114 protein-coding genes, 2 tRNA genes and 2 riboswitches (2 of these 118 only partly in view) are annotated in these 111,626 nt (G+C 64.9%); of the genes, 63 read left to right on the forward strand and 53 right to left on the reverse strand.

Going from position 1 to position 111,626, the window contains the following annotated elements; all coding sequences use genetic code 11:
* Positions 1 to 898, reverse strand: partial view of a GNAT family N-acetyltransferase gene (locus tag GSQ92_RS23190; protein ID WP_158806030.1) — the 5' portion only. 563 nt of this gene lie to the left of the window's left edge; 898 of the gene's 1,461 nt are visible here — the first part of the coding sequence; its start codon is at positions 896 to 898; its stop codon lies off the left edge, out of view.
* Complete coding sequence (tsaB, locus tag GSQ92_RS23195; protein WP_159014103.1) at positions 895 to 1,578, reverse strand: tRNA (adenosine(37)-N6)-threonylcarbamoyltransferase complex dimerization subunit type 1 TsaB; 684 nt, start codon at positions 1,576 to 1,578, stop codon at positions 895 to 897. Before tsaB ends, GSQ92_RS23190 begins: the two co-directional genes overlap by 4 nt.
* A gap of 104 nt (positions 1,579 to 1,682) precedes the next feature.
* Here tsaB and lnt point away from each other — a divergent pair, with 104 nt between their 5' ends.
* Entirely contained in the window at positions 1,683 to 3,176 is a 1,494-nt protein-coding gene (gene lnt / locus GSQ92_RS23200) for an apolipoprotein N-acyltransferase (protein WP_158806032.1), read from the forward strand.
* Between the two features lie 212 nt (positions 3,177 to 3,388).
* Complete coding sequence (locus tag GSQ92_RS23205) at positions 3,389 to 3,859, forward strand: helix-turn-helix domain-containing protein (RefSeq protein ID WP_158806033.1); 471 nt, start codon at positions 3,389 to 3,391, stop codon at positions 3,857 to 3,859.
* A gap of 22 nt (positions 3,860 to 3,881) precedes the next feature.
* Here GSQ92_RS23205 and GSQ92_RS23210 read toward each other — a convergent pair whose 3' ends face one another.
* The gene (locus GSQ92_RS23210) at positions 3,882 to 4,793 is read right to left on the reverse strand and encodes a LysR substrate-binding domain-containing protein (RefSeq protein WP_158806034.1); all 912 of its coding nucleotides are present in this window, start codon (positions 4,791 to 4,793) and stop codon (positions 3,882 to 3,884) included.
* Positions 4,794 to 4,896: 103 nt separating this feature from the next.
* Between GSQ92_RS23210 and GSQ92_RS23215 the strand changes: the two genes are divergently transcribed.
* The 11 genes from GSQ92_RS23215 (at position 4,897) to GSQ92_RS23265 (ending at position 15,163) form a co-directional block, all read left to right on the forward strand.
* On the forward strand, positions 4,897 to 5,103 hold the full coding sequence (locus GSQ92_RS23215) for a DUF1127 domain-containing protein (protein ID WP_158806035.1): 207 nt from the start codon (positions 4,897 to 4,899) through the stop codon (positions 5,101 to 5,103).
* A 58-nt stretch (positions 5,104 to 5,161) separates the two neighbouring features.
* On the forward strand, positions 5,162 to 6,589 hold the full coding sequence (gene pabB, locus GSQ92_RS23220; RefSeq protein WP_254065942.1) for an aminodeoxychorismate synthase component I: 1,428 nt from the start codon (positions 5,162 to 5,164) through the stop codon (positions 6,587 to 6,589).
* Positions 6,586 to 7,380, forward strand: a complete 795-nt coding sequence (locus GSQ92_RS23225) for an aminotransferase class IV (RefSeq protein ID WP_158806036.1) — start codon at positions 6,586 to 6,588, stop codon at positions 7,378 to 7,380. The genes pabB and GSQ92_RS23225 overlap by 4 nt, the downstream gene beginning before the upstream one ends.
* Positions 7,381 to 7,519: 139 nt before the next feature.
* The gene (uvrB, locus tag GSQ92_RS23230; RefSeq protein WP_254065955.1) at positions 7,520 to 9,670 is read left to right on the forward strand and encodes an excinuclease ABC subunit UvrB; all 2,151 of its coding nucleotides are present in this window, start codon (positions 7,520 to 7,522) and stop codon (positions 9,668 to 9,670) included.
* The gene (locus tag GSQ92_RS23235; protein WP_158806037.1) at positions 9,667 to 10,434 is read left to right on the forward strand and encodes an SDR family oxidoreductase; all 768 of its coding nucleotides are present in this window, start codon (positions 9,667 to 9,669) and stop codon (positions 10,432 to 10,434) included. Before uvrB ends, GSQ92_RS23235 begins: the two co-directional genes overlap by 4 nt.
* Entirely contained in the window at positions 10,431 to 10,850 is a 420-nt protein-coding gene (locus GSQ92_RS23240) for a dihydroneopterin aldolase (RefSeq protein WP_158806038.1), read from the forward strand. The genes GSQ92_RS23235 and GSQ92_RS23240 overlap by 4 nt, the downstream gene beginning before the upstream one ends.
* Before the next feature lie 215 nt (positions 10,851 to 11,065).
* Positions 11,066 to 12,982 carry an excinuclease ABC subunit UvrC gene (uvrC, locus tag GSQ92_RS23245; protein ID WP_158806039.1) on the forward strand — a complete coding sequence of 639 codons (1,917 nt, stop codon included), beginning with the start codon at positions 11,066 to 11,068 and terminating at the stop codon, positions 12,980 to 12,982.
* 30 nt (positions 12,983 to 13,012) lie between these two features.
* Positions 13,013 to 13,642: a CDP-diacylglycerol--glycerol-3-phosphate 3-phosphatidyltransferase gene (gene pgsA, locus GSQ92_RS23250; protein WP_158806040.1), complete on the forward strand. Its 630-nt coding sequence runs from the start codon at positions 13,013 to 13,015 to the stop codon at positions 13,640 to 13,642.
* 94 nt (positions 13,643 to 13,736) lie between these two features.
* Positions 13,737 to 14,360: a hypothetical protein gene (locus tag GSQ92_RS23255; protein WP_158806041.1), complete on the forward strand. Its 624-nt coding sequence runs from the start codon at positions 13,737 to 13,739 to the stop codon at positions 14,358 to 14,360.
* A 73-nt stretch (positions 14,361 to 14,433) separates the two neighbouring features.
* Positions 14,434 to 14,685: a molybdopterin converting factor subunit 1 gene (gene moaD / locus GSQ92_RS23260; RefSeq protein WP_158806042.1), complete on the forward strand. Its 252-nt coding sequence runs from the start codon at positions 14,434 to 14,436 to the stop codon at positions 14,683 to 14,685.
* Positions 14,686 to 14,689: 4 nt separating this feature from the next.
* The gene (locus GSQ92_RS23265; RefSeq protein ID WP_254065943.1) at positions 14,690 to 15,163 is read left to right on the forward strand and encodes a molybdenum cofactor biosynthesis protein MoaE; all 474 of its coding nucleotides are present in this window, start codon (positions 14,690 to 14,692) and stop codon (positions 15,161 to 15,163) included.
* A 28-nt stretch (positions 15,164 to 15,191) separates the two neighbouring features.
* Here GSQ92_RS23265 and GSQ92_RS23270 read toward each other — a convergent pair whose 3' ends face one another.
* Positions 15,192 to 16,466, reverse strand: a complete 1,275-nt coding sequence (locus GSQ92_RS23270) for a rhamnan synthesis F family protein (RefSeq protein ID WP_158806043.1) — start codon at positions 16,464 to 16,466, stop codon at positions 15,192 to 15,194.
* Positions 16,467 to 16,591: 125 nt separating this feature from the next.
* Positions 16,592 to 17,071 (reverse strand): GcrA family cell cycle regulator, encoded by a 480-nt coding sequence (locus GSQ92_RS23275; protein WP_158806044.1) that lies wholly within the window; start codon positions 17,069 to 17,071, stop codon positions 16,592 to 16,594.
* Between the two features lie 224 nt (positions 17,072 to 17,295).
* Between GSQ92_RS23275 and GSQ92_RS23280 the strand changes: the two genes are divergently transcribed.
* From GSQ92_RS23280 to GSQ92_RS23305, 6 genes are read left to right on the forward strand one after another with little or no spacing between them, the layout of a single operon-like run.
* On the forward strand, positions 17,296 to 17,547 hold the full coding sequence (locus GSQ92_RS23280; protein WP_158806045.1) for a twin-arginine translocase TatA/TatE family subunit: 252 nt from the start codon (positions 17,296 to 17,298) through the stop codon (positions 17,545 to 17,547).
* A 30-nt stretch (positions 17,548 to 17,577) separates the two neighbouring features.
* Entirely contained in the window at positions 17,578 to 18,198 is a 621-nt protein-coding gene (locus GSQ92_RS23285; RefSeq protein ID WP_256367125.1) for a methylthioribulose 1-phosphate dehydratase, read from the forward strand.
* Positions 18,195 to 18,734, forward strand: coding sequence for an acireductone dioxygenase (locus GSQ92_RS23290; RefSeq protein ID WP_158806046.1), 540 nt, complete (start codon positions 18,195 to 18,197; stop codon positions 18,732 to 18,734). The genes GSQ92_RS23285 and GSQ92_RS23290 overlap by 4 nt, the downstream gene beginning before the upstream one ends.
* A 5-nt stretch (positions 18,735 to 18,739) precedes the next feature.
* On the forward strand, positions 18,740 to 19,435 hold the full coding sequence (gene mtnC / locus GSQ92_RS23295; protein WP_158806047.1) for an acireductone synthase: 696 nt from the start codon (positions 18,740 to 18,742) through the stop codon (positions 19,433 to 19,435).
* Positions 19,432 to 20,076 (forward strand): alpha-ketoglutarate-dependent dioxygenase AlkB, encoded by a 645-nt coding sequence (locus tag GSQ92_RS23300; protein WP_254066674.1) that lies wholly within the window; start codon positions 19,432 to 19,434, stop codon positions 20,074 to 20,076. Before mtnC ends, GSQ92_RS23300 begins: the two co-directional genes overlap by 4 nt.
* Positions 20,077 to 20,112: 36 nt before the next feature.
* The gene (locus GSQ92_RS23305; protein ID WP_254066675.1) at positions 20,113 to 20,655 is read left to right on the forward strand and encodes an NUDIX hydrolase; all 543 of its coding nucleotides are present in this window, start codon (positions 20,113 to 20,115) and stop codon (positions 20,653 to 20,655) included.
* A gap of 99 nt (positions 20,656 to 20,754) precedes the next feature.
* Here GSQ92_RS23305 and GSQ92_RS23310 read toward each other — a convergent pair whose 3' ends face one another.
* The gene (locus GSQ92_RS23310) at positions 20,755 to 21,528 is read right to left on the reverse strand and encodes a HugZ family protein (protein ID WP_159014105.1); all 774 of its coding nucleotides are present in this window, start codon (positions 21,526 to 21,528) and stop codon (positions 20,755 to 20,757) included.
* Between the two features lie 56 nt (positions 21,529 to 21,584).
* Here GSQ92_RS23310 and GSQ92_RS23315 point away from each other — a divergent pair, with 56 nt between their 5' ends.
* Both GSQ92_RS23315 and GSQ92_RS23320 read left to right on the forward strand, forming a co-directional pair.
* Positions 21,585 to 22,286, forward strand: a complete 702-nt coding sequence (locus GSQ92_RS23315) for a response regulator transcription factor (protein ID WP_158806049.1) — start codon at positions 21,585 to 21,587, stop codon at positions 22,284 to 22,286.
* 6 nt (positions 22,287 to 22,292) lie between these two features.
* Positions 22,293 to 23,981 carry a stimulus-sensing domain-containing protein gene (locus tag GSQ92_RS23320; RefSeq protein ID WP_159014107.1) on the forward strand — a complete coding sequence of 563 codons (1,689 nt, stop codon included), beginning with the start codon at positions 22,293 to 22,295 and terminating at the stop codon, positions 23,979 to 23,981.
* 13 nt (positions 23,982 to 23,994) lie between these two features.
* On the opposite strand, the gene GSQ92_RS23325 is transcribed toward GSQ92_RS23320, so the two are convergent.
* The gene (locus tag GSQ92_RS23325; protein WP_159014109.1) at positions 23,995 to 24,195 is read right to left on the reverse strand and encodes a DUF2283 domain-containing protein; all 201 of its coding nucleotides are present in this window, start codon (positions 24,193 to 24,195) and stop codon (positions 23,995 to 23,997) included.
* A 281-nt stretch (positions 24,196 to 24,476) separates the two neighbouring features.
* Between GSQ92_RS23325 and GSQ92_RS23330 the strand changes: the two genes are divergently transcribed.
* A complete protein-coding gene (locus tag GSQ92_RS23330; RefSeq protein ID WP_159014110.1) occupies positions 24,477 to 26,225 on the forward strand; it encodes a cytochrome c in 1,749 nt (582 codons plus the stop codon).
* 33 nt (positions 26,226 to 26,258) lie between these two features.
* Here GSQ92_RS23330 and GSQ92_RS23335 read toward each other — a convergent pair whose 3' ends face one another.
* From GSQ92_RS23335 to pheA, 3 genes are read right to left on the reverse strand one after another with little or no spacing between them, the layout of a single operon-like run.
* Entirely contained in the window at positions 26,259 to 27,143 is an 885-nt protein-coding gene (locus tag GSQ92_RS23335; protein WP_158806053.1) for a prephenate/arogenate dehydrogenase family protein, read from the reverse strand.
* Positions 27,136 to 28,239 carry a histidinol-phosphate transaminase gene (hisC, locus tag GSQ92_RS23340; RefSeq protein WP_158806054.1) on the reverse strand — a complete coding sequence of 368 codons (1,104 nt, stop codon included), beginning with the start codon at positions 28,237 to 28,239 and terminating at the stop codon, positions 27,136 to 27,138. The genes GSQ92_RS23335 and hisC overlap by 8 nt, the downstream gene beginning before the upstream one ends.
* Positions 28,236 to 29,126, reverse strand: coding sequence for a chorismate mutase (pheA, locus tag GSQ92_RS23345; RefSeq protein ID WP_158806055.1), 891 nt, complete (start codon positions 29,124 to 29,126; stop codon positions 28,236 to 28,238). The genes hisC and pheA overlap by 4 nt, the downstream gene beginning before the upstream one ends.
* A gap of 112 nt (positions 29,127 to 29,238) precedes the next feature.
* Here pheA and GSQ92_RS23350 point away from each other — a divergent pair, with 112 nt between their 5' ends.
* From GSQ92_RS23350 to thiC, 3 genes are all read left to right on the forward strand, one after another.
* A complete protein-coding gene (locus GSQ92_RS23350) occupies positions 29,239 to 30,381 on the forward strand; it encodes a homoserine O-acetyltransferase (RefSeq protein WP_158806056.1) in 1,143 nt (380 codons plus the stop codon).
* A 50-nt stretch (positions 30,382 to 30,431) separates the two neighbouring features.
* Complete coding sequence (metW, locus tag GSQ92_RS23355) at positions 30,432 to 31,049, forward strand: methionine biosynthesis protein MetW (protein ID WP_158806114.1); 618 nt, start codon at positions 30,432 to 30,434, stop codon at positions 31,047 to 31,049.
* Between the two features lie 639 nt (positions 31,050 to 31,688).
* A riboswitch (TPP riboswitch) is annotated at positions 31,689 to 31,853 on the forward strand.
* 49 nt (positions 31,854 to 31,902) lie between these two features.
* Entirely contained in the window at positions 31,903 to 33,723 is a 1,821-nt protein-coding gene (gene thiC, locus GSQ92_RS23360) for a phosphomethylpyrimidine synthase ThiC (RefSeq protein ID WP_158806057.1), read from the forward strand.
* A gap of 12 nt (positions 33,724 to 33,735) precedes the next feature.
* Here thiC and queC read toward each other — a convergent pair whose 3' ends face one another.
* From queC to GSQ92_RS23395, 7 genes are all read right to left on the reverse strand, one after another.
* Positions 33,736 to 34,491 carry a 7-cyano-7-deazaguanine synthase QueC gene (gene queC / locus GSQ92_RS23365; protein WP_158806058.1) on the reverse strand — a complete coding sequence of 252 codons (756 nt, stop codon included), beginning with the start codon at positions 34,489 to 34,491 and terminating at the stop codon, positions 33,736 to 33,738.
* A gap of 42 nt (positions 34,492 to 34,533) precedes the next feature.
* A complete protein-coding gene (locus tag GSQ92_RS23370; protein WP_159014111.1) occupies positions 34,534 to 35,625 on the reverse strand; it encodes a BMP family ABC transporter substrate-binding protein in 1,092 nt (363 codons plus the stop codon).
* Positions 35,626 to 35,671: 46 nt separating this feature from the next.
* Positions 35,672 to 36,601 (reverse strand): ABC transporter permease, encoded by a 930-nt coding sequence (locus GSQ92_RS23375; RefSeq protein ID WP_158806060.1) that lies wholly within the window; start codon positions 36,599 to 36,601, stop codon positions 35,672 to 35,674.
* Positions 36,594 to 37,685, reverse strand: coding sequence for an ABC transporter permease (locus GSQ92_RS23380; RefSeq protein WP_254065946.1), 1,092 nt, complete (start codon positions 37,683 to 37,685; stop codon positions 36,594 to 36,596). The genes GSQ92_RS23375 and GSQ92_RS23380 overlap by 8 nt, the downstream gene beginning before the upstream one ends.
* Positions 37,672 to 39,219, reverse strand: coding sequence for an ABC transporter ATP-binding protein (locus GSQ92_RS23385; RefSeq protein ID WP_158806062.1), 1,548 nt, complete (start codon positions 39,217 to 39,219; stop codon positions 37,672 to 37,674). The genes GSQ92_RS23380 and GSQ92_RS23385 overlap by 14 nt, the downstream gene beginning before the upstream one ends.
* A 1,666-nt stretch (positions 39,220 to 40,885) precedes the next feature.
* Positions 40,886 to 40,956: transfer RNA gene (locus GSQ92_RS23390), tRNA-Gly, on the reverse strand.
* Between the two features lie 77 nt (positions 40,957 to 41,033).
* Positions 41,034 to 41,228 carry a hypothetical protein gene (locus GSQ92_RS23395; RefSeq protein WP_158806063.1) on the reverse strand — a complete coding sequence of 65 codons (195 nt, stop codon included), beginning with the start codon at positions 41,226 to 41,228 and terminating at the stop codon, positions 41,034 to 41,036.
* Positions 41,229 to 41,464: 236 nt separating this feature from the next.
* Here GSQ92_RS23395 and GSQ92_RS23400 point away from each other — a divergent pair, with 236 nt between their 5' ends.
* A complete protein-coding gene (locus tag GSQ92_RS23400) occupies positions 41,465 to 42,232 on the forward strand; it encodes a hypothetical protein (RefSeq protein ID WP_159014112.1) in 768 nt (255 codons plus the stop codon).
* Between the two features lie 858 nt (positions 42,233 to 43,090).
* On the opposite strand, the gene GSQ92_RS23405 is transcribed toward GSQ92_RS23400, so the two are convergent.
* The 9 genes from GSQ92_RS23405 to GSQ92_RS23445 form a co-directional block, all read right to left on the reverse strand.
* A tRNA-Ser gene (locus tag GSQ92_RS23405) sits at positions 43,091 to 43,180 on the reverse strand.
* Positions 43,181 to 43,259: 79 nt separating this feature from the next.
* A complete protein-coding gene (locus tag GSQ92_RS23410) occupies positions 43,260 to 44,153 on the reverse strand; it encodes an IclR family transcriptional regulator (RefSeq protein ID WP_158806065.1) in 894 nt (297 codons plus the stop codon).
* Positions 44,154 to 44,298: 145 nt separating this feature from the next.
* A complete protein-coding gene (locus tag GSQ92_RS23415) occupies positions 44,299 to 47,412 on the reverse strand; it encodes an efflux RND transporter permease subunit (protein WP_158806066.1) in 3,114 nt (1,037 codons plus the stop codon).
* Positions 47,413 to 47,418: 6 nt separating this feature from the next.
* Positions 47,419 to 50,631: an efflux RND transporter permease subunit gene (locus GSQ92_RS23420; RefSeq protein ID WP_159014114.1), complete on the reverse strand. Its 3,213-nt coding sequence runs from the start codon at positions 50,629 to 50,631 to the stop codon at positions 47,419 to 47,421.
* On the reverse strand, positions 50,628 to 51,944 hold the full coding sequence (locus GSQ92_RS23425) for an efflux RND transporter periplasmic adaptor subunit (RefSeq protein ID WP_159014115.1): 1,317 nt from the start codon (positions 51,942 to 51,944) through the stop codon (positions 50,628 to 50,630). The genes GSQ92_RS23420 and GSQ92_RS23425 overlap by 4 nt, the downstream gene beginning before the upstream one ends.
* Positions 51,945 to 51,951: 7 nt before the next feature.
* A complete protein-coding gene (locus GSQ92_RS23430; RefSeq protein WP_159014117.1) occupies positions 51,952 to 53,460 on the reverse strand; it encodes an efflux transporter outer membrane subunit in 1,509 nt (502 codons plus the stop codon).
* Positions 53,461 to 53,497: 37 nt separating this feature from the next.
* On the reverse strand, positions 53,498 to 54,523 hold the full coding sequence (locus GSQ92_RS23435; protein ID WP_158805013.1) for a glycosyltransferase family 2 protein: 1,026 nt from the start codon (positions 54,521 to 54,523) through the stop codon (positions 53,498 to 53,500).
* 16 nt (positions 54,524 to 54,539) lie between these two features.
* Positions 54,540 to 55,058: a GtrA family protein gene (locus GSQ92_RS23440; protein WP_254065837.1), complete on the reverse strand. Its 519-nt coding sequence runs from the start codon at positions 55,056 to 55,058 to the stop codon at positions 54,540 to 54,542.
* A gap of 156 nt (positions 55,059 to 55,214) precedes the next feature.
* On the reverse strand, positions 55,215 to 55,559 hold the full coding sequence (locus tag GSQ92_RS23445; RefSeq protein WP_158805014.1) for a cupin domain-containing protein: 345 nt from the start codon (positions 55,557 to 55,559) through the stop codon (positions 55,215 to 55,217).
* Positions 55,560 to 55,684: 125 nt separating this feature from the next.
* Here GSQ92_RS23445 and GSQ92_RS23450 point away from each other — a divergent pair, with 125 nt between their 5' ends.
* From GSQ92_RS23450 to GSQ92_RS23470, 5 genes are all read left to right on the forward strand, one after another.
* On the forward strand, positions 55,685 to 56,182 hold the full coding sequence (locus GSQ92_RS23450) for a L,D-transpeptidase (protein WP_158805015.1): 498 nt from the start codon (positions 55,685 to 55,687) through the stop codon (positions 56,180 to 56,182).
* 180 nt (positions 56,183 to 56,362) lie between these two features.
* Entirely contained in the window at positions 56,363 to 57,091 is a 729-nt protein-coding gene (locus tag GSQ92_RS23455; RefSeq protein ID WP_158805016.1) for a response regulator transcription factor, read from the forward strand.
* A 139-nt stretch (positions 57,092 to 57,230) separates the two neighbouring features.
* Positions 57,231 to 57,656 carry a fluoride efflux transporter CrcB gene (crcB, locus tag GSQ92_RS23460; RefSeq protein ID WP_158805017.1) on the forward strand — a complete coding sequence of 142 codons (426 nt, stop codon included), beginning with the start codon at positions 57,231 to 57,233 and terminating at the stop codon, positions 57,654 to 57,656.
* Complete coding sequence (locus tag GSQ92_RS23465; protein WP_158805018.1) at positions 57,653 to 58,144, forward strand: copper chaperone PCu(A)C; 492 nt, start codon at positions 57,653 to 57,655, stop codon at positions 58,142 to 58,144. Before crcB ends, GSQ92_RS23465 begins: the two co-directional genes overlap by 4 nt.
* A gap of 13 nt (positions 58,145 to 58,157) precedes the next feature.
* Positions 58,158 to 58,706 (forward strand): DNA-3-methyladenine glycosylase I, encoded by a 549-nt coding sequence (locus GSQ92_RS23470; protein WP_158805019.1) that lies wholly within the window; start codon positions 58,158 to 58,160, stop codon positions 58,704 to 58,706.
* Between the two features lie 4 nt (positions 58,707 to 58,710).
* On the opposite strand, the gene GSQ92_RS23475 is transcribed toward GSQ92_RS23470, so the two are convergent.
* The 3 genes from GSQ92_RS23475 to GSQ92_RS23485 form a co-directional block, all read right to left on the reverse strand.
* Positions 58,711 to 59,232 carry a M15 family metallopeptidase gene (locus GSQ92_RS23475; protein WP_158805020.1) on the reverse strand — a complete coding sequence of 174 codons (522 nt, stop codon included), beginning with the start codon at positions 59,230 to 59,232 and terminating at the stop codon, positions 58,711 to 58,713.
* Between the two features lie 172 nt (positions 59,233 to 59,404).
* Positions 59,405 to 60,607 carry a 23S rRNA (adenine(2503)-C(2))-methyltransferase RlmN gene (gene rlmN / locus GSQ92_RS23480; RefSeq protein ID WP_254065838.1) on the reverse strand — a complete coding sequence of 401 codons (1,203 nt, stop codon included), beginning with the start codon at positions 60,605 to 60,607 and terminating at the stop codon, positions 59,405 to 59,407.
* A complete protein-coding gene (locus GSQ92_RS23485; RefSeq protein ID WP_159014119.1) occupies positions 60,604 to 61,098 on the reverse strand; it encodes an invasion associated locus B family protein in 495 nt (164 codons plus the stop codon). Before GSQ92_RS23485 ends, rlmN begins: the two co-directional genes overlap by 4 nt.
* 101 nt (positions 61,099 to 61,199) lie before the next feature.
* Between GSQ92_RS23485 and GSQ92_RS23490 the strand changes: the two genes are divergently transcribed.
* Together GSQ92_RS23490 and GSQ92_RS23495 are read left to right on the forward strand one after the other, a co-directional pair.
* Positions 61,200 to 62,444: a bifunctional 2-polyprenyl-6-hydroxyphenol methylase/3-demethylubiquinol 3-O-methyltransferase UbiG gene (locus GSQ92_RS23490; RefSeq protein ID WP_159014121.1), complete on the forward strand. Its 1,245-nt coding sequence runs from the start codon at positions 61,200 to 61,202 to the stop codon at positions 62,442 to 62,444.
* A gap of 99 nt (positions 62,445 to 62,543) precedes the next feature.
* Entirely contained in the window at positions 62,544 to 63,398 is an 855-nt protein-coding gene (locus GSQ92_RS23495; RefSeq protein ID WP_158805023.1) for a sugar phosphate isomerase/epimerase, read from the forward strand.
* Positions 63,399 to 63,437: 39 nt separating this feature from the next.
* Here GSQ92_RS23495 and GSQ92_RS23500 read toward each other — a convergent pair whose 3' ends face one another.
* The 8 genes from GSQ92_RS23500 to GSQ92_RS23535 form a co-directional block, all read right to left on the reverse strand.
* Positions 63,438 to 64,820: an MFS transporter gene (locus GSQ92_RS23500; RefSeq protein ID WP_159014122.1), complete on the reverse strand. Its 1,383-nt coding sequence runs from the start codon at positions 64,818 to 64,820 to the stop codon at positions 63,438 to 63,440.
* A complete protein-coding gene (locus GSQ92_RS23505; protein ID WP_158805025.1) occupies positions 64,820 to 66,301 on the reverse strand; it encodes an efflux transporter outer membrane subunit in 1,482 nt (493 codons plus the stop codon). Before GSQ92_RS23505 ends, GSQ92_RS23500 begins: the two co-directional genes overlap by 1 nt.
* A 1-nt stretch (position 66,302) precedes the next feature.
* Complete coding sequence (locus GSQ92_RS23510; protein ID WP_158805026.1) at positions 66,303 to 67,223, reverse strand: HlyD family secretion protein; 921 nt, start codon at positions 67,221 to 67,223, stop codon at positions 66,303 to 66,305.
* Positions 67,224 to 67,242: 19 nt separating this feature from the next.
* Positions 67,243 to 67,440 (reverse strand): DUF1656 domain-containing protein, encoded by a 198-nt coding sequence (locus tag GSQ92_RS23515; protein WP_158805027.1) that lies wholly within the window; start codon positions 67,438 to 67,440, stop codon positions 67,243 to 67,245.
* A 3-nt stretch (positions 67,441 to 67,443) separates the two neighbouring features.
* Positions 67,444 to 69,528, reverse strand: coding sequence for an FUSC family protein (locus GSQ92_RS23520; protein WP_159014124.1), 2,085 nt, complete (start codon positions 69,526 to 69,528; stop codon positions 67,444 to 67,446).
* Entirely contained in the window at positions 69,525 to 69,983 is a 459-nt protein-coding gene (locus tag GSQ92_RS23525) for a MarR family transcriptional regulator (RefSeq protein WP_158805029.1), read from the reverse strand. The genes GSQ92_RS23520 and GSQ92_RS23525 overlap by 4 nt, the downstream gene beginning before the upstream one ends.
* Before the next feature lie 197 nt (positions 69,984 to 70,180).
* Positions 70,181 to 70,945: an ABC transporter ATP-binding protein gene (locus GSQ92_RS23530; RefSeq protein ID WP_158805030.1), complete on the reverse strand. Its 765-nt coding sequence runs from the start codon at positions 70,943 to 70,945 to the stop codon at positions 70,181 to 70,183.
* Positions 70,942 to 71,790: an ABC transporter permease subunit gene (locus GSQ92_RS23535; protein WP_159014125.1), complete on the reverse strand. Its 849-nt coding sequence runs from the start codon at positions 71,788 to 71,790 to the stop codon at positions 70,942 to 70,944. The genes GSQ92_RS23530 and GSQ92_RS23535 overlap by 4 nt, the downstream gene beginning before the upstream one ends.
* Positions 71,791 to 71,935: 145 nt before the next feature.
* Between GSQ92_RS23535 and GSQ92_RS23540 the strand changes: the two genes are divergently transcribed.
* From GSQ92_RS23540 to thiL, 6 genes are all read left to right on the forward strand, one after another.
* Positions 71,936 to 72,880: an aliphatic sulfonate ABC transporter substrate-binding protein gene (locus GSQ92_RS23540; RefSeq protein WP_174246716.1), complete on the forward strand. Its 945-nt coding sequence runs from the start codon at positions 71,936 to 71,938 to the stop codon at positions 72,878 to 72,880.
* Between the two features lie 105 nt (positions 72,881 to 72,985).
* A complete protein-coding gene (locus tag GSQ92_RS23545) occupies positions 72,986 to 73,603 on the forward strand; it encodes a riboflavin synthase (protein ID WP_158805032.1) in 618 nt (205 codons plus the stop codon).
* Positions 73,600 to 74,748 carry a 3,4-dihydroxy-2-butanone-4-phosphate synthase gene (gene ribB / locus GSQ92_RS23550; protein WP_158805033.1) on the forward strand — a complete coding sequence of 383 codons (1,149 nt, stop codon included), beginning with the start codon at positions 73,600 to 73,602 and terminating at the stop codon, positions 74,746 to 74,748. The genes GSQ92_RS23545 and ribB overlap by 4 nt, the downstream gene beginning before the upstream one ends.
* A complete protein-coding gene (gene ribH / locus GSQ92_RS23555) occupies positions 74,745 to 75,224 on the forward strand; it encodes a 6,7-dimethyl-8-ribityllumazine synthase (RefSeq protein ID WP_158805034.1) in 480 nt (159 codons plus the stop codon). The genes ribB and ribH overlap by 4 nt, the downstream gene beginning before the upstream one ends.
* Positions 75,224 to 75,721: a transcription antitermination factor NusB gene (gene nusB, locus GSQ92_RS23560; RefSeq protein ID WP_158805035.1), complete on the forward strand. Its 498-nt coding sequence runs from the start codon at positions 75,224 to 75,226 to the stop codon at positions 75,719 to 75,721. Before ribH ends, nusB begins: the two co-directional genes overlap by 1 nt.
* Positions 75,722 to 75,742: 21 nt before the next feature.
* Positions 75,743 to 76,735, forward strand: coding sequence for a thiamine-phosphate kinase (gene thiL / locus GSQ92_RS23565; protein ID WP_158805036.1), 993 nt, complete (start codon positions 75,743 to 75,745; stop codon positions 76,733 to 76,735).
* Positions 76,736 to 76,777: 42 nt separating this feature from the next.
* Here thiL and GSQ92_RS23570 read toward each other — a convergent pair whose 3' ends face one another.
* A complete protein-coding gene (locus GSQ92_RS23570; protein WP_159014127.1) occupies positions 76,778 to 77,227 on the reverse strand; it encodes an outer membrane protein assembly factor BamE in 450 nt (149 codons plus the stop codon).
* A 108-nt stretch (positions 77,228 to 77,335) separates the two neighbouring features.
* Between GSQ92_RS23570 and GSQ92_RS23575 the strand changes: the two genes are divergently transcribed.
* The 7 genes from GSQ92_RS23575 to GSQ92_RS23605 all read left to right on the forward strand — a co-directional run bounded on the left by GSQ92_RS23575 (position 77,336) and on the right by GSQ92_RS23605 (position 83,276).
* Positions 77,336 to 77,965: a DUF177 domain-containing protein gene (locus tag GSQ92_RS23575; RefSeq protein WP_216856924.1), complete on the forward strand. Its 630-nt coding sequence runs from the start codon at positions 77,336 to 77,338 to the stop codon at positions 77,963 to 77,965.
* Positions 77,966 to 78,103: 138 nt separating this feature from the next.
* Positions 78,104 to 78,307: a 50S ribosomal protein L32 gene (gene rpmF / locus GSQ92_RS23580; protein ID WP_158805039.1), complete on the forward strand. Its 204-nt coding sequence runs from the start codon at positions 78,104 to 78,106 to the stop codon at positions 78,305 to 78,307.
* Between the two features lie 12 nt (positions 78,308 to 78,319).
* The gene (plsX, locus tag GSQ92_RS23585) at positions 78,320 to 79,444 is read left to right on the forward strand and encodes a phosphate acyltransferase PlsX (protein ID WP_158805040.1); all 1,125 of its coding nucleotides are present in this window, start codon (positions 78,320 to 78,322) and stop codon (positions 79,442 to 79,444) included.
* Between the two features lie 9 nt (positions 79,445 to 79,453).
* Positions 79,454 to 80,449, forward strand: a complete 996-nt coding sequence (locus GSQ92_RS23590) for a beta-ketoacyl-ACP synthase III (RefSeq protein ID WP_256367126.1) — start codon at positions 79,454 to 79,456, stop codon at positions 80,447 to 80,449.
* 115 nt (positions 80,450 to 80,564) lie between these two features.
* Positions 80,565 to 80,879, forward strand: coding sequence for an integration host factor subunit alpha (locus GSQ92_RS23595; RefSeq protein ID WP_158805041.1), 315 nt, complete (start codon positions 80,565 to 80,567; stop codon positions 80,877 to 80,879).
* Positions 80,876 to 81,469: a MerR family transcriptional regulator gene (locus GSQ92_RS23600; RefSeq protein WP_158805042.1), complete on the forward strand. Its 594-nt coding sequence runs from the start codon at positions 80,876 to 80,878 to the stop codon at positions 81,467 to 81,469. Before GSQ92_RS23595 ends, GSQ92_RS23600 begins: the two co-directional genes overlap by 4 nt.
* A 193-nt stretch (positions 81,470 to 81,662) precedes the next feature.
* Complete coding sequence (locus GSQ92_RS23605) at positions 81,663 to 83,276, forward strand: inorganic phosphate transporter (RefSeq protein WP_158805043.1); 1,614 nt, start codon at positions 81,663 to 81,665, stop codon at positions 83,274 to 83,276.
* A 68-nt stretch (positions 83,277 to 83,344) separates the two neighbouring features.
* On the opposite strand, the gene GSQ92_RS23610 is transcribed toward GSQ92_RS23605, so the two are convergent.
* Positions 83,345 to 83,608, reverse strand: coding sequence for a hypothetical protein (locus tag GSQ92_RS23610; protein ID WP_158805044.1), 264 nt, complete (start codon positions 83,606 to 83,608; stop codon positions 83,345 to 83,347).
* 165 nt (positions 83,609 to 83,773) lie between these two features.
* Complete coding sequence (locus tag GSQ92_RS23615; RefSeq protein WP_158805045.1) at positions 83,774 to 83,983, reverse strand: hypothetical protein; 210 nt, start codon at positions 83,981 to 83,983, stop codon at positions 83,774 to 83,776.
* An 85-nt stretch (positions 83,984 to 84,068) separates the two neighbouring features.
* Here GSQ92_RS23615 and GSQ92_RS23620 point away from each other — a divergent pair, with 85 nt between their 5' ends.
* The 6 genes from GSQ92_RS23620 (at position 84,069) to GSQ92_RS23645 (ending at position 89,856) form a co-directional block, all read left to right on the forward strand.
* On the forward strand, positions 84,069 to 84,950 hold the full coding sequence (locus tag GSQ92_RS23620; protein WP_158805046.1) for a TIGR01459 family HAD-type hydrolase: 882 nt from the start codon (positions 84,069 to 84,071) through the stop codon (positions 84,948 to 84,950).
* A gap of 2 nt (positions 84,951 to 84,952) precedes the next feature.
* Complete coding sequence (locus GSQ92_RS23625) at positions 84,953 to 85,180, forward strand: hypothetical protein (protein WP_158805047.1); 228 nt, start codon at positions 84,953 to 84,955, stop codon at positions 85,178 to 85,180.
* Positions 85,181 to 85,589: 409 nt separating this feature from the next.
* Complete coding sequence (locus GSQ92_RS23630) at positions 85,590 to 87,176, forward strand: glycosyltransferase (protein WP_158805048.1); 1,587 nt, start codon at positions 85,590 to 85,592, stop codon at positions 87,174 to 87,176.
* On the forward strand, positions 87,169 to 87,870 hold the full coding sequence (locus GSQ92_RS23635; RefSeq protein ID WP_254065839.1) for a hypothetical protein: 702 nt from the start codon (positions 87,169 to 87,171) through the stop codon (positions 87,868 to 87,870). Before GSQ92_RS23630 ends, GSQ92_RS23635 begins: the two co-directional genes overlap by 8 nt.
* Positions 87,863 to 88,915 carry a glycosyltransferase family 2 protein gene (locus tag GSQ92_RS23640; protein ID WP_158805050.1) on the forward strand — a complete coding sequence of 351 codons (1,053 nt, stop codon included), beginning with the start codon at positions 87,863 to 87,865 and terminating at the stop codon, positions 88,913 to 88,915. Before GSQ92_RS23635 ends, GSQ92_RS23640 begins: the two co-directional genes overlap by 8 nt.
* Entirely contained in the window at positions 88,912 to 89,856 is a 945-nt protein-coding gene (locus tag GSQ92_RS23645) for a glycosyltransferase (RefSeq protein ID WP_158805051.1), read from the forward strand. Before GSQ92_RS23640 ends, GSQ92_RS23645 begins: the two co-directional genes overlap by 4 nt.
* On the opposite strand, the gene GSQ92_RS23650 is transcribed toward GSQ92_RS23645, so the two are convergent.
* Positions 89,853 to 91,289 (reverse strand): hypothetical protein, encoded by a 1,437-nt coding sequence (locus GSQ92_RS23650; protein ID WP_158805052.1) that lies wholly within the window; start codon positions 91,287 to 91,289, stop codon positions 89,853 to 89,855. The genes GSQ92_RS23645 and GSQ92_RS23650 overlap by 4 nt on opposite strands.
* A gap of 207 nt (positions 91,290 to 91,496) precedes the next feature.
* On the opposite strand from GSQ92_RS23650, the gene GSQ92_RS23655 reads away from it, so the two are divergent.
* Positions 91,497 to 92,867 carry a hypothetical protein gene (locus GSQ92_RS23655; protein WP_159014129.1) on the forward strand — a complete coding sequence of 457 codons (1,371 nt, stop codon included), beginning with the start codon at positions 91,497 to 91,499 and terminating at the stop codon, positions 92,865 to 92,867.
* Between the two features lie 73 nt (positions 92,868 to 92,940).
* Positions 92,941 to 93,695 (forward strand): IS5 family transposase gene (locus GSQ92_RS23660; protein WP_254065840.1). Its coding sequence is split into 2 segments (ribosomal slippage): positions 92,941 to 93,271 and positions 93,271 to 93,695, totalling 756 coding nucleotides; the frame shifts between segments, so codons are not numbered across the junction.
* A 9-nt stretch (positions 93,696 to 93,704) separates the two neighbouring features.
* On the opposite strand, the gene GSQ92_RS23665 is transcribed toward GSQ92_RS23660, so the two are convergent.
* The 5 genes from GSQ92_RS23665 to miaA all read right to left on the reverse strand — a co-directional run bounded on the left by GSQ92_RS23665 (position 93,705) and on the right by miaA (position 99,802).
* Positions 93,705 to 95,102 carry a hypothetical protein gene (locus tag GSQ92_RS23665; protein WP_158805054.1) on the reverse strand — a complete coding sequence of 466 codons (1,398 nt, stop codon included), beginning with the start codon at positions 95,100 to 95,102 and terminating at the stop codon, positions 93,705 to 93,707.
* A 106-nt stretch (positions 95,103 to 95,208) separates the two neighbouring features.
* On the reverse strand, positions 95,209 to 96,228 hold the full coding sequence (ilvC, locus tag GSQ92_RS23670; RefSeq protein ID WP_158805055.1) for a ketol-acid reductoisomerase: 1,020 nt from the start codon (positions 96,226 to 96,228) through the stop codon (positions 95,209 to 95,211).
* A gap of 190 nt (positions 96,229 to 96,418) precedes the next feature.
* Positions 96,419 to 96,934 (reverse strand): acetolactate synthase small subunit, encoded by a 516-nt coding sequence (gene ilvN, locus GSQ92_RS23675; protein WP_158805056.1) that lies wholly within the window; start codon positions 96,932 to 96,934, stop codon positions 96,419 to 96,421.
* Complete coding sequence (locus tag GSQ92_RS23680) at positions 96,934 to 98,748, reverse strand: acetolactate synthase 3 large subunit (RefSeq protein ID WP_158805057.1); 1,815 nt, start codon at positions 98,746 to 98,748, stop codon at positions 96,934 to 96,936. The genes ilvN and GSQ92_RS23680 overlap by 1 nt, the downstream gene beginning before the upstream one ends.
* A gap of 64 nt (positions 98,749 to 98,812) precedes the next feature.
* Complete coding sequence (gene miaA, locus GSQ92_RS23685) at positions 98,813 to 99,802, reverse strand: tRNA (adenosine(37)-N6)-dimethylallyltransferase MiaA (protein ID WP_371418053.1); 990 nt, start codon at positions 99,800 to 99,802, stop codon at positions 98,813 to 98,815.
* Between the two features lie 29 nt (positions 99,803 to 99,831).
* Between miaA and serB the strand changes: the two genes are divergently transcribed.
* From serB to GSQ92_RS23705, 4 genes are all read left to right on the forward strand, one after another.
* Positions 99,832 to 100,707 carry a phosphoserine phosphatase SerB gene (serB, locus tag GSQ92_RS23690; RefSeq protein WP_158805059.1) on the forward strand — a complete coding sequence of 292 codons (876 nt, stop codon included), beginning with the start codon at positions 99,832 to 99,834 and terminating at the stop codon, positions 100,705 to 100,707.
* Positions 100,708 to 100,722: 15 nt separating this feature from the next.
* Positions 100,723 to 100,887: a hypothetical protein gene (locus GSQ92_RS23695; RefSeq protein WP_158805060.1), complete on the forward strand. Its 165-nt coding sequence runs from the start codon at positions 100,723 to 100,725 to the stop codon at positions 100,885 to 100,887.
* Between the two features lie 24 nt (positions 100,888 to 100,911).
* Entirely contained in the window at positions 100,912 to 101,634 is a 723-nt protein-coding gene (locus GSQ92_RS23700) for a haloacid dehalogenase type II (protein ID WP_159014131.1), read from the forward strand.
* Between the two features lie 191 nt (positions 101,635 to 101,825).
* Complete coding sequence (locus tag GSQ92_RS23705; RefSeq protein ID WP_158805062.1) at positions 101,826 to 102,338, forward strand: DUF1697 domain-containing protein; 513 nt, start codon at positions 101,826 to 101,828, stop codon at positions 102,336 to 102,338.
* A gap of 585 nt (positions 102,339 to 102,923) precedes the next feature.
* On the opposite strand, the gene truA is transcribed toward GSQ92_RS23705, so the two are convergent.
* From truA to def, 3 genes are read right to left on the reverse strand one after another with little or no spacing between them, the layout of a single operon-like run.
* On the reverse strand, positions 102,924 to 103,697 hold the full coding sequence (gene truA, locus GSQ92_RS23710; protein WP_158805063.1) for a tRNA pseudouridine(38-40) synthase TruA: 774 nt from the start codon (positions 103,695 to 103,697) through the stop codon (positions 102,924 to 102,926).
* The gene (gene fmt, locus GSQ92_RS23715) at positions 103,694 to 104,608 is read right to left on the reverse strand and encodes a methionyl-tRNA formyltransferase (RefSeq protein WP_159014133.1); all 915 of its coding nucleotides are present in this window, start codon (positions 104,606 to 104,608) and stop codon (positions 103,694 to 103,696) included. Before fmt ends, truA begins: the two co-directional genes overlap by 4 nt.
* Before the next feature lie 43 nt (positions 104,609 to 104,651).
* Positions 104,652 to 105,185 carry a peptide deformylase gene (def, locus tag GSQ92_RS23720; RefSeq protein ID WP_158805065.1) on the reverse strand — a complete coding sequence of 178 codons (534 nt, stop codon included), beginning with the start codon at positions 105,183 to 105,185 and terminating at the stop codon, positions 104,652 to 104,654.
* A gap of 173 nt (positions 105,186 to 105,358) precedes the next feature.
* Here def and GSQ92_RS23725 point away from each other — a divergent pair, with 173 nt between their 5' ends.
* On the forward strand, positions 105,359 to 105,868 hold the full coding sequence (locus GSQ92_RS23725; RefSeq protein WP_158805066.1) for an Hsp20 family protein: 510 nt from the start codon (positions 105,359 to 105,361) through the stop codon (positions 105,866 to 105,868).
* Between the two features lie 46 nt (positions 105,869 to 105,914).
* Positions 105,915 to 106,166, forward strand: a complete 252-nt coding sequence (locus GSQ92_RS23730) for a DUF1150 family protein (protein WP_158805067.1) — start codon at positions 105,915 to 105,917, stop codon at positions 106,164 to 106,166.
* Here GSQ92_RS23730 and GSQ92_RS23735 read toward each other — a convergent pair.
* From GSQ92_RS23735 to GSQ92_RS23750, 4 genes are read right to left on the reverse strand one after another with little or no spacing between them, the layout of a single operon-like run.
* A complete protein-coding gene (locus GSQ92_RS23735; RefSeq protein WP_216850485.1) occupies positions 106,159 to 106,773 on the reverse strand; it encodes a thiamine phosphate synthase in 615 nt (204 codons plus the stop codon). The two genes, GSQ92_RS23730 and GSQ92_RS23735, sit on opposite strands and share 8 nt — an antisense overlap.
* Positions 106,770 to 107,540: a thiazole synthase gene (locus GSQ92_RS23740; RefSeq protein WP_158805068.1), complete on the reverse strand. Its 771-nt coding sequence runs from the start codon at positions 107,538 to 107,540 to the stop codon at positions 106,770 to 106,772. The genes GSQ92_RS23735 and GSQ92_RS23740 overlap by 4 nt, the downstream gene beginning before the upstream one ends.
* Positions 107,541 to 107,544: 4 nt before the next feature.
* Positions 107,545 to 107,742: a sulfur carrier protein ThiS gene (thiS, locus tag GSQ92_RS23745; protein WP_158805069.1), complete on the reverse strand. Its 198-nt coding sequence runs from the start codon at positions 107,740 to 107,742 to the stop codon at positions 107,545 to 107,547.
* Entirely contained in the window at positions 107,711 to 108,736 is a 1,026-nt protein-coding gene (locus GSQ92_RS23750; protein ID WP_216856933.1) for an FAD-dependent oxidoreductase, read from the reverse strand. Before GSQ92_RS23750 ends, thiS begins: the two co-directional genes overlap by 32 nt.
* Before the next feature lie 34 nt (positions 108,737 to 108,770).
* Positions 108,771 to 108,885, reverse strand: a riboswitch (TPP riboswitch).
* 129 nt (positions 108,886 to 109,014) lie between these two features.
* On the opposite strand from GSQ92_RS23750, the gene GSQ92_RS23755 reads away from it, so the two are divergent.
* The 3 genes from GSQ92_RS23755 to GSQ92_RS23765 all read left to right on the forward strand — a co-directional run.
* A complete protein-coding gene (locus tag GSQ92_RS23755) occupies positions 109,015 to 109,845 on the forward strand; it encodes an FkbM family methyltransferase (protein ID WP_158805070.1) in 831 nt (276 codons plus the stop codon).
* Between the two features lie 95 nt (positions 109,846 to 109,940).
* The gene (locus GSQ92_RS23760) at positions 109,941 to 111,455 is read left to right on the forward strand and encodes a replicative DNA helicase (RefSeq protein WP_158805071.1); all 1,515 of its coding nucleotides are present in this window, start codon (positions 109,941 to 109,943) and stop codon (positions 111,453 to 111,455) included.
* Between the two features lie 125 nt (positions 111,456 to 111,580).
* Positions 111,581 to 111,626 carry the beginning of an NAD(P)/FAD-dependent oxidoreductase gene (locus GSQ92_RS23765; RefSeq protein WP_158805072.1) on the forward strand. Its footprint extends 1,247 nt past the window's final position, so the window shows 46 of its 1,293 coding nt (coding positions 1-46); the start codon lies at positions 111,581 to 111,583; the stop codon falls past the right edge of the window.

Below are 111,626 nucleotides of genomic sequence, written 5' to 3' on the forward strand. Positions count from 1 at the left end.
GCTGCTCCCACCGTTTTTCCTGTTGATCCTTGATGAACCCCGGCATGCCGCTCGTCAGCATGAGCAGCGCCATGGTGACGAACTCCGCTGCTTTCTCAGTATGCGCGCCGCGATTGTTGATGAAGGGCACCGGCGGCATCTGGTCGCGCGGGAGGCTGTCGATACCCGCCGCGACAGTGAAGATGAGACGCAGCTTCGGTGCATGCTCGGGGTGAAGCAGCGGCAGGACCTCAGCGAGTGGTCCCGTTCCGGAGACGAGGACTTCGACCTCGGGCAGCACCGCCTTCAGCGCCTCCGCCGAGTTGCCGAAACTCACCGCGTGCGCGGCGCCCGCGCGTGCCGCGGCCTCGGCGAATTGCGTTTCTTTGACCGTGAAAATGGACGGCGCGGAGCCGTTGTGAACATGGATGCGCATAGGCCGAGACTGCCGCCGCCAGGTCGCGGTGGCAACCGGTAGAGCGACGCGCATCACCCGCGCATCCTGACCATTGGCGTAGTAGGCGCGCCGCCGCCCGACATCCTCGAAGCCGAGGCTCCGATAGAGCGCAAGCCCGTTGCGGTTGCCGACCGCGACCTCCAGGAACATCTGCCGCGCGCCGAGTTCGCTCGCGTTTGCCATCTGCGCCAGCAGCAGCCCGCGTGCGACGCCGCGACGGCGTGCCGATGGGATGACGGCGATCGTCAGCAACTCGGCCTCGTCCGCCGTTATCCGGACCAACGCCATGCCGCCGCGCCGGTCGAGCAGCGCGACCACGCCATGCATGCTGAGCTGGGCCTCGAAGGCACTGGCGCCCCAGACCTCGCCACCGCTGCCGTAAGGTGTGACCGCCGCAAGGCTCGCCGTATGAATCGCCGCGAGAACGGCGGCATGGCCCGCGCCGACTCGCTCGATCGTCATGAGGCGGAGCCTGGCGGCGGGCGCAACCCCCCGCGCGGCGGCAAAGCCCGTGGCGGGTCGATATAGAGCGGCAGCGGCGCCAGGGCGGGTCTTTCGCCGCGCAACCGCCTCACCGCGGCGGCTGCGACCTCTGCGAGTTCCGGGCGGCGTGCCGCGACAGGGCTGACCGCGGCACCGCGCGCGGCAAGGGCGTCGCAAAGCGGCATCGCGGCATCGCCGGCTATCAGCACAGTGCCATCCGGCATCGGCGCCGCATCGACACTCGTCGCCAGCCAATCCGCCGGATCGTCGGACCGCGACAGGAAGACGCGGCCTTTGCGGGCATCCAGCGCGCACCACAAACCCGCGCCCAGCCGTGGCCCAACGCCTTCCGCCAGCGCCTCCGCTACTGTGACAGCGATGATCGGGCAACCAGCGGCGAGGCTGAGACCATGGGCAAAAGCGAGGCTCGCGCGGATGCCGGTGAAACTGCCGGGCCCCACGACCACCGCGACCCCCGCCAGGTTCCGGGGTGCTACGCTCTGGGCGTCGAGGAGATCGGCGACCAGGCGAGGCAGTAGCGCCGCCTCGCCTGTCGGTCCCTCGCGGCTGATCTCGCCACGCATCGCGCCATCCGCCCATAGCCCGGCCACGCATCGTGTCGAGCTTGCGTCGAGCGCGAGGAGGGGAAGGGTCAGCATAGTGTTCCGAGCTTGAAAACTCGCCTTACGCAAGAATCACACTCTGTGCCAGCGCTCGCAGAACTCGCCTTGCCGACAGGGCCGCACCCCTGTAGCCGGCGCGCATGCGCCACTCCCCGCTTTACGCTTTCGCCCTCGGCCTGATTTCCGCCCTGGCCCTGCCGCCGCTCTATTTCGTGCCGGCCCTGTGGCTCGCGGTGCCGGGGATGCTCTGGCTGGTCGGCCGCGCCGCGAGCTGGCGGCAGGCCGCCTGGATCGGCTTCGCCTTTGGCTTCGGTCACCACCTTATCGGGCTCTACTGGATCACCGAGCCGATCCTTCTCGAAGCGGCGCAGTTCTGGTGGCTCGTGCCTTTCGCGGCGCCGGGCCTGGCGGTCATCCTGGCCCTGTTCATCCTGGTGCCGTGCCTTGCGGCCTGGAAGGCAGCGCCGGGCTTGCCGAGACTCCTGGTCTTCGCAGGCACCTGGGGCCTCGCCGACTTTGTGCGCCAATTCGTCGTGACCGGCTTCCCCTGGAACCCCTGGGGCGCCGACTGGGCAATTCCCGGCCCGATCGGGACAATCTTCCTCCAGCCCGCGGCTTGGATTGGCGTTCTGGGCCTTACCATCCTGACGTTGATCGCAAGCGGATTGCCGGTTCTCGGCCGGCGCGGTGCGGCGGCCTCGCTGGCGCTCCTTTTACTTTGGGCTGGCGCAGGAGCACTGCGCCTCTCCATCCTGCAGCCGCTCCCCCAGCCTCAGCAGCCGCTGGTCGCCATCATACAGGGCAATGCCGCGACGGGGCAGGTTCTGGATCAGGCCGGCGCCGTGACGCTCTTCCGCCGCTACCTTAGGCTAACCGAGCAAGCTTTAGCGCAGACGGACGGCAAGCGACCAGTCGTGGTTCTTTGGCCGGAGAGCGCCTCGCCCTTCTTCCTCGGGTCGGATGCGGGGGCGCGTGCGGCGATCGCGGAGACCGTTGGCCCAGGGGTAACCGTTTTGGCGGGTACTATCCGTTTGGGTGATGGCCAACGCTACTACAATAGTCTCGCAGCCGTTGATGGGGCGGGTCCGCTCGCAGCGATCTACGACAAGTGGCATCTCGTGCCGTTCGGGGAGTATCAGCCGGCCTGGATGCCGATCCAGATTTTGCCCGGGCAAGGTTTCAGCCATGGGATAGGACCGCGCACACTTCATCTGCTGGGGTTACCCCCGGTCGGACCGTTGATTTGCTACGAGTCGATCTTCTCCGGGCAGATCATCGTGGCGAGGGATCGCCCAGCCTGGATGGCCCTGGTCACCAATGACGGCTGGTTCGGCAACAGCAGTGGACCGCGCCAGCATCTCGCGGAAGCACGATTACGCACGGTCGAGGAGGGATTGCCACTGGCGCGCGCCGCCAACACAGGCATCTCGGCCGTCTTCGATGCCTACGGCCGGGAACTCGGTCGATTGGGGATAGGGCGGACGGGTGTTTTGGTTCGCGCATTGCCGCCGCCACTCCCTCCGACACTCTTCGGTCGAGGCGGCTTGACCATCCCGCTCATCTTTGCGGTAGTGACTCTTTTCTTGGGCGTAATCTCATCTTTAAGGATTTTGAGTAAAAATGTGACGGTGTAACGGAGCTACGTCGAATGGTTGTGTCGAGGCGCCAAGAGCTACGTTGACAGTTTTGAGCGCTAAGTTAACAATTCCTTGACGAACACCTTTTCCCCCATGGGTTGTCGAGTTACGATGAAAAATCCGGATCGAGACCGGGCGACCCCACACGCTCCACTTCCGCGAGCATCCAAATTTTGGGTACAGCGGTTTTGGCGCCACGGGCGTCCTGAATGAGCGACCTTGTAGGTCAGGAGCGGCCAGAGCGAGATGGCCGGCCGAGCCCGATCGACGTCCATGTCGGGTCGCGGATCCGCTTGCGACGAACGCTTCTCGGGATGTCCCAGGAGAAGCTCGGCGATGCCCTGAGCCTGACCTTCCAGCAAATCCAGAAATACGAGCGCGGCATGAACCGCGTTGGCGCGTCGCGGCTCTTCGACCTCTCGCGCGCCCTGGACGTGCCGATCAGCTTCTTCTTCGACGATATGCCCAGAGCCTTGGGCGGTGCCGGCGGCCAGGAAAGCGGCGGAGGACGATCCTCTGTGCTCGCCTTTGCTGAGCAGCAGGAAGGCTTCTCGGACGAGCCGCTGAACAAACGGGAAACGCTTGAGGTCGTCCGGGCTTACTACCGGATCACTGATCCAGGGGTGCGCAAGCGCGTCTTCGATCTCATGAAATCACTCAGCACGCCGGAGCCCAATTGAGTTTGGGCTGGCCAGCCTTGCCTCAGGCGGCGAGGCCGGGACTCGCGCGTAGCGGCTTCTCGGAATCCTGCAGAAAGGTCTCTTCGATATAATCCGCCAGCAGGTCGGTGACCGGCTGCCGCGCCTCACGTCCCTTCGTCATCATAATTTGGTAGTCGGGGAGGGAAGGGACATTATCCTCATGGCCCATCACCCTTAGCTCGTCAGGCAGGATGGTCGCGGGCGCCACCGTCACGGCAAGACCCGCCATGACCGGCACCAGCGAGCCGATCTGGCTGGCCGAGGTATAGGCGATGCGAAACCTCCGACCCGCCGCAGTCAGGCGGTCGATCGCCGCCGACCTCCAGCAGCAATCGCCGGCCGCCAGAGCGAGGGGCAGCGGATCCAGCCGATGGGCGGAATGCCGCTTCGAGGTCACCCAGACCAAGGGGCCGTGCCAGAGCGGCGTGCTGGTGCCACCCTCCACCTTCTGGCCTTCCGAGATGAGCGCGAGATCGAGCATGCCGGCCTTCAGCCGCGCGGCGAGTTCGACCGATGGCGCGCAGACGACCTCGACCTCGACGCTCGGATGGCTCTCGGCGAAACGCTTCAGGCTCGCGGGCAGAAAGCGCAGCGCATAGTCGTCGGGCGTGCCGAGGCAGACCGCGCCGCTGATGCTGGGTTCGTGGAAGGTCGACCAGATGCCGTCATTGAGCGCCAGCATCTGATGCGCGCGTTCAAGCAGGAACTGGCCGTGTCGGGTAAGTTCGACACTGCCGCCGCGCCCGCGATGGAGAAGCGGCGCGCCGAGCAGCGCTTCGAGCCGCTGCATCTGCATGGAAACCGCCGATTGCGTGCGCCCGACGAGCTGCGCGGCGCGGGTAAAACTGCGCTCCTCCGCGATAAAGGCGAAGACGCGAAGCAGGTCGGGATCGATGGCGGGAGGACGGCTCATGAGCATCAAAATGCCTGATCCTCAGGATAAATACAATTCGTTTTTCTAATGCGGATGGCTGCATCATTCTCTCCTCAACGACAAAGCGGAAAAGGAGATCGTCATGTCGCTCTCTATCCAGACCATCCGGCTTGGCCGGCATATCGAAGTTTCGCCGGTGTCGATCTGGCACGCGACGGCCAGCTACATCAACCGTATCCGGCGGCAGGCATCGCTGCGCCGCGAGGTTGAGCGGATGGACGACCATATGCTGGCCGATATCGGGCTCTCGCGCGCCCAGGCCTTGTTCGAGGTCGATGAGAGACTCTGAACGATGACGCACCTCCTCGTTTCCCAGCCATCCGCCAGCGTGCTTGATTGCGCCGGGTTTGGGAAGCGGGGAGGGCGGCGCGTTGCTGGTCGTGGAGCGGGACTGGATGGAGCCCGCTGCCGCCGCGGCCTGCTGGGCCGGCGCGCCGCACCTGACCTGGCTCGACAGCGCGGACGCCGGTTCATTGCGTGCGGAGAGCAGGCGGAGCCGATACAGCTATCTGGCGCCTGATCCGTTCCGACACATCGTAGCGCGAGGCACCCGGGTCTTTATCGATGGTGTCCTGAAGCCTGGTGATCCGTTCACGGTTCTCGAAGCTGAACTTGCGAGCTTTCGGACATCTCCGACTAAGGGGCCCGTGCCGTTTCTGGGCGGCGCTGTCGGGTTTCTCGGCTACGGCCTCGCCCATCATCTCGAACGGCTACCGCGCCGCCACGCTCCTGCCGCGCTGCCCGATATGGCTGTGGCCTTCCATGACATCGTGATCGCCTTCGATCATCGCGAGCGGCGTGTCTGGCTATGCGCTTCCGGGCTGCCCGCGCCGCCCGGCGTCCTGCGACGGGGTCGCGCCAAGGCCCGCGTCGCGGAGGCCGAGGCGAGGCTCGCTCGGCCTGCGCGGGACCGCGCCACCTGGATGGGCTGCGACTCGGCGTGGCAGCCCGACCTCGACCGGAGTCGCTATGAGGACGCGGTGGCGACGGTGCTCGGCTACATTCGCGCCGGCGATATCTTCCAGGCCAATGTCACGACCAGCTTCCGTGCCGCCAAGCCAGAGGGCATGGCGGCCTTCGACCTCTATCTGGCACTCCGTCGCCGTTCGCCCGCGCCTTTCGGGGCCTATCTCTCCTGGGGCACAGGGGAGGCTCTGCTGAGCGCTTCTCCTGAACGGTTCCTCAGCCTCGACAGCGCTGGACGCGTCGAGACGCGGCCCATCAAGGGCACCCGGCCGCGCGGTGCTTCGCCGCAGGCGGATCTGGCCGAAGCCGAGGCCTTGCGCATGAGCATGAAAGACCGCGCCGAGAACCTCATGATCGTCGATCTCATGCGCAACGACCTCGGCCGGGTGGCGGCCACCGGAAGCGTTGCCGTCCCAAGCCTCTGCGCCGTCGAGAGTTTCGCGTCCGTGCATCATCTGGTGTCGGAAGTGACGGCGCGGCTCCGGCCGGGTTTGGGGCCGGTCGATCTGCTGAGAGCGAGCTTCCCCGGCGGTTCGGTCACCGGCGCGCCCAAGATCAGGGCCATGGAGATCATCGAGGACGTCGAGATGGCGGCCAGGGGCGCCTATTGCGGCGCGGTCGCCTGGATCGGATTCGATGGCGCGATGGACAGCAACATCATCATTCGGACGCTGAGCGTCTCGGCGGACGAGGTGATCGCGCAGGCCGGCGGAGGGATTGTCGCCGACTCGGAGCCGGCGGCGGAATACGACGAGATGCGCGTCAAGATCGCGCCCTTGCTCGCCGCCTTCTCGGAGCCAGCGCCATGATGCTCTGGCTCGATGGTAGGCTGCGCGCTGCGGACGAGGCGGCGATCCTGCCGTCCGATCGCGGCTTCCTTCTTGCCGACGGCCTTTTCGAGACGATTCGCGTAACTGCTGGCGTGATCGCCCATTTCCCCCGTCACCTGGCGCGGCTGCGGGGCGGGGCTGGGGTGCTGGCTCTGCCCTTGCCCTGGTCCGATGACGCGCTCGCTGGCGCGGCGGCGGCCGTGGTCGCCGCGAACCAGAACGTCGGGTCATTGCGGCTGACGGTGACGCGTGGCGCCGGACCGCGCGGTGTTCTGCCGCCCGCTGCGGCTACTCCCACTTTGCTTATCACCGCGGCGCCGATTGTGTCGCCGCCCGCACCAGCGCTACTCGTGATCGCGCGGGGCACCTGCCGCAATGAGATGTCCCCGCTCGCCCGCGTTAAGGCGCTTGGCTATGGCGATGGCATCCTTGCCCGACAGGAGGCGGCGCGGGCCGGTATGGATGACGCCCTGCTCCTCAACACGCGCGGCACCATCGCCGAGGCGACCGCCGCGACGCTGTTCCTCCGCCGCGATGGCCGCTGGCTGACCCCGCCAGTGGCCGATGGTGCCCTTCCGGGCATCGCGCGAGGGCTGCTGTTGGAGGCGGGGTTCGCGGAGGAAGGTAGCGTGACGGAGTCCGATCTAGGGGGCGCCGAGTCGGCCTTTCTCACAAACAGCCTTGGCCTAAGGGTTGTCGCGAAAATCGAGGATCGGGCGCTTGCCTTGAGGGAGGCCGACCTGGCTCAGGCTCGATCGATCATTTCGTGAGGGTCGCGGCTGCCGCCCTGAGCTAGGTCCGGCCGGGTATCAACAGGTCTCCCATGCGGCTCTCGCCCCGGACCCATTGGGCGACTATCTTTACGGCATGTCGCAAGCCCTCGCCCCATCCGCCCCGTTGCTGACGTTCATGCCGCAGAAGCAATCGGTGCGGCCCACCATCAAACCGTTTCGTGTCGTGTCGGAGTTCGAGCCGGCAGGTGATCAGCCCACCGCGATCCGCGAGCTGATCCAGGGCATGGACGCCGGCGAGCGTGACCAGGTGCTGCTCGGCGTCACCGGCTCGGGCAAGACCTTCACCATGGCGAAGGTCATCGAGGCCGTGCAGCGGCCGACGCTGATCCTGGCGCCGAACAAGACCCTGGCGGCTCAGCTCTATTCCGAGATGAAGAGCTTCTTCCCCGACAATGCGGTGGAGTATTTCGTCAGCTACTACGACTACTACCAGCCCGAAGCCTATGTCGCGCGCACCGACACGTACATCGAGAAAGACGCGCAGATCAACGAGCAGATCGACCGCATGCGCCACTCCGCGACGCGGGCGATTCTGGAGCGCAACGACGTCATCGTCGTCGCCTCGGTCTCCTGCATCTATGGCATCGGCTCGGTCGAGACCTACGCCAAGATGATCGTGAAGCTGGAGGTTGGCGGCAAGATCGACCGCGACATTCTGGCGAAAGCGCTGGTCGAGCTGCAATATCGCCGCAACGACGCCGCCTTTCAGCGCGGCACCTTTCGCCTGCGCGGTGAGACCGTCGATATCTATCCGAGCCATTACGAGGATCGCGCCTGGCGCGTCAGCCTGTTCGGCGACGAGATCGAGACCATCACCGAATTCGACCCGCTGACCGGCAATGTGAGCGGCCAGCTGGAGACGATCACCGTCTACGCCAATAGCCACTACGTAACGCCGCGTCCGACGCTCCACCAGGCGATCGGGCGCATCAAAAAGGAACTGAAGGACCGGCTGGACGAGCTACAAGGCGAGGGCAAGCTCCTGGAAGTCGAGCGTCTCAACCAGCGCACGACCTTCGACATCGAGATGATGGAGACGACCGGCGCCTGCAAAGGCATCGAGAACTACTCCCGCTACCTGACCGGCCGGGCGCCAGGCGAACCGCCGCCGACCTTCTTCGAATACCTGCCGGAGAATGCCCTCCTCATCGTCGATGAGAGCCACGTGACAGTGCCGCAGATCGGCGGCATGTCGCGCGGCGATGCGGCCCGCAAGTCGATCCTCTCGGAATTCGGCTTCCGCCTGCCGAGCTGCGCCGATAACCGTCCGCTGCGCTTCGAGGAATGGGAGCAGTTCCGCCCGCAGACCATGTTCGTCTCGGCGACGCCTGGCCCATGGGAAATGGAACGTACCGGCGGCGCTTTTGCCGAGCAGGTGATCCGCCCGACCGGACTCATCGATCCGGTCGTCGAAGTCCGGCCTGTGGAGAAGCAGGTAGACGATCTACTGGCGGAAGTTCGCCTTGTGCGAGATCGCGGCGGCCGGGCCTTGGTCACGACGCTGACCAAGCGCATGGCCGAGGATCTGACCGAGTATCTGACGGAGCAGGGCGTCAAGGTTCGCTACCTGCATTCGGATGTGGATACGCTCGAGCGGATCGAAATCATCCGCAACCTGCGGCTGGGTGTCTTCGACGTGCTCGTGGGCATCAACCTGCTGCGCGAGGGGCTCGACATCCCCGAATGCATGCTTGTCGCAATCCTGGACGCCGACAAGGAAGGCTTCCTGCGCTCCCAGACCAGCCTCATCCAGACCATCGGCCGGGCCGCCCGCAACGTGGATGGCCGGGTGATCTGCTACGCCGATGTCATGACCCGCAGCCTCAAGGCGGCGCTGGAGGAGACCGACCGGCGGCGCCTGAAGCAGGAGCAGTGGAACACCGATCACGGCATCACGCCGATCTCCGTGCGCAAGCATATCAGCGAGGTGCTGGATAGCGTGTTCGAGCAGGATTACGTGACGGTGGCGCCGGTCAAGGATTCCAGCCTGGCCGATTTCGTGGGCAAGGATCTGCGCTCCGCGATCGCCGAGATCGAGAAGCGGATGCGCGCCGCGGCAGCGGATTTGGAGTTCGAGGAGGCCGCCCGCCTGCGTGACGAACTTAAGCGGCTGGAGGCGCTGGATCTTGGCTTGGCGCCGCCGCCGAGTTCGGGCGTGCGCGGGAAAAGGGATTGGGCGCCGGAGCCGCTAGGGCCGGGCGGTGGCGGCTACGATCCGGAAAAACGTCGCGGCCGTGGCGGTCCGGGGCGCCGGGCGCGCCGATGATCGTGGAGACGGCGATACCGCGTGCCGCCCTAGTCACGGGTGGTGCGCGGAGATTGGGCCGCGCGATGGTCGAGCGGCTGAGCGAGGCCGGGTTCGCGGTCGCGGTGCAATACAATGCCAGCACGGCCGAGGCCGCGAGCCTCGTTGAGGCCATCACGGAACGCGGCGGCCGGGCGCTCGCGCTGCGGGCAAATCTCGCTGTTGAAGCTGAGGTAACGGGTCTTGTCGCAGCGGCAGAAGCCGCGCTCGGGCCGCTGGGCGTGCTGGTCAACAATGCCAGCACCTTCGAGCGGGACGAGTGGAACAACGCGACCCGGGCGAGCTGGGACGAGCATATGGAGCCCAATCTCCGCGCGCCTTTCGTGCTGACCCAGGATTTCGCGCGCCGCCTGCCGGAGGCGGCGAAGGGCGTCGTCGTCAATATGATCGACCAGCGCGTATGGTCGCTGACGCCGCATTTCGTTTCGTATACGGTGAGCAAGTCGGCGCTCTGGACCCTGACGCGCAGCCTCGCTCTGGCCCTCGCACCTCGCATCCGCGTCGCGGCGATTGGTCCCGGTCCCGCGTTGCCGAGCCCGCGCCAGACGCAGGAGCAGTTCGACAAGCAGTGCAGCAGCCTCCCGCTACGCCATGGCACCAACGAGGTCGAGATCGCGGATGCCATGATGGCGATCTTGGGCATGCCGTCCTTCACCGGCCAGATGCTGGCGCTGGATGGCGGGCAGCATCTGCAGTGGGGTACGGGCGTGGAGTTGCCCGAATGACATCCCCGCCACCTCCCTTACGCCGCGTGTTCGTGCGCGACCTGGTGCTGCAGGCGCTCCTCGGGATCTATCCGCACGAACTCCTCAGGCGGCAGCCGATCCGGATCAACATTGACCTGGGCGTGACCGATAACGGGTTGGATCACACCGACGGGGTAGGGCCGGACGAGATCGATCGGGTGGTTGATTACGATGCCCTGACTCGTCGCATCAGGCGACTGATACAGGCGGAACACGTAGCGCTTGTGGAAACTTTGGCGGAGCGCCTGGCGGTCCTCTGTCTTGTTGACAAGCGTGTGCAAGAGGTGCGTTTGCGCGTCGAGAAGCTCACAGTTTTCGCCGACGCAGCCTCAGCGGGCGTCGAGATCCAGCGCTACCAGCAGAGCTTGTCCACTCCCGCCCCGAAGGCTCAATAGTTACAGCACTGTGTCAGTCACTCTTGATTTCGTTAAGCGTCCGTAAGATCGGAAAGCCACAAAATCAATAGTTTGAAACATAATGCGATTTGTGATGTTCACCCTCCGCGAGGGTCGGCGATGCCTAGGTCGGGCCTAGCCCACGGGGGATTGCCCACAGAGTTACCCACAGGCCTAAACATGACTTTGATCGCATCGGGGCTCAAGCCGACGGCATGACTAACGACACCACTAACATCTTGATGACAGGCGAATTCGAAACGCGGGAGGCGCCGAGTGGTGTCTCAGTAATTGAGACCGCGCTCGAAACCATGCCTTTGACGCCGGGCGTGTACCGGATGTTAGACGCGAAAGGCGACGCGCTCTACGTTGGCAAGGCGCGCAGTCTGAAGAAGCGCGTCACCTCGTACACGCAGCTCGGTAGATTGCCGGAACGGCTGCGGCGGATGGTCATGGATACCGTGACGATGGAGATCGTCACGACCCATACCGAGGCCGAGGCGCTGCTCCTCGAAGCCAACCTCATCAAGCGCCTGCGCCCGCGATTTAACATCGTGCTGCGGGACGACAAGAGCTACCCCTGGCTCATGTTGGCGGAAGACCACCCGTATCCGCAGATCGTGAAGCACCGCGGCGCGCAGACCCGGAAACAGGCAAGCTATTGGGGACCTTTCGCCTCAGCCTGGGCGGTCAACCAGAGCCTCACGGCAATCGAGCGGCTGTTTCTGCTGCGGTCCTGTGCCGATACGGTCTTTGCCAACCGCACCCGTCCCTGCCTTTTGTTTCAGATCAAACGCTGCTCGGCCCCTTGCGTCGGGCGCATCGCTTCGGAGGATTACGCGCTGCTCGTGGCGCAGGCGAAAGCATTCCTCTCGGGCAAGGCGGCCACGGTTCAGCAGGAACTGGCGGCCGAGATGGACCAGGCCTCCCAGGCTATGGAGTTCGAGCGGGCGGCCACCTTGCGTGACCGCATCCGGGGGCTGACCCATGTCCAGGGCACCGGCGTCATCAACCCGGCGAGCTTGCAGGACGCCGATGTCGTCGCCGCCTGGCAGATCGCCGGCCAAACCTGCGTGCAGGTCTTCTTCGTCCGTGGCGGCCGGAACAACGGCAACCGCGCCTTCTTCCCCACCCATGCCAAGGCCGATGAGGTGAGCGAGGTGCTCGCCGCCTTCATCGCCCAGTTCTACGAGGACAAGCCGCCGCCGCCTTTGCTGCTGCTCAACCAGCCAGTGTTGGAGGAGGCGCTAATCGCCGAGGCGCTGTCTATCAAGGCCGGGCGCTCCGTGACCCTGGCGGTGCCGCAGCGTGGCGAGAAGCGGGCGGTCGTCGCGCATGCCGAACTCAATGCGCGGGAAAGCCTGGAGCGGCGCCTCGCCGAGACCGCCGGACAGGCCAAGCTGCTGGGCGCCACGGCGGAGCTGTTTGGCCTGGCTTCGCCGCCCGAGCGGATCGAAATTTACGACAACAGCCACATCATGGGCACCAATCCCTATGGCGTGATGGTGGTGGCCGGGCCCGAGGGGCTGATGAAACAGGCGTACCGCAAATTCTCCATCCGCGGCCCGATCGCGCCGGGCGACGACTTCGCGATGATGAAGGAAGTACTGCAACGCCGCTTTGGCCGGGCGCTCAAGGAACATGCCGATCGCGACGATCCGCATTGGCCCGATCTCGTGCTGATCGATGGCGGCGCCGGCCAACTCAGTGCCGCGCGGATGGTGATGGAGGAGTTGGGTGTCGCCGATATCCCGCTCGTCGCGATCGCGAAGGGTCCGGATCGCGACGCCGGGCGCGAATGGTTCCACAGTGCCGGCCGGACCGCCTTCCAGCTGCCGCCGCGCGACCCGGTGCTGTATTTCCTCCAAAGATTGCGGGACGAGGCGCATCGCTTCGCCATCACCAGCCACCGCGTCGGCCGCTCGCGTGGCTTGTCGCAGAGCGAACTCGATGAGATCGCGGGCGTAGGGGCCGCGCGCAAACGGGCGCTGCTGCATCATTTCGGCTCGGCGCGGGGTGTGAAACAGGCGGGGTTGACCGACCTCGCGGCCGTTCCCGGCATCAACCGCGCCACCGCCCAGCGCGTCTATGCCCATTTTCATCCGGGGGCACGGATGGAATCCGTTTCCTGAGCGGCCCGCCGCGCCTATTCTCCCGATCGCATGATCACCGACCTGCCCAATGTCCTCACGCTCTCGCGTATCGCGGCGATCCCATTGCTGATCGCCCTGGCGGCGCTGCGATTGCCGAGCTGCGACTTCGCGGCCTGTCTCGTCTTCGCGGCGGCGGGGATAACCGACTGGCTCGATGGCCGTGTCGCGCGCAGCCGCCGCCAGTTCTCGGACTTCGGCCGGATGCTGGATCCGATCGCCGACAAGCTGCTGGTGGGCGCGACACTCCTCATGCTGGCGGGCTCCGGCAGGCTGGGAGCCTGGGGTCTCTATCCCGCCATCGTCATCATGCTGCGCGAGATTCTGGTGAGCGGATTGCGCGAATTTCTCGCGGGCATCCGCGTCGGCCTGCCGGTGACGCGACTCGCCAAGTGGAAGACGGGCGTGCAGATGCTGGCGCTCGGAATGCTGCTGGCGGGGGATCAGACGGCGCGGTTGATCGGCCTGCCTGGCCTGCCAGTGTGGCTGATCGGCATTATCCTGCTCTGGATCTCGGCGGCGCTCACCTTGGCGACCGGCTGGGACTACCTGGTAGCGGGTCTTCGGCACGCGGCGACGCCGGGTGCACGAGGGGCCGCTTCGGAAAGTGCAACAAATCAGTCTAAGATTCACCTTTCTTGATGGTTTAACCCGTCACATGGCATGCAGTGATGGCAGAGCGGGATCCGGCAGCCGGTTCCATGTTGCTCTGTGGCCAGAATAAGGATTTGACCCTATGCGTCGGACAGTTTTGTGCAGCCTAGTCTTCCTGTCAGGCTGCACCGGCATGGGCCACTTCCTGGGTGATACCCACGGCCTGAACGGCAACCCGAATCGACCGGTCGGCGACAGCGCCAATATCCAGCGCGCCGATGGCGGCCCGGGGCAGCAGCCTGTCATCAACCCCGATACCGGCGACGTCTGGCCGACCTCGATTCCCGCGATGCCAACCCTCGCCGAGATTCAGAAGCAGATGGACCTGAGCGGGCCGAGTTCTCCTCTTGGGGGTGTGCCCACGCCGGGCACCGGAACCGGCACGATCCGGGGCCCCGCCGGGACTGGGCCAGGCGCGCTGCCAAATGCCGGCACCGGAGCAGGCGCCGGCCTAGGCATGCCGGTAGTCCCGCCCGGAGCCGGGAGAGCCGATTACGCGACGCCGCCCCCCGACAGCATGCCCAAGCTCGGCACCACCATTCAGACCCCAGCGGGTCCGACGACGGTCACCGGCGGCACGCCGAACTACCAAACTGTCGCGCCGATCAACGGCCAGGGCGGCGGCATCCTGATCCCCAATGGCAACGGCACCAGCACGCTGGTCATGCCGAACGGCACCATCAGCACGATCAATACGCCGAAGTAAATCTGGACGAGCGGCGGAGCGGTCTCCGCCCCGCTTAGTCTCGCGCGGCTCCCGCTCCAGGCTAGGATCGCCGATGAAGCTTCTCTATTTCGCCTGGTTGAGGGAACGCATCGGCCTCGGCGAGGAGGAGGTGACGCCGCCATCCTCCGTGGTAACTGTTGCCGACCTGATTGCCTGGCTGCGCTTGCGAGGTCCCGGCTATGTCGAGGCGCTGGCTGAAACCGCGCGTGTCCGCTGCGCTGTGAATCAGGATTTCGCCAAGCTCGATACAATTGTGCGGCCGGGTGACGAGATCGCTTTCTTCCCGCCCATCACTGGCGGCTAAGCAAGTGGCCTTCATTCGCGTCGGGCCGGACGACATCGACATGGCGACCGAGATCGCCTGCTTGCAGTCGGAGCCGGGCGAGATCGGCGGCATCGCCTCCTTCCTCGGCGTGGTCCGTGGCGGCGAGGGTCATTCGGCAATCACGGCGATGACGCTCGAGCATTATCCCGCGATGACCGAGGCCGCGATCCGCCGAGTGGCGGAGGAGGCGGAGGCGCGATGGAACCTCATCGGCTGCCGCGTCATTCACCGCGTCGGCCGGATCCCCGTGGGCGGCCGTATCGTTCTTGTACTGACGGCGGCGCGACATCGCCAAGCGGCGCTCGAGTCGACGAGCTTTTTGATCGACTGGCTAAAGGTCGGCGCGCCTTTCTGGAAGCAGGAGCATCTTATCTCGGGGAAAGACCACTGGGTTGAGGCAAAATCGGCTGACGACCTAGCGGCACAGCGCTGGCTGGTTGTGGCGCCTCCAGACTGAGATGACGGCACGAGGCAAGCCGTCCGCCTCACGAATGGTTCGACGTCTCGATCAAGTCCAAATCTTCTTTCTCGTCTCCGTCCGGCACATTCCAAACCGATTGCAGCTTGGGGCCGAGCGCCACGCGCAACTCATCGGCCAGCGCCTGCGGGTCGCTCATCTTCGTTTCGGTCACCACCTGCTCCCAGTCGAAAACGTCAGAGATGCGGCTCGGATTTTTCCGCAGCAATTCGCGTTTGACGAAGGGATAGCCGGCCCAAAGCAGTTGTCGCCATAGGTCTATCGAGGGATTCAGGTCTTGGCGGCCTCGCCGGATCGACCGAAGCAGGCGTCTCGCATGGAGCGCGCGGGCGCCGGCCTTGCTGTTGCGGGGTGGATTGGTCGCGACCAGCGCCTCAAGCCGCGCGATCTCTGGCGCGTCGAGCAAGGCTGATTGGGGGAAGAGCGCGGCACAGATCACGCCGCCCTTTTGCAGGCTGCGGGTGAATCCGATTTCGCAATGGCGGATGATCCACTCTTTCGACGGCACCGGCCGGACCGAGCGCCAGAACCTTTGCCAGGCGTCGCTGCGGATGGCGTCCTCGCCGCAGGCCAGGAAGAAGGATTGCAAATGGTAGCGATGCTGCCAGCTTTCGGTGAGGCCCCAGATCTCCGCCCGCTCGAAGTCGAGGCCGCTAAGCACGCTGGCGAAATCGCCGAACGGGCCATAGACGCTGTCATTGACGAGAAAGATCGCCTCCGTCTCGGCGCGCGGCAAAGCCAGCGTATCCAGCGCGTCGCGCCAGGCGCCGAAATCATAGCCGATGTTGCGGCGGATCAGGATTTCCCCGCACACGCCCTTGAGAAACTCCTTCGCCTCCGGCTCGATCCGCTCGGAATTGGTGACGAAGGCGACCGAGAGGCCGGTCTCCGCGAGACGCGTGATGAAGCTGCGCGTGGTGGGGATCACTCGTCCCGCCGCGTCGAAATGCACGAACAGCACCACGCGAGGGCCAAGCGGGTGGTCCGGCGAAGTCCAATGCTCGATCACCTGATGCGGATCACGCAGCCGGCCGATCACCACCGCGCCGGCCATGGTGATCTGCAGCCGCACTTCCCGCAATTGTCGCAGCAGGATGCCGACTACCCAGCGGGCGCGGTTATATAAAACCCGAAGCACATGGAAGAAGACGTTCCGCAGAACGAGGCCGCGGTTTTCGGAGTGCTGAAACCGGCGCCAGGCCTCGGCGGGCGTAATGCTCCGCCAGGACGTCTCGATCGGTCGATCGTCGCGCTCCGCCACCGCTTTTCGTCCCTCGTCCATCCGATCCAAGCTCGCAGCGACCGGCTGGCCGCGCGACCGGGGCGCGAACTTACCGGCTCCGCGAGCCGGGTGACAGAGGGCGCGATGGCACGCCTAAGGCGCGGCGTGCCATGCTGGACGAGTGGTCAGGCAGCGTCTTCGCGACGGTCGCGGACTTTCACATAGGCGAGCTGGGCGTGCTGCTGGCAGTAAGGCTTGCCGTGGATCGCGCTGTCGCTGCAAAAATGAAAGCTGCTGGTGCCGGGTTCGCCGATCGGCCAGCAGCATGCCACGGTGCGCGTGAACGTCGGGTTGGACGCCACCGCAAGGCGCGGTGAGGGCGCAGGCACGGGACGTGGCGCCGGCGAGACAGCGACCGGGCGCGCGGGCCGGAGTTGCCGTGTCGGCAAAACCGGCAGCGTCGATCCTACCGCGCGGGGCGGCGGGGCAACGGTCGGCGTCGCGCTGCGGCGAATTGGTGAGGGTCGCGGGTCCAGCGCTAAGCGATGCGCCTTGCCCACGACCGCATTTTTTGAGATTCCCAGGCGGCGGCCGATCTCCGCGGTTGAGAGTCCCTCCAACCACAGATTTCGCAGCTCTGCGATGATAGCCTCGCTCCACTCCATCTCGTGGTCTCCTGCCGGTTTCGACACAAGATACGGTATAGGTCCTTTGGGTGATCGCCAATGGCGGAGTCGAGGTGTAGAGAAAAAAGCTGTGGACAACCTTGCCGTGTGTTGGCCGGTGTGGCTTCTCGGCCTCACTACTGGTTAAGAGATCGCGCGGCGTCTATGATCGGTCGTCCTGGTGGTCGGATGGGCCGCCGCGCATTTAGCCCGGGGAGGGCATCATGGGATCGCTAAGCATCTGGCACTGGCTGATCGTCATCCTGGTCCTGTTGCTGCTCTTCGGCAGCGGCAAGGTAAGCCATCTGATGGGCGACTTCGCCAAGGGTATTAAGTCCTTCAAGAAGAACATGGCCGACGAGAACGAGACGGACGCGTCGATGGCCAATGACAAGCCCGCGACGCTGAGCCCGCCGGGCCAGGAGACGCCGGCGCAGACGGTCCGCCCCACCGCGCCGATCCGCAACCAAGGCTAACCGCGACCGGCGCAAGCTGTGGACATCGCCGTGAAGGATGCAGTGCCGGAAACGGTGGCGGCATCCCTGGTCGCCGCTGGGCGCCGCATGGACCAGCGTGGCTGGGTTCCTGCCACCAGCGGCAATCTGAGCGCGAGGCTAGATGGCGGCCGCATGGCGATCACCCGCAGCGGGGTCCACAAGGGTTTCCTCGCCGCGCGAGACATCATGCTGGCCGATTTCGCCGGCAGCGCGATTTCGGAAGGCATGAAGCCAAGTGCGGAGACCCTGCTACACGGGCAGATTTACGCGCTCTGGCCTGAGGTCGGCGCCATCCTGCATGGGCATTCCATTCCCGCGACCGCGCTGACTTTAGCGTTGCGCGGCCAGCAGGAAATTCGGTTGCAGGGCTACGAGATCATCAAGGCATGGAGCGACTTTCCCACTCACGACGTGGACGTCGCTCTGCCGATTGTCGAGAATGACCAGGATATGCAGCGTCTCGCTGGCAGGTTGGCGCCAATCCTGGAGACGGGCGGTGCGCCAATCGGCTATGTCCTGCGCGGCCATGGCATCTATGTCTGGGGCCGAAACGTCGAGAGCGCGCTCAACCGGCTAGAGGCGCTCGAATTTCTGCTCGCCACCGAGATCGAACGGAGGAAGCTCGTATGAGCCGCCTGACCATCTATAGCGATGATGCCCCGGACACCCCGATCCTCCGCACTGAGGACGGCGACGTGATGGCGCGTGAACTCGGCGCCATCGATGTGCGGTTCGAGCGCTGGGAAAGCCCTGTCGCGCTGTCGCCGCAGGACGAGCCGGAGGTGATCCTGGCCGCTTATCGCCCCTATCTCGACAAGCTGATGGGCGCCTCGGGCGCTGGCTCCGCCGATGTCCTGAAGCTCACGCCTGACAATCCTCAGAAGGATGCGCTAAGGGCGAAGTTCATTAACGAGCACAGCCATACCGAGGACGAAGTGCGTTTCTTCGTTCATGGCTCCGGCCATTTCATCCTCCACGTCAATGGCCGCATCTACGATGCGCATTGCACCGCAGGTGACCTGATCAGCGTGCCCGCCAATGTCCATCACTGGTTCGATGCCGGCGAGCAGCCTTCCTTCACAGCCCTTCGCATCTTCACTGATACGTCCGGCTGGGTGCCGCATTTCACGGGCACGGATATCAGCACCCGCTTCCCGGCGAGCTGAGGCGCGTGCATCCGATCGAAGCTGTACTGATCGACATTGAGGGCACCGTTACGCCGATCAGCGCGGTGCGGGACGTTCTGTTTCCTTATGCGCGCTCACGGTTGGAGGCTTTCGTGGCCGCCAATCATACGGATCCCGCCGTCGTGCAAGCTCTGGCCGAGACCCGCGCGCTGGCACCGGAGGCCGATCCGGTCGCGAGCCTGCTGCGGTGGAGCGATCTCGACGAGAAGGTGACGCCGCTCAAAGCGATCCAGGGTCTGATCTGGCGGACTGGCTACGCTTCCGGCGAGCTGGTCGCGACCTTCTATCCCGACGCGCCGGAGGTCTTGAGTTTCTGGAAGCGAGAGGGACTGCCGCTCTACGTCTATTCCTCCGGCTCGGAGGACGCGCAGCGGGCGATTTTCGGCCATACGAAGCAGGGCGATCTGACGCCGCTGTTCTCCGGCTTCTTCGACACGCGTCTCGGGGCGAAGCGCGAGGTGGCGAGTTACGAAGCCATTCGCCAGCGCATCGGCATGCCGGCTGGCCTCATCCTGTTCCTCTCCGATATCGAGGCGGAACTCGATGCCGCGCTCGCGGCCGGAATGCAGACCTGCCAGCTCGTGCGCGAGGAGGATGGCACGGTCCCATCAACACGCCACCCGACGGCTGTGGATCTCTACGAGGTCTCCCGCCTCTTCACTCTGCCGCAGCCGGCTTGAGCGGCGGCGCGTCCGACCTCTTCGGCGCGCTGCCAGAGCCGCCGCTTCCTGACGGCATGCGATTGTTGCGTGGATATGCGGATTCCGCCGATTTGGCACCGCTGTTGGCGGCCATCGCCGAGGCCGCGCCCTTCCGCTTCATGACGACGCGCGGCGGCGCCCGTCTTGCCGCTGCGATGACGAGCTGCGGCGATCGCGGCTGGGTCACGGACCGGCGCGGGTATCGCTACGAGAGCCGCGATCCTGAGACGGCTCAGCCATGGCCGCCGATGCCGGTTCCGATGCGAAGCCTCGCGGTAGCCGCCGCTGGGGAGGCGGGGTACCCCGGCTACGACCCCGACACCTGCCTGATCAATCGCTACGCAATCGGCGCCGGGATGGGGCTGCATCAGGATTCGGATGAGGCGGAGTTCACCTCGCCCGTGGTTTCGGTGTCGCTAGGCTTGCCTGCTACGTTCCTGGTGGGTGGCGAGACGCGCTCAACGAAGCCCAAGCCGCTTGCTGTCGTCAACGGCGATGTGGTGGTATTCGGCGGCCTGGCGCGGCTGCTATTTCATGGCATTCGTCCCGTCAAAGTGGGACACGACGCGCGCTTCGGCCCGTTCCGCTACAACCTTACCTTCCGCCGCGCCCGCGCATGAGGCGCTTGCGGCAGGCGGCTCGCAGGAAACCCGTTCGTGACTGACGCCATCACGCAGCTCGCGACCCGGCTAGTCTACGAAAACCGCTGGCTGAGGCTGCGGGAAGACCGCGTGCGGCGAATGGACGGCTCCGAGGGCATCTATTCCGTTCTCGAACGAGCGGAATTCGCGGTAGTCGGACCGATCGACAACGGCGTCGTTCATCTGGTGGAACAGTTCCGCTATCCGGTCGGGCGGCGCTGCTGGGAATTCCCCATGGGAACTTGGGAAACCCGGTCCAATGTCGATCCAGCGGCACTCGCCGCCGGGGAATTGCGTGAGGAAACCGGGCTCCAGGCCGGCAAGCTTACCGAAATCGGCCAGCTATTCCAGGCTGCCGGCTATTCCAGCCAGTCCGGCCGCGTCTTCCTCGCGACCGATCTAAGCGTCGTGGGTGCGGAGTTGGAGCATGAGGAGCAGGACATGATCACCGGTCATTTTGCGCTCGCCGAGTTCGAGCGGATGATCCGCGACGGCGTGATCCGGGACGCCATCACGATTGCGGCGTTTGGGATGATCCGGCTGCACGGGCTGGCGTGATGCTGCACGAATGGCGTGATGAATCGCCAACTAACTCGCGACCCAATGCTACGTCATGGCATGCCTTCGCATGCCATGACGTAGTGGAATGAGCGCGGTTCAAACCAAAGACGTCCCGGTCCTCGCCGCATCGACGAGCCGCACAAGCTCCTGCCTCACCTCGCTCGCCGAGGCGACGGTTCGGCTGAATGCCGTGCGAAGAACGCGGTCATCCGCCGCGAGGTCGAAGCCATCGACATCCACCGCCGTCATCCGCCAATCGCCATGACCGCTGCCGGACGCCACCGCGATGGCAAGAAGCGCTTCGGCGTGGTCCGCATTGCAATGAGCAAGGATACGCGCCTCCGCCGAGGCCACCGCCGCGACCCCATCCGCTGAGGGCAACAGCTCATCCAGCGTTAGGTGATAGGCGCGGGCGAAGCCGCCGATGTATTGCGCCTCCTCAGCCACGAACCGGAACAATGCGAAATCTGCGAAATCGGCGTACAGTGCGGCATAGGGATGGGCCGCGATCCAGCGTGCCTTGAGTCCCGCCGTTTCGTCGCCAGTCACCTCGTCAGCCCGCCCACTCAGTGAAAGCCGTGCCGCCGTCTGCGGGTTGCGCGTCTCGGCGGCGCCCGTGACCATCAGGGCGCAGCGGCCATCGGCCTCCAGGTTGCGGCGATGCTCCGACAGCGATGAGAGCAGCATCAGCACGGAGAGATCAGGCGCCGTCGCCGGCGTCACCAGCGACAGAAACGGTGCCCCGTCCCGCAAGGTCGCAAGCGACGCTACTCGGGCCTCCCGCAACAACAGCCGTGCGGCCCGGGCCGGGCCGTCAGATGCCACCGACGAGGGCGTGACTGGCGCCGCGTCCTCGCCGCGACTAATCATGCAGAATAGTCCGCTGAGGGCGCGCCCTCACGGCCATGAACAGGCGAAAGTTCCTCATGAAGCACACCATCGCGCTGGTCGACGATGACCGCAACATCCTCACCAGCGTCTCGATGACGCTGGAACAGGAAGGTTTCCAGGTCCGCACCTATACGGATGGGGAGAGCGCCCTGCAGGGCATCATCGCCCGGCCGGTCGATCTCGCTGTGCTCGACATCAAGATGCCGCGCATGGATGGGATGGAGCTTTTGCAGCGCCTGCGACAGCGCAGCGCCCTGCCGGTCATCTTCCTCACCAGCAAGGATGAGGAGGTCGACGAGCTCATGGGCCTTCGCCTTGGGGCCGACGACTACATCACGAAACCCTTCAGCCAGCGCCTGTTGCTCGAACGCATTCGCACCCTGCTGCGCCGCAACGAGGTCAGCCGGGCGGAGGGCTCCGGCGCCGCCCCCACCGGCGTCATGGTCCGCAGCGAGCTCACGCTCGACGAGACGAAGCATCAGTGCCTGTGGAAGGGAAAGGACATCCAGCTCACGGTGACCGAGTTCCTGCTGGTCAAGGCGCTCGCCGCGCGGCCGGGCATGGTGAAGTCCCGCGATCAGCTCATCGACGCCGCTTACGGCGAGAACATCTATGTCGATGACCGCACTATCGACAGCCACATCAAGCGGGTGCGCAAGAAATTCCGCATGGTCGATGATGTCTTCGACCAGATCGAGACGCTTTACGGCATCGGCTACCGCTACAAGGAAGGCTGATCCGCCATGCCGGACGGCGCCGTCGTAGCTCAGGCGCAGACCGCCGGCGCTCCGCCGGAGGCCAAGCCGGCCTTCACGCCGCCGCGCCGGCTCGTCTCGCCCTTCCTGCGCCGCATCCTGCTGGTCAATGCGCTGCCGCTGGCACTGCTCGTCATCGCCTTGCTCTATCTCGACCAATACCAGAAGGGATTGCGGGACGCCGATGTCGCCGCGCTCCGCGAGCAGGCCCGGATCTACGCCGGCGCGCTCGGTGAAAGCGCCGTGCAGGACACGACGACCGATCACCCGACGCTGGTGCCCGATCTGGCGCGGCCACTGCTGTATCGCCTGACCGATCCCACCCCCTTCGCCCAGGCGCGGCTCTTTGGCCCGGACGGCAATCTGGTCGCCGATAGCCAGGTACGCACCGGCTCCGGCGGCGCGATCGTCACCGAGCCACTGCCGCCCGCCGTCAATCGCGGCACTCTCAGCCATATCGTGAGCTGGGTCTATGACAGGCTGCTCACCTTCGCTCCGGCTCCCGGCGGCTTTCCTGTCCAGCGGCTCGACAAGGCGGATGGTTCGGAGTGGCAACCAGACCTCAAGGCGGTGCTCAGCCTGAGGGGCAATGACGCGGGGCAGGAAGTGCCGCCCTATTTCCGGCGCACGCCGGACGGGCGGCTGCTGGTAACGGTGGCCGAGCCGGTGATGCGGGACAATCAGGCGGTGGGCATGGTGCTGCTGACCCATGACGCGCGGCGGGTGGACGAGGCGGTGTTCTCGGTTCGCTTTTCCATCCTCGGCCTGTTCCTCGTCGCACTCGTGCTGACGGTACTGCTCTCCTGGTATCTCGCGCGGACCATCGCCCAGCCGATCCTCGGCCTCGCCATCGCGGCGCAGGATATGCGGGAGGGGCATGGCCGTACCGGCGCCGTGCCGGCCGCGCTGCTCAACCGTGGCGACGAGATCAGCATCCTCGCGCGAGCGCTCTCAGATTCCGCGACCGCGCTGTGGGGCCGGATGGATGCGATCGAGCGGTTCGCCGCCGATGTCTCGCATGAGATCAAGAATCCGCTGACCTCGATTCGCAGCGCCATCGAGACTTTGCGCCGGGTGGAGGATGCGACCCAGCGAAAACGCCTGCTCGCCATCATGGGCGAGGATGTCATCCGGCTTGATCGCCTCATCACGGATATTTCCGATGCGTCGCGGGTGGATGCTGAGATTTCCCGCTCGGCGCCGGTGCCGCTGGAGATCGGTGCGATGCTTGGCGCGCTGGCCGATATCGACGATGCAACGCGAACCGAGGCCGCGCCGATCCTGAAGGTGGGCGAACTCCAGCCGGGACTGGTGGTCGCCGGGGTCGAAGGGCGGATCGTGCAGGTGCTGGGCAATCTGATCGGCAACGCCCGGTCCTTCAGCCCGCCGCGCGGCCAGATCTGGCTCGGTGCGCAGGAGGCGCTCGGCGGCATGGTCGAGATCAGCGTCGCGGATGAGGGGCCCGGCATCCCCGAGGGCAAGCTCGAAAGCGTCTTCGACCGGTTCTATTCGGAGCGGCCGGAGGGCGAGGGTTTCGGCAAGCATTCCGGCTTGGGGTTGTCGATCAGCAAGCAAATCGTCGAGGCCTTGGGCGGCACCATCCGCGCGGAAAACCGCCACGATGCGGAAGGCCGCGTCACCGGTGCGCGCTTCGTGGTTACACTGCCGAAGGCTTGAGGCGGGCCGGTGGCTACTCGGCCATGATAAGCGGCAGTGCCTCCACGGAGCGGCTGCGCATGTCCAGCACTTCGATGCCGATCACTTTTGCGCAGTCGTCATAGTCGAGCATGATGCCCGGAGCGACCTCGGCCGTATCGGCGATTTTGGCGCCTTCCGACGCTAGCCAGACGAACATAGCGTCGGCCACGGGGTCGTAACTGGTCTTGATCATAGGCGCCTCACTCTCAGCGCGTTCCGGTCGAAGAAGGTGGTTAGCATTACCCGATCAGACCTTTCAGCCCGCTAAACTACGCGGCAGATAGCGGATCATTGAGTGCCTCATGCCCGCGTCTTCAGTTGCAACGAAACCGAGCCATCCGGGATGACGGCAGCCGGTGCGTTCTTTAGCCTCGGCCAGCGCCTTCAAATCGTGCCGGGGATCGGTATAAAGACGAACGAAGTCATGGCGGCGCGGCCGGGTCGGCGGCGCCGTGGTTGGAAAGGCGGGTCTCGATGCGCGGATGGTGGGGCAGGCGAGTAGTCTCGGGGGCCGTCCTGGCATTGCTGTGCGGGTTCGGGATGAGCATTGGGGCGACGCGCGCGCTAAGCGCGACCGATACCGTGGTGCCGCATGATCCAGGCCCCTCGGACCCAGTCGGCCATGGCGCCTATATCATGCGCGCCTCGGACTGCATGCCTTGCCATACCGGGCCGGGCGACGTGCCCTTCTCCGGTGGCCTCTATCTGCGGACGCCCTTCGGGCCGATGGTCTCGCCCAATATCACGCCGGACAAAGCGACCGGCATCGGCACCTGGACCGACGATCAGTTCTACCGGATCATCCATGACGGCATCGGCCAGCATGGCGAATACATTTATCCGGTCATGTCCTTCACCTCGTACACCAAGATGACGCGGGCGGATGTGATGGCCGTGAAGGCCTATCTCTTCTCGCTCAAGCCGGTCAGCGTGAAGCGGGACGTCAACCAGCTCTCCTTCCCCTTCAACATCCGCCTGTCGTTGCTCGGCTGGCGGATCATGTTCTTCCGTGCGGGTGAGTATAAGAACGACCCAGGTCAGTCGGCCGCGTGGAACCGGGGTGCCTATCTGGTGCAGGGGCCCGGCCATTGCGGCGAGTGCCACACGCCTCGCAACCTCCTTGGCGCGATGCAGCTTGGCCGCTCGCTCTCGGGCGGCATCGTCGATAATTACTACGCGCCGAATATCTCGGCCGACCCCGAGGCGGGGATTGGTGCGCGAACGGTTCCGGAAATCGTGCAGTTCCTTCGGACGGGTGAGGAACCGAACCTCGGTGTCGCCTATGGGCCGATGGCCGAGGTGGTGCATGAGAGCATGCGCTACCTGACGGAAGATGACCTGACCGCGATCGCGACATACCTCAAGGGTGCCGAGAAGCGCCCCGTGATGACCGCGATCGTCGCGATCAAGCCGAAGCAGGCGGCCGCAGGTGAGGCGCTCTACAACGGCAATTGCGCGCAGTGCCACAAGCCGGATGGCAGCGGCGTCAAGGGCGCGATCCCCAATCTCGCGGGCAACGCGGCTGTCTTGGCCGAACTACCCGATAGCGTGGTCGCACCGGTCCTGAACGGTTTGCCCGGCGGTGGCGGTTACGGCGCGATGCCGAGCTTCGCCGGCGCGCTGAACAATCAGGAAATCGCCGATATCGTGAACTACGCGCGGACCGCCTGGGGCAACAAAGGCTCGGCCAACGCGACCCCCGGCATTGTCGCGGGCCTGCGTAGCATCGCTATGGCCGACGAGGTGGCGGGCGCCGCCGGCAGCAACGCGGCGCGCCGGATGAACTGCCCCAAGGTCGGTGCCTCAATGATCGCCGGCACCATGGCGACGGACGGGCAGGCCAACCTGCTGGCGAGCGGCACCGATGCCGATATGCTGAGCCGCATGACCTCGGTGATCCAGCAGATCCGCACGGACAACCCTGGCACGTCGGTTTCCGACGTCATGAATACGATGAACGCGGCTTATTGCCCGACGGTCGCCAATGACCCGAGCCTGAGCCGCTCCGACATGACCGAGCGTATGCTGCAATTCAACAGCCAGGTCGCGAGTATCCTGGCGACCACCACGGCGCCGCCGGGCCCCTCCAAGGCGATGGTGACAGCCGTGGTTACCAGCGCTCAGGCGCAGGCGATTGCTCAGGCCGCGCAGACTGCAGGTGTCAGCCCATCACAGTGGATGTCGCAGCAGGCGGCGAAGGCGAGCGCGGGGGCCGGGCAGTAGTCCGGCTCCGGCGCGCCACGATAGGCGCGCCGCTCAGGCCTGTTTGAGGTCGATGAGGCTGCGCCGGATCTTACGGCCGCGCAGCACCCTGTCCTCGATGTAAGCCGAGTCGCCCCAGCGGATCGCGCGTGCCATCGCCTGCGCGTCTTCGGTGAAGCGCGCCAGCATCTCGAGCAGCGCCTCGCGGTTGTTGAGGAAGACATCCCGCCACATCGTCGGATCGGAGGCCGCGATGCGGGTGAAGTCGCGGAAACCCGAGGCCGCGAAACGCAAGACTTCCTGACGGCTTTCATCCGCCAGATCATCCGCCGTGCCGCAGATGGTGAAGGCGAGCAGATGCGGCAGGTGGCTCACGATCGCCAGAACCCGGTCGTGATGCGCCGGTTCCATGATCTCCGTCATCGAGCCGAAACGACGCCATAGCGCCGTCATGCGATCGACCGCCGCCGCCTCGGTGCCGGGCGGTGGAACCAGTAGCGTCCACCGCCCCTCGAACAGCGTCGCGAAACCCGCATCGGGGCCGGAGAATTCCGTGCCGGCGAGCGGATGACCCGGCACGAAATGCACGCCCGCCGGCACCAGCGGTCCCACATCCCGTATCACCGAGACCTTGGTCGAGCCGACATCGGTGAGAACCGCGTCCTGCGCCAGATGCGGCGCGATCGCGGCGGCGACCTCGGCGAGCGCGCCCACCGGCACGCAAAGCATCACGCAATCCGCCCCGGTCACCGCTGTCGCCGGGTCACTCTCTACCCGATCGGCGATGCCCAGCTCGGCGACGCGCGCGAGCACGGCGGCATCGGCGTCGCAGGCGACAACCTCACCGACAGCGCCGGTCGCTTTCGCCGCACGTGCGACAGAACTACCGATGAGGCCGAGGCCGATCAGGGTCAGCCGCTGGAAAACGACCTCAGCCACGGGGTGCGCTCTCCGACATGAAGTTCGTCAGGGCCTCAGCGACGGCCGCACACTCGGCGTCCGTGCCGATGGTGATGCGCAGGCAATGCGGCAGCTCGTAGGAGGCAACGCGGCGGGCGATGATGCCGGTGGCGCGCAGATGCGCGTCGGCCGCCAGCGCCTCGGCCTCCGTGCCGAAATCGGCGAGCACGAAATTCGCCTCACTCGGCCAGACATGGATCCCGGCTTCCGTCAGAGCGGCGGTCAGGCGGCCACGCGCTTCGGAATTATGGGCGCGCGAGCGCTCCAGCCAGCCAGGCTCCGACAGCGCCGCGATACCGGCCGCCATCGCGGCGCTATTGACGTTGAAGGGCGCGCGGAGCCGGTTGAGAACATCGGCGATGGCGGTCGGCGCATAGGCCCAGCCCAGCCGCACGCCGCCGAGACCCCAGAGCTTGCTGAAGGTCCGGGTCATAACAGTACCCTCGCCAGCGTCGACAAGCGCGGCGCCGCCATCATAGCCAGGCACCTCGACATATTCCGCATAGGCGGCGTCGAGCACCAGCAGTGTCTCGGGCGGCAGGCCCGCGCGGAGCCGGGCGATTTCGGAGGACGGTACCAGGCTGCCCGTCGGGTTGTTCGGATTGGCGATAAAGACCAATCGCGTGCGCTCGGTAACTCGCGCCAGGAAGGCGTCGACATCGGCGACCAGGTCGCGCTCCGGCACCTTGGTCACCGTGCCGCCGGCGAGAACCCCGGCGATCTGGTAGATCGCGAAACCATGCGCGCTCATCAGCAATTCGGTGCCGGGGCCGCCATAGCCCTGGATGAGGAGCGCGATGAGCTCATCCGACCCATTGCCGCAAACGATCCGCGCGGGGTCCAGGCCGAAGCGGGCACCGATCGCTTCCCGCAACGCGGCCGAACCGCCATCCGGGTAGCGATGCAACGCGGCTCCGCCATCGGCGAGCGCCCGCAATGCCCCCGGTGGCGGCCCGAAGGCGCCCTCGTTGGAGGAAAGTTTGATAATACGGCTGGCTCCAGCCAGCTTCGACTCGCCGCCGACATAGGGCGCGATCGACAGGATTTCGGGTCGTGGGCGAGGTGCTGCATTCATGGGGTTTTGCTGCCTACCGGCACCGCATAGGCGCCGACCAGCAGCGCCGGCCGCTCAAGGCCGCGAATGGCGCCGAGCCGGACATCATCCACGGTCACATAACCCGCGACCTCGACAAGAATCTGCGTGGAACTCGAATGGCCCGGCCGGTTCAGCACGACCACGTTCGGCCGGAAACCGGCGGCGGTAAGCGCATTCGCTAGACCGCCGCGGCTGATCTCGGCGGCCGTTTCGAGCGCGACGAGAGACACGTCGTCTCCGGAAGCGTCGGCGGGGGTGGTCGCAACGACAAGTGCCTGCGCCTGAGGCGTGCCTTCGGGGCGGCTGTGCCAGAAGGGCAGGCGAGCGATCACATGGACGGCGCCCGCCTTCCGCTGCTGCAAGAGGCTCGGCCACCATGGGACACCGGCGTCATCATCCCCGGGCAGCGGCAGCACCGCGACGCTCGCGCGCCCCTCTGACACTTCGCCGATCGCCTGGGATGCACTGCGGCAAAGGCGGATTGGCGTCAGGGCGCCAAATTGTGCGCGGGCCACAGCGGCAAAGCGCCCGTCTGTTGCGGGCTCGTAGACGGCGGCGGAAAAGCGTTGCTGCTGGCCGGTGCTAGCCGCGAGGATTTCGCGCCAAATCCGCACGATCGCGCTGGCAGGCATGCGGCCGCCATGGCGCGCGAGCAAGCGCCGGATGATGGCGGCCTCGCGGCCCGGCCTGAGCGCGGCGCCTGTTTTCACCGAGGCGATATGGCTGACCACTTCCGCCCGGCGCATCAGCAGATCGTGGATGGCATCATCGATGGAATCGAGGTTGGCCCGCAGCTCGGACAAGTCGCCGGCCGCCAACACGGGCTCTGCCTTGTCATTCGACAGGGCCTGAAGATCGCTCTGCATCGCCGAAGCCAACACTGTATTGTTCCGGGGAGACTGATAGCGGAACCGCCCTGCACTGCAAACAGACGCGCCGCGATTGCCGCCCGCTCGCCGTCGCCCTAATCAGACCGGCATGGATCGGATGGAGCCCTTTGCCGAGATCGCGCATGAACACGCCGCATTCCCCGGCGGCATCGAGCTCGACTGCGGCCGCTCCCTCCGTCATCTCGACGTCGCCTATCGGACCTATGGCCGGCTAAGTCCGCGAGGCGACAACGCCATCCTCGTTTGCCATGCGCTGACCGGCGATCAGTACGTCGCCGAAACGCATCCTTTGACGGGCCGGCCTGGCTGGTGGTCGGAGCTGGTGGGGCCGGGGAGGGCGGTCGATACCGACCGCTTCTTCGTCATCTGCGCCAATGTGCTGGGTGGCTGCATGGGGTCCACGGGGCCGCGCAGCCCGCACGACGACAAGCCCGGCGAGCCCTGGGGCAGCGACTTTCCGCCCATCACCATCCGCGACATGGTGCGCGCGCAGAAACGCCTGATCGATCATCTCGGTATTCGCCGGCTGTTCGCCGTCATCGGCGGCTCGATGGGCGGGATGCAGGTGCTGGAATGGGTGGCGACCTATCCGGAAGCCGTCTTCGCGGCCCTTCCGGTGGCGACCGCCGCGCATCACTCGGCGCAGAACATCGCCTTCAACGAGGTCGGACGGCAGGCGATCTTCGCCGATCCCGACTGGCACGAAGGGCGCTACTGGGAGAAGGGCGCGACACCGGCGCGCGGCCTCGCGGTCGCCCGGATGGTCGCGCATATCACCTACCTCAGCGAACAGGCGCTCACCCGTAAGTTCGGTCGCAGGCTGCGGGATGCGAGCAGCCTGACCCTGCTCGACGACCGCTTCGAGGTCGAAAGCTACCTGCAATACCAAGGCAGCGCCTTCGTCCGCCGCTTCGACGCGAATTCCTATCTGCTCATCACGCGCGCGATGGATTTCTTTGATCTCGCGGCGGAGAATGGCGGCGATCTCGGCCGCGCCTTCGCCGGGGCGCGCACGCGGTTCTGCGTCGTTTCGTTCAGTTCGGACTGGCTGTTTCCGACCGCCGAAAGCCGTACCGTGGTCAATGCACTTCTCCGAAGCGCCGCGAATGTCAGCTTCGTCGAGATCGCGAGCGACAAGGGCCATGACGCCTTCCTGCTCGACGAACCCGACTTCCATCGCACGCTGGCCGGTTTCCTCGCCGGCTGTGCCGAGCATCTGGGTGTCGCGTGATGCCCGACGGCTCGTCCCGGCAGGAGCGTATCGCCGATGCGGCGCGCTCGATGCGGGTCGATCTGCGGCTCATCGCCGATCTGGTAGAGCCGGGCGCGCGCGTGCTCGACATCGGCTGCGGCGACGGCGCGCTGATCGGCGATCTGTTCCGCAGCCGCGGCTGCGATGCGCGCGGCATCGAGCTCGACATGGCGCTGGTGACGCGCGCGGTGGCGCATGGCCTTCCGGTGATGCAGGGCGATGCGGATACCGACCTCGTGCATTATCCCGACCAGGCCTTCGATTATGTCGTGCTGTCCCGCACGCTGCAGGCGGTCGAGCGGCCGTTGGAGGTGCTGCGCCAGATGCTGCGCATCAGCGCGCGCGCCATCGTGAGTTTCCCGAATTTCGGTCATTGGTCGCTCCGCGCACAGCTTCTGCTGCGAGGCCGGATGCCGATGACGAAGAACTGGGGCCGGATGTGGTACGAGACACCCAACATCCACCCCTGCACGATCCGCGACTTCTTCGCGCTCTGTGAAGCCGAGGGCTATGTCGTCGAGCAATGGCTCGCGCTGGACGACGAGGGCCACCGCGCGCCCTGGCGGCGATATCCTCATTTGGCCAATTTATTCGGTGAGCAGGGTTTGTTTGTGCTGCGGCGGAGCACGAACAGGGTTTCGGGGTGAGCCAGAGGCCGTCCTTGTCAGAAAATCTTTAGCGAGGCGGTAACCTTCTTCGGAGTATGTTAGCTCAATCCACCGGATCAACCCGAATGCTTAGGCCTGTCAGCGATGCGATTAGGCAACCGTCCGCGAGTGGCGTTGACCCTGCGGATGATTTCAACAAACGTCTTGACCGCAGCAAGCTCAACCGGTCGGCTCCCTCGCCAACCGGCCATTCCTTGCTCACTCGGAAGAAGGTCGCCTAGGGTGTCGCCGCAACTTTCGTTGCTTTGTTGGCGAAAAATGCATTACCCGACGTTGACGCACCCAATCGTTCGACTTGGGCCACGAGGCATCGGCAGCATCAAGAGCAAAGGATAGCCAACGCCAAAGCCAAAACGAAAATGGCTATCGATAATATGAAAGTAGGCTAGCCGCTATCGTGACGCGAGGAGCGGTGAATTCAGTTTCGATCCTAGCTCTCGTCACGCAATCCAACCCGCGCTCATACTGCTGCTCCGCTAACCAGGCCGTCGCCCAAACTGAGAAGTTGAACGACGCCAACCTCGTCCGGCGATGGCTTTCGATCCGCAATGTCGCGCCGCCGCGCGAAAGTTTTACCAAAACCTCAGATTGACATCCCACCCCAGCCTCGGGCAGGTTCCCGCCACCAAGGGGTGCCCCGACAAGGGGCTGAGACACCGATAGCGTGGCGCCGAAAGGCTCCCGCAGCGCGGAGACCCTGCCGGCAACAGACCTCTTCGCAGGTGCTGTCCGGGGAACCTGATCCGGGTCATGCCGGCGGAGGGACTGGTGGGATAGACAGCCGCCAATCCGTCTCTCCCATCCATCTCCTCCCGCGTTGAGGAGATGTCTATTGGACCATCCGCTATCTTCCCCCCAGACTGTCACAACCGGCCCGATCTTCGGCTCGCGCAAAACCTATTCTGCGCCTGAGGATTTCCCGACCCTCCGCGTCCCGTTCCGGGAAATCCCGCTCGATCCTTCCGCACGAGAAGAGCCTGTCCGCGTCTACGACACCTCGGGACCCTACACCGATCCATCCGCCCCCATCGACCTCGCGCGGGGATTGCCGCCCCTGCGCGCGGGCTGGATCGCCGCGCGGAGCTTCGCGCAAGCCACCCCGCGCGCGGTTCGTCCGGACGACAACGGCTTCGTCTCCGCGGATCGCCTCGTGCCACCCTGTCCCGCGACCCAGACTCTCCGCGAAGGCCGCGACGGCCAGCGCGTCACGCAGTACGAATTCGCCAGGGACGGCATCATCACGGAAGAAATGCGCTACGTCGCGCATCGCGAAAATCTCGGCCGCGCGCGCATCGCGGACGGCGCCGAGGACCGTCGCGCGGATGGCGAGGATTTCGGCGCCAGCATCCCCGCCTTCATCACGCCAGATTTCGTGCGCGCGGAAATCGCTGCCGGCCGCGCGATCATCCCCGCCAATATCAACCATCCGGAACTCGAGCCGATGGTGATCGGCCGCAACTTCCTCGTGAAGGTCAATGCCAATATCGGCAATTCCGCCGTCACCTCCGCGGTGGCGGAGGAGGTGGAGAAGCTGGTCTGGGCGATCCGCTGGGGCGCCGACACGGTCATGGATCTCTCGACCGGGCGCAACATCCACAACATCCGCAGTTGGATCCTGCGCAACGCTCCTGTGCCGATCGGCACCGTGCCGATCTACCAGGCTTTGGAAAAGGTCGGCGGCGAGCCCGAGAAGCTGAATTGGGACATCTTCCGCGACACGCTCATCGAACAGGCGGAACAGGGTGTTGACTATTTCACCATCCATGCCGGCGTGCGCCTGCATCACGTACCGCTGACGGCGAAGCGCGTGACCGGAATCGTCTCGCGCGGCGGGTCGATCATGGCGCGCTGGTGCCTCTCCCATCATCGCGAGAGTTTCCTCTACGAGCATTTCGCCGAGATCTGCGACATCATGCGGCGCTACGACGTTTCCTTTTCCTTGGGAGACGGTTTGCGGCCGGGCTCGATCGCGGATGCCAATGACGCGGCGCAATTCGCAGAGTTGGAGACTTTGGGAGAACTCACCAAGATCGCCTGGGCGCGCGGCTGTCAGGTGATGATCGAAGGCCCCGGCCATGTGCCGCTGCACAAGATCAAGGTGAATGTCGAGAAACAGCTCCGCGAATGTGGCGAAGCACCGTTCTACACGCTCGGCCCACTGACCACCGATATCGCTCCGGGCTACGATCACATCACGTCGGCGATCGGTGCCGCGATGATCGGTTGGTTCGGCACCGCGATGCTCTGCTATGTGACGCCGAAGGAGCATCTCGGTCTGCCGGATCGCGATGACGTCAAGACCGGCGTCATCACCTATCGTATCGCCGCGCATGCGGCGGATCTCGCGAAAGGCCATCCGGCGGCGCGGCTGCGTGATGACGCGGTCAGTCGCGCCCGCTTCTCCTTCCGCTGGGCCGATCAGTTCAACCTCTCGCTCGATCCCGATACGGCGCGCGCTTTCCACGACGAGACGCTACCGAAGGAGGCGCACAAGACCGCGCATTTCTGTTCGATGTGCGGGCCGAAATTCTGCTCCATGCGCATCTCGCAGGATCTGCGCGCGGATGCCGAGCGGCTCGCGGGGCTGGAAGAGAAGAGCGAGCAGTTCCGCCAGGGCGGTCATTCGCTTCATGTCGCGGAACCGGCGGAGTAACGACGAGCGAGGTCACCCGCGAGTCGCGGATTCCGCATGATGTGCTGGGGAGGTCTGGCTTCTCCAGCGCATCCAGCCGGAGGCGCGAAGATCGCAGGCCGGGCAGTTGCCGCAACCATAGCCCCAGTCGTGGCGATGACGCCGGTCTCCCAGGTAGCAGCTATGGGTAAGTTCCGAGACGACCTCGATCAGGGCTTGCCCGCCCAGGCTTTGCGCCATCGCCCAAGTCGCCGCCTTGTCGATCCACATGAGAGGCATCTCGACGACGAAGCGCGTCTGCATGCCGAGATTCAGCGCGACCTGCATGGCCTTGATCGTATCGTCCCGGCAGTCGGGATAGCCCGAGTAATCCGTCTCGCACATCCCGCCGATGATGCGCTTGATACCTCGCCTCCAGGCGATGCCCGCCGCGGCCGTCAAGAACATCAAGTTCCTGCCAGGGACGAAGGTATTCGGCAGGTTCTGCGCCGTCGCCTCGATCGCGACGGCGGCCGTCATGGCGGTTGCGCCCACACCCGCCAGCGCGCCCCTCAGATCGACGAGATGGTCCGAGCCGAGGCGACTGCCCCAGTCACCGATTGTTCCGATCGCCTCGCGAACCGGCGCTCGGCATTCGAGCTCGACCGCATGCCGCTGGCCGTAGTTGAAACCCACGGTCTCGACCTGCCGATAGCGATCGAGCGCCCAGGCGAGGCAGGTCGTCGAATCCTGCCCCCCGGAGAACATGACGAGGGCCGCGTCCTCGCTGGGCGTCTCGGCGATCGTCATCCCGCCGCCCGCCGTTCCGGATGTCCAGACTGTGGCCGTGCGTCAGCCAAGCTTGCCTTCCACACCCTCCGCGAGCCAGTTCATGCTGAGGATCTGGTCGTCGGTCAGCTTGGCGCCGCTCGCCACCTTCTGGGCGCCGAACTGGTCGTTGATCGGACCCTGGAAGGGCGAGAAACTGCCCTGCGCGATCGCCGCGATCTTCGCCTCTGCATCGTTCACCGCATGCTCCGGCACCGCCTTGTTATAGGGCGTCATCTTGATCATGCCGCTCTTGAAGCCGCCCCAGACATTGTCCGGTGTCCAGCTGCCATCCATCGCGGCCTGCACCCGCTTGACGTAGTAGTCGCTCCAATCCTCAGTAACCGAGGTCAGGCACATCTTCGGCGCGAATTGCGACATGTCCGAATCATAGCCGGTGCACCACACGCCCTTTTCCTCCGCCGCCTGCACGACCGCCGTGGAATCGGTGTGGTTGGAGAGCACATCGCAGCCCTGGCCGATCAGCGCATCCGCCGCCTCTTTCTCTTTGCCCGGATCGAACCAGGAAGAGGTCCAGACCAGCTTGATCTTGATCTTCGGGTTGACCGACCGAGCGCCAAGTATCAGCGCGTTGATGCCCTGTGCCACTTCGGGAATGGGGAAGGGCGCGACATGTCCTAGCACGCCGGTCTTGCTCATGGCGCCCGAGACGACGCCGGCGATGTAGCGGCCCTCATAGAAGCGCGCATTATAGATGCCGACATTCTTCGCCATCTTATAGCCGGTGCAGTGCTCGTAGCGGATGTTCGGAAACTGCCGCGCGACCTTCAGCGTCGGCTCCATATAGCCGAAGGACGTCGTGAAGATCAGGCCATTGGTCGCGCTGAGCTGGCGGATGACACGCTCGGCGTCAGCACCTTCCGGCACGCTCTCGACATAGTTGGTTTTCACACGGCTGCCGAAAGCCTTCTCCACCGCGAGGCGACCCAGGTTGTGCTGGTAGGTCCAGCCGGCATTGCTGATCGGGCCGACATAGACGAAGCCGACGCCGAAGGGATCGGCCGCGCGGGCGGAGCGCAGGCCGAGCGCGCCAGTGGCGGCGCCGGCAATACCGCCGAGGCCGGTCAGCAGTACTTCGCGGCGGGATGGGGTCATGGGCATTTCCTCACTGGCGGTTTCGTTCCCGACGCCCTTGCAAACCTCATGCCGTCGCGTGGAAGCTCCGGCCAAGCGCGCCGGGCGCGTTGAGCTTGAGCCGCGTAGCATCGCGGGAGATCAGCACCAAGACCAGGATTGTCGAGAGATAGGGCAGCATCGCCAGAATATCGCTCGGCACGTCGATGCCGAAGGCTTCAGCCTGGAACTGCGCGATGGTGACGAAGCCGAACAGCAGCGCGCCCGCGACCAGCCAACCCGGCTTCCAGGTCGAGAATGTCACCAATGCCAGTGCGATCCAGCCCCGCCCCGCCGTCATTCCCTCGTTCCACAGCGGCGTATAGACCAAGCTGAGATAAGCCCCGGCCAGCCCGCTCATCCCGCCACCGAAAGCGAGCGCCGCGTAGCGCAGCCGGATCACCGGATGGCCGAGCGCATGCGCGACCTCCGGATTCTCGCCGACCGCCCGCAGGATGAGACCCTTGCGGCTGCGCGACAGGAACAGATGCACGCCGAAGGCCAGCAGCAGCGCCAGGATCACCAGCGGGTCGATCTGCAACACCTGCTGCCATAGCGGCGAAAAGGTCGAGAGGCCGGGGATCAAGGCGTTCTGGAAACCGCCAAGCGTGCGGCTCTCGAACGGATTGCCGATCAGCGTGCTGAGCCCGGCGCCGAAGATGGTCAGCGCCAGGCCGCTCGCGGTCTGGTTGGCGAGAAATGTCTGCGTCAGCACGGCGAAGATCATCGACATCAGAACACCGACGATGATGGCGAGGATGAAGCCCGCGATCAGGCTATGCGTGGTGACCGTGCCGATGAAGCCTGCCGCCGCCCCCATCAGCATCGTGCCCTCGACGCCGAGGTTGAGCACGCCGCTTTTCTCGGTCACCAATTCGCCGAGCCCCGCCAGGATCAGCGGCGTCGCCGCCCGCAGCGTCGCGACGAGGATCGCGACAATCAGCACCAGATCATGCATCGGCGAGTTGCCCCACAGGCTTGGGGCTGCGGCGCCCAAAACGGAACTGGAAGCCGATGAACAGATCCATGCCCAGTAGGAAAAACAGAACAAGACCCTGTATCACGCCGCTCATCGCTGTCGGCATCTGCAGCGACACCTGCAGCGCATCGCCGCCGATATAAATCAGTGCCATGAGCAGGCTCGCCGCCAGGATGCCCCAGGGGTCCAGCCGCCCGAGATAAGCGACGATGATCGCCGCGAAGCCGTAGCCCGGCGAAATTGTTGGCTGCAATTGGCCGAGCGGCCCCGCCACCTCACAGATCCCGGCGAAACCGGCGAGGCCGCCGCTGAGCAGCAGGCAAAGCCACACCACGCGCTTCTGGCTGAAACCGGCGTAACGCGCGGCGCCCGGCGCCAGCCCGACCACCCGGATGCGATAGCCCGCGAAGGTTCGTCGCATCAGGAAGGCGGCGGCGGGCACCACCAGCAGCGCCACCAGCGCGCCGAGATGCAGCCGCGTCGTGGGCAGGATGATCGGCATCGAGACATCATCGGCGAAGGTCTTGCTCTGCGGGAAGTTGAAGCCCGCCGGATCGCGCCATGGTCCGCGCACCAGATAGCCGAGCAGATGCAGCGCGACATAGGTCAGCATGAGCGTCGTCAGGATCTCGTGCGCGTTGAACCGGGTGCGCAGGAACGCCGGAATAGCCGCCCACAAAACACCGCCCGCGATCCCAGCCAGCAGCATGAGCGGCAAAGCCCAGACATGCCCCGCGCCGCCGAAATTCAGCGCCACCCAGCTCCCGCAAATACCGCCAAGGGTGAGTTGCCCCTCGGCCCCGATGTTCCAGACATTCGCGCGGCAGCCGATGGCGATGCCGATTGCGCAAAGCAAAAGCGGCGTCGCCTTCAGCGCGAGTTCCGCGAGGTTGTTCAGCCCGACCAGCGGATCCACCACCATGATCCGCAAGGCGGCGACCGGCGGCTTACCGAGCAGCGCGAAGATGATGGCGCTCGCCACCAACGACAGCACGACCGCGACGAGCGGCGAAAGCCAGAACATCGCGCGAGACGGGCTTTGCCGCGCCTCAAGCCGGAACAAGATCGGCCTCCAGCTTTTCCGCGCCGTGCAGTCCGCCCATTTGCTGGCCCACCGTCTCGATACTGGCATTGGCCGTCGCCATCGGGGGAAACAGCCGCCCTTCCGAGAGCACCGCAATGCGATGCGTGATCTCGAACAGTTCCGAGAGATCCTCGGACACGATCAATACGCCGGTACCCTTGGCGGCGAGCGCCAGTATTGCTTTGCGGATCGCGAGAGCCGCTCCGATATCGACGCCCCAGGTGGGATGCGCCGCCAGCAGCACGCGCGGCCGGTCGGCGATTTCCCGGCCGACGATGTATTTCTGGAGATTGCCGCCCGACAGCGATGATGCGGCCGCGGCGGCACCAGAAGCGCGCACGCCGAAGCGCTTAATCACGGCCAGCGCACGCTTCAGCAGCCGGCCGCGATGGATCACGAGCGGAGACTCGCCGGAGAGCAGCAGGTTCTCGGCGAGTGTCATGGGCCCGACAGCGCCCCGCCCGATCCGTTCCTCCGGGATGAAGGCGAGACCAAGCCGCCGCCGCGCCGTGGGGCCGAGATTGCCTGCTGCTTTGCCCGCGATATGCACAATTTCCGGCTGAGCCACGAGGCGCTCGCCGGATAGCGCCGCCAGCAACTCCGTCTGGCCGTTTCCCGCAACCCCGGCGATGCCGAGGATCTCACCTTCTCGCAGCCGGAAGGAGATGTCGCGCAGCGCCGTGCCGAAAGGCGAGTCCGGTTCGAGCGAGAGGCCCGCGAGTTCGAGGCAAACCGGCCCCAGCTCCGCCGCCGTCGGCCGCGCCACCTCGGGCAGCGCGCTGCCCACCATCATCTCGGCGAGTGCTTGGCCGGAGACCTGGCGCGGGTCGGCGGTTCCCACGCCGCGGCCGGCGCGCAGCACGGTCGCCGCTTCGCAGAGCGCCGTCACCTCCTCAAGCTTGTGAGAGATATAAAGAATCGAGCATCCCTCGGCCGCGAGGAGCCGCAGCATGGCGGCCAGGTTATCCGCCTCCTGCGGCGTCAGCACGGCGGTAGGCTCGTCGAGGATGAGCAGCCTCGGCGATTGCAGCAGGCAGCGCAGGATCTCGACCCGCTGGCGCTCGCCGACTGAAAGGTGATGCACGTGGCGGCCTGCTGTGACGGCAAGGCCGTAGCGCGCGGACATTTCGCCGATGCGGGCGGCGAGTTCCGCCATCGGCGGCGGATGATCCAGTCCGAGCGCAATATTCTCGGCGACCGTCAGCGACTCGAACAGCGAGAAATGCTGGAACACCATGCCGATGCCAAGCGCGCGGGCGGCATGGGGCGTGTTGATCTGCACCGGCTGGCCATCCCAGGTGATCGCGCCCGCATCCGGCTGGGTCACGCCATAGATGATCTTGACCAGCGTGCTTTTGCCGGCGCCGTTTTCGCCGAGGAGTGCGTGGATTTCACCGGCTCCCACCGTGAGATCGATGCCGTCATTGGCGCGGTTGCTGCCATAGGTCTTGGAAATGCCCCGCAGCGTCAGCCGGGCGGGTAGAGTGTCACTGAGGGGCGGAATGGCAGCCATGCGGGAAGTGTAGAGGCCGATTCACCCCCGCGTCCACCGTCTAGATGCTGCGCTGCACCACTGGGGCAGTCAGCGGCTCGCAAGGAGTTTTTAACGGGCGAGCCGTTAGATAAGCTAACGCATCGGGACCGCGGTCAACGCCTCTACCGCAAGCTCACCCGATCAGCATAGGAACAGGCTTATGACCCTGAGAATCGACAGTCGTCCAGCCGCCTCGCTCGCCCCACTGCCGAACGCGCGCGAGCCAAATTTCGAGCGAGACATAAAATCGACAATACAACGAAATTAGTCGCCATATCGAGCGCCGGGTTGGCGAAACATGCCTCGAAAGTCACCACCACACGCCGGGTCTCATCCCGGCCCAATCGACTATGGGCTACCGAAACCGCCGCCCGCGGCGCGAAGTGCGGTCGATCCCGATCCGGTGACGACCGGGGTCGAGCCAAGCAAGGGTGAGATGACCAAGGGCGGAGACCTCTTCACGCTGCGGCATTTTGCGAAATTTGCAGCGGTTGTAACGGCTCCGATATGGTATGCGTTGTACATCATTGCGGGGTTCGTGTTCCAATAAGTTGCCCGCCGTCCGGAGCGGACGGTAGCCATCGAATACTGTTCCGGTGGGACCTTCCTGGGTTGGCGGCCCGCTAGCCTCGACTGAACTTGCGGCCCACGCTCCAAGTGTTCTCGCTCCGTGCCCCTCTACGCAAGACATAAGTCAAGCTTTATGTCCCGGGAATGGTCCTTTTGTACCTGTCATGGCTGATCCAGGCAGCCGGCGACCCGCGCCTCGATTGTGTCACGATCGGCGGCAAGAAGCCTCCGGGCATCCCATTCCTCCGATTTTCGGACAATCGTTTCTGAGTAACTATGAAATCCCAGCAGAGTTATGCCGCGACGCCAAGATATTGCACATCGATAACGTTTTGTAAGTAAGACGTTTTTTAACATTTTGCCTTATCGCTGGTTGCGCAGCGGGCCGTTTCTGGTGCGGCTGGCTGCGGGTTCAATCGAGCGAAGGTTTAAAAATGCGTATTCCACCGACAAGCACAACGGCGACGCACGACGCGCAAGCGGCGCGTGGCGGCGAAGCTCAAGTTTTCAAACCGCGTCAGCCACCGGCCGCCAATATATCGGCCTTTGGCCCCCGGCATAGCCAGCCGCCACAACGCTTGCCTCCGCCCTCCCCAGCCCTCAGGGCGCTCGCGCGAAAGGTTAACAGCGAGGTAACGCCGGGGGATGTACAGACGGTTACTGCCCTCCACAACGGCCTTACCGGACGTAACCTCGGTGTTCTTGGCCGACACATTTTCGGACCCCCTGTGACGCAGAACCGGATTGGGCACGAGCTTAGGACCATCGGAATGAACATGTACAACAGAGGCGACGTGACGGGATCTATAGTCTTTGGCACTCTGGATGCCGCGTTGAATGGGATCCCCAACTAGCTCAACCGATTTCCGGATTTGTTAAACGACTAACAATCTCCGGCCGTCGTGTCTCTGCGGCATCAGCGTTTGCGTAAGTAAACGGGTGAGCGGGCTGGCTAACAATTAGAGCGGGGAACCCCTGGTAGACGCTGCAGCGCGAACTCGCCTATCCGGAAAGCTTCTTGGCAGGGGTTCCGATCGCCGTCCAAACCGCCGCTATGTGACGGTGCGGCGGGTTTAGCGGGCTACCGGAATCGAACCGATACCTTTGGTTGGGAAAACCACTGCAAGACCACTCTGCTAAGCCCACTCGGCCGCGATCACCGTGGCCGGCTACGGCAATACAACACCTCCGCCGGGAATAAATTCGTTCGGAGATGCCATCTGTCAGGGCGCGTCCGTTGGTCTGGCCCAGATGGTCAGCCACCCGATCCGCCACTGCTCGTGCAAATCGCTGTCGGCCCGGTAGGGGTTTTTGTCGAGATCATCGCCCTCGGCACAGGCCAGTTCCCCCTCAACCCGCACGATGGAGGCGAGCAGGAGCGGCGGTTGAGGCGCGTGAGCTGTCCGTTTTTGGCTCATGGGCGGAGCTTGGCATAGCGGTCGCCAGAGGCGCGATTCGTTCGAATTGCCAACAGCCTTTTGGGATTGGGCTTCAGCCTCATCTACGCCTTCGGTGCCGCCCTCAGTGGCGCAAGTCGCCGGGTCCGGTTTGATGCTGGAGCTCGCCGTGCGACGCTCATCCGCGCCAGCGATTTTCGGGACCGCCCGCGTGATCAGCCGAGTCGGCAGCGCGGCGGTCGTTTTGCGAAGGGGAGATGATGGAAGATTCGCTCGCGACGACTCTCATAATATTCGTGTGCGTTTTTGGCGCCTTGCTCGTCGGCTTATTCGCGAGCCGCTATTGGCCATCAACGCATCTCGACGAGAGGTCGAAGGACGTCGTGAAGCTCGGGATCGGCATCGTCGTCACCATGACGGTGCTCATCCTCAGTCTGATGGTGAGCTCGGTCAAAGGGTCCTTCGACACGACGGATCGCGACCTCAGGCAATTCGCCACAAGCATCATCGTTCTCGATCGTTCGATCAGTCACTACGGCTCGGACGCCCAGCCGGCGCGCTTGGCACTGCGGCAATATACCGTCAGCGCAATTCACGACTTGTGGCCGACAGGGGCCGATCCCAATATTCGGATCGAGGGTGCGCGATCGGGAAAGTTGCTCGATCAGGTCGAGACCGATCTTCGTGCCCTGAAGCCCACGGATGACGCGCACCGCTCCTACCTCTCAGAGGTATTGGCGCAATACGACGCGGTGATCCAGGCGCGGTGGATCTTCATCGACGATAGTTCCGGGAGCGTGCTTCGGCCCTTCTTTTTTGTCGTGGTTGCCTGGCTAATGGTCATCTTCGCGACAATCGGCCTTTACTCGCCGCGCAACGCAACCGTGGTCTTGGTGATGGCCCTCTCGATACTCTCGTTGTCAGGCGCGACTTATCTCATGTCCGAAATGGAGACGCCCTTCAGCGGCGTCATCGTCATTTCCTCCTACCCGCTCCGCAACGCCTTGGCGCAGCAGATGCGGTGAGACTGTCGGTAGAAAAAGCCAGCTCGTGATGCCTGAACATGCTCGCGCAGTTGTTAGCGCCAAGGGCCTTCCACTGTGACGGCACCGCCTGCTATTCCCCGCACCCCATGAAAAAACCCGTCGCACCTCTACAGCCCGTTTGGTGGCGCTTCGCCGTGTCGGTCACCTGCGCCGTGACTTTGTTGTTGGTGGTAGTCGGCGTCGCCGACGTTTGGGTGACACTCCAAGGATAGTGCGGAGGAGCCATTTCGCGCCGAAGACCAGTAGCGCGTGTTGTTACCTCAAAATCCACAGCAATAGGCTGTCAGCATCGCCGCGATCGCGAGCAGCGCGGCTGCAGCGGCGGTCCACCCCGCCGCTTTCGCGTTTAAGCGACCGCTTTTCGCCAATGTCTTTCGCCGTTACGATTACGCACGTGGCGCTTGCTCAGCCAGCCGTCTGCGGATCGCCACACGCCACATGGTCACATCTTCGCGTGGTGACCGGTGGTTCCGCATCCGATTAGACAGGACGCGCGCAGTAGCTACAGGCCCGTCGTCTCTAGTTTGCGGTCAGCGGGCGACCGTCGGGAGGCTTGCGCCAGTGAAAGAAGCCACACACTACTCATTCGTGTCGGGACAGCAAAACCTCGTCCTGACGCTCTGGCCCATAGATGCGAGTGCTTCGCCCCTCTACCTGACACTGGGTACGCATCGAGCCTACGAACTGGCCTCTCACTTGAGGCGGCTTGCCGAGCTTCTTGAGAAACCACCTCGTTAGCAGCATCGTTCGAGTACGGCCGGAGCATTTGTGTCAAGGCTTGTCCTCGACTGAGGATGCCCACGGTTGCGCTAAATCAGCTACTTATCGTCATCGTCTTGGCGGAGAGGGTGGGATTCGAACCCACGGTACGCTTGCACGCACAACGGTTTTCGAGACCGCCCCGATCGACCACTCTGGCACCTCTCCCGCGCGGCGACGGCGCGCGTTATAGGGGCGATAGCCCGCCGCCGCAACCGGGCGCTGAGGCCGCCCGCTCGCTTTGGTCCTAAGCCACTGCCTCGTACAGAGCGGGCCGCTCGGCCGCGGTCAGGGCGGAGACCGCCGCCAGGCCGCGGTCGGCCTCGCTCATAGGGGAAAAAGGGCGCCAGCCCACGCGAGTCTCGACCCGGGCGGCCGCTTCGCGCACCGCGTCGGCATAGGTGGCGAGCGCCTCGCCGATCCGCGTCTCCGGCATCACGATGCTGATCGTCATCTCGCATTGGCCGGCGGCATTGTTCACCGGCGCCGCAATGCAGGCGATGCCGGCATCTGTGCCGCTGTGCTGGCTCGCATAGCCGGCGCGGCGCGCCTCCTCGACCAGAACCGCAAATTCCTCCGGATCGAGCGGCGCCTCGCCAGTCGCCGAGGGCGCGGCGCTTTCGCGGAAGACCTGAAGCCGCGCGGCATGCGCAAGATGGGTGAGGAAGAATCGGCCCGAGACGCTCCAATTTATCGGCACGCGCGCGCCGATTCGGTTGGAAACGCGCAGGTTGCGCGACGCTTCCGCCATATCGAGGATCACCACGAAGCCTTCGTGCCGACCACAGATCTGCACCGTCTCGCCGAGTTCCTCGGCAAGCCGCCGCATCTCGATGCGGGCCTCACGCAATAGGTCAACGTTGCGGCCATAGGCCAAGCCGTAATGGAACATCCGGCTGCCGAACCACACCGCGCCCGAGGCGTCACGCTCCAGCAATCCGGCCTGCACGAGGGCGTCGACGACACCGTAGATTGTGGAGACCGGCGCGCGGATAGCCTTAGCAAGATCATAGGCCGAAACCGGCCGCCCCTCGACCACAAGATGGTCGAGAACCTGCGTTGCTCGAAGGAGGCCGCTCATGCGGGAGCGAGTTTGAGCCGTCGGCTCCTCGATCGGATAGTCCGCAATCTTCACATCCATCGCCCGCCCCCTCGCCCCGGAGCAGAACAGCCCCGACAGCCGCCCCGGAGGTAATCGCTCCGGCCCGAGAAACCGTTACATCGCGTGAACTAAACCCGAAGCAATATCGCTCCAGTGAAGTTTACATCCGCGATGTAGGGCATGGCTAGGGGTAGTAAGGCGTAGGCTTATAGATGCGCGATGCACCGCGTTTACGCTGCAGTGCAACATAAATAACGGGCGTCGTGTAAAGTGTTAGTAGCTGCGACATTGCCAGTCCGCCGATGATCGCTATGCCGAGGGGTCGCCGATACTCCCAGCCGATGCCAAAGGCGAAGACGAGTGGCACTGCGCCAAGTAAAGCCGCGAGTGTCGTCATGAGAATCGGGCGGAAGCGCGCGAGGCTTGCCGCCTTGATCGCCTGGATCGGCGTCATCCCACGATTGCGTTCCGCTTCGAGCGCGAAATCCACCAGCATGATCGCGTTCTTCTTCACAATGCCCATAAGCAGGAAGATGCCGATGATTGCGATGATGGAGAGCGGCGTGTTAGTCGCGATCAACGCCAGCAATGCACCGACGCCGGCGGAAGGCAGCGTGGACAAAATCGTCAATGGCTGTGTCAGGCTTTCATAGAGCACGCCGAGCACGATGTAGATCGCGACAAGTGCGGCCAGTAGCAGCATCGGCTCGGCATTGGTCGATTGCTGGAACAGCTTGGCATTGCCCGCGAAGCTCGTATGGATGTCGTCGGGCAGAAAGATCTCCTGCGTCGCCTGTTGCACGAGCGTGGTTCCCTGGCTGAGCGGGATGCCCGGTTTCAGGCTGAAACTGACCGTCGCTTCCGGAAACTGGCCCTGGTGGCGCACCGTCAGCGGCGCGCTGCCGCGCACGAAATGCGCGATCGCCGAAAGTGGCACCTGCATGCCGCTCGTGCTGCCGACATAGACGCGGTCGAGCTGCGCCGGATCAAGCTGCAAACCGGGCTGCGTCTCCAACACCACCTTATACTGGTTGCGTTGCTGGTAGATGGTCGAGATCTGTCGCTGCGCGAAACCGTTATTGAGCGCCTCGTCGATCGCGCTCATGGGGACTTGCAGACGAGACGCGGCGCCGCGATCGACGACCACATCGGCCTCCGGCCCCGCGCGATCCTGGTCGCTGGTGATATCGGTGAGTTGCGGCATGGTATGCAGCTTTGCTTCGAGCGTTGCCGACCATTGCTGCAGCTCGGCCAAATTGTCGCCGCTCAGCACGAAATCATAATCGCTGGCGCTTTGGCGGCCGCCGGTGCGCAAATCCTGCTCCGGGGTCAGAGTCGCCTTGATCCCGGCGATCTCGGAAAGTGGGCGGCGCAGGCGCGCGATGACAACGTCTGACGTGACATGCCGCTCGCTTATCGGTTTGAGCGAGATATAGAGGTTGCCGCGGTTGAGTGAGGAGAAGCCGGATGCGACGCCGATGCGCGAACCCACTTCGGCGATGGCGGGATCCTTCAGCAGCACGTCTACCACGCGCTCCTGCAGCTTCTCCATCGCACGGAAGGAGATATCCGGCGCGGCAAGCGTCTGGCCCTGCATCAGGCCGGTATCCTCGGTCGGCAGGAAGCCCTTCGGCACGATGACATAGAGCCAGACGGTGAAGATGACGGTGCCGAGCGTCGCGAGATTCATGAGCACGCGGTGGCGCAATACCCAGTCGAGGCTGCGGCCATAGGCGCGAATCAAGCGGTTGAAGGCGCGGTCGAAGCTCACGCTCAACACACGCAAGACCCGGTTTGCCGAGCGGCGCTCCCGCGCGGTGATCGGACGCATGAACCAGGCGCAGATCATCGGCGTGACGGTCAGCGACACGATGGCGGAAATGCCTACCGCCATGACCAGCGTGACCGAGAATTCATGGAACAGCCGGCCCATGATGCCGGGCATCAGCATCAGCGGCGCAAAGACGGCGATGAGCGACAGGGTGATCGAGATCACGGTGAAACCGATCTCCCGCGCGCCGCGCAGAGCCGCCCGCATCGGCGGCATGCCATGTTCGAGATGGGAGTGGATGTTCTCGATCATGACGATCGCGTCATCCACCACGAAGCCCACCGAAATTGTCAGCGCGAGCAGCGAGAAGTTGTCGATCGTATAGCCCATGAACCACATGCCGGCGAGCGTGCCGGCGATGGAGAGCGGGATGGTCACGCCAGCAGCGATGATCGGTACTGCCCGGCGCAGGAAAGCGAAGACCACCACCAGCACGAGCGCGATGCTGATGAGCAGGGTGTATTGCACGTCGGTGACGCTCGCGCGGATCGTCGTGGTGCGGTCGGTCAGGATCGTCACCTTGATGCCGGCCGGCATCAGCCGCATGAGGCCGGGCAGCATCTGCTTCACGCCATCCACCGTGGCGATCACATTGGCGCCCGGCTGCTTGGTAATATTGAGCAGGATCGCGGACTTCTTGCCGCTCCAGGCGGCGAGCCGCAGGCTGGCGACGCTATCGACCACGGTGCCGACATCAGCCAGACGCAGCACGCCGTCCGTCCCTGCTTTCATGACGAGGTCGCGATACTGCACCGCCGTGCCGATCTGGCCATTGAGGAGCAGCGTCTGCGCGCGCTGCGGCCCCTGAATGCTGCCGATCGGCTGCGTGACATTGGCATCCGAAACGACCTGATCCACCGACTGCCCGGACAGCCCGGCGAGCGCCATCGAGGTCGGGTTTAGCTGGATCCGCACGGCGGGTTTGTCGGCGCCGTTCTCGTCCACCTGGGCGACGCCGGCAGCCTGGGCCAGACGCTGCGCCAGGATGGTGTCCACGGCATCGTAAATCTGGCCCGTCGTCAGGGTGTCGGAGGTCAGCGCGATGGTCAGGATCGGCGCGTCGGCCGGATTGAACTTTCGGTAGAACGGCGCGCTCGGCAGATCCGCCGGAAGATCCGCCTCGGAGGCATTGATCGCGGCCTGCACATCCCCGGCAGCCGCATCGACGCTGCGCTCGATGTCGAAGATGCAGATGATCGAGGTGGCACCGGTCGAATTGATCGAAGTCAGCTCGTTCATTCCGGCGATCTGCCCGAGATGCCGTTCGAGCGGGGCGGCGACGGAACTCGCCATGGTTTCGGGGCTCGCACCGGGGCGATTCACCAGGACGACGATGGCCGGCATATCGACGCTTGGCAGCGAGGCGACGGGGAGAAACTTATAGGCGACGGCGCCGGCGATCAGCAGACCGATGGCGAGCAGCACGGTGCCGATCGGCCGCCGGATGAAGGGTGTGGAAACCGACACGGCGGGTTAGCGCGCCGGCTGTGCGGCCGCTCCGCGACGCGGGCGGCGCTGCGGCCGCAGCCGCTCCATGGCGAGGTAGATGACGGGCGTCGTGTAGAGGGTCAGCAACTGGCTCAGCAGCAATCCGCCGACGATGGTGATGCCGAGCGGCCGGCGGATCTCGGCGCCCGCGCCACCCTGCAGGATCAGCGGTAGGGCGCCGAGAAGGGCGGCCATCGTCGTCATCATGATGGGGCGGAACCGCAGCAGGCAGGCCTGCTCGATGGCGACCTGGGGCGAGTGGCGGCCGGTGCGCTGCATTTCGATAGCGAAGTCGATCATCATGATCGCGTTCTTCTTAACGATGCCCATCAGCAGCACGACGCCGACCAGCGCCACGATCGAGAGATCGTTCCCGGTCAGCATCAGGGCCAGCAAAGCGCCGATGCCGGCGGAGGGCAGTGTCGATAGAATAGTGATCGGGTGAATCGTGCTCTCGTACAGCACACCAAGCACGATGTAGATCACCACGATCGCGGCGAGGATCAGCCAGGGTTCCGAGGCGAGCGAGCGCTGGAACTCTGCCGCATCGCCCTCGTAGCTGCCGGCGATAGTGGCGGGCACGCCGATCTCCGTTTCCGCCTGGCCGATCGCCGAAACCGCCTCTCCGAGCGAGACGCCCGGTGCGACGTCGAAACCGATCGTGGCCGCGGGAAACTGCTCGTCATGCATGATGGCGAGCGGCGTCGTTTGCTGGCGGATGGTCGCGAAGGCGCTCAGCGGCACTTGCGGCGTGGCGCTGGTGCTCGCGGTCGCGACCGCCGTGGTCTGTCCGTTGGAGCTGCCGGAGGCGACGGTGGTGGCGCTGCCAGAACTTGCGGTGGCTCCCGCCGTATTGGTCGTGCTGCTCGTTCCGCCGCCGGGGAAGCGCAGGGTGTAGAGCAGGTCGGCGCTGCTGGCGAAGGCGGGATCGACTTCCAGGATCACGCGATACTGGTTGGTCTGGCCGAAGATCGTCGAGATCTGCCGCTGGCCGAAAGCATCGTCGAGAATGTTTTCGACCGTCTGCATCGAGACGCCCATGCGCATCGCCTGCGCCCGGTCGACATTGATAGCTACGGCGCCGCCATTGTTCTGCTGGTCGCTGCTGACATGCTGAAGCTGCGGCAGGGTTTGCAGCTTGGCCACCAGCTTCGGCACGAACTCCGTCAGTGCCGCGGCGGAGGTATCAGTCAGGCGATACTGGTACGCGGTGCGGGTGATGCCGGTGCCGAGCTGAATGTCCTGCACCGGGCGATAGTAGATCGCGAGGCCCGGAATATTCACCGTCGCCTGCCGCAGCTCCGCGATGATGCGGTTAACGCCCGGCCGCTGCCCGATCGGCTTCAGCGTGACAGTGATCTGGCCTTGGTTGGGCGTCGGATTGACCAGGCCGGGACCGACCACCGAAACCACATTCGTGACGCCCGCGACATGGCGGAAGGCTTCGGCCGCTTGATTCTGCATCGCGATCATGCCGGGAATCGAGATCGCCTGCGACGCTTCCGTCACGGCCACGATCGATCCGGTATCCTGCTGCGGCAGGAAGCCCTTGGGCACCATGACATAGAGCGCCACCGTGCCGAGCAGCGTTGCCGCCGAGATCAGCAAGGTCAACGTCTGCCGCCCCAGCACCCAGAGCAGCGTCACGCGATAGAGCGCCGCAACGCGTCCAAAGGCGGCCTCCGTCATGCGCGCCGGCCACGCCTGTTGTTCATGTACGATCGGCCGCAGCAGCCGCCCGCACATCATCGGCGTCAGAGTAAGCGAGACAACCGCCGAGACCACGACCGCGACCGACAGGGTGATCGCGAATTCATGGAATAGCTTGCCCACGACGCCGGACATGAAGAGCAGCGGAATGAAGACCGCGATAAGCGAGACGGTCAGCGAGATGATGGTGAAGCCGATCTGCCGCGCCCCGCGATACGCGGCTTCCAGCGGCGGCACGCCATCCTCGATGAAGCGCACGACGTTCTCGATCATCACGATCGCATCATCCACCACGAAGCCGGCGGCAACGGTCAGCGCCATCAGCGACAGGTTGTCGAGCCCATAACCGAGGAAATACATCACCCCGAAGGTGCCGATGAGCGACAGCGGGAGCGCGACGCCGGGAATGATGGTGGCGCGCAGGGAGCCGAGGAACAGGTAGATCACCAGCACTACCAGCAGGATGCTGAGGATGAGGGTGAATTGCACGTCATCCACGCTCGCGCGGATGGTCGTTGTGCGGTCGCTGACCAGCGTCAGTTTCACCCCGCCAGGGAGCGACTGCTCCAGCGCCGGCAGGATCTTTTTCACCGTATCGGCGGTCGAGACGATATTGGCGCCGGGCTGACGCTGGATCGACAGCACCACCGCCTCACGCTGATTGTAGCGCACATCGGCATGAGTGTTTTCGAGCCCGGTCACGACATTGCCGATATCGCGCAGCCGCACCGGCGCCCCGTTGCGATAGGCGATGACGAGCGCGCGATAAGATGCGGCGGTCTCCAGCTGGTCGTTGGCGCCAAGTGTGAAAGCCTGGTTCGGCCCGTCGAAACCGCCCTTCGAGCCGTTCTGGTTGCCGTTGGAGATCGCCGTCCGGACGTCCTCGAGCGACAGGCCGTAGGCGGCGAGGCGTGTGGGGTTAGCCTGAATGCGGAAGGCCTGGCGCAGCCCGCCGAGTACTGTCACCTGACCGATCCCGCTGATCTGGCTGAGCTTCGGCTGCAGCAGCGTGACGGCCGCATCGGCCATCCGCTCGATCGGCACGGTGTCGGAGGTCAGTGCGAGGGTGAGGATCGGCGCATCGGCCGGGTTTACCTTCACGTAGATCGGCGGATAGGGCAGGGAGGTTGGCAAGGTGCCGGCCGAGGCGTTGATCGCCGCCTGCACATCCTGGGCCGCGTCGTCGATATCCCGATCCAGGGTGAATTGCAGGATGATCTGGCTCACCCCCTCCGAACTGGTGGAGGTCATGCCGTTCAGGCCCTGGATCTCGCCGAGCTGCCGTTCTAGCGGCGCGGTAATGAGGTTCGCGATCGTATCGGGCCCCGCGCCGGGCAGCTGCGTGGTGATCTGGATGGTCGGGAACTCGACCTCCGGCAGCGACGACACCGGCAGGTTCATGTAACCGAGGATGCCGGCGAGCAGGATCGCGATGGCGAGCAACCCCGTCGCGATGGGTCGCGCGATGAAGGGGGCGGCGACGTTCACGGCTGGGCGGCCTTGGCCGCGTGGCCTCCCCGCACCGTTGCGGGAGCGGTCCCATTGGCCGCCGCGGGTTTCACAACCCGAACCTTCGTGCCGTCATCAAGCTGCGAGGCGCCTTGCAGCACCACGCGGTCCCCAGCGGCGACACCGCTGCCGATCACCGCCGTCGTTTGGTCCTCCTGGGTCAGCGTCACGGTCTTCCGCGTCACTTTATTGTCGTCGCCGAGAACGTAGACGAAGTTATTGGAGGGACCTTGCTGTACCGCCATTGCCGGCACGGTGACGACGCCCTTCAGCGTCTTGACCGTCAGCCGAGCGGTCACGAAACCGCCGGGCCAGAGATGCAGGTCCTCGTTCGGGAAATACGCCTTGAGCTTGACGGTGCCGGTACTGCTGTCGACCAGGTTGTCCACCACGTCGAGCGTGCCGGTTTCCATCCTCTCGGATGAATCCGGGGTGCCCTCGGGATCCGTCGTGGCCGTTGGCGTGGCATCGGCGGCCTTCACCTCGCCTTCCGCATTGACCCGCACAACGGGTTTTCCGGCCGCCATCGCATCCTGGATCGCCGCCAAATTCTGCTGCGGCAGGGTGAAGACGACGGCGATCGGCTTCAGCGTGGTCAGCGTTACGATGCCGTTCGTCGTGCCGGCCTGCACGATATTGCCGAGATCGACATTACGGATGCCAACGCGGCCGGCGACCGGGGCGGTGAGCGTCGTGTAGTCGAGCTCGGTCTGCGCGGATTCGATTTGGGCGCGGTCCTGTTCGACCAGCGCCTTGGTCTCCTCGACGGTCGCGAGTTCGTCCTCGGCCGTCTGCTTCGGCGTATAGGCGGTGGAGGCGAGCTTGTTGAAGCGCGCGAGATCGCGCTGCGCCCCGGCCAGCGTCGCCTGATCCTGGTCGAGCTTCGCCTTGTTCTGGTCGAGCGTCGCCTGGAAGGTACGAGGATCGATGCGCGCCAGCACATCTCCCACCGCGACGTCCTGGCCTTCCTTGAAATTGATGGCGACGATGGGACCGGTCACCATCGGGCTGATGGTGACGGTATTGGATGCCTGAACCGTGCCGATGGCGGTCAGTATCACCGGCACATCGGCCGACTTCGCGACGGCGATCGTGACCGGAATCGGCTGGCCATTCTTGCCCTTCCCGCCCCTGCCCTTGGATTGGGTCGCCGGGGCGGTGCCCGGCGCGGAGAAATACTGCCGGGCCAGCAGAGCGCCGCCCACCACGATCAGCAGCAGGCAGATCAGCAGCGTGGCGTTGCGCCCGCGGTGGCGACGGATCCGGGGCCGGTCTGCGACATATTCGTTCATGCGCGGCTCATGGGATGGGGGACGGGTTGAGGATGGGCACGGGCTGCGCGGTCTCCGGATATGTTTGTTGCCAGCCTCCACCCAGGGCTTTGAACAGCGCCACCAGAGCCTGGAAGCGGGCGAGGCGTACGGTCACCAGCGTGTTCTCGTCCTGCAACTGGGTCTGCTGGGCGGTGATCAGCGTCGTGATATCGACGGTTCCGGCGGCCAACTGCGCGCGCGCCACGGTCGTTGCAAGCTCCGCCTCCTGCACCGCGAGGCGCTGGATCGCTTCCTGTTCGGTGGCGTAGCGGAGTTGGGTCAAGGCTGTCTCCACATCGCTGAGTGCCTGCACAACGGTCTTCTCGTAGGTCGCGAGATCCTCTTGCGTGATCGCGCGGTTCTCGGCGACCACGCCGGACAGCGCGCCATTGTCAAATAGGGTCTGGGCGATGCTTGCCGCGCCGTTGATGACAAGGGATTGCGGCGCGAATAGGCCGTTGAGCGCCGTACTCTCCCAACCGGTCGATCCGGTCAGCACGAGCGACGGAAACAGCGCCGCGCGCGCCGCTCTCGTGCTCGCAGTGGCCGAGACCAGCGTCGCCTCGGCTTCCGCCACATCCGGCCGCCGTTCCAGCAACTCAGATGGCAGGCCGGGAACAACGGCGGGCGACGGGATGCGGGTCAGCGTGCCGCGCCGGATCACGATATCCTCCGGCGGCCGCCCGACCAGAATGCCCAGCGCGATGACCTGCTGCTTCTCCAGCGAAATTAGGTTCGGGATGTTTGCTGCCTGCCCCGCCACAAGCGCCGCCTGCTGCGCGACATCCAGGATCGAGGCGGTGCCGGCGGCGAGCCGGCCCTTCTCGACGGCGAGAAGCTGCTGGGCCTGCGCGAGATTGCGGCGCGCGACGTCCAGCTGGTCCTGAAAGGCGAGGGCGGCGAACCAGGTATTGGCGACCTGGCTCACCACGGTCAGCGCGGTGACGGCAGCCGCGTAACGAGCGGCCACCGCGCTCGCCTGGGCGGCGCGGAAGGTCGCATAGTTCTTGCCCCAGAAATCCACTTCGTAGGAGGCCGACAGGGTCGCGCTATAGGTGCGGGTATCGACGATGCCGCGGCCGATCGTCGTCGAGGTCGTGCCGGTGCCATTGGTGGTCGTCGATGTTCCGAAGCCGCCGGTGCCTTTGTTGCCGCTCAGATTGACCTGGGAGAAGGAGGCGCCAGCGCCGCCCTGGACCGTCGGCAGCAGGCTGCCGCCGGCGACGCGTACCGCCGCATCCGCTTCCGAGACCGCGGCCAGCGCCACCCGCAGGTCAAAGTTATGCGCCTGCGCCTCGGCGATGAGGCGGTTGAGCTCAGGCGATTGGAACCCCGCCCACCACGCCGCGTCCGGCCAGATCGGCCGGGTCGCGAGGGCGTTTCCGGAGGTAAAGCCGGGCGGGAGTTCGACTTGTGGCCTGTGATAGTCGGGTCCGACATCGCATCCCGCCAGCAGGGCGAGAAGCGGCAGAGCGCTCAGCAGTCGCCGATGCACTGTATCTCCATGACAAAATATCAGTCTGTTATGACCGTTACCTGCGTTTTGTAACACCTCGATTGCGTCGCGCTGGTTGTGACTTGCCGGGAAAGCCGGTCAAAACTTCCCGCCAAAGCCTCCTCAACAACCCGCCGCGCCGATCGCCATCGACCTCCTGGAGATAGGCAAGAGCGGCCGGGCTCAGTGCCTCGTGCCGCCGCCCGCGCGCCAGTAAAAAGCTTGCGATGATCGCCGCCACGCTCTGGCGGCCGAGCCCATGCCGGACGCCTCTGGCCCAATAGCCCAGCACGCGAAGGCCAAAGCTCGGCCAGGGCGTGCGCCACTTTAGGGCGATATAGAGCCGGTTGCGCGTGAACAGGAACCATCGCCGGCCAGACCAGCCTACTCTCCGTTCTGCCGCCAATGCATGATGCACCGCGATGTCGCCGGTATACAGCAGCCGCCAGCCTGCCTGGATGGCCCGCAGCGAGAAGTCGAACTCCTCCCAGGTGAAGAAGAGCCGTGCGTCATAGCCACCGACCTCTTCCCAGGCGGAGCGGCGAATGGCGTGGCCGGCACCGACGAAGGTCGCGCAGTCGAAGCGTCCGGCCGCCTGGGGCCGCAGCCCCTCGGGATAGCCCCAGGACGCCTCGTCCTCCCCGCTGCCGTCTCCATTCATGATGCGAAAGCCGATCGCGGCCAGATCCGGCCGGAGGTCGAGCACAGCGACGGCGCGCGCGGCGGTGGTGGCATCCGCGAAGACGGCGTCATTGTCGAGCGCAATGATGACGCGGCCAAGACCCAGTGCCGCCGCCCGGTTACGCCCCTCAGCGACCCCCAGATTGCCGCCCGCTGAGACCAGCAGTGCATCTTCCCGCTCCGCGACAAGGGCGGCGAGGCGCTGCCAGGTCTCGGGTGCCGATCCTTGGTCGAGCAGGATGACGCGCCGAGTGAGACCCACCTGCGCCACAGCCGAGCGCAACGCCGCCTCGGTCTCAGTTAGCCTGTCTAACGTAAGAATAAGAATGTCGGCATCGTAGGCTTCGGCCGGCGGGTGACGCCCAAGGTCAGGCGCCGTCACATGCGGCCGATCGCCATCATCGGTAGACGACGCGGCGCGACAGGGTGAAGTTGACGCTGAGCCCGGCGATGGACCCGGCCGCGACGGCGAGCACCGGGTAATGGACGCAGATCGGGAAGAGACTGATCAGGATCGCGAAGGTGCCGCGGTTGAGCACAAAGCCGATCAAATTGCAGCCGATGAAGCGGATCCACTGGTGATGCATCCGCCCCGCATGTTGGCCTCTGAAGGTCCAGACGCGGTTGAGGAACCAGTTGGCGCTGGCGGCTACGAAGAAGGAGAGCACTCCCGCGCCGAGCAATCCAAGCCAGTGGCGCGCCGCATAGACCACGGCCGTATCGACCACGAAGCCGAACACGCCGACGGCGCCGAACCGCAGGAACTGCGCCGCGACGGTGCGTTGAGCGGGAGACAGACGCCCTGCGACCCACATTGAAGGCGTGGAGCCTGCACCGGTGAGGCCGCCTTCGGCTGTGCCGGCGCCAGCCGATGCCGGGCGAGCGAGGGCGGAGGCCTCGGAAAGCGTTTCGGACACAGGCTGCGAATCCTTGTCAGGGGCGCGTGAACTGGGGGCGGTTGGATTTGGGAACACAGCGTCATAACATTCTGTCTCTGTGGCGTCATTCAGGCTTTTAGGTGGTGCGCGAAAGGAACGGCCTTTGAGGCGGCTGCGAGTTTGGCTCGCGCCGCTTCAGCCGGTGGCTTCGCCGCCCGTCGGACCCCAGAAGACGACCCAGGTGACGAAATCTTCGCTCATTCGATGGAAGCAATGCGTTTCGCCCGCAGCCACGAACAGCACATCGCCCTGCGCCGTTGGCGTGATCCCACCGCCATGTTCGAACTCGGCCGAACCGCTGACGACGAAGTAAAGCTCGTCCTGCTCATGCGGTCCCTGGAAATCCGTGCCGCGTGGGGCGAAGACCTCCACCGACATGCTCCCGTGGCGCATTCCAACGGTGAAGGGCTCACCGCCCGGCCAGGTCGGCGTCACGGGGCCGGGGAGGCGGCCGACAAGATCGGCGAGCGAAGTTTTCATGCCAAGCTCCGATGGTGGAATTGTGCCCGCTCGTGATGCGTCATGTTAATCGAGCCAACCTCCCGCCGGTTCATTCTCGCGTCGGGCGTTGTCGGAGAATCCTAGAAGCTTCTATGAGGGGCGTCATGAGCGAAGCGATTCTGCGCCCCGATGGTCTCCTCATTCTGGCCGACCGCCGCTACCGAGCCACGCTTGGCCGCGCAGGCATCACCCGCTTCAAGGTGGAGGGTGACGGCGCGACCCCCGCCGGTCTGTTGCCACTCCGCCGCGTGCTCTATCGCGCCGACCGTGTGTCGCCGCCAGCCGCGGGCTGCCCGATGGAACCCCTAAGCCCCGAGGATGGCTGGTGCGACGATCCCGCGAGCGACGCCTATAACCGCCAGATACGGCTCCCCTTCGATCACCGGCACGAAGCGCTTTGGCGAGCGGATGCCATCTACGACGTCATCGGCGTGCTTGGCTGGAACGACGATCCGCCGCTGGAGGAGCGCGGCTCCGCCATCTTCCTGCACCTCCAGACCCCCGACAGGGCGCCGACCGCAGGCTGCATCGCACTCGCCCTTGGTGACCTGCGCAACGTGCTCGGGGCGGGGCTGGCAGCCATTCGCGTGCTGCCTGAGTGATGGCGCTGACGACGCGCTACAATACCTGCATGGCAAAGCTGAGGAACGCCCCTATATACGCGGAACTACAAGGATTATTCACGCGCCTGTTGCCCGGGTCTTGCCACAATCTGGTTTGATGCCCGAGTTCTGGCGGCGATTGCGAATGAAGCTGATCGAGCGACAAGGGAGAAGCCGAGTATGGCGGAAAAGCCGGCAGGGGATGAGCGGCCCATCCTGATTGTGGATGACGACCAGGCCTTGCGCGCCACGCTCGCCGAGCAACTCACCATGGATGGCGAGTTTTCGGCCACGGAAGCTTCTAGTGTCGCGGAAGCCGAAGCGGCTGTGTCTGCTCAGGACTCCCGTTTCGACGCCATCATTCTCGATGTCAGTCTACCGGACGGTGACGGCCGTGACCTTTGCACGAAGCTGCGGGCGCGCGGCTACAAGATGCCGATCATCATGCTGACCGGCTCGGCCGAGGAGACAGATGTCGTGCGCGGCCTCGATTCGGGCGCCAACGACTATGTGTCGAAGCCCTTTCGGCTCTCGGAATTGCTGGCACGGCTGCGGGCCCAGCTGCGCATTTTCGAGAATAGCGAGGACGCTGTTTTTACCATTGGCCCGTATGTCTTTCGGCCGGCCACGAAGTTGTTGCAGGAGCCGATTAAGAACCGCCGTATTCGCCTGACTGAGAAAGAGGCCGCGATCCTCAAATTCCTATATCGCGCCGGCGCTAAGCCGGTGCCGCGGCAGGTCCTGCTCAATGAGGTCTGGGGCTACAACTCCGCAGTGACGACGCATACGCTGGAAACCCATATCTACCGGCTCCGGCAGAAGATCGAGCCCGATCCGACCCATTCGCAGCTCCTCATCACCGAGGCCGGCGGCTATCGCCTGGACCCGAAGGCGTTGCAGACGGGCTAAGCCCGGTCGATACTTCGGCTATGCCGTCTCCACCGTCAGAGCACGCTAGGGCGTGCCACGCACGCCTCGCCTTAGCCCCACCGGTGAGAGTTTGCTGGGGCGTATTTGTCTGCCACACTGACGCGCCTCCGGTGGGGCCATGATCCCAACGCTCGCCATTGCTGTAGGCGGAGCGCTGGGCAGCGTCGGCCGATATTGGCTGGCGGTCTGGGCCCTCCCGATCAGCGGCACGCTGCCCTGGGGCACGATCCTCATCAACGTCATCGGCTCCTTCGCCATCGGCCTCTTTGGCGCCCTGACGCTCGATACCGGCCGCTACCCGTTGCCGGAAATCGCGCGGCTTTTCTTCATGGTCGGCATCTGTGGCGGGTTCACGACGTTTTCGTCCTTCAGCCTGCAGACTTTGGACCTGCTACGCGGCGGGCACGTCACGCGCGCTTTCGCGAATATCGCGGTTTCCGTGATCCTCTGTCTGGTTGCGGTGGCAATCGGCTATGCCGCCGGCGGCCACTTCGGCCACACGGCGCAGGTGGCCGAAATCTCGATCGAAGAGGAGGCGTCATGAGGCGCGGCTCAGTTTTCTTTCTCCTCGCGGTCTGCGCCGTACCGTCGGGCGTCTATGCCGCTGCCATGCCCGCGACAATGGTGGTCACCAATCCATGGTCCAGGGTTACGGCTTCGGCCGGCAGCGCGGCGGTCGTCTATCTGACTTTGCGCGACAATGGTTTGCCGGACCGACTGACCGCCGTCAGCACGCCTGTCGCCGCCCATGCGGATCTGCATGTGTCTCGCATGGTCAACGGCGTCATGGACATGGACCCGGCGGGCCCCTTGCCGCTGAAGCCCGGCGTGCCGCTGAGCTTCTCGCCCGACGGCTACCACATCATGCTGACTGGCCTGACCCATGCGCTGGCGGCCGGCGAGCAATTTCCGCTGACGCTCCAATTCGTTCGTTCGGCGCCCCTCACAGTGACTGTCACCGTGCAGCCGATGAGCTACATGCCGCCGGATGCCAGTGGCATGGGCGCGATGGCCGGAATGAAGATGAACTAGGGGGAGAGCCCGCATGGTCCACCGCTGCGCCTGGGCTGACAACGATCCGCTGATGCGCGCCTATCACGACGAGGAATGGGGCGTGCCGGAGCATGACAGCCGGGCGCTCTGGGAGAAGCTGATGCTGGATGGTTTCCAGGCCGGCCTCTCCTGGATCACCATCCTCCGCAAGCGGGATGCCTTTCGCGCCGCCTTCAAGGGTTTCGACCCGAAGCGCGTCGCGCGCTTCACCGAGAAGGATGTCGAGCGATTGTTGCAGGACGCAGGCATCGTGCGGTCGCGCGCAAAGATCCTGGCGACGATCGGCGGCGCCCGCGCCTATCTCGACATGCAAGCCGCAGGCGAGGATTTCTCGGAATTCGTGTGGTCGATGGCGGGCGGCAAACCGATCCGCGCCACCGGCCCGGTGCCGACGAAAACCGCGCTTTCCGAGCAGCTATCGGTGGAGCTCAAAAAGCGCGGCTTCAAATTCGTCGGACCAGTGATCGTCTATGCCTGGCTGCAAGCCACGGGAGTCGTCAACGATCATGCCCCTGACTGCTTCCGTCGCGATGCGGCATGAGCCGCTAAGCAAGCAGACGCGGCCAGTCTATGGCGAGCTGATCGTTGATTTCCTTTAGCGAGCCGAAGGCTGCGGGTGGCTCGGTCTTGCGGTTCTGCCAATGGTCATCATCGCCGAAATGGCCGCCCCACCACATGCCAGTCGCGTCGCCGATCTGTCCGAAGCGGGCGTATTTGGGGCTCTCCCAGTCGGGCTGACCTGTGGCATCGACGAGGAAGCAATCGACCGCCTCGCCATATTGATGCCAGGACAGGCCGGGCAGAGCATTGGTCGCCCATTTGCCTTCCGTGGCACCCGCCTTGGCGAAGCACTCAACCATAAAGTCGCAGTGTAGCCGCTGAAGCTCGCTGATCTGGTCTTGTACAACCGCGACGGATCTCGATTGGCGCCAGAGCCCGGCCTGGATGACCGGATTCCGCAGCGTGAAATAGGGTTTGAACTGCAATCCCTCTCTCGCCAGTGCCGCGAGCCCGGCGGTCACCTTGGCACGGAATTCGGGCTTGAGGTCGTTCAGGTCGGCGCTCATCAGCGGTTTCCCCCCGGAAATAGATCGAAACGATCCGCTGATTATTGGCTTATTTTGCGCGATTTAATGTGACTTCATTCACATTCTATAAAGATTTTCAGACTGTTTAAATGGATACAGCCACGGCGCGCGAGAATCTAATTGCCGTGTCAGACGCGATCGAAAATAGAAGCTACGCCTCTGCGGCGGCAGTCGCTGCGCTTCGTCCGCGTGCCAGTACCGTCTCAGTCTTTAGCTGCCCGCAGGCTGCCAGAATATCCTGCCCCCGAGGTGTCCGCACCGGCGCCGCGAAACCCGCATTCATGACGATCTGTGAAAACCGCCGGATCGCCTCCGGTGTGCTCGTCTCATAAGCGCTCCCCGGCCAGGGATTGAACGGAATGAGATTTACCTTCGCCGGCAATCCCGCGATCAGCTCGACCAGCAGCCGCGCATCCGCCTCGCTGTCGTTGATGCCCTTGAGCATGACATATTCGAAAGTGATCCGCCGGGCGTTCGACGCGCCGGGATACCGTCGGCACGCCGCGATGAGTTCGGAAATCGGATATTTGCGGTTGAGCGGCACCAATTCGTCGCGCAGCTCGTCCCGCACCGCATGCAGCGACACGGCGAGGTTGACGCCAAGCTCCGCTCCCGCGCGATCCATCATCGGTACGACGCCGCTGGTGGAAAGCGTGATGCGCCGGCGCGACAGTGCGATGCCCTCGCCATCCATCACGATCCGCATCGCCTTGGCGACATTGTCGTAGTTGTACAGCGGCTCGCCCATGCCCATCAGCACGATGGTTGAGAGCAGCCGAGGCGTCTCCCCCTTGGGGCTCGGCCATTCGCCATAGCTGTCGCGCGCCGCCATGAACTGCCCGACGATCTCCGCTGCGCCGAGATTTCGCATCAGGCGCTGTGTGCCGGTGTGGCAGAAGCTGCAGGACAGCGTGCAGCCGACCTGCGAGGAGAGGCAGACGGCACCGCGATCCTCTTCCGGGTCGGGAATATAGACGGTTTCGGCCTCCTGACCGTCGCGGAAACGGAACAGGAATTTGCGGGTCTCGTCCGTGCTGGTCTGCACAACAACGGGATCTGGACGGCCGACCACGAAATGCTCGGCGAGCTTCTCGCGCAAAGGCTTCGCCATGCTGCTCATGGCCGAGAACTCGGTCACGCCCTGGTGGTAAATCCAATGCCAAAGCTGCTTGGCGCGGAACGGCGCTTCTGCGATCGCCGCGACTTCCGCCGCAAGCTCCTCGCGGCTGAGCCCGACCAGATCCCGCCTGCCATCGGCCAAAACCGCCGGCGGTGGCGCGAAAAGCGCGGCTTTCGCGAGGATGCGGGCGGCGTCGTCTGGGGGCGCGAGAACCGGCGCCGTCACTACGCTCACTTCGCGGGACAAGCCTTGACGATCGCGCCATAGGCAGCGCTGAAGCCCGAAAGCGAGAAGCTCTGCGTGGCCTTGCCGCCCTTCGCCGCCCAGCTCGCCGTGGCGCCGGAGCCGCGCTGCATATCCACCACAACCGCCCGCCCATCTCGCGCATAGGCGGAATGACCGGCGGCATAGAGGGAAACCACCCCCTGCTTGTCGATCTGCAATGCCACCTCGCTCTTGGCGGGGTAGCTCGATGGCGCATTGACCACCACCTCGTCGCGCGAGGTTGGGCGCTCGGTTACCAGGATCATCCCGGCCGAGGGGGTCTTGGCGCTGCCCTTGGCGCGGCTGAAGGCGTAGCAGATCGGAGCGCCCGCGCTGCCATATTGCGCCGCGGTCCACTCGCCAAACTGGCCAAGCGAGACCGGCCCGCCAGCCTTGGTCGCGGCGAGCGCGGGCAGTGAGAGAAGCGAGCAGGCGGAAGCGAGGATGAGGATCTGGCGCATGGGGAAGCCATAAGGGAGCGCCATCGTGGCGTGCAAGGAGTCTCTATGCGTGTCACACACATGCCTCGCCAGCGCCGGGCCGAGCCGGTAGATCCGCCGCCATGATCGACGCCACGGACCGCCAGCTCGCCCGGCAATACGAAACCTATCCCTATCCCGCGCGGGATCCGAAGGAGGAGGCGAAGCGCCTCATCATCGGCAGCCCCTCCCATGTGCGGGAGATCGACTACTGGGTGTTCGGCGCGACCCGCCCGGCCTCCCAGCCGCTGCGGGCCTTGATCGCCGGCGGCGGCACCGGGGACGGCACCGTCATGCTGGCGACCCACATGGCGCGCGCCGGGCGGCCGGGCCGCGTCACTTACCTCGACCGCTCCGAAGCCGCGCTGCGCATCGCGCGGGCGCGGGCGGAGGCGAGGGGCCTCACCAACATCGACTGGGTGCTGGGCTCGCTGCTCGATCTGCCGAGCCTCGGCCTCGGTGTCTTCGACTACATCGACTGCTGCGGCGTGCTGCATCACCTGCCCGAGCCTGCGGAGGGGCTGGCGGCGCTGGAGGCGTCACTGGCGCCCGGCGGCGGCATGGGGCTGATGGTCTATGCCCCGCATGGCCGCACCGGCGTCTATATGGTGCAGGAGGCGCTGGCCCTGCTGGCGCCGGCCGACCTCCCGCCTCCTGCCCGGCTCGACACCGCGCGACGCGTCATGCGGCACCTGCCGGAGAGCAACTGGCTGCGCGCCAACCGCAACTTTTCGGACCACATCTCGGGCGGCGATGCCGGGCTCTATGACCTCCTGCTCAATCCGCGCGACCGCGCCTTCACCGTCACGGCCTTCGCGGCCCTGCTGGCGGGCGTCGGCATGGCGGTCGCCGCCTGGATGGAGCCGATGCGCTACGATCCGGCGACCTGGATGCCGGACCCCAAGCTGCGGGCCCTGGCGGCGGCGCTCGACCCCACCGCGCGCGCCGCATTGGCCGAGGCGCTGACGGCGAACATGAGCGTCCACATCGCCTATTGCCGCCGCGCCGCCGAGCCCGTGCAGCGCGCCGACCCGCTCAGCGACGCGGCGGTGCCGGTGATGCGTGAGGTTCCGGGCGCGGAGCTGGTCAAATCGATCCGACCGGATGGCGGGCTGCCCTTCCTTTTTGACGGTTTGCGCGCCGTGGTACGGCTGCCCCCCGAGGCACCGGCGATCCTGCACGCGATCGACGGCACCCGGACGGTGGCCGAGATCGCCGCCATCCTCGCCGGCAGAGGCATAGCCGAACCCCGCTTCCGCCGCGCCTGGGCAGAGAGTTTCCCGGCGCTGGAAGCGGTCAACCGCGTTTTGCTCGCGGTTCCCACCTGACCCGCTCCAGCCTCCAAGCCGCCCTGCTCCGGTTGGCGCGTCAAGCGTCTCCAGCCTAGGGTGAGCTTGCCGCCGCCGTCCTTGTCCAGGGAACCACTTATGGCCAGCGCGACCACGCCCCGCCTATTGTTCTTCCAATCCCTCTGGGCGATGGAGCCGAGTCCGCCGGGCGGCGCCGCCGAACCCCTGGAGACGATCCTCGACCGTATCAAAGAGTCAGGCTTCGATGGCGTGGCGACGCACTTCTATGATCCAGCCACCGTCACGCCGCTCATGGCCGCTCTGGCTGAACGCGGCTTGCAGATCGAGGGGCAGGTCTTCCCCCAGACGATCGACGATCTCAAGCCGGCGCTGGAACTCGCGGCCCGCTTCGGCTGCCACCACCTCACGCTGCAAGCCGATGTCAGGCCGCGCCGCGTTGCGGAGGCGGTGTGCTTGCTCGACGGTTGGGCGGGCCTTGGCCGCGAGGCCGGCATCGATGTGAATTTCGAGACGCATCGCAACCGCATCACCAATGATCTGCTGTTCACCCTCGATCTGCTGGACGCCTTGCCGGATCTGCGCCTCACGATCGACCTCTCGCATTACGTCGTGGCGCGAGAAATCTATCTGCCGATCTCCGATGAGACGGAGGCGATGATCCGCCGCGTAATCGGCCAGGGCTGGGCTTTGCATGGCCGCGTCGCCACCGCCCATCAGGTACAGGTGCCGCTCTCCTTTCCGCAGCACCTACCCTATGTCGCGCAATTCATCGACTGGTGGGCGCTGGCGCTCGCCGATTGGCACCGCCGCGCCGCGCCGGGCGCCAGTCTCTCATTCCTCTGCGAATTGGGACCGCAGCCCTATGCGATCAGCGGCGCCAACGGCCAGGACATCTCGGACCGCTGGGCCGAGGCGTTGATGATGCGGGACGCGGTGCGGGCAAGGTGGAATGCGATCATGTCGAGCACGTGACGCGATCAGATCGTCCAAACGCTAGCAACGGCACGCCCCTCAGCGAACCGGTGCCGCGTCTAGCCCAGTGTTCCGCAGCAAGCTCAGCGACATTGCGACCAGCGCGAAGCCACAGGCGACGAGCAAGGCGGCGCTCATCTGCGAATGCGGGAAAACCACGAAGATCACCGCACTCAACGTCGCACCCAGCGTCTGCCCCAAGAGTCGAGCAACACTGAGCATCCCGCTCGCCCCGCCGCTGCGATGGCGAGGCGCCGCGCTGATCATCGCGCGGTTATTGGGTGACTGGAACAGCCCGAAGCCAATCCCGCAAATCGCCAGCCGCCAGGCGATGTTGAAGTTCGACGGGTCATGCGGCATGAGCGCCGTCAGCAACAGACCGAGCGCGTAAATCCCCAGGCCAACGCCGCCCAGCGTGCCGGCGGAATAGCGATCTGACAGTCGCCCCGAAATCGGCGCCACGATCATCAGCATAACTGGCCAGGGCGTCATCAGCAGCCCCGTCGTCACCGCGCTATGCCCCAGCACATCCTGCACGAAGAAAGGCAGCGAGACGAAGGCCAGCATCTGCGCGCAAAAGGAACAGATCGAGGTCACGATCGACAAACGGAAGATCCGGATTCGCAGAAGATCGATCGGCAGCAACGGTTCGCTGCGCGATATCTGACGGCGCACCAGCAGCACCGCCGCCACCGCCGCGATCACCACCTCCAAGGCGATCGTCGTCGCCGATTGGCCATGCGCCAAGCCGTCCACCGCCAGGATGAACAAACCGAAGGTTGCCGCGTTCAACAATGCGCTGGTGCCGTCGAACCGCATCGAGGAGAGATGCGACAGTGGCAGGAAACGGCGCGCGAGAAAGAACGCGACAATGCCGATCGGTACGTTGATCGCGAATAGCCACTCCCACCGCGCAACGGCGAGAATGGCGGCGGCGATCGTCGGTCCCGCGGCGGTTGAGGCCGCAACCACCAAGGCATTCATGCTGAGCCCGCGCCCGAGCGCGGCGCGCGGATAGATGAACCGCGTGAGGGCCCCGTTGACGCTCATGATTCCCGCCGCACCCGCACCCTGCAAGATACGCGCAAGCGTCAGCGCCAGCAGCGTATGCGACAGCGCGCAGGCCAGCGAGGCAATGGTGAAAACCACCAGCCCGGTCTGGTAAACGCGCTTGTAGCCGTAAATCTCACCGAGCGACGACAGCGGCAGCAGCAGCACCGTCACCGCGAGCTGATAGGCGTTGATGATCGAGATCGAGGCTTCCGGCGTGGTCCGCAGATGCGCCGCGATGGTGGGCAGCGCGACGTTGGCGATCGCGCCGTCCAGCACCGCCATGATCAGCGCCAGGGCTATCGCCACCACCGCAAGTCGGCGTTGCGCGCCTTCCAGTCCGTCATGCGGGATAGTCTGCAGAACCGGCATCAAGCGGCGCCCGGCACCGAGACCGGTTTGATATCGAGATCGATATGCTGCCAGCCGCCTCCGAGTGCCTTGAAGAGCGCGATGATGTCCTGCAAGACCGCGACCTGGCTATTCGCCAGCGCATCACGCGAGGCGAAGACCGTACGCTCATCCGTCAGCAGTGTGATGAAATCGGTGAGGCCCGCATTATAGAGTCGTGTCGCATGGTCGAGCGCGGCCTCCGCATCCTTCAGGCTGGCGGCAAGCTCCGCCTCGGTCGCCCGGTCGCTTTGCAGATGCACCGTCGCATCCTCGACATCCTGCAGAGCCGTGAGCACCGCCGTCTTGTATTGCAGCCGCGCGACCTCCGCCGCCGCGCGCGCCGCCCGCTCGCGCGCCCGGTAGCGTCCACCGGCATAGACATGCTGTGTCGCCGCCAGCGCCGCCGAATAGGTCAGGCTGGCGCCCGAGAACAGCATATTGAGCGCGCTGGCCTGCGGGGTGATGGAAAGCGGGATCGAGAAATGCGGCAGCTGCTCCGCCACCGCCACGCCGATCTCGGCATTGGCGGAGGCGTATTGCAGCTCGGCCTCATGCACATCCGGCCGATTGGCGATGACTTCCACCGGAATGGTGCGGGGCAACGTCGGTGGCGGCGACATCAAAGGCCGGGGACGTTTGAGCTGCGCCTCCAGATCGCCGGGGTAGCGGCCGAGCAGCACGGCGATCGCATGCGCCATGACGGCGACCTGCGCCCGCAGCGCGGGCAGCGTCGACTCTGTTGCCTCAAGCTGAGCGCGGGCCTGCAATGTTTCGAGATCCGTGCCGATCCCCTCGGTGAGTTCCTTTTCCGTGAGATCGACGACGGAGCGCGCCGTATTCACATTCCCCTGCGCGATCGTCAGCCGATATTGCGCCGCGCGCAGCGTCGCGTAGTCGGAGGCGACTTCGGAGGTGAGGCTCACCAGTAGCGCGCGCCGCCCTGCTTCCGTACGCAAAACTTGATCCTCGGCGGCTTCGGTGGCGCGGCGGTTCTCGCCGAAGATGTCGAGTTCCCAGGATGCGTCGAAGCCGAGAATGTAACTGTGGTAGTTGCCGAAGCCCGGCGGATATTCCACCGTCGAGCTGGCGCGCGCGCGGGTGATGGCGCCCTCCGCGTCGATGGTGGGATAGGCTCCCGCCGCGACCTGGTCGCGTTCGGCCCGCGCCTGCACCAGCCTTTCGGTCGCCACCTGTAGATCGATATTGCCGGCGATCGATTCCGCCACGAGCTTGTCGAGATCCGGGTCGTCGAAGGATCGCCACCAATGCGAAAGGCGTGCGTTCGTCACGGCAATCTCGGTCGGCGTCGCCGCATGTTCGGTGAATTGCGCCGGCAGATCCATCTTCGGCCGTAGAAAATCCGGCCCGACGGTGCAACCCGCCAGCAAGAGTGTCACGACAAGAAAAGGGCCGGACCGATGGAAAAGCGGGTGTGCCGTTGCGCCAAGGAAGACACCCATCTCAGAGATTATCCTCGATCCAGCGCTGCACTTTCCCCGCAAGCCCTCTTTGACGCGACCTGTCTGGCCCGACATCGATTGATGCCGTCATGCCAGCCGCCAGCAAAACGCTCGGCGGAACGCTATCGATCTGGAAGTTGACCGGGATGCGCTGCGCCAGCCGCACCCATTCGAAGACCGCGGCCACCGTCGGCAGTCCCCGGCTATTCACAGCATCGTTCGCGTCCGCGATGCCACGGCCGATACTCGTGACGTGGCCCAGCAGAGGCGTCGGGAAGCCCATGAGCCGGATCCGCGCATGGTCGCCCAGATGCACATGGGCGAGCTTGGTTTCCTCGAAATAGCCGGCGACCCAGAATGAGGACGAATCGATGATAGCGACCACCGGTGTGCCGGCATCCGCATAGTCGCCAGGCTGCAAGCGCAGGTGGGTCACATAGCCGGTGGTGGGCGCGTAGAGTGTCGAGCGGGTCAGATTGAGTTTCGCCAGATCGACCGAGGCCTGCGCGCCGCCAAGGCTGGCCCCAGCGACTTCCGCGCTGATGCCAACGGTCTGCGTCTCCTCCTGGGACACCAGGCCGGCCAGACCCTTGCGCCGCGCCACATCAGCCTGCCGCAGTTTGAGTTGCAACTGGGCGGAATCGAGCTGCGACTGCGCCTGTGCAAGGGCGATCTGAAACCGCACCTGGTCGAGTTGGAACAGCTCCGCGCCCTTCTGCACCAGTTCGTTGTCGGTGAGCGGGACAGAGGTCACTGTTCCCGAGACTTCTGGGGCGACTGTGACGGTCTGCGCCAGCACGCGCCCGTCCCGCGTCCAGGGCGCGAGCATATAGACATACCACAGCTGCACCACGAGGAAGCCGGCAACGATCACGACGGCGAGCGTGAAGATCAGGCGAATCAGGCGGAGCAGGAGCGACATCGCGGCGTCCTATCGAAAGTCAGGCGAGGAACAGGGTGACAAGGCTGACGATCGAAACATAGACGGCAAGTTCGAACAGCGGCGCGTGCCACACCCGGCGTAACAACCCAATGCGGCCGAGCAGCCACCGAAACGGGATGAAGATGACGATCGCGATGACGCAGTAGGCGACGATCGGTGCATAGAGCACGTCGCCGAGATGGGCCTCCCGGAGCATGACTTACTTTCTCCTCAGCATGCCGCGGTTCAGGCTCAGCACCGGCTCGGCTTCCGGCAACATTCTCGCAATGGCACGGAATGCCGCCGCCGCTTGCAGGAGAACCGGGAGCGGCGGTTCGGTCGTCTCAAAGGCGTGTTCGAGATGATTCGCGGTTTCCGCGGCTTGAGCGGCGGCGCGCGATCCGGGCCCGAGGCGCCCGAGGCTCCTGAGCGCGCGTGCAACCGCCGCATTACAATGGCTCGGGAGTGCGGTTCCGCGCAGCATGATGTGGAGACGGAAGATGTCCCGGCTGAGAATGAGCAATGGTCCGCCCGCTTCGATCGCCGCGAGGCGCTGCTCGGGGAAAGTCTGTAGCCGCATGAGCAGCCGCATGAATCGCTGGTTCTGCAGGTTCTGCCACTCCAGCCACAGCATTTCACCGGGCCGCCGGGCGGCCTGTTCGATCGCACAGCGAATCAGCCGCGCGAGCTGACAGGCATCTTGCGCGGGGTTCGGCGCCAGCAGGATGCGGAAGACAAAAACCCCCGCGATCGCGCCCAGATTGTAGCCCATCGCGTTGTTGATAAAAGCCGCGACGTTGAAGGTCGCCACGTTTGTCAGCGCAATCTGGGTCAGGAAGAAAATAACGAAGCCGAGCGCGAAGAGGCCGTAGCGTGGGACCGTCGTGAAATACAGCGCCGGAATCAGGAACATCAAGAGTACCACAGCCAGCATCGCGAAGCCCGTCACCGGCGGCAGCAACAGGCTCAAGCAGAGGAAACCTGCAACGGAAGCCAGGGCGATGCCCTTGGCGAACTCGACGCTCGCGGCCGCGGCGCTCGGTGCGGTGGAGAGCAATCCGCAGACCGGCCCCAGAATCAGCAGAAGGAGTGAGCCAGCCGGCCAGGCGGTAAGGTACCAGAAGGTGCCCCCCAGCATGAGGGCGATGGCGGCCCGCATTCCGTTCCGCGTGGCCGTCCGATAATCACGGAAAAGGTCGAGGTTAAGGTGGGCGTGATAGGGCGCCGCATTCATTTCCCAGGCCGCGATAGGAGCCACGGCCTCCTCCATCCGTCCAAGGAAGCCATGCAGCCGGGCGATTTGTCCGGCCAGCACCACATCCTCGGTCTCCGCCTCGATCTGGCGGAGATGCGCCGTCACCGCGGAGACTTCCATCGAAAGCGCGTTGAGTGCGGCCGGACCCAAAGACCGCGCGTCGGCGAGCCGCGCGATCAACGCCCGCAATTCCACGACAGTGCGGCCCACCGCGGGCGGCAGTGCCAGCGGGTTGGCGGAGAGCTCTTGCATGATCGTGCCGACGCGGAGCACGGCGAAGGGCGCGCCGCTCATCGCGATGAGCGCGCCGCGCAGGCTATTGGCATGCCGCTGAGTGTCCGGCGCCTCGACGCCCGAATATTCGATGACCTCATCGAGCTGCTGAAGCTCGGCGATCAGCTTCTCACGCGCCTGTCGCAAGGGTATGGGCGCCAGGGTCCCGCTGTCCCGCACCAGAGCCGCGATGCTGGCGAGACCGCCGAGTAACCGCGCGCGCAGAGCGGTTCGCGTGGTGGCCGCCTGGAAGATCATGGTGACGGCGCTCGATACCACCACCCCGAGCGTCACCGCTCCCACGCGATTAAGCGCCAGGATCAAGATGCTGTTGGGGTCTCGCAAGGCGCCAAACACGACCAGCGTCACGGTAAAGCCGGAGAGCACCGCGCCGTAGGAACGGGAATAGCGAAACATGCTGGCGAGGAAAGTGCAGAGGCCCAGCCAGAAGGCGACGCCCAGCAGGAACAGGAAGGTCGATTGTGGGAAGGCCGACATGATGACGACGCCCGCGGCGCCGCCAGTCACGGTGCCGAAGATGCGCCACGCGCCTTTTGAGATGATCGCGCCGCGTACCGGGCTCGCCAAGATCATCACCGTTATCGAAGCGGTGCCGGGCGAAGTCAGCTGCAGCTTGAAGCCGAGGTAAAGCGCGATGAGGATCGAGGCCAGCGTGCGCATCATGTAAGCGGCGCGTGGCGAGAGCACGGGTTCCGGCAGCCACGAGAGGAGCCGGGAAGTCATCCCGACCGGGCGGTTCATCACCGTCGCGCTCATGCTCCGCGCTCCTCGATGTGCAGACGCTCGATCGCGCGTTCGAGCTTCGCGAAAAGGCTCTGACAGGCATCAAGCTCAGCCGCGGTCGCGCCGTCGAGCAGAAATCGCGAAAGATCCTCGTAGACGGCGAAGAGCTTGCCGTGAAGAGCGTGGCCTGCCTGGGTCATTCGCACTCTTTTAGAGCGCCGATCCTCGGTATCCTCCACGCGCTCTATTAGATTCGCCCGCTCCAGCACATCGAGCAGCCGCACCAGCGAAGGCCCCTCGATATCGAGCGACGCCGCCAAGTCCGTTTGTCTCACCCCGTCCCCCAGCCGGCCGAGATGCAGCAGAGGCCGCCAAGTCGCATCGGTCAGGCCAAATCGCCGCATGCGCACGTCGATCTCCCGCCGCCAAGCAGTCCCAAGGCGGAAGAGCTGGCGTCCAAACTCGGGTGGAGAAAGAATTTCGGTCATTGCGTAGTCATGAGGGGGGGCCGCGGTAAGAGCCGCGAATGCGAAACAGGTCAATAGTCAGGTGAGCGAGATCGAATGCGGTGCTCATAATGAGCATCCTAACGAATCAGTCACATCCAAGAAAGCATTCAAATTCGCCAAATTCATTGAATCATTGCGTTCTCGGGCGCGAAATCCGTCGCCCCGGGCTTCGCCGGCTAGCGTTCCGCGCCTGTCTCGTCCACGCCCAGCTCGCCGAGCAAACGTTGCCGTAATCGAATGAATTCGCGGTCGCCATGGCGGCGCGGGCGGTCGAGCGGGATGGCGATATCGGCGGCGATCTGCCCATCTCGCAATACCACCGCACGGTCGGCGAGCAGCAAAGCCTCATCGACGTCATGGGTCACGAGCAGGACAGTCAGCCGATGCGCCTGCCAAAGCTCGGAAACCAGCGCCTGCATGCGCAGCCGTGTGAGAGCATCCAGCGCCGCGAAAGGCTCGTCGAGCAGCATAAGTTCCGGCTCACGCACCAGCGCACGCGCCAGCGCCACCCTCTGCGCCTCGCCGCCGGAAAGCGTAAGTGGCCAGGCGTCGAGCCGATGGGCGAGCCCCAGCTCGGCCAGCGCTTCCCGCGCACGCGCCTGGGAGTCAGGAACGCGAAGCCCGAGGGCAACATTGCGCCACACACGTTTCCACGGCAGCAGACGCGGCTCCTGAAAAACCACGGCCCGGCGTGCGGGAACCGTCACGACACCCTCCGGCGCGGTGTCGAGCCCGGCCAGCGTCCGTAGCAGCGTCGATTTGCCGGAGCCCGACCGGCCAAGGAGCGCCGTGAAGCTGCCGGTCGCGAGGTCAAGGTTGAGGTCGTCCAGCACCCGCGGCCCGCCGAAAGACCGGGTGAGCCCGCGAATCCTCACGGCGGCTTCCGCTTCGGTCACCGGCGCTTCCGGCGAGAGCAGCTCCAGGCGATCGAGCGCGTTCATGCCGCGGCTCGCGCCTGGGCGCCGACGAAACTCGGCCGCCAGGCCAGCGCCCGCCGCTCAATCGCGCGCACCATCTGGTCGGTCGCAAGGCCGAGGATCGCGTAGACGATGAGGCCCACGAAGATCACGTCGGTCTGCAGGAAGTCACGCGCATTCATGATGAGATACCCGATGCCACTGCTCGCATTGACCTGTTCGGCAACCACTAGCGTCAGCCAGCCGATGCCCACGGCATAGCGCAGCCCGGTCAGAAAGCCGGGCAGGGCGCCCGGTAGCACCACATTCCAGATAATTTCGGAGCGCGTAAGCTCCAAAGTTGTCGCGGCCTCGAGCACTTTGCGGTCGACGCCCCGGATGCCGGCGAAGAGGTTGAGGTAGATCGGGAAGACGGTGCCCAAGGCGATAAGCGCGATCTTCGGCGTCTCGCCAATGCCGAACCACAGGATGAACAACGGAATGAGCGCCAGATGGGGCAGGGTGCGCGCCATCTGCAAGGTAGCGTCAACGGTATCCTCACCGAGCCGCGAAAGCCCGGCGATCAAGGCGAAGATCGTGCCCAGCGCCACGCCGATCCCGAGGCCAACCGTGACCCGCACCAGCGACACGAGAAGGTTCGTGATAAGCTGCCCGGTGACGAGCAATTGCCAGAAGCTTTCCGCCACTGTGATGGGCGAAGGCATCAAACGCGTCTGGATTAGCCCGGCCGAGGCCAGACCCTGCCAGATCGCCAGGATCGCAACGGGTACCGCGACACGATGCGCACCGGTGCCCAACTGGCGTAGACCGCTCCAACGGAACGGCGCGCGGGACGTGGCGGAGCGCGAGGAGGAGAGGGCGAGGCTCATCGGACGGAGATGCTCCAACGGGAGGAGAAATCAAGAAAGCACGATTGACCGCGCCTGTATGGTTCAAATACCACAATTCTCACGCGGGTGCAGCATTAGCTGCCTCGCGCGGCTTGCAATCCCCGATTCAACTTAGGGTATCCCGATGATCCCGCGCCGCTCGCTTCTCACTCTCGCCCCTGCCGCCGCACTCGCCGGGTTGGTGGCCTCGCCCCGGCCAGCGGCTGCCGCAAGCGGCACCGTCCGCATCGGCTATCAGAAATACGGCACGCTCATCCTCCTCAAAGCCGCCGGTACCCTCGAAGCGTCGCTGGCGCCGCTCGGCTTTGGCGTGAGCTGGCACGAATTCCTGTCCGGCCCCCCGATGCTGGAGGCGATCAATGCCGGTGCCGTGGATTTCGGTATCACGGGCGAGACGCCGCCGGTCTTTGCCCAAGCCGCCGGCACGCCCTTTGTCTATGTCGCGGCCGATCCGCCGTCGCCCAGCGGCGAGGGCTTCGTCGTTCCCGGCTCCAGCACCGCGAAGTCGGTCGCGGATCTGCGCGGCAAGCGGATCGTCACCACGAAAGGCGCGAACGCCAATTATCTCCTCGTGGCGGGTCTCGATAAGGCGGGGCTGAAGCCGGGCGACGTCAAAATCGTCTATCTCGCCCCCCCCGACGCGCTGGCCGCTTTCCAGAGCGGCAGCGTCGATGCCTGGGTCGCCTGGGACCCTTTCTTCGCGACCGCTGAGCTGACGGGCGCGCGCCTTTTGGAAGACGGCACCGGCCTCGTGCCGAATCGCCAGTTCTTCCTGGCCGCCAAGAAATTCGCCGATGAGAGCCCAGCGGTGATCCATGCTTTGCTCAAAGCGGTGGGCGAGACCGAGGCCGCGGTGAAAGCGGATCCCGCCGCCGCAGCCGCCAAGATCGGACCGGTGACGGGTATTCCTGTGCCGATTCTCGTCCGTTCCTTGAGCCGTCTCGGTTATGGTGTGGGTCCGATCACGCCTGACATGATGGTCGATCAGCAGAAGATCGCCGATACCTTCTTCGGCCTTGGCCTTATCAAACAGAAGGTGACCGTGACGGATGCGGTCTGGAAAGGCTGACGGCGCGCCAATCAGCCCGGCTGTCGCACTGCATGGCTGCCGCGATCTTGAAAATGCCGGCGCGCGGTCGTTTCTGGCGGCTGCAGCCAGTCAGAGTTTGAAGCCATGTTCACGGGTATCATCACCGGCGTCGGGACGGTGTCCGAGATCGCCGCCATCGGCGAAGGCAACGACATGCGCCTGCGCCTCGCCGCACCCGAGGGCAATGCCGACTGGCAGGGCCTGCCGAACCTGGCGCTGGGCGCCTCCGTCTCCTGTTCCGGCTGCTGCCTCACCGTCGTCGAGAAAGGCGAGACCTGGTTCGCCGTCGATGTCTCGGCCGAGAGCCTGTCGAAGACCACGCTGGGCGGCTGGAAACCCGGGCGGCGCGTCAACCTCGAACGCGCGGTGCGGATGGGTGACGAATTGGGCGGCCATATCGTCTCCGGCCATGTCGATGGGCTGGGCGAGGTGCTGTCTGCGACAGCTGAACACGGCTCGACCCGCTGGCGGTTTCGCGTGCCAAAGGATATCGCGAGTTTCATCGCTCAGAAGGGCAGCGTCTGCGTCGATGGCGTCTCCTTGACCGTGAACGAGGTTCGGGGCGATGTGTTCGGCGTGAACATCATCCCCCATACGACGTCGGTCACGACCTTCGCGGATATGCGTGAAGGCGACGCCGTGAACATCGAAATCGACATGCTGGCGCGCTACGTGGCCCGGCTAGCGGAGGCCAGCGCATGAGCCTGATGGAAAGCCTCTCCCTGCACGACTACATCACGCCCGCCGCCGACCTCGTCGAGGAAGCGCGCGCCGGCCGCATGTTCATCCTGGTTGATGACGAGGATCGCGAGAACGAGGGCGATCTCGTTATCCCCGCGCAATTTGCGACGCCGGATGCCGTCAACTTCATGGCGCGCCACGCCCGAGGCCTGATCTGCCTCGCCATGACGCGCAGCCGGGTCGAGCAGCTCGGCCTGCCGTTCATGAGTTCCCAGCATCGCTCGCGCCACGCCTCCGCCTTCACGGTATCGATCGAGGCGCGGCACGGCATCAGCACGGGCATTTCGGCCGCCGACCGCGCGCGCACCATCGCGGTCGCGATCAACTCCGACAACCCGCGCGACGACATCGCGACGCCGGGCCATATCTTTCCGCTGTCGGCGCGGGACGGCGGCGCGCTGGTGCGAGCCGGCCATACCGAAGCGGCGGTCGATATCGCGCGCCTCGCCGGTCTCAACCCTTCGGGCGTGATCTGCGAGATCATGAACGACGACGGCACGATGTCCCGGCTGCCGGAACTGGTCGCCTTCGCGCAGCGCCATAACCTCAAGCTCGGCACCATCGCAGACCTCATCCGCCACCGCCGCCGCACCGAGAAGCTGGTCCGCCGCGCGCATGAGGGCTGGACGAACGAACTCGAAGGCGGCTCCTGGGCCGTGAAGGTCTTTGCCGACGAGATTTCTGGCACTGAGCACATTGCCTTGGTCAAGGGCGATGTCGCGGCACCCGGCCCGATCTTCGTGCGCGTCCATAGCGTGGAGCCCGTGGGTGATCTCTTCGGCACGGGGCGCGCTGCCCTCGCGGCCTCCTCGCGGATGATCGCGAATGAGGGGCGGGGCGTCATCGTCCTGCTGCGCGATACCTCGCCGGGCGCCGTTGCCCGCAAGCTCGGCCTAACCGAGGCCGCGCGTATCGAGGATCACGTGCTGCGCGATTACGGCATCGGCGCTCAGATCCTGATCGATCTCGGCGTGCGTGAGATGGTCCTGCTCACCAACCACCCGCGCAGCCTGATCGCGCTCGAGGGCTTCGGCCTGAATATCATCGACCAGCGGCCGCTTGAGCAGTTTCCCCTTGAACTCTGGACGGCTGGCAGCGGCGTATGAGCACCGCCGATTTCGTTCTCGGCGATATACCAAGCCTCGAAGGTTCGCCGCCCGAGGTCCTCATCATCGCGGCACCCTATTACCGCGACGTGGCGGACGGCATGGTTGGCGGTGCCCGGGCTGTGCTGGAAGAGGTCGGCGCCTCGCATGAAACCGTTGAGATCGCGGGCGCCTACGAGTTGCCCCAGGCGCTGCGCCTTGTCGCCACCGGGCGCCGCCGCTTCGACGGCTTCATCGCGATCGGCTGCGTCGTGAAGGGCGAAACCGATCATTACGACTTCATTTGCCGCGCGGCGATGGACGGGATGATGAATGTCGCCCTCGACCACGCCCTTTGCTTGGGCACTGCACTCCTGACGGTCGACACGCTCGACCAGGCGCGGGCGCGGTCGGGTTCAGAGCACAACAAGGGTGCGGAGGCGGCGGTCGCGATGTTGCGCCAGATCGCGCTTGCCCGCCGGCTGGGAAGCGCCTGATGGCCAATGCCCCGCGCCGCCCCCGCACAGCGTCGCGCGTCGCCGCAGTGCAGGCTCTGTTTCAGACCGAGCAGGCCGGCGAAAGCGCCGAAACCGTGATCGACCAATTCGCTCGTCATCGGCTGGGCGCGACCGAAGGCGGTTTCGAGGATGGCCGGGTGCCTGACGCCGATGTCCGGCTTTTCGCGGCCATCGTGCGGGCGGCCTCTACCGATCAGCCGCGTATCGACGACCTGATCTCCGAATGCCTGCCGCCCGAATGGGCCTTCCAGCGTCTTGATCCAGTCCTCCGTGCCCTGCTGCGCGCCGGTGCCGCCGAGCTTGCCATGGCGGGAGGGCCGCCGATCCGCGTGGTCATCAACGAATACCTCGACGTCGCGCACGGCTTCTTCACCGGCGACGAGCCGCGCATGGTCAACGGCATGCTGGACGCGCTGGCCCGCCGCAGTCATCCGGGCGAATTCGCCACGTCCCAATCCGGAACCCTGCCCGGTTGAACGTGACGCAGCTCGCACCCCATGACGGCTGAGACGGACGGCTCGGCTATGCCGATCATCGATCCAACGACTATTCCCTCCGAGTTCAGCCTGATCGGCCGGCACTTCCGGCCGTTGGCCGGGGAGGGCGCGCTCGATCTCGAGGACGATGCCGCCGTGTTGGCGCCCCCGCCGGGCCGGGAACTGGTGATGGCGGCCGATGCCATGGTCGCTGGCGTTCACTTCTTCCCCGACGACCCGCCCGACGGCATCGCGCGCAAGCTATTACGGGTCAATCTGTCGGACCTCGCGGCCATGGGCGCGGCGCCGCTGGGCTATCTGCTGACGGTCTCGGCCCCCCAATCGACGGCCGATGATTGGTTCGCCGGTTTCGCCGCCGGTCTGGCGGCCGACCAGGCCGAGTTCGGCCTGTCGCTATTGGGCGGTGACACCACCAGCACGCCAGGCCCCATCACCCTCTCGCTCACCATCATCGGCCATGTGGCGCCCGGTCGCGCGATCCGCCGGCGCGGAGCGCGTCCCGGTGATGAGGTTTGGGTCACCGGCACAATCGGCGACGGCGCGCTCGGCCTTGCCGTTTCGCTTGGCCGCCTGGACGACCCGACCGGCTACCTCAGAGCGCGCTACCGCGTGCCGAGCCCGCGCCTCGGGCTGCCGCTGGCCGGCCGCGTGCGCGCGGCGATCGATGTTTCGGACGGGCTGCTCCAGGATCTCGGCCATCTGTGCCGGCTTGCCGCTTGTGGTGCCGAGGTGGCAGCCGATCAACTTCCGCTTTCCCCCGCCGCGCGCGTCGCCGGTCCTGCCTGGCTGGCGGACTGCCTTGGCGGCGGCGACGATTACGAATTGCTATTGGCGGTGGCGCCCGGCGAAGGCGAGGCGCTCGCCGCCGACTGCGCCGCCCTTGGCGTGCCGCTCACCCGCGTTGGCCGCTTCGTGCGGGAGACAGGCGTCAGTGTAGTGGACAAGGATGGCGCGCCGCTGGCGATATCCCACCACGGCTGGAGCCACTTTTAGACCATCGCCGAACGGCCAATAGGCCAGACGCAGGCTGCTTTCCTACAGCGAGCCGCCCGAGAGGCCGCTACCCGGCCCGTTGCTGCTCGGGGTCTGGTTGAAGCGCCCCACATTGCCGAAGAGCTGCTGCAGTACCGAGGCACTCGAACCCGGCGACGGCGTCGAGCCTGGCGCCATCGATACCGACTTGGCGTCGCGCTTGTTGTAGGTCTTTACCTGCCGCAGTGTGCCGTTCGGATCGAAGGTCAGAACCACGACCCGCTGCGTCAGCACACCCGGCAGTCGTCCCACCCGCGGCTGGGTGATCTGACTGATATAGACCCAGCTGTTGTCGTCGAAGGTCTCGCGCGCTGTCGGTGAACCCAGCAGCGACGTGGCATCCGCGGTCGTGGACGTTCCCGGGATGAGCTGCTTCAGCGAATCCTGGTCCACAGGATTGCCGCGCACCGTAGTATTCGCAGCGAAAAGGCTGCAGCCTCCGAGGGATAGCATCAGGGCTACACCAGCAATCGCACCAAAGCAGCGGGCGGATCGCGCAGTGGATGAGGAACGCAGGACCACGCGGCGGGATCTCTCTAAGGTCTAGCGGGGCTGGGTGTCATGCCACCGATCCCCTGTCAACGCCTGAGCGACCATCCGGAATGTGTAAGAGCCGTTGAGGAAGCGGCTGCGGCCTTCCGCGTCGGGCGCTATAATCAAGTGATGTCGAAAGCCGCCACACCCCAAGAGCCTGCTCCGGAGTTCAGCCGCCTCCTGCCCGTCGGGCAGATCGGCGCCCTCGGAACCGAGCGGGAATTGACCGCCACGCCAGAGGAACGCGCGCTCATCGCCAAGCGCCTTGGTCTTGAGGGGTTGCCCATGTTCTCGGCGACTGTCCGAGTCGCGCAGCAGAAGCGCGGCGGCGGTTTCCTGGCGGAGGGACGGCTGCGGGCAAGGGCGCGGCGGGTCTGCGTCGTCTCGCTCGATACATTTACCGAGCCGACCGACCACACCTTCTCCCTGCGCTTCGTCACGGAGGACAAGCTCTCGGAACTTGACCCAACGGAGAGCGAATTGCCGGATGAGGTCGTCTATGACGGCGAGGCGATCGACCTCGGCGAGGCGCTGGTCGAGGAATATGCCTTGGCCCTTGCTCCTTATCCGAAAAAACCCGGCGCCAAGCTGCCAGTGATCGAGGAGCCGGAGGCCAGTCCTTTCGCGGTTCTCAAGAACCTCAAACTGCCAAACTGAGGCCGCCGCACCCCAGCCGGTGACCGCATTGGCTTGCTCCTGGCGGAACCGTCTGGTAAGGGGCGCGCCTCCATCAACACGACAGGGTGATGCGGTTTAACCTGCCGCGCATCACGCGAAGCGAAAGGGGTTTCGGCAATGGCCGTTCCCAAAAGAAAGACCTCGCCGTCCCGCCAAGGGATGCGCCGTAGCCATCACGCGATCCCGACCGAGGCTCACGCCGAGTGCGGGAACTGTGGTGAGCTGAAGCGCCCCCATCATATCTGCAGCCACTGCGGTCACTATGACGGCCGTGAAGTTGTAGGTGCGGGCAAGGCGCTCAAAGGCACGGTCCGGGTCTGATCCTCGGCGGCCATGGTGATGCCGTCCGCGACGACCGATACCGCAACGCTCCCATATGCGCTCGCCGTTGATGCGATGGGCGGGGATGACGCCCCGGAAATGGTCGTCGCCGGCATAGCTTTGGCTGCGGAACGTCATCCCGGCAGCCGCTTCCTGCTCATCGGCGACGAGACCCAGCTTGCGGCGCTGCTCGAGCGCTATCCGCGCGCGCGTGCCGTCTGCACGCTGCGCCACGCGGCCGAGGTCATCCTCAACGAGATGAAGCCGACCGCGGCCTTGCGGTTGCGGGACTCCTCGATGCGTGTCGCGATCGATGCGGTGGCGCAAAGCGAGGCGAGCGCCGTCATTTCGGCCGGCAACACCGGCGCCCTGTTGGCGCTGGCCAAGATTGTCCTGAAGACGCTCCCCGGCATCGACCGGCCTGCCATGGCGGCGACGGTACCCTCGGCGCGCGCCGATGTCGTCATGCTCGACCTCGGCGCGAATGTCCTCTGTGACACCCGCAACCTGGTCGAATTCGCCGTCATGGGCGAGATGTATGCCCGTACCGTGCTTGGCATCCCTAATCCCACCATCGGCTTGCTCAATGTCGGTTCCGAGGAACTCAAGGGTGACGAGCGGCTGCGGCAGGCGGCCGAAATCCTGCGCGCCAGCCATATGGGTCCTCGATTCCACGGCTTCGTGGAGGGGCACGACATTGCTGCCGGTACGACCGATGTCGTGGTTACGGATGGCTTCACTGGCAATATCGCGCTGAAAACCGGGGAGGGCGCGCTGCGCCTCGTCGGGGGCCTCCTGCGCCAGGTCTTTACCAGCAGCCTTTCGGCGAAGCTTGCTTATCTTCTGGCGCGCGCGGGGCTCGACCGACTGCGCGAATGGCTCGATCCCCGCCGCTACAACGGCGCCGTGCTGGTCGGCCTAAACGGGATCGTCGTGAAATCCCATGGCGGCACCGATGCGCTCGGCTTCGCCCATGCTATCGACGTCGCCATGAATATGGTGGCCCATGGCTTTACCGCCGGCATCCGGGACGGCCTGCTGCGCATCGCCGAGCTCGACGCCGCGGCGGCGCTTCTGGCGGCAAGCGAGGCGGCTGCTCAGGACGGGCCGCTCTCCACGCTCGCCGTCGCGACCTAGGCCGCGATCTTGGGCGCCTCAGCACGATCGGTCCTGGCAGGCGTTGGTGGCTTTCTGCCCGCGCGGCTGGTGACGAATGCGATGCTCGCCGAGACCCTCGACACTTCGGATACCTGGATCCGCGAGCGCACTGGGATCCGCCAGCGCTACCTCATCGGCCCGGACGACACCACGGGCTCCATGGCGACGGAGGCGTCGCGCCGGGCTCTAGCGTCGGCAGGGATAGCGGCTGACGAGATCGACCTCATCATTGTGGGCACCAGCACGCCCGACCAGGCTTTCCCATCGGTCGCTGTCCGCGTCCAGGCTGCCCTCGGCATCCCCGGCGGGTTCGCCTTCGACATCTCCGCCGCCTGCGCCGGCTTTGTCTACGCGCTGTCCCTGGCCGACGACCTCATCCGCGCGGGCCGCGCGCGCGGCGCGCTGGTCATCGGCGCCGAAGCCTTTTCGCGCATCCTGGATTGGACGGATCGCGGAACCTGCGTACTGTTCGGCGACGGTGCCGGCGCCGTGGTCCTGCGCGCGGCGCCCCCGAGCGACGGCGTCGAGCAACCCGGCATCCTCTCCACTCACCTGCACGCTCAGGGCTCCCTGGGCGACATCCTATACGTCGACGGCGGCGTTGGCGTGACCGACAGCGCGGGGCTGCTGCTTTCCGGCAAGCTTCGCATGAACGGCAGGGACGTCTTTCGTCACGCGGTCCAACGCCTCTCGGAGAGTGTCGAGGAGGCCCTCGCCGCGAACGGCCTCTCCCACGACGAGATCGACTGGCTTGTGCCCCATCAGGCGAATATCCGGATCATCGAAAGCATGGGCCGCAAGCTGGGCCTGCCGCCCGAGCGTGTCGTCATCACCGTCGATCGTCATGCCAATACCTCCGCCGCTTCAATCCCTCTGGCCTTGGCCGAGGCATGGACGGACGGCCGCATCCAGCCGGGTCAACGGATTTTGATGGAGGCCTTGGGAGGCGGCTTGGTCTGGGGTTCCGCGCTGCTGCGCGTCTAGCACCGAGGCGCTGCTGGCGGCGGCGGCAATACAATGCCGCTGCGATCCCTTCATCCAATGTGTTGAAGCTGTTGCATTTCGTTGACTCGCCTCGCGAGAATGTTAACGTTGTTTCATGAGTACCGTGACCCGCGCGCAGCTTGCCGAGATGATCTACACGCAGGTTGGGCTGTCACGGAACGAATCCGCAAGCCTCCTGGAATATGTTTTGGAACGTATCGCCCGCGCTCTCGAGGCCGGAGATTCTGTTAAAATCAGTGGTTTCGGAACCTTTTCTGTTAGGCAGAAAGGGCGTCGCGTCGGTCGCAATCCTAAGACCGGCGTCGAGGTTCCGATCCTGCCGCGGCGTGTCCTCGTCTTCCGCCCTAGCCAAGTACTCAAGGGCGTCGTTAACGGCGAAATCGTTCTCGATGATGGAGAAGACCTATGAGCCAGGCTGTCATTATGCCGGCGGAAGAGGATCTGCTCGGCAGGCAGAAGATCAAGAAAGCACCCAGCGCTTTCCGAACTATCAGTGAGGTAGCGGACGATCTTCACATACCGCAGCATGTTCTGCGCTTCTGGGAAACGAAATTCACCCAGGTGAAACCGCTCAAGCGTGGCGGCGGCCGGCGCTACTACCGTCCGGAGGATATCGCGCTGCTGCGGCGGATTGCCAATCTGCTCTACACCCAAGGCTATACGATCAAGGGCGTGCAGCGCCTGCTGCGCGAAGGTGGCGGTCGCCTCGCGGACGATATCCCGCCGCCTCCCGTCGATGAGCATGACGTCGAAACCGATATGCCCGAGGTTGAGCGCGCCGTCAGCGAAACCGCGTCGGTTCCGTCGCCATCGCCGCCGCAACGACTGCCGCTGCGTTTCGTGCCGAGATCGGCCGCGATCTTCGCGCCGATTCCGCTGCATGGCACGCGGCCTCTTGAGGCTGGCACTGCCCAGTTCGATGAGGTCGTGCGTCTGAAACGTGTTCTGAGCGACACCCTCTACCAGCTGGAGACGCTGAAGGACTTGCTGGCGCCGTAGAACCGGGCGGTCGTCACAAGTAATTATATCTCCATCACCCTCGGCGACCGTCGGGGGCGCCGTCTATTGCGCGGTCGAGCGCGACCCATATCCGCTCGACCTGATGGCCGGCCGAAAGCGAGTGTCATGGAACTGACACGGACAGCCACTTAGCGCGCAGGCTATGGAGCCGCGCAGAAGCTAAGGAATTGGCATGTCAGACGCGACGATGGGCTCCGCGCCCGCCGCTGGCCGCGATCTCAGCAATGATACGCATCCGGCAACCATACCGGTTTTCGTCCTCCTGCTCGTCTGCGGGATCGGCTACGCCGTTTACGGCCTCCTCTCGGATATCAACAACACCGGCCAGTCGCCGCTCGCGATAGGCGCCTTCGTGCTGCTCGGCCTGGCGCTGCTGATCGCGCTGGGCTTCGAGTTCGTAAACGGCTTCCATGACACTGCGAACGCGGTGGCGACCGTCATCTACACCAATAGCCTGCCGGCGCCGGTCGCGGTGGTCTGGTCGGGGATATGGAATTTCCTCGGCGTTCTCACCTCCTCGGGCGCGGTCGCCTACAGCATCATCGCGCTTTTGCCGACCGATCTCGTGCTCAATGTCGGCAGCGGTTCCGGCTTCGCCATGATCTTCGCGCTGCTCATCGCGGCGATCATCTGGAACCTCGGCACCTGGTGGCTGGGCCTGCCGAATTCCTCCTCCCACGCGCTGATCGGCTCGGTGATCGGCGTCGGCCTCGCCAACCAACTCATGGCACCGAGCGGCCAGGCGGCGGCCGGGGTGCAGTGGGGCGCCGCCATCGGCGTGCTCAAGGGCCTCATCTTCAGCCCCATCGCCGGTTTCATCCTGGCGGCGTTGCTTTTGTTGATCCTCAAATTCCTGGTGCGGAACAAGACGCTCTACACCGCGCCGGAGGGGAAGAAGCCCCCGCCGCTTTGGATCAGGAGTATCCTGGTGCTGACCTGCACCAGCGTCTCCTTCGCCCATGGCGGCAACGACGGGCAGAAGGGCATGGGCCTCATCATGCTCATCCTGATCGGCGTCGCGCCGACGGCCTTCGCGCTGAACCGCACTATTCCCGAAAGCAGCACGCCGGGCTTTCTCAAGGTCAGCGAGCAGGCGTCTCAGGTGTTCAAGACTCACTCCGCCGGGCAGGCGGCGGTCGATCCCTCAGCCGCGCGGCACTTAGTGGACGATGCGCTCAATCGAAAGGACGTCGTTCAGCCGCAGGTTTTCGCCGCCCTCAGCGTGATTACCGATGACATCCGCAACCAGGTGAAAAGCTACGGTGCCATTCGCCATGTCCCCGCCGCGCAGACCACCAATATGCGCAACGACATGTATCTGGCGGACAGCGCCGTCACCGCCATCGGCAAGGAGAAGGGTGCCGTCTCTGGCCCGGAGGCCTCGACCCTGAAATCCTACAAGAGCGCCCTGGAAAAGGGCACGCGGTTCATACCAACTTGGGTGAAGGTTTCGGTCGCCATCGCGCTTGGTCTTGGCACCATGGTCGGCTGGAAGCGCATTGTGAAGACGGTGGGCGAGCGGATCGGCAAGACTCACCTCACTTATGCTCAAGGCGCCGCATCCGAGATCGTCGCCGCGGGCACCATCGGCCTCGCCGAAGCCTACGGCCTGCCGGTCTCAACCACGCATATCCTTTCGAGCGGCGTCGCCGGCACTATGGCGGCGAATGGTTCGGGCCTGCAGTGGGGCACGGTGAAGGCGCTGGGGGCGGCCTGGGTTCTGACATTGCCGGCCGCGATCACCATCTCGGCCTGCCTGTTCTACATTTTCCGCCATCTTTTTTGAGGCCGCCGAACGCCAAGGGGCTGCCCGCGAACGGACAGCCCCATTTTTTCAAGCCCAAAAACCTCAGGCTAGGTTCCGCCGGAAGCCCCCGCCGATCCGGCGCCGGATGAGCCGCCGCTGCCAGGTGCCGCCGGCGCGGCACCGACAGTGTTGGTTCCTGGAACGGTGCCGGTCACCGGGTTGGTCGGCTGCGCTGCGGCTGGCGATGCGGCGGGCGACGGTTCAGTCGCCGGTATCTCTTTGGCCGTTGTGCCTTCCGTGTCATTGCAGGCGGCAAGACCAAGCAGCAGAGCCGCCGCGGCGGCGGCCTTCATGATGCGCGCGGATGTCATTGCGATTCCTCCTTTGAACGACGCCTCGGCCGAGACCGGATTGCCTGGACCAATTGACGATTCATGCAAGGCGATCTGAGGCCTCGAAAGCGTCTGTCAACATTCTGGTTTCCCAGAACATTTATCTCACGCGTTCGTGCACACCCGTGTCACGTCCAACAATTGTTACGAAGGCGAGGTCGGTGAAGCGCCCGACGAGTTAGGTCCCGGAACCGTGCCGGTGACCGGATTCGTCGGCGCCGAGACGGCCGGGGAGGCTCCCGGGACGGGCGAAGTCGGCGCCGGTTCTTTCGCGGTCACGCCATTGTCCTGACACGCGGCGAGCGACAGCAGCGCGAAGGCCGCTGGTGCGGCGATCCAGAGGTGAGACTTCATTGGAGTGGCTCCCAAACGGCTTATGAACCCGGAAAGTTGGGCCTTTCGCCTTGCGGTCAAATCGCAAGATCGTCATAGGCGAGGAATGAGGCGCCTCCAGGATCTCGGTGCGATCATCGGCGAGGCGGATGCTTTCCTCCTCGATCAGTTCGGCACCCTGCATGATGGAGCGGCGCTCTATCCCGGCGTTGCGGCGGCGCTGCGGCGAGTGCGGGCATCTGGCGCGCGGGTCCTCATTCTCTCTAATTCAGGCAGCCGCGCATCCCGCAATGCGGCGCGCCTGGCGAGGCTTGGTCTTTCGCCCGGCCAGTATGACGGCTTTCTGAGTTCGGGTGAGGTCGCGTGGCGGATGCTCTCCGGGCCTCGGCCGCCGAGCCTGCGCGGCGCCCGCCGCTGCCTGGTGCTGGCGCGCGGTGATGGCCCGGACCTCCTGAATGGCCTCGATCTGCTCCGCGTCCAGGACGCGGCCGAGGCTGACCTCATCCTGCTGCTTGGCAGCGAGGCGGACCGACTTGGCCTCGATCACTACCGGGAGCGCCTGCTGCCTGCGGCTCGGCGCGGCATTCCCTGCCTCTGTGCCAACCCGGACCGCCTCATGGTTCTCCCGGGTGGCGCCGAGGCCGCTGCCGCCGGCACGATTGCCGAGGCCTATGAGGCGATGGGCGGCCCGGTGATCTGGATCGGAAAGCCTCACGGCGCGATTTACGATGAAGCCTTCGCCACCCTGGGCGGTGTGCCGCGGGCGCGCATCTGGGCGGTGGGCGATAGTGTTGAGCATGACGTGGCGGGCGGCGCCCGGCAGAGCTGCCGGAGCGCGCTCGTTTTGACCGGCATCGCGGCGGCGCTGGACGCGATCGGCCTGGAAGCCGAGATTAAGCGCTTTGGTGCGAGTCCGGACGTCGTGCTACCCGCCTTTATCTGGCCGGAAGCGCAACCATGCTCTGGCTCGGCGACTGAGGGGAGATAGCGATGCGCATGCCGCGACTTCTGAAAGCGGGCTTGGCTCTGCTCGTTGCGAGCGTCGTCACCGCCTGCTACCCGCCGCCACCGCCGCACTACTACAGACCGCCACCGCCGGTTTATCGCGTGCCACCGCCGGTCTATCGCGCGCCGCCCCCGCCCGCCTATTATCGGCCGCCGCCTCCTGCCTATCGTCCCCCGCCACCGGGGGCCTATTACCGTCCGCCGGGGTATTGAACATGCGCTCCTTACTTTTCGTTATGACCGCACTTGTCGGCTTCGGCCTGGCTGGTTGTGGTGATTCGGATTCCCTTGCGAAGATGGGATTCCACGGCTCGACGGCAGCTAAACCGGATGGCGGGCTGCCAGCGGGTGCCTCCGCGTTCAGCGGCGGCCCTTCGGCTTCCAATGCGCCAAGCCCGATGTCACCGCAGTGACCATGCCTGTGCCGAGGGCGACTAGATAGCCCGCACTCTGTGCAGGTCAGCAACCTTCTGGACAGGGAAGTCGCAATAGGACAGACAGCCGGTCGCGGCCCCTTGATGTGGCCAGTGGAAGGGGATGGCTGTGCGAGGTCGAAAGCGGTCAGATGCCGGATGATGTTACAATCGGCGACGTCGCCGGTCATCCTTCGACGGAATCCGTGATGCCAGCTTCAACGTCGGGTTCGGAGATTCGCGAGGCTGTGCTGCGCCGAGAGATCGCGCAACTCACCCGAGAGCGAAACAAATTTGTTGGTGAAGTCGAAGAATTGACACGCCAGGTGGCGCTTTCCGGCGCGTCGCCGCAACGCCAGCCGCTCGCACATCCTGTCTCTGCTGCCGATCCCTTTGCTGCGGCACTGGAGCTTCATGCATTGCGCGAGAGCGGCGCCGCGAAGGATGCTTTGATCAGGGCTCTTTATAGTTCAACCTCCTGGCGCGTCACCGCGCCGCTCCGGGCGCTGTCCGCAATGCTTGGTCGCGGCACAGCGCTGAACCCAGAAGAAATGCTGGAACGCACGAACCTGAAGTTCGGCACTTCGCTGCCGCCCGGACGGGGCGTGGCCAAGCCCGAGCCAGCGCTGCGTATCGCGGCGCGCACCCGGAGTTCCACAGAGCCCGAGAAACAAGGCGGCGTTCTGGTCGTCGCGGACTACCTGCCCCTGTTCGACCAGCAAAGCGGCGGCCTCCGCTTGAAGACCATCATCGGCCTGATCATCGGCCTGGGCTGGGACGTGACATTCTGCTCCTTCCTCACAGCGGAGGCGTCGCCTGGCCCGCTCGCGACGCCTGAGGGAATCGCGCGCTACGAGACCGCGCTGCGCGACATTGGTGTCTCCCGCTTCATCTACGGCACCGAAGCGGCACGCGTTTTCCTGAATGAATCCGGCACACGCATCCGCCACGCGCTGGTGAGCTTCCCGATCGTCGCGACCGAATTCATCCCGATCATCCGCCTGCATTGCCCCTGGGCGAGAGTTATCTTCGACACCGTCGACTTCCACTATCTCCGCATGAATCGCGAGGCGGAGCTGCGGCAGGACGACGGCATGAGGCAGGACGCGCGCGTGATGCTGGAACAGGAACTCGCTTGCGTCCGCAGCGCTGACCTCACATTCGCCGTCACGGCGGCGGAGCGCACGGCGCTGCTCGATTTCGCGCCCGACTCCGTGGTCGAGGTATTGCCGAACGTCTTCACGGTGTCCGGGACCCCGCCCGGTCCCGAGGGCCGCCAGGGCCTGCTCTTTGTCGGCGGCTTCTGGCATCAGCCGAATGGTGACGCGGTGCTCTGGTTCGCCACGGAAATCTGGCCTTTGTTGCATGCCGCCGCACCCGATCTGGTCTTTCGTATCGTCGGCGCCAATCCGACGAGCGAGATCCTGGCGCTGGCGAGGCAACCCAATATCGAAGTGCTTGGCTATGTGCCCGAACTCTCGCCTTACCTCGACAATTCGCGGGTCTTCGTGGCACCGCTCCGCTTCGGCGCGGGGATGAAGGGCAAAGTTGGGCAGAGCCTGGCGCATGGACTGCCTGTTGTGGCCACGCCGGTCGGCGCCGAAGGCATGCAGCTGGAGGACGGCGTTCATCTCCTCGTCGCCGAAACGCCGGAGGCTTTTGCCGAGCAGGTGCTGCGGCTGCTGCAAGACGACGATCTCTGGACCGCGCTGCAACGGGAAGGCAGGACGCTCGTCCAGCAAACCCTCTCGGAGGATGTGATCCGCGAACGGCTCAATGGCGTGCTGCGTGGCTAATATTCTCGTCGCTGGAATCTACCTCGCCGGCCGGCCCAATACCGCCTCGCATCTGGTGTACGAGTTCGCCACCAGTCGCGCGCATCGGGTGACACAGAGATGGGTCGCCCTTGCGCTCGAAGGTCAGGATGATTGCGATCTGCCCTTTACCGTTTCCATTTGCACGCGGCGTACGCCGAAGTTCCTGCTCGTCAACGAACTCATCGCCGATGCCGCGGCTTTCGACTGGATCCTGTTGGTCGATGACGATGTCGAGCTGCCGCCGTATTTTGTCGATAACTTCATTGCTTTCGCCGATCGGTTCGACTTTGCCCTGTGCCAGCCGGCACGCACCACGGATAGCTATATCGACCATATGATCGTGATGCAGAGTTCCGGCTTGCTCGCTCGCCGCACGCGCTTCGTGGAGATCGGGCCAGTCACCGCGATCCGTCGGGATGCAGCCCGGCTGATCCTGCCGGTCGCCGAGGAAAGCGGCATGGGTTGGGGCCTCGATTTCGTCTGGCCGATGATCATGGAGAAAGCCGGTCTGCGCATGGGCATCGTGGATGCGACGCCGATCGCCCATCGCATGCGCCGCCAGGTCACCGGCTACAATTACGACGAAGCCGCCCGCGGAATGTCCGAGGTCCTCGCGACCAATCCCTTCATGCCGAGAGACCGCGCCTTCACGGTGCTCGAAACCTATGTCTGAGGTGGTGTTGCCGGAAGCGCCTGAGATTTCGGCGCTGCTCACCACCTACAATCGTGCGCATCTTCTGCCGCGCGTGCTGGCGGCTCTCGCCGCGCAACGCCTCGGGCATGATCGCTTCGAGGTCATCGTCATCGACGACGGATCGACGGACGAGACCCAGGCGGTACTTAGTTCCTGGGCCAATCGACTGCCGATGCGCATCGCGCGCCAGTCGCAAAGCGGACTCGCCGCGGCGAAGAACCTGGGCATCTTCCTCAGCCGCGCGCCGATCCTGGTCTTCCTCGATGATGATGATGTCGCCGATCCCAATCTGCTCGTTGGTCATCTGGCCGCGCATCTTCGTCATCCGGATTTCAATGTCGCCGTGCTCGGTCACACGGATCTCGAAGCCGAGGTAGCGCGGCTGCCAGTCATGCGGCATGTGACCGGCAACGGCGGCCAGCTCTTTTCTCATGGCTGGATGAAGCCGGGCCAGATGCTCAGTTTCCGCGAATTCTGGGGCGGCCGGAGTTCGTGTAAACGCTCGCTGCTCATCGACCATGGTGTCTTTAACCCGATCTTTCGCTTCGGCTGCGAGGACATTGAACTGGCCTGGCGCCTCAACAAGGTCGGCCTGCGCGTGGTCTATGAGCCCTCCGCGCGAGCGACGATGATCCGAGGACTTACCTTCGACGATTTCTGCCGCCGCGCGATGCGGCAGGGCCGCTCGCAGTGGGCCTTCGCGACATTGCACGGTACGCGGGAAGTGCGGGAGTATTGTGAGATCGACCGCGCGCTGGTCACCTGGCCGCAGGTGAAGACGGATTTCGCGGCCATCCTGCGCTGGGCGGCGAGCCTCGACCGCATGATGCTTCAACGTGGAACCTCGGCACCCCCGCTTTCCGGGGCGACGCAGGCGGAACTCGACGAAGCCTATTCCACAGCCTTCTTCCTCTGCCGCGCCAAGGGCATTGCGGATGCAGTGTTTCAGCCTCCCATCTTTCGCAGGCCGGAAGAGTTGCCCGTCAGCCGCATGGGTTTCCTGGATTGGGGCGTCCGCGCGTGACGTCTCTCGCCGAGTTCCGCGTCGCCGTTCTCATTCCCTGCTACAATGAGGCCATCACCATCGGTGGCGTCGTCGCCGATTTCCAGTCCGCGCTGCCCGGCGCCCGGATCTATGTCTACGACAATAACTCCTCGGACGACACGGTGGAACACGCGCGGGCGGCCGGCGCCACTGTGCGGATCGAGCGTCGCCAGGGTAAAGGCTATGTCGTCTGCCGCATGTTCGCCGATGTCGAAGCCGACGCCTACGTCCTTGTCGACGGCGACGGCACCTATGACGCGGCCGATGCCTCCACCATGATCGCCTTGTTGCTGGACCAGCAGCTCGACATGGTCACCGGCACGCGCATCGAGACCGCGAAGGAAAGCTACCGGCGCGGCCATCGCTTCGGCAACCGGCTGCTGACGGGTCTGGTGCGCGCGATCTTCGGCAGCGGCGTCGCCGATATGCTCTCTGGCTACCGCGTCTTCAGCCGCCGCTTCATCAAATCATTTCCCGCACTCTCGACGGGCTTCGAGATCGAGACTCAATTCACCGTCCACGCCCTCGAACTCGACATGCCGGTGGGCGAGGTGCCGACGAGCTATAGTGAACGCCCGCTCGGCTCAGCCTCCAAGCTCCACACGTACCGGGACGGCTGGCGCATCCTGCGCACCATCATCGCCCTCGTGAAGGACGAGCGGCCGCTGCGGTTCTTCATGATCTGCGCCGCCGCTCTCGTGCTCTTCGCTTTGGCGCTAGGGCTGCCCGTGGTGTCCGAATTCATTCGCACGGATCGTGTTCCGCGCCTGCCGACTGCGGTTCTCGCCGCCTCACTGATGGGCGTCGCCAGCCTTTCCGCCGTCTGCGGCCTTGTGCTGGACTCAGTGCAGCACGGCCGCAAGGAAGCGAAACGGCTGGCTTATCTCGCGATCTCAGCCGCTAGTCTTCGATCAGACTAACCGCGGGGTCGTACAAGGCTCAAAACCGCGAGGCCGATCAGCAGGTAGCTGATGACGATGGCGGCAAGGACATAACGCGCGATCAAATAGTTGCTGTAGAGGGGTGCCGCTGCGAGATCGGCGAGCAACCCCGCACTCAGGACGACGACGCAGGGGCGTCGCCGCTCGCGGACAAGGAGCAACAGCGCCGCGCATATCCCGAGGCCGAGTTGCACGGGGTAGGCGAAGGATACGAAATCGTAGAATCGAATGAGAAGAGAACGAACCTTGGTAATGTCCGGGGTGATCTTTGGAACGGAATAGCTGTTTAACATGCTGACAAAATCATCCGGCAGTGGCCGCGAGAGCCCCATTTCGCCATAGACCATCCGGTGCCATTCGGCGGGTTGCAAATACAGTTCGGAACTCCGCGCATAGACAATGGCCAGCGACAGCGGATCGCGAAGGAAGGCGCTCTCAACGAGCGCGCTCGCCGCGTGATCGACCTTAGCGGTGTAGTCCTCGTGAACATTCAGCTTGTCGCGGAGAAACTGCTGCAAGTCGTCCGGTGACTGGCCCCAGACCTGTGTGACCCGCTTGTCATAGTCGCCAAGCTTGAGGCTTTGAAATTCGGCGGGCGTCACTTCTAGGCCGGCATGCCGGAAATCGGCGATCTGCAAAGCAGGCGCGAAGACGCCGGCAAGGAAGACTCCCGACAATTTGGTCGCAAAGACCTCGCCGTGGAACCGCTGCGCGAATACCAGACTATTGGCCGCGAGGAGAAGGCCGACCGCGACGAAGGGTATGGAGGCGGCGAGCGCCAGCTCAATCCACTGCCGGGCCGAAAGCCGCAGGCACCACATAGCGGCGATCAAGACCACCGTAAGTTCCATGATCAGGGCATAGGCGACCCGCAGGAATACAGCCGCGACACCCGCCGCAAGCGCCAGCATCAACCCGATCATCTCAGTCCGTATTGCTGAGCCCCGCGTCACGATCGAATGAAGGCCGAGGAGGAAGATCATGAAGCAGGCGAAAGAGGCAAAATCCGTCATGAAGAAGCGGGTGTAGATTTCCACGACGGGATCCAGGCAGACGACTGCGGCGGTGATGGCATAGAGCGTCTGCCAGGACCTGAAATCACGGAAGAACAGGCGCGTTGCCCAGATGATGCCGCCGAGCAGGATCGTCTGGATAAGGATAAAGGCACTGTAGCCGTGGCTGTGGCGCAACAGATAGTTGACGGCGAAGCCGAAGCTCCAGGAACGGTCTGGCGGAATCCAGCCATTGTGTCCTGTCGTCAGATAGGACACGGAGTCGCCCTGGAAGAACCGCGGCACAAAATCGACTAGCAGAAACGCCACAATGATCAGGGCATAGAAGAACGTCTTTGGGCGGCCCAGATTGTCGCCGTTCAATGGATCCGGCCACTCCGGATGTAAATCGTCAGCCATTAAAACACATCTCCAAGCCAGGCCAGCCCCCACACTGGCTATGCCAATAGACTTGGTGCTGCTCTTGCGCCAGTTCCTCCTGTCCATTGCTCAAACCAATATGGCAAAGCCGAGAGTCTCAGCCTATCCACAGGATGGAGACGAGGGAGTATCGGTGTGGAATCCTGGTCGAAAACGCTTTGGCCCAGTCGTCATGGTTTGACGATCGTGTTTGTCCTCGCATTGGCCGTGCAGGTTCAAGCGGCCATGACTCTGCGTGGCCTTTATGCGGACGGGGCTTTCTTCGGCACTCAGATCCTGGCGTCTCGCGGCATCGATGTTTTCCAGCCGGCGCGCTGGGTCGGCAGCGTTATCCTGCAACTGCCCGTGGTGACCGCGATGGGCCTGGGGGTGCGCGGCACGCATAGGCTGATGCTGGCCTTCAGCCTCTCCACCAATCTGCTGCCTGGTCTCGGCTTTCTGCAGTGCCTGGCGATCCTGCCGAAGCTAGACCGACGTTTTTTCGTCTTCCCCGCCTTTGTCTACTTTGCCGGAACGCTCAGCGCCGGCTTTGCGAGCGTGACGGAGGGGCTGGTTGCGACCGCCTATCTCTGGGTGCTCCTGTGCCTGCTCGTCTTTGGGCGGAGCACGCTATGCCGGTCCCTCGCGATCCTGTCGCTCTCGATCGGCACGCTTCGCTTGCATGAGGAGGTGCTGTTTCTCGGCCCTATCCTCGCGGCGGCGAGCTACTTTCGTCTGAAGACCGAATCGCGCCGCTTCGATCGTGCCATCCTCGTCGTCGCGACGGTGGCGTTGCTGGGTGGTGCCGCGATCGGGGCGGCCGGAGTCGTTTTTCCCCGCTATGCGGGTGGACCCGGTGATTTTGCCTCGAACTTCTTGCACTTCCATTGGCTCTACGTGCCGGGAGCCGGCGTGAACCTGCCGGCTCTGCTCGGCATCCTGGCGGCGCTCGCCATGCTGCCAGCCATTGCGGTCCCCGCAATGGCTGGCGCCGCCTTCGGCGTCTTCACGGTGGTCGCCGCGGTGCTCTCCGTCGCGGCCTTCCGGTTCGACTGGCTGACTGTCCCCGCGGCGCAGTTCTTCGCGCGGGACAACGCCGCCTTCATTTCCTTGGTTCTCATGATCCTCCTGCTCGTCGCGCGGCGTCATCCGATGCTTGCCGATCGGCTATTCACGGCGCCGCTGGGCGGCATCGTGATGGCATTGGGTCTCGCCGTCAGCCTTTGGCACGTCTCCGCGACTGTAAAGTGGGACACCTTCCGCGAGGCTTTCGCTCAAAGATTGGCGGCCGAGACGGGAGTCATCCCCTGGTCGCGGATGCTGATGCCACCGGGGTCGCGAGACGCGAAACTCTCCGCGATGATGGTCTGGCCCTGGACCAACCCGGATCTCAGCCTTCTCGTCCTGCCGCGCCACTGCGTGAGATCGATTATTGCCAACCCGCGGCCATCGAGCTGGCAGCCCTACAACCCCGCCGATCCGCGAACCATGCCCGCGATCCCGGGCATTAAATACGTCTACCTCCTGCCGCCGGATCACCAATCCGCGGCATGCGCCGACGCTCGATCAGCGCCCTAGGCTCCGGACCCATAAAGTTGTTGGAGCGACGCGGGCGCTGTGATCCACCCTTTCCTGCTGAGGGGAGAGGATGATGGCGCAAGGGTTTTGGTTGAGCGATGCTCAGTGGGAGCGGTTGTCGCCGCTGCTGCCGAACAAGCCGCGTGGTGCGGCCCGGGTCGATGATCGACGAGTGATCAGCGGCATCGTGGTGGCGCTTCAATCGGGCGGGCGGTGGATCGACGTACCGGCCGAGTATGGCCCGCGCAAGACGCTCTACAATCGCTTCGTGCGGTGGTCGGCCAAAGGCATCTGGCGGCAGCTATTCGAGACCTTGGCCGCCGCTGGTGGCCCACCTGCCGAGGTACTGCTCGACAGCACCCACGTGAAAGCGCACCGCTGTGCTGCTGGAGGAAAAGGGGCTTCAGCGCCCACGCACTGGGCATCAGCCGAGACGGACGCACGACCAAGATCCACGCGCTAAGCGATGGCCAGGGGTGGCCGCTGGCGTTCCTGCTGACGGGCGGACAGGCAGCGGACTGCCGCGCGGCCGAAAGCCTGCTGCGGGGCCTTGCCCCATCCACTCTGGTCATGGCCGACCGGGCCTATGACACCAACGCCGTTCGTCAGCAGATCGAGAACCAGGGTGCGGTTCCGAACATTCCATCCAAGCGCACCCGCCGATGGAAGAGTTGCTTTAGCCCCGTGCTCTACCGCGGCCGCAACGCCATCGAGCGCATGTACTGTCGCTTGAAGGACTATCGCCGGATCGCGACCCGCTACGACAAACTCGCAGCCAATTTCATCAGCGCTATCTACCTCGCCGCAACCGTCAGCTTTTGGTTATGAGTCCGGACCCTAGCTGGCACACCCACCCGCCGCCGCGCGCGACTGGAAGGGTGATGGCCAAGTGCCCGGACGATAGGGATCCATCGGCTCCCAGCCGCCGGTAAAGGGGCTCGCGATGAGGGTGTGAATCTTGGGCTGCGGCGCCAGCACCAGGCTCATCAGCCCGCTGGTCCAGGGCCAGGAGAAGCGAGCGATGGCCTCGGCCTGCTTGGGCGGGAGCCGCCTCACCAACTGGGCAAGCGGCACCACGCCGCGCTCCGTCCGCAGCGCGGTCTCGAAGCCGCTGATATAACCGCGCCAATCGCGTGTGGCACGAAAGTCGATCACGGCGAGAGCGAGAGCGAGCATCGCGCCTAAAAGGAGCGGGAAGGCGAGGCTCGTCGGCCACCGCCCGGGGTGATTCGCCAATACCAGGCAAAGCCCCATCGCCGGCAGGCTGAGCAAGGCACCGTTGTTGCGGGCGGCAAAGGCGGCGGCGGGCGCCGCCGGCAATTCGCCTGCCGCGACGGCCACGGACGCACCCGTCGCCGCGATCGCAAAAGCCAGCACTCCAAACCACCGCGACGGCCGCCAGGACGCCAGCGCGACAGCGGCGAGACCCAAAAGGCCCAACAAGGCCGGAACATTGAGACCCTGCTCGGTCGCGAAAAACCATCGCAGCGACAGCACATCGCTCACGAAGCTTGCTCGGTTGCCCGGCGTATGGGGAAGCAGGATGTAGCCCAGTTCGACCGCACTCGACAGCGCCAGCAAAGCCGCCACGACCAGCAGTCCTCGCTCATAGGGCGTGCCGACAAGCTTGCGGCGGCGCAGGCAGGTCGCTGTCAGGATCGGTCCGAGATAGGCCATCGCCTCATGCAGCCGAAGCGCGCCCAGGCTCAACACAAGGATCGCCGCCGCGTGACCGGGGGTGAGCGGCGCAAAACGCAGGAGGAAGAACAGCACCCAGGCGTAGGCGGCTGCCGTCGCGCCGTCCGCGACGCTCGCGAAGGCCGAACCCATCGAGCCGCCGAGGAAGACGAAGACCGGGAATAGGAAGAACCGCCGCTCAGTTTTGGGCAGCAGCCAGAAACACGTCGCGGTCAGGAGCAGTGGCACCAGATTGGTCGAGAGGCTGAACAGCAAAGCCACGCCGCGCGGGCTATCCAGCCCGAAAGCCATCCCTGCCGCGACCGGCGCCTGCATGATGAATTGTGCTGTCCAGCGGGACGGTTCGACGATCGCCATGGCGCCATGGGCATAGATGCGCGCCGCATAGAAGACGCCATCGGCATAGAGGCCACGCAGCGCTATCCCGGCATCGATCTGCGCCGCAAAGAGCAGGCCGAGGCCCGCCGCGAGACACACCCAGCCGAAGGCTTCGAGCGAAATTTGTCGATAGCTTAGAAGCAGGATTCGATCCATCACGATAAACTATCGTAACGGATCGAGATCGCAATATGAAGTCAGGCTACAACCGCGTGAGAAAACTCCTGGACGGCTCGCCCGCGCGCGCCGTCCACCGTAACGAAAGTTAGTTCTTGGTCTTGTCGACCAGCGCGCCCTTTTTGATCCAGGGCATCATCTCGCGCAGCTTGGCGCCCACTTCCTCGATCGGATGCTCGGCGAGGCGGCGGCGGGTCGCCTTGAAGCTCGACTGGTTGACGCGGTTTTCCAGCATCCAGTCACGCGCGAAACGGCCGGACTGGATATCGTCCAGCACCCGCTTCATCTCGGCCTTGGTCTCGGCATTGATGATGCGCGGACCCGTAACGTATTCGCCGTATTCGGCGGTGTTGCTGATCGAGTAGTTCATGTTGGCGATGCCGCCCTCATAGATGAGGTCGACGATCAGCTTCACCTCGTGCAGGCACTCGAAATAGGCCATCTCGGGGGCGTAGCCGGCTTCCACCAGCGTCTCGAAACCCGCCTTGATGAGCTCGACCAACCCGCCGCAGAGCACGACCTGCTCGCCGAACAGATCGGTTTCGCATTCTTCCTTGAAGGTCGTCTCGATGATGCCGGCGCGGCCGCCGCCGATGCCGCTGGCGTAGGAGAGCGCGATTTCCAGCGCATTGCCGGACGGATTCTGTGCCACCGCCACCAGGCTCGGCACGCCGCCGCCCTTCTGATACTCGCTGCGCACCGTGTGGCCGGGGCCTTTCGGCGCGATCATGAAGACATCGATATCGGGGCGCGGATCGAGCAGGTTGAAATGGACGTTCAGCCCATGCGCGAAGGCGAGCGCCGCGCCTTCCTTCATGTTCGGTGCCAGCTTATCGCGATAGAGATCGCCCTGGCCCTCGTCGGGCGTCAGCACCATGACGACATCGGCCCATTTGGCGGCCTCGGCCGGGTCCATGACCTTGAAGCCTGCTGCCTCGGCCTTGGCGACGCCAGCCGAGCCTGGGCGCAGTCCGATGACGATGTCCTTCTGGCCGCTGTCCTTGAGGTTCAGCGCATGGGCATGGCCCTGGCTGCCAAAGCCGATGATCGCGACCTTCTTGCCCTTGATCAGGTTCACGTCGGCGTCGCGATCGTAATAGACACGCATGATGCGTTCTCCTTGTGGCGTCTAGAAAGTTTAAGGCGAGGTCAGGCTAGGCTAGGCGGTGGGGCGTGTACATCCGTCATGGCACGCGAAGGCGTGCCATCCACGCCTTCTTCGTCGGGCAAGCAAGGCGTGGATGCTCGGCCTGCGCCGAGCATGACGATGGTGGTGGAGTTGACCACGTAAAGGCGCACTACTCGATCGTCCGCGTGCCGCGAGCGATCGCGGCGATGCCGCTGCGGGATAGCTCGACGAGGCCGAGCGGGCGCATGAGGTCGAGGAATGCGTCGATCTTCTCCGTCGCGCCGGTCAGCTCGAAGACGAAACTCTCGATCGAGGTATCGACGATTTTGGCGCGGAACGCCTCGGCGATCCGCAGCGCCTCCATGCGCGGCTCACCTCGGCTGACGACCTTGATCAGCGCCAGTTCCCGCGCGACATGCGGACCCTCGACGGTAAGGTCGGCGACCTTATGCACAGGAACAATCCGGCTGAGCTGCGCCTTGATCTGCTCGATGACCTGCTCGGTGCCACGCGTCACCACAGTGATGCGGCTGCGGCCCTTGTCGTCGATCGGTGCGACCGTGAGGCTGTCGATATTGTAGCCGCGCCCCGAGAACAGCCCGATCACGCGCGCCAGCACGCCGGCCTCGTTCTCAACCAGCACGGCGATGGTGGCGGAGCGCAAGGCCCCGGTCTCGCCGAGCATCAGACCAGCACCATGCCCGCATTGGTAACTTCGGCATTGTCGCGGTTCTTGTCGGGCCCCAGCAGCATCTCGTTATGGGCGGCGCCCGAGGGGATCATCGGATAGACGTTCTCGCCCTGATCCACCGCGATATCCGCGATCACCGCCTTGTCGCAGGCGATCATTTCCAGGATTACCCGGTCGAGATCGTCGATCGTATTCGCGCGCATCCCCACGCCGTGGAAAGCGTCCGCGAGCTTCACGAAATCCGGCAGCGCCTCGCTGTAGCTTTCGGAATAGCGGCCGCCATGCAGCAGCTCCTGCCACTGCCGCACCATGCCCATGTACTGGTTGTTCAGGATGAATACCTTCACCGGCAGGCGATACTGCGCGACTGTCGCCATCTCCTGGATATTCATGAGGATGGAGGCTTCGCCCGCGATATCGATCACCAGTGCGTCGGGATGAGCCACTTGCACGCCCATCGCGGCCGGCAGCCCATAGCCCATGGTGCCGAGGCCGCCGCTGGTCATCCAGTGATTCGGCTTCTCGAAGCCGAAATGCTGGGCGGCCCACATCTGGTGCTGGCCGACCTCGGTCGTGATGAAGGTCTCGCGGCCGCTCTGCTGCGTCAGCTCATAGAGGCGCCGGACCGCATGCTGCGGCTTGATGATCGCGCCCGTGGCCCGCGACTGCTCGAATTTCAGGCTTTCGCGAGCGCGCCAGCCATCGATCTGCCGCCACCACGTCGCCAGCGCCTCCCGATCGGGGCCGCCGTCACTGCGGATCGCGGCCAGCAGCGCCTCCAGCACCAGCCGCGCATCGCCCACGATCGGCACGTCCACCACCACATTCTTGTTGATGTTGGAGGCGTCGATATCGGCGTGGATCTTCTTGGAATTCGGGCTGAAGGCATTCAGCCGCCCCGTTACCCGGTCATCGAAACGGGCGCCGATATTGATGAGCACGTCGCAGCCATGCATGGCCATATTGGCCTCGTAGGTGCCGTGCATCCCCAGCATTCCGAGGAAATGCGGATCGCTCGCCGGCAGGGCGCCGAGGCCCATCAGCGTATTGGTGCAGGGGATGCCAGTCTCCGCCACCAGCTGGGTGAGCAGGCGGGACGCCTCCGGCCCGGCATTGATGATGCCGCCGCCGGTATAGAGCATCGGCCGATGCGCCGACCGGATCAGTGCAGCGGCGCGGGCGATCTGCTCGCCATCCGGCGCGGTGCGCGGACGGTAGCTGCGGTGGCCGTTCGCAGATGCCGAAACGTAAGGCGCCGGGTTGATCAGAATATCCTTCGGCAGATCGACCACCACCGGGCCCGGCCGCCCGCTGGAGGCCACATAGAAAGCCTCATGCACCACGCGGGCGAGGTCTTCCGGCTTTTTGACCAGGTAGTTGTGCTTCGTCGCCGGCCGGGTGATGCCGACGGTATCGGCTTCCTGGAACGCATCATTGCCGATCAGATGCGTCGGCACCTGGCCCGTCAGGCACACGACGGGGATGGAATCCATCAGCGCATCCACCAGCCCCGTCACCGCATTGGTGGCGCCGGGACCGCTCGTCACCAGCACGCAGCCGGTGCGGCCGGTGCTGCGGGCATAGCCTTCGGCCGCATGCACCGCCGCCTGCTCATGGCGCACCAGCACATGGCGAATGGCGTTCTGCTTGAAGATCGCGTCATAGATCGGCAGCACCGCGCCGCCCGGATAGCCGAAAATAACCTCGACGCCCTGTTCCTTCAGCGCGCGCAGGAGGACCTCGGCACCCGGTGCCAGGTCTGCGTTCGGGAAAGGGCCGGTCGAGCCGGCGTGCGGGGTGGCGGTCATAACGGCGTCCTTGCCTAGGCGGGAATAGGGTGGGCGCCGGTAATGACGGGCTGGGAAAGCCGCGTCAACGCCTTTCGACAATAAAACGCGTCAGATCAGCCATTCGCCTTTCCGAAAGTTGCGTGACATCGCCAATTCGCGAACTAATCATTACCGTATCCTGGATTTCGGCGAGAGGATGATGCCGGAACCAGGTCGATTGCCGCTTGACGTAACGATTGGAGTTGGTGACTGCACGCTGCACCGCCTCGGCGATCGGCAGCTCGCCCCTCAGATGCGCCGCAAGCTCCGGCACGCCAAGGGCGCGCATGGCCGGCAAGGCCGGATCGAGCGCTTGGCCCATTAAAGCCTCGACCTCCGCGAGCGCTCCGGCCTCCACCATCTTGCCGAACCGCAGGGCGATTGCCGCTTGGAGCTCCTCACGCGGCGGGTCGAGTTGGATAGCGGCGAACCGCCAGTCGGGTGAGGCGAGGGCAGGGCTCGCTTGCCACGCGGCGAGGCCACGCCCGGTCGCCAGTAGCACCTCATAGGCCCGCGCGATCCGCTGGCCGTCGTTTGGAATGAGCCGCGCCGCCGTCTGCGGATCCTTGATGGTGAGACGGGCGTGCAGCGCGGCAGGGCCAATCTCCGCGAGCATCGCCCGCGCCTGCGACCGGATCGCAGGGTCGATCGCAGGGATATCCGCCAAGCCCTGAAGGAGAGCCGAGAAATACAGCCCCGACCCACCGCAAATAATGGGCAACCGCCCCGCGCCTCGCGCTTCCGCCTTCGCCCACAGCGCCGCCCCGCGCCACCAGGCCACGTCACCCGGCAGCGCCGCCGGTCGAACACCATACAACGCATGCGGCACCCGCGCTTCGTCTTCCGGCGACGGCCGCGCCGTCAGCACACGAAGCTCTCGGTAAATCTGCATGGAATCCGCGTTGATCACAGTTCCGCCCAGCCGCTCGGCCAGCACCAGAGCGAGAGCCGACTTTCCGCTGGCCGTCGGACCGGCGATGAGCAGGGCGAGCGGCGTCTCAGCCACGCCACGGCGTTCCGGCTCTTGCGTCAACAGGGCCGCGCCGCCAGTCTCCGCGCCCCATGCGCTATATCCTCACCCTCGTCGCCGACCGCCGCGCCACCACGCTCTCCCCTGCCATGATCGACCGGGTTCGGGAAGCGGTGGTAGGCGCCGAGCCCGTCATTCTCAGCCGTGGCGAGGCCGCCGATATTCCCTGTGCCGAGTTGCCGGATCCCATCGCCATCCAGCGCGCGCTGGAGAACGCCCCGGTCGATGCCATCACGACCAAGGCGCGGGGCCGCCGCAAGGGCCTGCTGATCGCCGACATGGACAGCACCATCGTCACCAGCGAGACCCTCGACGAGGTCGCGGCTTTCGCCGGGCTCAAGGACCAGATCGCCGCCATCACCCGCCGCAGCATGAATGGCGAGATCGATTTCGCGGATGCGTTGCGCGAGCGTGTCGGCATGCTGCGTGGCCTGGGCCTCGACGCGCTCGACCGTACCTGGGCGGCGACGAAACTGACTCCGGGCGCGCGCGAACTCGTGGCGACAATGCGGGCGCATAACGCTGTCACCGCCCTGGTCTCTGGCGGCTTTACGTTTTTTACCGAAAAAGTCGCGGCGCTGGTTGGCTTCGACGTCAACCGCGCGAATATTTTGGAGGATGACGGCACGTCGCTGACCGGCCAAGTGCGCGAACCGATTCTCGATCGCGACGCCAAGCGGGCGACGCTTGAAGAATTGGCGGCCGCCCGCAATCTCAAGCTTGCGGCGACTTTGGCGGTGGGGGATGGCGCCAATGACCTTACAATGTTGGCGACGGCGGGTTTGGGCGTCGCCTTCCATGCCAAGCCGATCGTCGCGCGCGAGGCCCGCGCCCGTGTCGATCACGCCGATCTGCGTGCGCTCTTGTTCGCCCAGGGCTACCCTGCCTCAGCCTTCGTGACGCCCTAACCGAGGATCATCGCGATGACAGAGACCCCTATCCGCGACTGGATGCTGCCGAAACTCGCAGCACTAATCGTTGACGCCGAGGCGCAGGGCTTCGACCGGGACGCGATTATCGCCGTCATCACCGACATCATCGAAGGCCCGGAATACAACACCGCGATAATCCTGCCGGACGGTGGTTGAGAGCGCGGGTCAGACGAAACGATCATGGCATTGGAAACCGTCCGAGCCCTGGTCTTCGACGTTTTCGGCACCGTAGTGGATTGGCGCGGCGGCGTCGCCCGTGAGGCAGCACCGTTCCTGGAGCGGCATGGCGCCGCAAATACCGATCCGCTGAGTTTCGCGGATGCCTGGCGACGCCACTACGCGCCGGCGATGGAGGAAGTGCGCAGTGGCCGCCGACCCTTCGTCCGGCTTGACGTGCTGCACCGGGAAAACCTCGTTGCCATCTTGCCGGAATACGGCATCGACCCCGCGCGTGTTCCATCCTCGGAACTCGACACGCTGAATCTCGCCTGGCACCGGCTCGATCCTTGGCCGGATGTAATCGCGGGGCTTCAGCGACTGAAGCCGCGTTTTATCCTGGCGCCACTCTCCAACGGCAACATCATCCTGATGCTCGACATGGCCAAACGCGCTGGCCTGCCTTGGGACGCGATCCTGGGTGCCGAGATTGTCCAAACCTACAAACCCGCGCCAAGAGCCTATCTCGGCACGGCCGAGGTTCTGGCCATGCGGCTCGACGAGCTTTGTCTCGTGGCCGCCCACAACTCAGATCTCGCGGCGGCACGAAGCTGCGGCTTGCGCACGATCTTCGTGCCTCGTCTGCAAGAACACGGCCCGGCGCAAACCATTGATCTCCGCGCAGAGCAGGATTGGGATCTGCTGGCGGAGGATTTCGTTGACCTTGCGACGAAGCTCGGAGCCTAGGACAAGATGTTCTTTAAACTGAACCGCGCGTATTCCACCCCGTCATGCTCGGCGCAGGCCGGGCATCCACGCCTTCGCTTGCTCGACAAAGGCAAGGCGTGGATGGCACGGGGTGCCCCGCACGCCTTCGCGTGCCATGACGAATCTCTGGATGGCACTTCAGTCTTAGATCATCACGCGTAGAATGCGCGGTGACGGTTTATGTCGCACTTCTCCGCGCTGTGAACGTCGGCGGCACGGGCACGCTGACGATGAAGGATTTGCGCGCGCTCTGCACGGGACTTGGCTTCGAAAACGTTCGGACTTACATCCAGAGCGGCAATGTCGTCTTCGAGAGCAAGCTATCCGCGGCCGCGCTGCAAAAGAAGCTGGAGACGGCCTTGTCGGAGAAAACGGGCCCGCAGGCCGGTGTGCTGATCAGGACCGCAGCCGAATTGAGTGCGGCTCTCGAGGCCAATCCCTTTCCCCGCGCAATGCCCGCGCGGGTCGCGGTGGTGTTTCTGGACAAGCCCGCACCGAGCAATCTGCTCAGCGGTCTTGTCATCCCGGGACGAGAAGAGGTGAAGGTGGTCGGCCGTGAAATCTTCGTCCACTATCCGGACGGGATAGGGCGATCGAAACTCAAGCTACCGCCTCTCGCGACACAAGGCACCGCCCGCAATCTCAATACGGTCGGCAAGCTGGTTGTGTTGGCGGAGACATAATGGCGACTCGTGGCTGATAGGCTCGCGCTACGCACTACAGACGGTCGATACCTATAGATCAGATGGTAATACTGCGGGGACGGGGACGCCGCGGTGGTGTCCGTGCAGACTGAACGTATGACGAGTACACTTGTCTTACCCTGCGACCAATACAATGACCCGCAGCGGCAGCGCCGACAACGCATGCGGCAGGAACGATAAGAGGGACTGCATACCACAATGCATAGTCGAGGAGATGCGGGTCGTACTGAGTGTCTGCCGCCCAATAGCTGTTTGCGGGCGAGTGGGAGATCACGTTAGACATCGAGCTGCACCTAGCCGTCACGGTTGTTGGAGCGCGCCACTGATATCCGTCTATAGCAGCCGGAGGCAAGCCATGATGCGCCTACAACAAGGTGACAATCCGCCGCAGTCGTTGACTGCGGGTGAGGTGCTTCACAACAGTCGATAGCATTAGTGAATCGCCGCATAATCTGGAGTAGTGCAGCGCTTACGACGCCGAAGGTGAGGTCGTTCTCATCAGGCGGTACTTATCGCGTCCCACACAGAGGCGCTGGAGGCTGGTTTGAGTCCGTGCGAGTAACATCATCCACCCGCCTCCGGAAAAACCGCGACCGCGTAATCTACGCCCGTCAGCGTCAGCCCATCCGGCGGCGCCGTCGGACCCGCCGCGGCGCGGCTCAAAGCCGCAAGCGCCACCAGCACGCGCTCCGGCGGCCAGGTTCCGTCGCCGACCAGCTTTAGCGTGCCGACCATGTTGCGCACCTGGTGGTGCAGAAAACTCCGCGCCTCCACCTCGATCACCACGCGGTCGCCCTGCCTAGTCACCACCAAGCGGTCGATCGTCCGGATCGGCGACTTAGCCTGACAGGCGCTCGCGCGAAACGACGTGAAATCGTGCCGTCCAAGCAAATGCACCGCACCCGCCGCCATCGCCTCGGCGTCCAGCGGATTGGGCAAGTGCCAGACTTGACCCATCGCGATCGCCGGCCGGGCGGGGCGGTTGAGGATCACGTAGCGATACCGTCGCGACACCGCCGCGAAGCGCGGGTGCCAGCCCTCGGGTGCGAAGGCCGCCGCCACGACCGCCACCCGATGCGGCAGCATGTGGAAATTCAGTGCCGCCTGAACCCGCGCCGGCGGCAGCGCCCCCGGTAGCGAGATCATCCCCACCTGTGCAGTCGCATGCACCCCGGCATCGGTGCGGCCTGCGATCGCACACGCCACCGGAACTCCCCTCGCCAGATGCGAAGCGGCCTGTTCAACCACCTGCTGGATCGAAAGCCCGTTGATCTGTCGCTGCCATCCCACAAAGCCGCTGCCGTCATATTCGAGGCGGAGCGCATAGGCCGACGTCATTCCGGCCCCAGCCGCGTGCCTGCTAGAATCGCGAACCCGCGCAGAAACGCGTCCGCCGCCGCCGGTGCCCGCCCCGCGCGCTGCAAGCGCAGAATCCGCAACGCGCTTTCCCCGCAAGAGACCGTCAGCCGATCGTCCAGCACGATCCCCGGCGGTCCCGGCGGCGAAGTCACGACTTCGGCGTCCAGCAGCTTGAGGGTCTCGGCACCGAAGGTCGTGAAGGCGCCCGGCCAGGGATCGAAGGCGCGGATCTGCCGCTCGATCTGTGCCGCTGGCTGCTCCCAGTCGATGCGACCATCCGACCGGCTGAGTCGAGGGGCATAGGTCGCGCCCTCGGCTGGCTGGGCTACCGCGGGTGGATTGCTCTCCAGCACCTCGCAAACCAATCGGGCGCCGAGGCTGGAGAGCGCGTTGTGCACCTCACCCAGCCGGACCTGTGGCCCAAGAGGGAGGCGACCCACCGCCAGCATCGGTCCGGTGTCGAGGCCCGCATCCATCCGCATGATGGTAACGCCGGTCTCCGTATCGCCGGCCAGGATGGCGGCGTGGATCGGCGCCGCACCGCGCCAGCGCGGCAGAAGGCTCGCATGGATATTGATGCAGCCGCGTCCCGGCACCGCCAGCCAGTCGGGCGGAAGGATGAGGCCATAAGCCGCCACCACGGCTGCCTCCGGGCGCAGCGCCTGGAAGGCCGCGAGCGCCTCCGCATTGCCGCGCAGCCTCGTCGGATGCCGCACCGGAATGCCTAAACGCTCGGCGGCGACCTGCACGGCACAGGGCTGCGGTTGATGGCCACGTCCGGCCGGGCGTGGCGGCTGGCAGTACGCCGCGATAATCTCATGCCCCGCCGCCTGTAGCGCCGTCAGCGCCGGCACCGCGAATTCCGGGCTGCCCATGAAGACGATGCGCATGTCGGCCGCCTCTAAAGCAACTTCAGGAACGCCGCCACCAGGATCAACCCGCTTTGCGGAGCCGGTTCTCCTTGGCCATTTTGCGCATGATCATATTGCGCTTCAGCGCCGAGAGATGATCGACGAACAGGATCCCGTCGAGATGGTCGATCTCATGCTGCAAGCAGGTCGCCAATAGCCCATCCGCCTCGATCGTCTGCTTGCGGCCGTCCAGATCCTCATAGGACACGACAACCCGCTCCGGCCGCGTCACATCAGCGTAGTGGCCCGGCAGCGAGAGGCAACCCTCCTCCCGCGTCGTCAGCGTTTCGCTGACCTGCTCGACCGCCGGATTGATCAGAGTGATCGGCGCCGGCTTATCGTCGGGCATGAGGTCGATCACCGCGAAACGCAGGTTCAGCCCGACCTGAGGTGCCGCGAGCCCGATGCCCGGCGCCGCGTACATAGCCGCCATCATGCGGGGCAGCACGGCGCGGATCTCAGCCAGATCGTCCGGCCTGACCCGCCGGGTCTTGCTCTTCAGCCGCGCATCGGGCGCGCGCAGGATGGGCAGGGGGTCAATCTCGGGCTCGGCCATCGCGGCGATGTAGCGGCACCGGCCCGGCCGATCAATGATACGCGCGGCTGGTCAGGTATCGCTGCCCATTCCCGGCAGCCCTTGCAAGCGCACCCCACAATAACCACAATAGCTTGCGGTGATGGCGCCTAACGGGCCTCGCCTGCTTCGCTCTTATGAGGAGGCTCGGCTAAATGAGTTCACGTGTCTTCACGTCGCCCCTGTTCCTGGGCTTCGATCATCTTGAGCAGATCCTGGAGCGCGCTTCCAAAGCGCAATCCGACGGGTACCCGCCGTATAATATCGAGCAGACGGGTCCCTCGGGCCTCCGCATAAGCCTCGCCGTGGCTGGCTTCAGCATGGAAGACCTCCAGATCACGCACGAGGACAATCAGCTCGTCATCCGCGGCCGGCAATCCGAGGACGCGCAGGGCCGGGTGTTCCTCTATCGAGGCATCGCAGCGCGCCAGTTCCACCGCGCCTTCGTTCTCGCCGAGGGAATTGAGATCAAGGGCGCATGGCTGAATAACGGCCTGCTCCATATCGACCTTATCCGTCCCCAGCCTGAGACCCGTATCCGCACGATCCCGATCGATTCCGGGTCGCAGCGTGAGGCGGCGCCGGCACGGCCGAGGCGCGAGGTACGCGACTCGGCGGATGTGGTCGCCGCCGCGGGCATCGCCCGCATTTCCACGACGTCTTGAGCGGGCGAAGCCTAAGCGCTTGGCACGCAAACGAGGAGTAACGACCATGGCGAACCAGAACCGATCATCCGAGCCGGTCGGCAGTATCCGGGCGATCGACATTCGCCAGATCACGACGGATCAACTCATGCACCTTGGTGTGTCGCGGCTCGCCTATATCAAGCCGGTGACGGTCGAGGGTGAGGATCTCTTCGCCATTCACGCCGCGGACGGCACGCCGATGGCCGTCGCCCCGAACCGCGAACTGGCCTGGGGCGCGATTCTCGAGCACGAGATGGTTCCTAGCCTGGTCAATTGATCGCCTCCATCGCGGTAGCCGCGATCCATTCGCGGAGCCGCGCCGGCGGGTCGGGATTACGCAACACATCGGTCACCGCCGCCACGCTATCCGCGCCAGCCGTCAATGCCGCCACTCCACGCTCCGGTGTCAGGCCGCCGATTCCGACCAGAGGCGTCTCGCCGACGCGGCGCTTCCAGTCGGTAACCTTGTCCAGCCCCTGCGGCTCCCAAGTCATGGCCTTGAGCACCGTCGGGTAGATCGGCCCGAGCGCCACGTAGTCGGGCGCGAAGCTCAAAGCGCGCTCCAGCTCCGCCTCGTCATGCGTGCTGAGACCCAGACGGATCTCGTGTCGCCGCAGGGCCGGGACATCCGCCGTATCCAGATCCTCCTGCCCGAGATGCACGAAATCGCAGCCTTCATCGATTGCCGCCTCCCAATGGTCGTTGATGACGAGCTGGGCGTCGAACCCCTCGCACAGAGCGCGCGCCTGCCGGATCTGGCGCCGCAACTCGAGTGGCGTCGCCTCCTTCACCCGCAACTGCACCAGCCGCAGCCCTTCCGGCAGAAGCCGCACCAGCAGCGCCGCATCGTCGATGATGAGATAGAAGCGGGGCAGGGCGATCATCCGCGAAACGCCAAGCCCAGCACCGGTGTCGAGGGCACCGCCATGTCCCGCATCGGCATGGGTTCGGCCAGATAGGCCTGCCGCCCAGCCTCAATCGCCTGGCCGAAGGCGGCTGCCATGAGCGCCGGGTCACCCGCCCGCGCGACCGCCGTATTCAGCAGCACCGCATCATAGCCCAGCTCCATCGCGGCTGCGGCCTGAGATGGCAGCCCGATCCCGGCATCAACAACCAACGGGATATCGGGGAAATGCGCCCGCATGGCACGCAACCCATAGAGGTTGTTGAGCCCGCGCCCGGACCCGATCGGAGCACCCCAGGGCATCAAAACCCGGCACCCAGCCTCGACCAGCCGCTCACCCACCACCAGATCCTCGGTCGTATAGGGAAACACCTCGAAACCGTCGGCCGCCAGAAGGCCGGCCGCTTCCACCAGGCCGAAAACATCGGGCTGAAGGGTGTCGTGGTTGCCGATCACCTCGAGCTTGATCCAACTCGTGCCGAAGACCTCGCGCGCCATCTGCGCCGTCGTCACCGCCTCGCGCACCGTATGGCAGCCGGCGGTATTGGGCAGTACGCGCACGCCCAATTCGCGGATGAGCGACCAGAACCCCTGGCCCGCCCGTTCCGCCCCGGATTCCCGCCGCAGAGAGACCGTCACCACCTCCGCGCCCGAGCGCCGCACGGCCTCCGCCAGGATCGCCGGGGAGGGGTAGCCAGCTGTGCCAAGCAGGAGACGCGAGCCGAGGGCGACGCCGTAGAAATCCATCGCCTCACCCACCCTGCATCGGCGCGAGCACTTCGACCGCATGACCATCCCGCAGCATCATCGAAGCCCGCTTTCGGGCGGGCACGAAATCACCATCGACGGCCGTGGCGACAACCGCGTTGCCAAAGCCAAGTTGCTCCACCGCATCCGCAAGGGAAGGCCCTGCGATCTCACGCGCTGCGTTGTTGACGAGGATCTTCATCCATCACCTCCGGATATTGCGTGCCGTGCAGCACATAATCGGCCGCCCGCGCCGCCAGAGCGGGCGACAACAGAAACCCGTGGCGGAACAGGCCGTTCACGTAGAGCGTCCGGCCAAGCTGCCGAAGCCGCGGCAGATTGTCGGGAAAGGCCGGCCGCGCATCGGCGCCAAGCTCCAGGATCTCAGCCTCCGCGAAGGCCGGATGCAGCGCATAAGCGGCGTTCAGCAACTCCACCACCGACCGAGCAGAAACGCGCCCGCGTTCCGCGCTCTCGATCATCGTCGCGCCCAGCATGAAGACGCCGTTACCGCGCGGCACGATGTAGATCGGAAAACGCGGATGCAGCAGCCGGATCGGCCGCGACAGCGTGAGCTCAGGGCAGCGCAACAGCAGCATTTCGCCTTTAACGCCCCGCAGATCGGGCAGCGCGTCAATCGCCGCGAGACCACAGCAATCGACGATGGGTTCCGAGCTGGTGCCCGGCCTGAAGGTGGTATCGAAATGAATGGCAACGCCGCGCGCTTCGAGCAGCGATGCGAGCGAAACCAGAGCAGCGCGCGGATCCAGATGCGCCTCCAGCGGGAAGAACAGCGCCGCCCGGAAGCGTCCACCAAGATCGGGCTCGAGCCTCGCGATACCCTCCGCATCGAGCCGCTGGTGGCCGGTGGTGCGCCGCGCGAAACGGTCGAGATCGGGCGCATCGCGCGCCGGCGCCACCACGAGGGTACCGCGCTGGCAAGTCGCCGCATGACGTGCTGGCCAATAGGCCAGTGCCTCCATCCCCCAATCGGAGATTAGCGGCTCCGCGCTTTCCTGCTCGCAACCGGGCGCAAGCATTCCGCCCGCGAGCCAGGAACAGGCGCCGACACCCAATGCCGGGCCACGTTCGATGACACTTACTTCGGCGCCACCCTCGCTCAACGCGAGCGCAGTCGTCAGCCCCGCCACCCCTGCGCCGACCACCGTGACACTCACGCCGCCACCCCGCTTCATACGGCAGGCCGGCGGAGAGACGGATCGCGCCGCTGCGCGGTTGAGAACCCATCCCTTCGCCAGCATGACCTGGATCAGGTTCGAAGGGTCGCCGCCCCGCAAGTGCGAAGACGGCCTCTCAGCCCCTAAGGGCTCCCCTTGGTATTTGTGAGTTTAGGGCCGCGCCATGGCCGCGTCAAAGAGACGCCGGTGGTCCGCCATCTTCTCATTTGATTGCGATAGTGATACGATTTGGTGACTGGCTTCGTTCCAGCGGCCAGAAGTTTGGGACAGTCACAGTGACGATATCGTCGGCGCTTGCGGATTTGCCTCCCCACCTCGGCCTGGTCCGTACCAAAGACGGACCTATGGTCTATTTCAAATACGATCATTACATCGGCCGATCCTTGGAGACGTACGGGGAATACAGCAAGCAGGAAGCTGACCTGCTAGCGCGGATGATTTCGCCGGGGGACGTTGTCGTTGAGGCTGGTGCAAATATCGGTGCTCACACAGTCTCACTTGCGCACCGGCTCGGTCCGCTTGGCCGCCTCTACGCTTTCGAGCCCCAAAGGATCGTGAACCAGCTGCTCTGCACCAACGTGATGCTGAATGGGCTCCTCAATGTCTGGGTTTTCCGTGCCGGAATGGGCGCGACCGCAGGATCGCTCGGAGTTCCGGAAGCTGATTTCATGAGCAGCCACAATTTCGGAGGCATCGGGCTCGGAGATGATCTCGGACGCGAATTGGTGCCAATTATGACGCTCGACGGTCTTGCCCTTGACCGGCTGAGACTTTTGAAAATCGATGTCGAAGGTATGGAGGAAAATGTTCTGCAGGGCGGGCAGGAGACGATCGCACGCCTACGGCCAATACTATACGTCGAGAATGATCGGGAGGATCGATCGGCAAGTCTTATCCGACGCATTCTCGGCATGGACTATCGGCTGTGGTGGCACCTACCGATGCACTATACTCCCAACAATTTTCGTGGCGTCGAGGAAGATATTTTTCCGGGTGTCGCTTCTATCAACATGATTGGCGTAGCGCGAGAGCAACCGGTGGACGATACGGGCTTTCACCCCATCCTGGACGACACGTCCGACTGGCGGAACTGCTTACCGTCTTAAGTGGTCAGAGGCATGACGGAGCCGGCTGTCTTATCCCCGATCTCCACAGGTGATGGCCGCAGACCCGGGACCGTGATCCGAACTATGATGGGGCGATGGATCAGATCGACTCGCCGCTCCTCGGCCTCAGCCAGCGCCTCCCGCCCAGCAACCTACAGGCCGAGCAAGCCCTGCTCGGGGCGCTGCTCGCCAACAACAAGGCTTATGAACGGGTGTCGGAATTCCTGGCACCTGAACATTTCGCGGACCCCATCCATGGCCGCATCTTCCAGTCGATTTCGCGCCGAGTCGAAGCCGGGCAGCTCGCCGATGCCGTGACGCTGAAGGCCGAGTTCGAGCATTCCGGCATGCTGGAGGAGGTCGGCGGCACAGCCTATCTCGGCCAATTGCTGACCGCGATGATCGGCATCATCAATGCCGGCGACTACGGCCACACGGTGCACGACGCCTGGCTGCGCCGCCAGCTCATCGAGGTCGGTGAGGTCCTGGTCAACCGTGCCTTCGGCGCCGAGCCGGAGCTTGATGGCCGTCAGCAGATGGAGGCGGCCGAGCAGCAGCTTTTCGACCTTGCGACTCGCGGCGGCTCCGAAGGCGGCTTCATCACCTTCGAGAAGGCGCTCGTTCTCGCGATCGAAGGGGCGGAGCGCGCTTTTCAGCGCTCAGGCACGGTTTCAGGACTCACGACCGGTTTGCGAGACCTCGACGCTAAAACCGGTGGCATGCATCCGTCGGATCTGGTCATCGTTGCCGGCCGGCCGGGCATGGGGAAGTCGGCGCTGGCCACGAAGATGGCCTTCGGCGCCGCTCGGGCACTTTTGAATGACGCTCGGGCGGCGGAGGGGCCGAACGCCATACCGAAAGCCACCGTCGCCATTTTCTCGCTCGAAATGAGCTCGGAACAGCTCGCGTCGCGCCTGCTGGCGGAAGAGGCCCGGATCAGCGGCGACCGTATCCGCCGAGGGGACATCGGACCCAAGGACTTCGACCGTTTCGTGGCCGTCAGCCGGGACATTTCGGCGCTGCCGATGGAGATCGACGATACGCCTGCCATTACGCTATCCGCGCTGCGCACGCGCTGCCGCCGGCTCAAGCGTAGCAAGGGGCTGGCGCTGGTGGTGATCGACTATCTGCAGCTCATGCGCCCCGCCGCCGGCACGCGGCCCGAGAGCCGGGTGCTGGAGATCAGCATGATCACCCAGGGCCTGAAGGCTCTGGCGAAGGAGCTTTCGGTGCCGGTGATCGCGCTCTCCCAGCTCAGCCGCGCGGTGGAGAGCCGCGAGGACAAGCGCCCGCAGCTCTCGGATTTGCGGGAGTCCGGCTCGATCGAGCAGGATGCGGACTCGGTCATGTTCATCTACCGCGACGAGTACTACCTGTCGCAACGCGCGCCCAAGCAAATGGCCTATGATTCCGAGGACAAGTTTCAGACAGCTCTGGAGAAATGGCAGCAGGACATGGAGCGGGTGCACAACAAGGCCGAGCTCTACCTCGCCAAGCAGCGCCATGGGCCGACCGGCAAGATCGACCTCTTCTTCGAGGGCGAATTCATCCGCTTCGCCGATCTGGATCAGCATCACGACCATGATCACGACCATGATCGCAGGGGCTGAGGTGCGGTTCTGACGTCAAAACTGGGCAGCTTGGTGACAGTCCCCGTGAGTTCTTACTCCGATTCGCCGGTCGCGGCGAAGGGCGTGCCGAACGACCGCCGCCGCATCGGCATTGGAGCCATGGGATGACCGATGTCGATGTGGCGATCGTCGGCGCGGGGGCGGCGGGAC

This window comes from Acidisoma sp. S159 (genome assembly GCF_009766125.1).
Taxonomy (GTDB): domain Bacteria; phylum Pseudomonadota; class Alphaproteobacteria; order Acetobacterales; family Acetobacteraceae; genus Acidisoma.

Bases quoted from the DNA above. Each gene is read 5' to 3' on its own strand.
- serB (WP_158805059.1), top strand. From the start codon at position 99,832: ATGCGCTATATCCTCACCCTCGTCGCCGACCGCCGCGCCACCACGCTC.
- GSQ92_RS23445 (WP_158805014.1), bottom strand. From the start codon at position 55,559: ATGAAAACTTCGCTCGCCGATCTTGTCGGCCGCCTCCCCGGCCCCGTG.
- tsaB (WP_159014103.1), bottom strand. From the start codon at position 1,578: ATGCTGACCCTTCCCCTCCTCGCGCTCGACGCAAGCTCGACACGATGC.
- ilvN (WP_158805056.1), bottom strand. From the start codon at position 96,934: ATGCTCGGCGAGACCGGGGCCTTGCGCTCCGCCACCATCGCCGTGCTG.
- GSQ92_RS23525 (WP_158805029.1), bottom strand. From the start codon at position 69,983: ATGACCGAAATTCTTTCTCCACCCGAGTTTGGACGCCAGCTCTTCCGC.
- GSQ92_RS23520 (WP_159014124.1), bottom strand. From the start codon at position 69,528: ATGAGCGCGACGGTGATGAACCGCCCGGTCGGGATGACTTCCCGGCTC.
- GSQ92_RS23225 (WP_158806036.1), top strand. From the start codon at position 6,586: ATGATGCTCTGGCTCGATGGTAGGCTGCGCGCTGCGGACGAGGCGGCG.
- GSQ92_RS23465 (WP_158805018.1), top strand. From the start codon at position 57,653: ATGAGGCGCGGCTCAGTTTTCTTTCTCCTCGCGGTCTGCGCCGTACCG.
- GSQ92_RS23455 (WP_158805016.1), top strand. From the start codon at position 56,363: ATGGCGGAAAAGCCGGCAGGGGATGAGCGGCCCATCCTGATTGTGGAT.
- GSQ92_RS23400 (WP_159014112.1), top strand. From the start codon at position 41,465: ATGATGGAAGATTCGCTCGCGACGACTCTCATAATATTCGTGTGCGTT.
- hisC (WP_158806054.1), bottom strand. From the start codon at position 28,239: ATGAATGCAGCACCTCGCCCACGACCCGAAATCCTGTCGATCGCGCCC.
- GSQ92_RS23320 (WP_159014107.1), top strand. From the start codon at position 22,293: ATGCCGGACGGCGCCGTCGTAGCTCAGGCGCAGACCGCCGGCGCTCCG.
- GSQ92_RS23275 (WP_158806044.1), bottom strand. From the start codon at position 17,071: ATGGAGTGGAGCGAGGCTATCATCGCAGAGCTGCGAAATCTGTGGTTG.
- GSQ92_RS23325 (WP_159014109.1), bottom strand. From the start codon at position 24,195: ATGATCAAGACCAGTTACGACCCCGTGGCCGACGCTATGTTCGTCTGG.
- pheA (WP_158806055.1), bottom strand. From the start codon at position 29,126: ATGCAGAGCGATCTTCAGGCCCTGTCGAATGACAAGGCAGAGCCCGTG.
- ribB (WP_158805033.1), top strand. From the start codon at position 73,600: ATGAGCCTGATGGAAAGCCTCTCCCTGCACGACTACATCACGCCCGCC.
- thiL (WP_158805036.1), top strand. From the start codon at position 75,743: ATGACGGCTGAGACGGACGGCTCGGCTATGCCGATCATCGATCCAACG.
- GSQ92_RS23205 (WP_158806033.1), top strand. From the start codon at position 3,389: ATGAGCGACCTTGTAGGTCAGGAGCGGCCAGAGCGAGATGGCCGGCCG.
- truA (WP_158805063.1), bottom strand. From the start codon at position 103,697: ATGACGTCGGCCTATGCGCTCCGCCTCGAATATGACGGCAGCGGCTTT.
- GSQ92_RS23485 (WP_159014119.1), bottom strand. From the start codon at position 61,098: ATGCGCCAGATCCTCATCCTCGCTTCCGCCTGCTCGCTTCTCTCACTG.
- GSQ92_RS23425 (WP_159014115.1), bottom strand. From the start codon at position 51,944: ATGAACGAATATGTCGCAGACCGGCCCCGGATCCGTCGCCACCGCGGG.
- GSQ92_RS23750 (WP_216856933.1), bottom strand. From the start codon at position 108,736: ATGAAGCGGGGTGGCGGCGTGAGTGTCACGGTGGTCGGCGCAGGGGTG.
- pgsA (WP_158806040.1), top strand. From the start codon at position 13,013: ATGATCACCGACCTGCCCAATGTCCTCACGCTCTCGCGTATCGCGGCG.
- GSQ92_RS23595 (WP_158805041.1), top strand. From the start codon at position 80,565: ATGAGTACCGTGACCCGCGCGCAGCTTGCCGAGATGATCTACACGCAG.
- metW (WP_158806114.1), top strand. From the start codon at position 30,432: ATGCGGGTCGATCTGCGGCTCATCGCCGATCTGGTAGAGCCGGGCGCG.
- GSQ92_RS23210 (WP_158806034.1), bottom strand. From the start codon at position 4,793: ATGAGCCGTCCTCCCGCCATCGATCCCGACCTGCTTCGCGTCTTCGCC.
- GSQ92_RS23630 (WP_158805048.1), top strand. From the start codon at position 85,590: ATGCCAGCTTCAACGTCGGGTTCGGAGATTCGCGAGGCTGTGCTGCGC.
- GSQ92_RS23315 (WP_158806049.1), top strand. From the start codon at position 21,585: ATGAAGCACACCATCGCGCTGGTCGACGATGACCGCAACATCCTCACC.
- GSQ92_RS23495 (WP_158805023.1), top strand. From the start codon at position 62,544: ATGGCCAGCGCGACCACGCCCCGCCTATTGTTCTTCCAATCCCTCTGG.
- GSQ92_RS23395 (WP_158806063.1), bottom strand. From the start codon at position 41,228: ATGAGCCAAAAACGGACAGCTCACGCGCCTCAACCGCCGCTCCTGCTC.
- GSQ92_RS23650 (WP_158805052.1), bottom strand. From the start codon at position 91,289: ATGGCTGACGATTTACATCCGGAGTGGCCGGATCCATTGAACGGCGAC.
- GSQ92_RS23530 (WP_158805030.1), bottom strand. From the start codon at position 70,945: ATGAACGCGCTCGATCGCCTGGAGCTGCTCTCGCCGGAAGCGCCGGTG.
- GSQ92_RS23470 (WP_158805019.1), top strand. From the start codon at position 58,158: ATGGTCCACCGCTGCGCCTGGGCTGACAACGATCCGCTGATGCGCGCC.
- GSQ92_RS23235 (WP_158806037.1), top strand. From the start codon at position 9,667: ATGATCGTGGAGACGGCGATACCGCGTGCCGCCCTAGTCACGGGTGGT.
- GSQ92_RS23410 (WP_158806065.1), bottom strand. From the start codon at position 44,153: ATGGATGTGAAGATTGCGGACTATCCGATCGAGGAGCCGACGGCTCAA.
- queC (WP_158806058.1), bottom strand. From the start codon at position 34,491: ATGACGATCGCCGAGACGCCCAGCGAGGACGCGGCCCTCGTCATGTTC.
- uvrC (WP_158806039.1), top strand. From the start codon at position 11,066: ATGACTAACGACACCACTAACATCTTGATGACAGGCGAATTCGAAACG.
- GSQ92_RS23740 (WP_158805068.1), bottom strand. From the start codon at position 107,540: ATGGATTTCTACGGCGTCGCCCTCGGCTCGCGTCTCCTGCTTGGCACA.
- GSQ92_RS23545 (WP_158805032.1), top strand. From the start codon at position 72,986: ATGTTCACGGGTATCATCACCGGCGTCGGGACGGTGTCCGAGATCGCC.
- GSQ92_RS23215 (WP_158806035.1), top strand. From the start codon at position 4,897: ATGTCGCTCTCTATCCAGACCATCCGGCTTGGCCGGCATATCGAAGTT.
- GSQ92_RS23615 (WP_158805045.1), bottom strand. From the start codon at position 83,983: ATGAAGTCTCACCTCTGGATCGCCGCACCAGCGGCCTTCGCGCTGCTG.
- plsX (WP_158805040.1), top strand. From the start codon at position 78,320: ATGGTGATGCCGTCCGCGACGACCGATACCGCAACGCTCCCATATGCG.
- GSQ92_RS23240 (WP_158806038.1), top strand. From the start codon at position 10,431: ATGACATCCCCGCCACCTCCCTTACGCCGCGTGTTCGTGCGCGACCTG.
- GSQ92_RS23600 (WP_158805042.1), top strand. From the start codon at position 80,876: ATGAGCCAGGCTGTCATTATGCCGGCGGAAGAGGATCTGCTCGGCAGG.
- GSQ92_RS23385 (WP_158806062.1), bottom strand. From the start codon at position 39,219: ATGGCTGCCATTCCGCCCCTCAGTGACACTCTACCCGCCCGGCTGACG.
- GSQ92_RS23605 (WP_158805043.1), top strand. From the start codon at position 81,663: ATGTCAGACGCGACGATGGGCTCCGCGCCCGCCGCTGGCCGCGATCTC.
- fmt (WP_159014133.1), bottom strand. From the start codon at position 104,608: ATGCGCATCGTCTTCATGGGCAGCCCGGAATTCGCGGTGCCGGCGCTG.
- moaD (WP_158806042.1), top strand. From the start codon at position 14,434: ATGAAGCTTCTCTATTTCGCCTGGTTGAGGGAACGCATCGGCCTCGGC.
- GSQ92_RS23695 (WP_158805060.1), top strand. From the start codon at position 100,723: ATGACAGAGACCCCTATCCGCGACTGGATGCTGCCGAAACTCGCAGCA.
- GSQ92_RS23330 (WP_159014110.1), top strand. From the start codon at position 24,477: ATGCGCGGATGGTGGGGCAGGCGAGTAGTCTCGGGGGCCGTCCTGGCA.
- GSQ92_RS23680 (WP_158805057.1), bottom strand. From the start codon at position 98,748: ATGACCGCCACCCCGCACGCCGGCTCGACCGGCCCTTTCCCGAACGCA.
- GSQ92_RS23280 (WP_158806045.1), top strand. From the start codon at position 17,296: ATGGGATCGCTAAGCATCTGGCACTGGCTGATCGTCATCCTGGTCCTG.
- thiS (WP_158805069.1), bottom strand. From the start codon at position 107,742: ATGAAGATCCTCGTCAACAACGCAGCGCGTGAGATCGCAGGGCCTTCC.
- GSQ92_RS23350 (WP_158806056.1), top strand. From the start codon at position 29,239: ATGGATCGGATGGAGCCCTTTGCCGAGATCGCGCATGAACACGCCGCA.
- GSQ92_RS23540 (WP_174246716.1), top strand. From the start codon at position 71,936: ATGATCCCGCGCCGCTCGCTTCTCACTCTCGCCCCTGCCGCCGCACTC.
- rpmF (WP_158805039.1), top strand. From the start codon at position 78,104: ATGGCCGTTCCCAAAAGAAAGACCTCGCCGTCCCGCCAAGGGATGCGC.
- GSQ92_RS23500 (WP_159014122.1), bottom strand. From the start codon at position 64,820: ATGCCGGTTCTGCAGACTATCCCGCATGACGGACTGGAAGGCGCGCAA.
- GSQ92_RS23640 (WP_158805050.1), top strand. From the start codon at position 87,863: ATGTCTGAGGTGGTGTTGCCGGAAGCGCCTGAGATTTCGGCGCTGCTC.
- GSQ92_RS23370 (WP_159014111.1), bottom strand. From the start codon at position 35,625: ATGACCCCATCCCGCCGCGAAGTACTGCTGACCGGCCTCGGCGGTATT.
- def (WP_158805065.1), bottom strand. From the start codon at position 105,185: ATGGCCGAGCCCGAGATTGACCCCCTGCCCATCCTGCGCGCGCCCGAT.
- GSQ92_RS23450 (WP_158805015.1), top strand. From the start codon at position 55,685: ATGAGCGAAGCGATTCTGCGCCCCGATGGTCTCCTCATTCTGGCCGAC.
- uvrB (WP_254065955.1), top strand. From the start codon at position 7,520: ATGCCGCAGAAGCAATCGGTGCGGCCCACCATCAAACCGTTTCGTGTC.
- GSQ92_RS23625 (WP_158805047.1), top strand. From the start codon at position 84,953: ATGCGCATGCCGCGACTTCTGAAAGCGGGCTTGGCTCTGCTCGTTGCG.
- GSQ92_RS23760 (WP_158805071.1), top strand. From the start codon at position 109,941: ATGGATCAGATCGACTCGCCGCTCCTCGGCCTCAGCCAGCGCCTCCCG.
- GSQ92_RS23255 (WP_158806041.1), top strand. From the start codon at position 13,737: ATGCGTCGGACAGTTTTGTGCAGCCTAGTCTTCCTGTCAGGCTGCACC.
- GSQ92_RS23490 (WP_159014121.1), top strand. From the start codon at position 61,200: ATGATCGACGCCACGGACCGCCAGCTCGCCCGGCAATACGAAACCTAT.
- GSQ92_RS23725 (WP_158805066.1), top strand. From the start codon at position 105,359: ATGAGTTCACGTGTCTTCACGTCGCCCCTGTTCCTGGGCTTCGATCAT.
- crcB (WP_158805017.1), top strand. From the start codon at position 57,231: ATGATCCCAACGCTCGCCATTGCTGTAGGCGGAGCGCTGGGCAGCGTC.
- nusB (WP_158805035.1), top strand. From the start codon at position 75,224: ATGGCCAATGCCCCGCGCCGCCCCCGCACAGCGTCGCGCGTCGCCGCA.
- ilvC (WP_158805055.1), bottom strand. From the start codon at position 96,228: ATGCGTGTCTATTACGATCGCGACGCCGACGTGAACCTGATCAAGGGC.
- GSQ92_RS23510 (WP_158805026.1), bottom strand. From the start codon at position 67,223: ATGTCGCTCCTGCTCCGCCTGATTCGCCTGATCTTCACGCTCGCCGTC.
- GSQ92_RS23535 (WP_159014125.1), bottom strand. From the start codon at position 71,790: ATGAGCCTCGCCCTCTCCTCCTCGCGCTCCGCCACGTCCCGCGCGCCG.
- GSQ92_RS23475 (WP_158805020.1), bottom strand. From the start codon at position 59,232: ATGAGCGCCGACCTGAACGACCTCAAGCCCGAATTCCGTGCCAAGGTG.
- GSQ92_RS23735 (WP_216850485.1), bottom strand. From the start codon at position 106,773: ATGATCGCCCTGCCCCGCTTCTATCTCATCATCGACGATGCGGCGCTG.
- GSQ92_RS23575 (WP_216856924.1), top strand. From the start codon at position 77,336: ATGCCACCGATCCCCTGTCAACGCCTGAGCGACCATCCGGAATGTGTA.
- GSQ92_RS23610 (WP_158805044.1), bottom strand. From the start codon at position 83,608: ATGACATCCGCGCGCATCATGAAGGCCGCCGCCGCGGCGGCTCTGCTG.
- GSQ92_RS23505 (WP_158805025.1), bottom strand. From the start codon at position 66,301: ATGGGTGTCTTCCTTGGCGCAACGGCACACCCGCTTTTCCATCGGTCC.
- GSQ92_RS23375 (WP_158806060.1), bottom strand. From the start codon at position 36,601: ATGCATGATCTGGTGCTGATTGTCGCGATCCTCGTCGCGACGCTGCGG.
- GSQ92_RS23310 (WP_159014105.1), bottom strand. From the start codon at position 21,528: ATGATTAGTCGCGGCGAGGACGCGGCGCCAGTCACGCCCTCGTCGGTG.
- GSQ92_RS23290 (WP_158806046.1), top strand. From the start codon at position 18,195: ATGAGCCGCCTGACCATCTATAGCGATGATGCCCCGGACACCCCGATC.
- GSQ92_RS23515 (WP_158805027.1), bottom strand. From the start codon at position 67,440: ATGCTCCGGGAGGCCCATCTCGGCGACGTGCTCTATGCACCGATCGTC.
- lnt (WP_158806032.1), top strand. From the start codon at position 1,683: ATGCGCCACTCCCCGCTTTACGCTTTCGCCCTCGGCCTGATTTCCGCC.
- GSQ92_RS23620 (WP_158805046.1), top strand. From the start codon at position 84,069: ATGAGGCGCCTCCAGGATCTCGGTGCGATCATCGGCGAGGCGGATGCT.
- GSQ92_RS23730 (WP_158805067.1), top strand. From the start codon at position 105,915: ATGGCGAACCAGAACCGATCATCCGAGCCGGTCGGCAGTATCCGGGCG.
- GSQ92_RS23700 (WP_159014131.1), top strand. From the start codon at position 100,912: ATGGCATTGGAAACCGTCCGAGCCCTGGTCTTCGACGTTTTCGGCACC.
- ribH (WP_158805034.1), top strand. From the start codon at position 74,745: ATGAGCACCGCCGATTTCGTTCTCGGCGATATACCAAGCCTCGAAGGT.
- GSQ92_RS23570 (WP_159014127.1), bottom strand. From the start codon at position 77,227: ATGCTATCCCTCGGAGGCTGCAGCCTTTTCGCTGCGAATACTACGGTG.
- GSQ92_RS23270 (WP_158806043.1), bottom strand. From the start codon at position 16,466: ATGGACGAGGGACGAAAAGCGGTGGCGGAGCGCGACGATCGACCGATC.